The organism is Allobosea lupini (assembly GCF_900109525.1).
Classification (GTDB): Bacteria; Pseudomonadota; Alphaproteobacteria; order Rhizobiales; family Beijerinckiaceae; genus Allobosea; species Allobosea lupini.
On the sequence record NZ_FOAN01000001.1, the window covers coordinates 1 to 110,767 of the forward strand.

111 protein-coding genes and 1 pseudogene (1 of these 112 cut by a window edge) are annotated in these 110,767 nt (G+C 66.9%); 66 read left to right on the forward strand and 46 right to left on the reverse strand.

What is annotated here, in order from left to right:
- Positions 1-43: 43 nt before the first annotated feature.
- From BMZ21_RS00005 to rnr, 11 genes are all read right to left on the reverse strand, one after another.
- Positions 44-316: a P27 family phage terminase small subunit gene (locus tag BMZ21_RS00005; RefSeq protein WP_091828447.1), complete on the reverse strand. Its 273-nt coding sequence runs from the start codon at positions 314-316 to the stop codon at positions 44-46.
- Between the two features lie 300 nt (positions 317-616).
- Positions 617-1,030 (reverse strand): HNH endonuclease, encoded by a 414-nt coding sequence (locus BMZ21_RS00010; protein WP_208862200.1) that lies wholly within the window; start codon positions 1,028-1,030, stop codon positions 617-619.
- A gap of 4 nt (positions 1,031-1,034) precedes the next feature.
- A complete protein-coding gene (locus tag BMZ21_RS00015) occupies positions 1,035-1,655 on the reverse strand; it encodes a head-tail connector protein (protein ID WP_091828449.1) in 621 nt (206 codons plus the stop codon).
- 119 nt (positions 1,656-1,774) lie between these two features.
- On the reverse strand, positions 1,775-2,161 hold the full coding sequence (locus BMZ21_RS00020; protein WP_091828450.1) for a hypothetical protein: 387 nt from the start codon (positions 2,159-2,161) through the stop codon (positions 1,775-1,777).
- Between the two features lie 10 nt (positions 2,162-2,171).
- Positions 2,172-3,338, reverse strand: coding sequence for a phage major capsid protein (locus BMZ21_RS00025; RefSeq protein ID WP_091828452.1), 1,167 nt, complete (start codon positions 3,336-3,338; stop codon positions 2,172-2,174).
- Between the two features lie 13 nt (positions 3,339-3,351).
- Positions 3,352-3,852 (reverse strand): HK97 family phage prohead protease, encoded by a 501-nt coding sequence (locus tag BMZ21_RS00030; protein WP_091828454.1) that lies wholly within the window; start codon positions 3,850-3,852, stop codon positions 3,352-3,354.
- Positions 3,849-5,042 carry a phage portal protein gene (locus BMZ21_RS00035; RefSeq protein WP_091828456.1) on the reverse strand — a complete coding sequence of 398 codons (1,194 nt, stop codon included), beginning with the start codon at positions 5,040-5,042 and terminating at the stop codon, positions 3,849-3,851. The genes BMZ21_RS00030 and BMZ21_RS00035 overlap by 4 nt, the downstream gene beginning before the upstream one ends.
- A gap of 184 nt (positions 5,043-5,226) precedes the next feature.
- Complete coding sequence (gene rpmG / locus BMZ21_RS00040; RefSeq protein WP_091828458.1) at positions 5,227-5,394, reverse strand: 50S ribosomal protein L33; 168 nt, start codon at positions 5,392-5,394, stop codon at positions 5,227-5,229.
- Between the two features lie 156 nt (positions 5,395-5,550).
- Positions 5,551-6,285 (reverse strand): NUDIX hydrolase, encoded by a 735-nt coding sequence (locus BMZ21_RS00045; RefSeq protein ID WP_091828460.1) that lies wholly within the window; start codon positions 6,283-6,285, stop codon positions 5,551-5,553.
- The gene (locus BMZ21_RS00050; RefSeq protein WP_091828461.1) at positions 6,282-6,725 is read right to left on the reverse strand and encodes a DUF983 domain-containing protein; all 444 of its coding nucleotides are present in this window, start codon (positions 6,723-6,725) and stop codon (positions 6,282-6,284) included. The genes BMZ21_RS00045 and BMZ21_RS00050 overlap by 4 nt, the downstream gene beginning before the upstream one ends.
- A gap of 25 nt (positions 6,726-6,750) precedes the next feature.
- The gene (gene rnr / locus BMZ21_RS00055; protein ID WP_244543634.1) at positions 6,751-9,045 is read right to left on the reverse strand and encodes a ribonuclease R; all 2,295 of its coding nucleotides are present in this window, start codon (positions 9,043-9,045) and stop codon (positions 6,751-6,753) included.
- 671 nt (positions 9,046-9,716) lie between these two features.
- On the opposite strand from rnr, the gene urtA reads away from it, so the two are divergent.
- The 5 genes from urtA to urtE all read left to right on the forward strand — a co-directional run bounded on the left by urtA (position 9,717) and on the right by urtE (position 15,357).
- Positions 9,717-10,973: an urea ABC transporter substrate-binding protein gene (gene urtA / locus BMZ21_RS00060; RefSeq protein WP_091828464.1), complete on the forward strand. Its 1,257-nt coding sequence runs from the start codon at positions 9,717-9,719 to the stop codon at positions 10,971-10,973.
- A gap of 119 nt (positions 10,974-11,092) precedes the next feature.
- A complete protein-coding gene (urtB, locus tag BMZ21_RS00065; RefSeq protein ID WP_425285390.1) occupies positions 11,093-12,694 on the forward strand; it encodes an urea ABC transporter permease subunit UrtB in 1,602 nt (533 codons plus the stop codon).
- A complete protein-coding gene (urtC, locus tag BMZ21_RS00070) occupies positions 12,691-13,830 on the forward strand; it encodes an urea ABC transporter permease subunit UrtC (RefSeq protein WP_091828466.1) in 1,140 nt (379 codons plus the stop codon). The genes urtB and urtC overlap by 4 nt, the downstream gene beginning before the upstream one ends.
- A 5-nt stretch (positions 13,831-13,835) precedes the next feature.
- A complete protein-coding gene (gene urtD, locus BMZ21_RS00075; protein WP_091828468.1) occupies positions 13,836-14,600 on the forward strand; it encodes an urea ABC transporter ATP-binding protein UrtD in 765 nt (254 codons plus the stop codon).
- A 61-nt stretch (positions 14,601-14,661) separates the two neighbouring features.
- Entirely contained in the window at positions 14,662-15,357 is a 696-nt protein-coding gene (gene urtE, locus BMZ21_RS00080; protein WP_091828470.1) for an urea ABC transporter ATP-binding subunit UrtE, read from the forward strand.
- A 49-nt stretch (positions 15,358-15,406) separates the two neighbouring features.
- Here the strand turns inward: urtE and BMZ21_RS00085 are convergent, their stop codons facing one another.
- From BMZ21_RS00085 to BMZ21_RS00095, 3 genes are all read right to left on the reverse strand, one after another.
- A complete protein-coding gene (locus BMZ21_RS00085; protein ID WP_091828472.1) occupies positions 15,407-15,811 on the reverse strand; it encodes a carboxymuconolactone decarboxylase family protein in 405 nt (134 codons plus the stop codon).
- Complete coding sequence (locus BMZ21_RS00090; protein WP_091828474.1) at positions 15,747-16,175, reverse strand: MerR family transcriptional regulator; 429 nt, start codon at positions 16,173-16,175, stop codon at positions 15,747-15,749. Before BMZ21_RS00090 ends, BMZ21_RS00085 begins: the two co-directional genes overlap by 65 nt.
- A gap of 99 nt (positions 16,176-16,274) precedes the next feature.
- Complete coding sequence (locus BMZ21_RS00095; protein ID WP_091828476.1) at positions 16,275-16,739, reverse strand: Lrp/AsnC family transcriptional regulator; 465 nt, start codon at positions 16,737-16,739, stop codon at positions 16,275-16,277.
- 155 nt (positions 16,740-16,894) lie between these two features.
- On the opposite strand from BMZ21_RS00095, the gene BMZ21_RS00100 reads away from it, so the two are divergent.
- Positions 16,895-17,905 (forward strand): 1-aminocyclopropane-1-carboxylate deaminase, encoded by a 1,011-nt coding sequence (locus BMZ21_RS00100; protein WP_091828478.1) that lies wholly within the window; start codon positions 16,895-16,897, stop codon positions 17,903-17,905.
- 5 nt (positions 17,906-17,910) lie between these two features.
- A complete protein-coding gene (locus BMZ21_RS00105) occupies positions 17,911-18,201 on the forward strand; it encodes a hypothetical protein (RefSeq protein WP_091828479.1) in 291 nt (96 codons plus the stop codon).
- A 212-nt stretch (positions 18,202-18,413) separates the two neighbouring features.
- Here the strand turns inward: BMZ21_RS00105 and BMZ21_RS00110 are convergent, their stop codons facing one another.
- Positions 18,414-20,228, reverse strand: a complete 1,815-nt coding sequence (locus BMZ21_RS00110; RefSeq protein WP_091828481.1) for a monovalent cation:proton antiporter-2 (CPA2) family protein — start codon at positions 20,226-20,228, stop codon at positions 18,414-18,416.
- A 212-nt stretch (positions 20,229-20,440) separates the two neighbouring features.
- Between BMZ21_RS00110 and gnd the strand changes: the two genes are divergently transcribed.
- The 3 genes from gnd (at position 20,441) to BMZ21_RS00125 (ending at position 23,735) form a co-directional block, all read left to right on the forward strand.
- Positions 20,441-21,427, forward strand: coding sequence for a phosphogluconate dehydrogenase (NAD(+)-dependent, decarboxylating) (gene gnd / locus BMZ21_RS00115; RefSeq protein WP_091828483.1), 987 nt, complete (start codon positions 20,441-20,443; stop codon positions 21,425-21,427).
- A 6-nt stretch (positions 21,428-21,433) separates the two neighbouring features.
- Positions 21,434-21,961, forward strand: a complete 528-nt coding sequence (locus BMZ21_RS00120) for a gluconokinase (protein WP_244543635.1) — start codon at positions 21,434-21,436, stop codon at positions 21,959-21,961.
- A gap of 244 nt (positions 21,962-22,205) precedes the next feature.
- Positions 22,206-23,735: a UxaA family hydrolase gene (locus tag BMZ21_RS00125; RefSeq protein WP_091828485.1), complete on the forward strand. Its 1,530-nt coding sequence runs from the start codon at positions 22,206-22,208 to the stop codon at positions 23,733-23,735.
- Between the two features lie 37 nt (positions 23,736-23,772).
- On the opposite strand, the gene BMZ21_RS00130 is transcribed toward BMZ21_RS00125, so the two are convergent.
- Positions 23,773-24,375: a TetR/AcrR family transcriptional regulator gene (locus BMZ21_RS00130; protein ID WP_091828487.1), complete on the reverse strand. Its 603-nt coding sequence runs from the start codon at positions 24,373-24,375 to the stop codon at positions 23,773-23,775.
- Between the two features lie 153 nt (positions 24,376-24,528).
- On the opposite strand from BMZ21_RS00130, the gene BMZ21_RS00135 reads away from it, so the two are divergent.
- Positions 24,529-25,290: an SDR family NAD(P)-dependent oxidoreductase gene (locus BMZ21_RS00135; protein WP_091828489.1), complete on the forward strand. Its 762-nt coding sequence runs from the start codon at positions 24,529-24,531 to the stop codon at positions 25,288-25,290.
- A 266-nt stretch (positions 25,291-25,556) separates the two neighbouring features.
- On the opposite strand, the pseudogene BMZ21_RS31095 reads toward BMZ21_RS00135, so the two are convergent.
- Positions 25,557-25,664, reverse strand: a pseudogene (locus BMZ21_RS31095) (ClpX C4-type zinc finger protein); the annotation flags it as partial.
- 278 nt (positions 25,665-25,942) lie between these two features.
- On the opposite strand from BMZ21_RS31095, the gene BMZ21_RS00145 reads away from it, so the two are divergent.
- On the forward strand, positions 25,943-26,335 hold the full coding sequence (locus BMZ21_RS00145) for a hypothetical protein (RefSeq protein ID WP_091828492.1): 393 nt from the start codon (positions 25,943-25,945) through the stop codon (positions 26,333-26,335).
- A 10-nt stretch (positions 26,336-26,345) separates the two neighbouring features.
- On the opposite strand, the gene BMZ21_RS00150 is transcribed toward BMZ21_RS00145, so the two are convergent.
- Positions 26,346-26,855 (reverse strand): MarR family winged helix-turn-helix transcriptional regulator, encoded by a 510-nt coding sequence (locus BMZ21_RS00150; RefSeq protein ID WP_244543636.1) that lies wholly within the window; start codon positions 26,853-26,855, stop codon positions 26,346-26,348.
- Positions 26,856-26,942: 87 nt separating this feature from the next.
- Here BMZ21_RS00150 and BMZ21_RS00155 point away from each other — a divergent pair, with 87 nt between their 5' ends.
- Together BMZ21_RS00155 and BMZ21_RS00160 are read left to right on the forward strand one after the other, a co-directional pair.
- On the forward strand, positions 26,943-27,878 hold the full coding sequence (locus tag BMZ21_RS00155) for an alpha/beta fold hydrolase (RefSeq protein WP_091828495.1): 936 nt from the start codon (positions 26,943-26,945) through the stop codon (positions 27,876-27,878).
- Positions 27,879-27,930: 52 nt separating this feature from the next.
- A complete protein-coding gene (locus BMZ21_RS00160; protein ID WP_091830435.1) occupies positions 27,931-29,133 on the forward strand; it encodes an ABC transporter substrate-binding protein in 1,203 nt (400 codons plus the stop codon).
- Between the two features lie 173 nt (positions 29,134-29,306).
- Here the strand turns inward: BMZ21_RS00160 and BMZ21_RS00165 are convergent, their stop codons facing one another.
- Complete coding sequence (locus tag BMZ21_RS00165) at positions 29,307-30,491, reverse strand: aminotransferase (RefSeq protein WP_091828497.1); 1,185 nt, start codon at positions 30,489-30,491, stop codon at positions 29,307-29,309.
- A 110-nt stretch (positions 30,492-30,601) separates the two neighbouring features.
- Between BMZ21_RS00165 and BMZ21_RS00170 the strand changes: the two genes are divergently transcribed.
- Positions 30,602-31,357, forward strand: a complete 756-nt coding sequence (locus BMZ21_RS00170) for an SIR2 family NAD-dependent protein deacylase (protein WP_091828499.1) — start codon at positions 30,602-30,604, stop codon at positions 31,355-31,357.
- Between the two features lie 198 nt (positions 31,358-31,555).
- On the opposite strand, the gene BMZ21_RS00175 is transcribed toward BMZ21_RS00170, so the two are convergent.
- The gene (locus BMZ21_RS00175) at positions 31,556-32,188 is read right to left on the reverse strand and encodes a LysE family translocator (RefSeq protein ID WP_091828501.1); all 633 of its coding nucleotides are present in this window, start codon (positions 32,186-32,188) and stop codon (positions 31,556-31,558) included.
- Positions 32,189-32,199: 11 nt separating this feature from the next.
- A complete protein-coding gene (locus BMZ21_RS00180; protein WP_091828503.1) occupies positions 32,200-33,318 on the reverse strand; it encodes a mandelate racemase/muconate lactonizing enzyme family protein in 1,119 nt (372 codons plus the stop codon).
- Between the two features lie 217 nt (positions 33,319-33,535).
- Between BMZ21_RS00180 and BMZ21_RS00185 the strand changes: the two genes are divergently transcribed.
- Both BMZ21_RS00185 and BMZ21_RS00190 read left to right on the forward strand, forming a co-directional pair.
- Positions 33,536-34,147: a cold-shock protein gene (locus BMZ21_RS00185; protein ID WP_091828504.1), complete on the forward strand. Its 612-nt coding sequence runs from the start codon at positions 33,536-33,538 to the stop codon at positions 34,145-34,147.
- A 298-nt stretch (positions 34,148-34,445) separates the two neighbouring features.
- The gene (locus BMZ21_RS00190) at positions 34,446-35,492 is read left to right on the forward strand and encodes an HD-GYP domain-containing protein (protein ID WP_091828506.1); all 1,047 of its coding nucleotides are present in this window, start codon (positions 34,446-34,448) and stop codon (positions 35,490-35,492) included.
- 3 nt (positions 35,493-35,495) lie between these two features.
- Here the strand turns inward: BMZ21_RS00190 and BMZ21_RS00195 are convergent, their stop codons facing one another.
- A complete protein-coding gene (locus BMZ21_RS00195) occupies positions 35,496-35,846 on the reverse strand; it encodes a HesB/IscA family protein (protein ID WP_244543637.1) in 351 nt (116 codons plus the stop codon).
- Between the two features lie 86 nt (positions 35,847-35,932).
- On the opposite strand from BMZ21_RS00195, the gene BMZ21_RS00200 reads away from it, so the two are divergent.
- The 14 genes from BMZ21_RS00200 (at position 35,933) to BMZ21_RS00265 (ending at position 51,050) form a co-directional block, all read left to right on the forward strand.
- Complete coding sequence (locus BMZ21_RS00200) at positions 35,933-37,174, forward strand: deoxyguanosinetriphosphate triphosphohydrolase (RefSeq protein WP_091828508.1); 1,242 nt, start codon at positions 35,933-35,935, stop codon at positions 37,172-37,174.
- A gap of 33 nt (positions 37,175-37,207) precedes the next feature.
- A complete protein-coding gene (gene argS, locus BMZ21_RS00205) occupies positions 37,208-38,974 on the forward strand; it encodes an arginine--tRNA ligase (RefSeq protein ID WP_091828510.1) in 1,767 nt (588 codons plus the stop codon).
- A 186-nt stretch (positions 38,975-39,160) separates the two neighbouring features.
- Positions 39,161-40,783, forward strand: a complete 1,623-nt coding sequence (locus BMZ21_RS00210) for an SPOR domain-containing protein (RefSeq protein ID WP_167561478.1) — start codon at positions 39,161-39,163, stop codon at positions 40,781-40,783.
- A 138-nt stretch (positions 40,784-40,921) separates the two neighbouring features.
- Positions 40,922-41,860 (forward strand): arginase family protein, encoded by a 939-nt coding sequence (locus BMZ21_RS00215; RefSeq protein ID WP_091828513.1) that lies wholly within the window; start codon positions 40,922-40,924, stop codon positions 41,858-41,860.
- 172 nt (positions 41,861-42,032) lie between these two features.
- The gene (locus tag BMZ21_RS00220) at positions 42,033-43,124 is read left to right on the forward strand and encodes a TRAP transporter substrate-binding protein (RefSeq protein ID WP_091828515.1); all 1,092 of its coding nucleotides are present in this window, start codon (positions 42,033-42,035) and stop codon (positions 43,122-43,124) included.
- Between the two features lie 179 nt (positions 43,125-43,303).
- Complete coding sequence (nagZ, locus tag BMZ21_RS00225; protein WP_091828517.1) at positions 43,304-44,317, forward strand: beta-N-acetylhexosaminidase; 1,014 nt, start codon at positions 43,304-43,306, stop codon at positions 44,315-44,317.
- A gap of 68 nt (positions 44,318-44,385) precedes the next feature.
- Entirely contained in the window at positions 44,386-45,204 is an 819-nt protein-coding gene (locus BMZ21_RS00230; RefSeq protein ID WP_091828519.1) for a segregation and condensation protein A, read from the forward strand.
- Positions 45,205-45,211: 7 nt separating this feature from the next.
- On the forward strand, positions 45,212-45,898 hold the full coding sequence (gene scpB, locus BMZ21_RS00235; protein WP_091830439.1) for an SMC-Scp complex subunit ScpB: 687 nt from the start codon (positions 45,212-45,214) through the stop codon (positions 45,896-45,898).
- Positions 45,899-45,963: 65 nt separating this feature from the next.
- Positions 45,964-47,055 (forward strand): ABC transporter ATP-binding protein, encoded by a 1,092-nt coding sequence (locus BMZ21_RS00240; protein ID WP_091828521.1) that lies wholly within the window; start codon positions 45,964-45,966, stop codon positions 47,053-47,055.
- 69 nt (positions 47,056-47,124) lie between these two features.
- The gene (locus BMZ21_RS00245) at positions 47,125-47,367 is read left to right on the forward strand and encodes a twin-arginine translocase TatA/TatE family subunit (RefSeq protein WP_091828523.1); all 243 of its coding nucleotides are present in this window, start codon (positions 47,125-47,127) and stop codon (positions 47,365-47,367) included.
- Positions 47,368-47,465: 98 nt separating this feature from the next.
- Positions 47,466-48,017 (forward strand): Sec-independent protein translocase protein TatB, encoded by a 552-nt coding sequence (tatB, locus tag BMZ21_RS30545; RefSeq protein ID WP_091828525.1) that lies wholly within the window; start codon positions 47,466-47,468, stop codon positions 48,015-48,017.
- Positions 48,014-48,841 carry a twin-arginine translocase subunit TatC gene (gene tatC / locus BMZ21_RS00255; protein ID WP_091828527.1) on the forward strand — a complete coding sequence of 276 codons (828 nt, stop codon included), beginning with the start codon at positions 48,014-48,016 and terminating at the stop codon, positions 48,839-48,841. Before tatB ends, tatC begins: the two co-directional genes overlap by 4 nt.
- 257 nt (positions 48,842-49,098) lie before the next feature.
- Entirely contained in the window at positions 49,099-50,283 is a 1,185-nt protein-coding gene (locus tag BMZ21_RS00260) for an OpgC family protein (protein ID WP_091828529.1), read from the forward strand.
- Positions 50,220-51,050 (forward strand): SGNH/GDSL hydrolase family protein, encoded by an 831-nt coding sequence (locus tag BMZ21_RS00265; protein ID WP_091828530.1) that lies wholly within the window; start codon positions 50,220-50,222, stop codon positions 51,048-51,050. The genes BMZ21_RS00260 and BMZ21_RS00265 overlap by 64 nt, the downstream gene beginning before the upstream one ends.
- A 7-nt stretch (positions 51,051-51,057) precedes the next feature.
- Here BMZ21_RS00265 and BMZ21_RS00270 read toward each other — a convergent pair whose 3' ends face one another.
- The gene (locus tag BMZ21_RS00270) at positions 51,058-51,921 is read right to left on the reverse strand and encodes a hypothetical protein (RefSeq protein ID WP_143079617.1); all 864 of its coding nucleotides are present in this window, start codon (positions 51,919-51,921) and stop codon (positions 51,058-51,060) included.
- Between the two features lie 192 nt (positions 51,922-52,113).
- On the opposite strand from BMZ21_RS00270, the gene BMZ21_RS00275 reads away from it, so the two are divergent.
- Genes BMZ21_RS00275 through BMZ21_RS00285 form a run of 3 tightly spaced genes read left to right on the forward strand, consistent with a single transcriptional unit; the run spans position 52,114 to position 53,491 of the window.
- Entirely contained in the window at positions 52,114-52,683 is a 570-nt protein-coding gene (locus BMZ21_RS00275; protein WP_091828534.1) for a nitroreductase family protein, read from the forward strand.
- Between the two features lie 5 nt (positions 52,684-52,688).
- The gene (locus tag BMZ21_RS00280; protein ID WP_091828535.1) at positions 52,689-53,294 is read left to right on the forward strand and encodes a flavin reductase family protein; all 606 of its coding nucleotides are present in this window, start codon (positions 52,689-52,691) and stop codon (positions 53,292-53,294) included.
- A gap of 5 nt (positions 53,295-53,299) precedes the next feature.
- Entirely contained in the window at positions 53,300-53,491 is a 192-nt protein-coding gene (locus BMZ21_RS00285; RefSeq protein WP_091828537.1) for a hypothetical protein, read from the forward strand.
- 42 nt (positions 53,492-53,533) lie between these two features.
- Here the strand turns inward: BMZ21_RS00285 and BMZ21_RS00290 are convergent, their stop codons facing one another.
- Both BMZ21_RS00290 and BMZ21_RS00295 read right to left on the reverse strand, forming a co-directional pair.
- Positions 53,534-54,412: an HpcH/HpaI aldolase/citrate lyase family protein gene (locus BMZ21_RS00290; RefSeq protein ID WP_091828539.1), complete on the reverse strand. Its 879-nt coding sequence runs from the start codon at positions 54,410-54,412 to the stop codon at positions 53,534-53,536.
- Positions 54,412-54,903 carry a MaoC family dehydratase gene (locus tag BMZ21_RS00295; RefSeq protein WP_091828541.1) on the reverse strand — a complete coding sequence of 164 codons (492 nt, stop codon included), beginning with the start codon at positions 54,901-54,903 and terminating at the stop codon, positions 54,412-54,414. Before BMZ21_RS00295 ends, BMZ21_RS00290 begins: the two co-directional genes overlap by 1 nt.
- 136 nt (positions 54,904-55,039) lie before the next feature.
- Between BMZ21_RS00295 and BMZ21_RS00300 the strand changes: the two genes are divergently transcribed.
- From BMZ21_RS00300 to BMZ21_RS00310, 3 genes are all read left to right on the forward strand, one after another.
- Positions 55,040-56,176, forward strand: coding sequence for a transglycosylase SLT domain-containing protein (locus tag BMZ21_RS00300; RefSeq protein WP_091828543.1), 1,137 nt, complete (start codon positions 55,040-55,042; stop codon positions 56,174-56,176).
- Complete coding sequence (locus BMZ21_RS00305; protein ID WP_091828545.1) at positions 56,173-57,384, forward strand: DUF2336 domain-containing protein; 1,212 nt, start codon at positions 56,173-56,175, stop codon at positions 57,382-57,384. The genes BMZ21_RS00300 and BMZ21_RS00305 overlap by 4 nt, the downstream gene beginning before the upstream one ends.
- A 120-nt stretch (positions 57,385-57,504) precedes the next feature.
- Positions 57,505-59,091: an ABC transporter substrate-binding protein gene (locus BMZ21_RS00310; RefSeq protein WP_091828547.1), complete on the forward strand. Its 1,587-nt coding sequence runs from the start codon at positions 57,505-57,507 to the stop codon at positions 59,089-59,091.
- On the opposite strand, the gene BMZ21_RS00315 is transcribed toward BMZ21_RS00310, so the two are convergent.
- Positions 59,078-59,341 carry a hypothetical protein gene (locus tag BMZ21_RS00315; RefSeq protein WP_143079618.1) on the reverse strand — a complete coding sequence of 88 codons (264 nt, stop codon included), beginning with the start codon at positions 59,339-59,341 and terminating at the stop codon, positions 59,078-59,080. The genes BMZ21_RS00310 and BMZ21_RS00315 overlap by 14 nt on opposite strands.
- Before the next feature lie 182 nt (positions 59,342-59,523).
- On the opposite strand from BMZ21_RS00315, the gene BMZ21_RS00320 reads away from it, so the two are divergent.
- Positions 59,524-60,639, forward strand: a complete 1,116-nt coding sequence (locus BMZ21_RS00320) for a M20 family metallopeptidase (protein ID WP_091828551.1) — start codon at positions 59,524-59,526, stop codon at positions 60,637-60,639.
- Between the two features lie 82 nt (positions 60,640-60,721).
- Positions 60,722-61,900 (forward strand): E22 family MetX-like putative esterase, encoded by a 1,179-nt coding sequence (locus tag BMZ21_RS00325; protein ID WP_091828553.1) that lies wholly within the window; start codon positions 60,722-60,724, stop codon positions 61,898-61,900.
- 12 nt (positions 61,901-61,912) lie between these two features.
- On the opposite strand, the gene BMZ21_RS00330 is transcribed toward BMZ21_RS00325, so the two are convergent.
- On the reverse strand, positions 61,913-62,875 hold the full coding sequence (locus BMZ21_RS00330; RefSeq protein WP_091828554.1) for a GlxA family transcriptional regulator: 963 nt from the start codon (positions 62,873-62,875) through the stop codon (positions 61,913-61,915).
- Between the two features lie 74 nt (positions 62,876-62,949).
- On the opposite strand from BMZ21_RS00330, the gene BMZ21_RS00335 reads away from it, so the two are divergent.
- Both BMZ21_RS00335 and BMZ21_RS00340 read left to right on the forward strand, forming a co-directional pair.
- Positions 62,950-63,615, forward strand: coding sequence for a DJ-1/PfpI family protein (locus tag BMZ21_RS00335; protein WP_091828556.1), 666 nt, complete (start codon positions 62,950-62,952; stop codon positions 63,613-63,615).
- 23 nt (positions 63,616-63,638) lie between these two features.
- Positions 63,639-63,986, forward strand: coding sequence for a gamma-glutamylcyclotransferase family protein (locus BMZ21_RS00340; protein ID WP_091828558.1), 348 nt, complete (start codon positions 63,639-63,641; stop codon positions 63,984-63,986).
- Positions 63,987-64,010: 24 nt separating this feature from the next.
- Here the strand turns inward: BMZ21_RS00340 and BMZ21_RS00345 are convergent, their stop codons facing one another.
- Both BMZ21_RS00345 and BMZ21_RS00350 read right to left on the reverse strand, forming a co-directional pair.
- Entirely contained in the window at positions 64,011-64,583 is a 573-nt protein-coding gene (locus BMZ21_RS00345) for a hypothetical protein (protein WP_091828560.1), read from the reverse strand.
- A gap of 2 nt (positions 64,584-64,585) precedes the next feature.
- A complete protein-coding gene (locus BMZ21_RS00350; RefSeq protein WP_091828562.1) occupies positions 64,586-65,011 on the reverse strand; it encodes a hypothetical protein in 426 nt (141 codons plus the stop codon).
- Positions 65,012-65,197: 186 nt separating this feature from the next.
- On the opposite strand from BMZ21_RS00350, the gene BMZ21_RS00355 reads away from it, so the two are divergent.
- Together BMZ21_RS00355 and BMZ21_RS00360 are read left to right on the forward strand one after the other, a co-directional pair.
- The gene (locus BMZ21_RS00355; protein WP_091828563.1) at positions 65,198-65,587 is read left to right on the forward strand and encodes a hypothetical protein; all 390 of its coding nucleotides are present in this window, start codon (positions 65,198-65,200) and stop codon (positions 65,585-65,587) included.
- A gap of 102 nt (positions 65,588-65,689) precedes the next feature.
- Positions 65,690-67,075, forward strand: coding sequence for a PepSY-associated TM helix domain-containing protein (locus BMZ21_RS00360; protein ID WP_091828565.1), 1,386 nt, complete (start codon positions 65,690-65,692; stop codon positions 67,073-67,075).
- A 23-nt stretch (positions 67,076-67,098) separates the two neighbouring features.
- Here the strand turns inward: BMZ21_RS00360 and BMZ21_RS00365 are convergent, their stop codons facing one another.
- A complete protein-coding gene (locus BMZ21_RS00365; protein ID WP_091828567.1) occupies positions 67,099-67,731 on the reverse strand; it encodes a MarC family protein in 633 nt (210 codons plus the stop codon).
- A gap of 315 nt (positions 67,732-68,046) precedes the next feature.
- On the opposite strand from BMZ21_RS00365, the gene gyrA reads away from it, so the two are divergent.
- The gene (gene gyrA, locus BMZ21_RS00370; protein WP_280141459.1) at positions 68,047-70,833 is read left to right on the forward strand and encodes a DNA gyrase subunit A; all 2,787 of its coding nucleotides are present in this window, start codon (positions 68,047-68,049) and stop codon (positions 70,831-70,833) included.
- 181 nt (positions 70,834-71,014) lie between these two features.
- On the opposite strand, the gene BMZ21_RS00375 is transcribed toward gyrA, so the two are convergent.
- From BMZ21_RS00375 to BMZ21_RS00385, 3 genes are all read right to left on the reverse strand, one after another.
- Positions 71,015-72,766, reverse strand: a complete 1,752-nt coding sequence (locus BMZ21_RS00375; RefSeq protein ID WP_167561479.1) for an AsmA family protein — start codon at positions 72,764-72,766, stop codon at positions 71,015-71,017.
- A 173-nt stretch (positions 72,767-72,939) separates the two neighbouring features.
- The gene (locus BMZ21_RS00380) at positions 72,940-74,634 is read right to left on the reverse strand and encodes an ABC transporter permease (RefSeq protein WP_244543638.1); all 1,695 of its coding nucleotides are present in this window, start codon (positions 74,632-74,634) and stop codon (positions 72,940-72,942) included.
- Positions 74,631-75,644: an extracellular solute-binding protein gene (locus BMZ21_RS00385; protein ID WP_091828571.1), complete on the reverse strand. Its 1,014-nt coding sequence runs from the start codon at positions 75,642-75,644 to the stop codon at positions 74,631-74,633. The genes BMZ21_RS00380 and BMZ21_RS00385 overlap by 4 nt, the downstream gene beginning before the upstream one ends.
- 658 nt (positions 75,645-76,302) lie before the next feature.
- Between BMZ21_RS00385 and ilvD the strand changes: the two genes are divergently transcribed.
- The 3 genes from ilvD to BMZ21_RS00400 all read left to right on the forward strand — a co-directional run bounded on the left by ilvD (position 76,303) and on the right by BMZ21_RS00400 (position 79,400).
- On the forward strand, positions 76,303-78,033 hold the full coding sequence (ilvD, locus tag BMZ21_RS00390) for a dihydroxy-acid dehydratase (RefSeq protein WP_091828573.1): 1,731 nt from the start codon (positions 76,303-76,305) through the stop codon (positions 78,031-78,033).
- Positions 78,034-78,181: 148 nt separating this feature from the next.
- Positions 78,182-78,967: a tetratricopeptide repeat protein gene (locus BMZ21_RS00395; RefSeq protein WP_425285405.1), complete on the forward strand. Its 786-nt coding sequence runs from the start codon at positions 78,182-78,184 to the stop codon at positions 78,965-78,967.
- Positions 78,968-79,031: 64 nt separating this feature from the next.
- A complete protein-coding gene (locus BMZ21_RS00400; RefSeq protein WP_143079619.1) occupies positions 79,032-79,400 on the forward strand; it encodes a hypothetical protein in 369 nt (122 codons plus the stop codon).
- Positions 79,401-79,485: 85 nt separating this feature from the next.
- Here BMZ21_RS00400 and xth read toward each other — a convergent pair whose 3' ends face one another.
- On the reverse strand, positions 79,486-80,265 hold the full coding sequence (gene xth, locus BMZ21_RS00405; protein ID WP_091828578.1) for an exodeoxyribonuclease III: 780 nt from the start codon (positions 80,263-80,265) through the stop codon (positions 79,486-79,488).
- A 129-nt stretch (positions 80,266-80,394) separates the two neighbouring features.
- Positions 80,395-80,835 carry a BA14K family protein gene (locus tag BMZ21_RS00410; protein ID WP_091828580.1) on the reverse strand — a complete coding sequence of 147 codons (441 nt, stop codon included), beginning with the start codon at positions 80,833-80,835 and terminating at the stop codon, positions 80,395-80,397.
- A 211-nt stretch (positions 80,836-81,046) separates the two neighbouring features.
- On the opposite strand from BMZ21_RS00410, the gene BMZ21_RS00415 reads away from it, so the two are divergent.
- Complete coding sequence (locus BMZ21_RS00415; protein ID WP_091828581.1) at positions 81,047-81,616, forward strand: TIGR00645 family protein; 570 nt, start codon at positions 81,047-81,049, stop codon at positions 81,614-81,616.
- A gap of 207 nt (positions 81,617-81,823) precedes the next feature.
- On the opposite strand, the gene BMZ21_RS00420 is transcribed toward BMZ21_RS00415, so the two are convergent.
- From BMZ21_RS00420 to BMZ21_RS00435, 4 genes are all read right to left on the reverse strand, one after another.
- A complete protein-coding gene (locus BMZ21_RS00420) occupies positions 81,824-83,329 on the reverse strand; it encodes a helicase HerA domain-containing protein (protein WP_091828583.1) in 1,506 nt (501 codons plus the stop codon).
- Between the two features lie 128 nt (positions 83,330-83,457).
- A complete protein-coding gene (locus BMZ21_RS00425) occupies positions 83,458-83,820 on the reverse strand; it encodes an Atu4866 domain-containing protein (protein WP_091828585.1) in 363 nt (120 codons plus the stop codon).
- A gap of 11 nt (positions 83,821-83,831) precedes the next feature.
- Positions 83,832-84,293: a carboxymuconolactone decarboxylase family protein gene (locus BMZ21_RS00430; protein ID WP_208862201.1), complete on the reverse strand. Its 462-nt coding sequence runs from the start codon at positions 84,291-84,293 to the stop codon at positions 83,832-83,834.
- Positions 84,294-84,303: 10 nt separating this feature from the next.
- Positions 84,304-85,026 (reverse strand): SDR family oxidoreductase, encoded by a 723-nt coding sequence (locus tag BMZ21_RS00435; protein ID WP_091828588.1) that lies wholly within the window; start codon positions 85,024-85,026, stop codon positions 84,304-84,306.
- A gap of 119 nt (positions 85,027-85,145) precedes the next feature.
- On the opposite strand from BMZ21_RS00435, the gene BMZ21_RS00440 reads away from it, so the two are divergent.
- Positions 85,146-86,060: a LysR family transcriptional regulator gene (locus BMZ21_RS00440; protein WP_091828590.1), complete on the forward strand. Its 915-nt coding sequence runs from the start codon at positions 85,146-85,148 to the stop codon at positions 86,058-86,060.
- Between the two features lie 159 nt (positions 86,061-86,219).
- A complete protein-coding gene (locus BMZ21_RS00445) occupies positions 86,220-86,933 on the forward strand; it encodes a DNA helicase (RefSeq protein WP_091828592.1) in 714 nt (237 codons plus the stop codon).
- 64 nt (positions 86,934-86,997) lie between these two features.
- Here the strand turns inward: BMZ21_RS00445 and BMZ21_RS00450 are convergent, their stop codons facing one another.
- Complete coding sequence (locus BMZ21_RS00450; protein ID WP_091828594.1) at positions 86,998-87,279, reverse strand: YARHG domain-containing protein; 282 nt, start codon at positions 87,277-87,279, stop codon at positions 86,998-87,000.
- Between the two features lie 330 nt (positions 87,280-87,609).
- Between BMZ21_RS00450 and BMZ21_RS00455 the strand changes: the two genes are divergently transcribed.
- The 4 genes from BMZ21_RS00455 to aat all read left to right on the forward strand — a co-directional run bounded on the left by BMZ21_RS00455 (position 87,610) and on the right by aat (position 91,339).
- Complete coding sequence (locus tag BMZ21_RS00455) at positions 87,610-88,392, forward strand: DsbA family protein (RefSeq protein WP_091828596.1); 783 nt, start codon at positions 87,610-87,612, stop codon at positions 88,390-88,392.
- Between the two features lie 248 nt (positions 88,393-88,640).
- Positions 88,641-89,105, forward strand: a complete 465-nt coding sequence (gene accB / locus BMZ21_RS00460; protein ID WP_091828598.1) for an acetyl-CoA carboxylase biotin carboxyl carrier protein — start codon at positions 88,641-88,643, stop codon at positions 89,103-89,105.
- Positions 89,106-89,134: 29 nt separating this feature from the next.
- Positions 89,135-90,499, forward strand: a complete 1,365-nt coding sequence (accC, locus tag BMZ21_RS00465; protein WP_091828600.1) for an acetyl-CoA carboxylase biotin carboxylase subunit — start codon at positions 89,135-89,137, stop codon at positions 90,497-90,499.
- Between the two features lie 162 nt (positions 90,500-90,661).
- Complete coding sequence (aat, locus tag BMZ21_RS00470) at positions 90,662-91,339, forward strand: leucyl/phenylalanyl-tRNA--protein transferase (protein WP_091828601.1); 678 nt, start codon at positions 90,662-90,664, stop codon at positions 91,337-91,339.
- A gap of 7 nt (positions 91,340-91,346) precedes the next feature.
- On the opposite strand, the gene BMZ21_RS00475 is transcribed toward aat, so the two are convergent.
- Together BMZ21_RS00475 and BMZ21_RS00480 are read right to left on the reverse strand one after the other, a co-directional pair.
- Complete coding sequence (locus tag BMZ21_RS00475; protein ID WP_091828603.1) at positions 91,347-91,727, reverse strand: VOC family protein; 381 nt, start codon at positions 91,725-91,727, stop codon at positions 91,347-91,349.
- A 2-nt stretch (positions 91,728-91,729) separates the two neighbouring features.
- Entirely contained in the window at positions 91,730-92,335 is a 606-nt protein-coding gene (locus BMZ21_RS00480; RefSeq protein WP_091828605.1) for a DUF2155 domain-containing protein, read from the reverse strand.
- Between the two features lie 257 nt (positions 92,336-92,592).
- On the opposite strand from BMZ21_RS00480, the gene BMZ21_RS00485 reads away from it, so the two are divergent.
- Entirely contained in the window at positions 92,593-93,939 is a 1,347-nt protein-coding gene (locus BMZ21_RS00485) for an Nramp family divalent metal transporter (RefSeq protein ID WP_091828606.1), read from the forward strand.
- A 1-nt stretch (position 93,940) separates the two neighbouring features.
- On the opposite strand, the gene BMZ21_RS00490 is transcribed toward BMZ21_RS00485, so the two are convergent.
- Positions 93,941-94,525 carry a CGNR zinc finger domain-containing protein gene (locus BMZ21_RS00490; protein ID WP_091828607.1) on the reverse strand — a complete coding sequence of 195 codons (585 nt, stop codon included), beginning with the start codon at positions 94,523-94,525 and terminating at the stop codon, positions 93,941-93,943.
- Between the two features lie 165 nt (positions 94,526-94,690).
- Here BMZ21_RS00490 and BMZ21_RS00495 point away from each other — a divergent pair, with 165 nt between their 5' ends.
- Positions 94,691-95,584: an alpha/beta fold hydrolase gene (locus tag BMZ21_RS00495; protein WP_244543639.1), complete on the forward strand. Its 894-nt coding sequence runs from the start codon at positions 94,691-94,693 to the stop codon at positions 95,582-95,584.
- On the opposite strand, the gene BMZ21_RS00500 is transcribed toward BMZ21_RS00495, so the two are convergent.
- Positions 95,559-96,794 (reverse strand): MFS transporter, encoded by a 1,236-nt coding sequence (locus BMZ21_RS00500; RefSeq protein ID WP_091828609.1) that lies wholly within the window; start codon positions 96,792-96,794, stop codon positions 95,559-95,561. The two genes, BMZ21_RS00495 and BMZ21_RS00500, sit on opposite strands and share 26 nt — an antisense overlap.
- A 128-nt stretch (positions 96,795-96,922) precedes the next feature.
- Positions 96,923-97,333 carry an NADH:ubiquinone oxidoreductase subunit NDUFA12 gene (locus BMZ21_RS00505; protein WP_091828610.1) on the reverse strand — a complete coding sequence of 137 codons (411 nt, stop codon included), beginning with the start codon at positions 97,331-97,333 and terminating at the stop codon, positions 96,923-96,925.
- 896 nt (positions 97,334-98,229) lie between these two features.
- On the opposite strand from BMZ21_RS00505, the gene BMZ21_RS00515 reads away from it, so the two are divergent.
- The 4 genes from BMZ21_RS00515 (at position 98,230) to BMZ21_RS00530 (ending at position 105,654) form a co-directional block, all read left to right on the forward strand.
- On the forward strand, positions 98,230-101,955 hold the full coding sequence (locus BMZ21_RS00515; RefSeq protein ID WP_091828612.1) for a vitamin B12-dependent ribonucleotide reductase: 3,726 nt from the start codon (positions 98,230-98,232) through the stop codon (positions 101,953-101,955).
- Positions 101,956-102,043: 88 nt separating this feature from the next.
- Positions 102,044-102,892: a protein NO VEIN domain-containing protein gene (locus BMZ21_RS00520; RefSeq protein ID WP_091828613.1), complete on the forward strand. Its 849-nt coding sequence runs from the start codon at positions 102,044-102,046 to the stop codon at positions 102,890-102,892.
- A 298-nt stretch (positions 102,893-103,190) separates the two neighbouring features.
- On the forward strand, positions 103,191-104,723 hold the full coding sequence (locus tag BMZ21_RS00525; protein ID WP_280141464.1) for an amidohydrolase family protein: 1,533 nt from the start codon (positions 103,191-103,193) through the stop codon (positions 104,721-104,723).
- A 4-nt stretch (positions 104,724-104,727) separates the two neighbouring features.
- Positions 104,728-105,654: a CobW family GTP-binding protein gene (locus BMZ21_RS00530; protein ID WP_091828615.1), complete on the forward strand. Its 927-nt coding sequence runs from the start codon at positions 104,728-104,730 to the stop codon at positions 105,652-105,654.
- 33 nt (positions 105,655-105,687) lie between these two features.
- On the opposite strand, the gene tenA is transcribed toward BMZ21_RS00530, so the two are convergent.
- A complete protein-coding gene (gene tenA, locus BMZ21_RS00535; RefSeq protein WP_091828616.1) occupies positions 105,688-106,356 on the reverse strand; it encodes a thiaminase II in 669 nt (222 codons plus the stop codon).
- Between the two features lie 163 nt (positions 106,357-106,519).
- On the opposite strand from tenA, the gene BMZ21_RS00540 reads away from it, so the two are divergent.
- From BMZ21_RS00540 to BMZ21_RS00565, 6 genes are all read left to right on the forward strand, one after another.
- Positions 106,520-106,909: a DUF6152 family protein gene (locus BMZ21_RS00540; protein WP_091828617.1), complete on the forward strand. Its 390-nt coding sequence runs from the start codon at positions 106,520-106,522 to the stop codon at positions 106,907-106,909.
- A 6-nt stretch (positions 106,910-106,915) separates the two neighbouring features.
- Complete coding sequence (locus BMZ21_RS00545) at positions 106,916-107,383, forward strand: DUF2214 domain-containing protein (RefSeq protein WP_091828618.1); 468 nt, start codon at positions 106,916-106,918, stop codon at positions 107,381-107,383.
- Positions 107,384-107,666: 283 nt separating this feature from the next.
- Positions 107,667-108,821, forward strand: a complete 1,155-nt coding sequence (locus BMZ21_RS00550) for a GGDEF domain-containing protein (protein WP_091828619.1) — start codon at positions 107,667-107,669, stop codon at positions 108,819-108,821.
- Between the two features lie 58 nt (positions 108,822-108,879).
- Positions 108,880-109,842: a Gfo/Idh/MocA family protein gene (locus tag BMZ21_RS00555; RefSeq protein WP_091828620.1), complete on the forward strand. Its 963-nt coding sequence runs from the start codon at positions 108,880-108,882 to the stop codon at positions 109,840-109,842.
- Positions 109,843-109,903: 61 nt separating this feature from the next.
- Positions 109,904-110,470: an ImmA/IrrE family metallo-endopeptidase gene (locus BMZ21_RS00560; protein WP_091828621.1), complete on the forward strand. Its 567-nt coding sequence runs from the start codon at positions 109,904-109,906 to the stop codon at positions 110,468-110,470.
- A 64-nt stretch (positions 110,471-110,534) separates the two neighbouring features.
- Positions 110,535-110,767, forward strand: partial view of a pyridoxal phosphate-dependent aminotransferase gene (locus tag BMZ21_RS00565; protein WP_091828622.1) — the 5' end (the start) only. It continues 958 nt past the right edge of the window; only the first 233 of its 1,191 coding nucleotides appear in the window; the start codon lies at positions 110,535-110,537; the stop codon falls past the right edge of the window.

The following is a 110,767-nucleotide window of genomic DNA, read 5'->3' on the forward strand; positions in this document are numbered from 1 at the left end:
AACCGGAAGGATCAGCCAGAGCCGATAACAGGGGGGCTAACCTTCAACGCGATAAACGCCCCTCACGGGGGGCAACATTGCAGGCGATCTCACACTTCTGAACCGCCTTCACGCATTCGCCGACGGTCCACCGGGCGATGACATAGGCGGCGACCGAGCCGAGCATGGCAGGCGTCAGGAGCTTGCGCGCCGCGAGATCGGAGACGACGCGGTCCCATTCGGCCCGGCAGCTCTTCGGCACGTCAGGCGGCAGCGGCGCGGTTCCGGAGAGCCCGCCCTCGATCGCCTTCAGGGTTGCAGGACGGCGGCCTCTCATCGCCCGAATTCTCCGCGAACCGAATTCGGTGGAACCCTGCGCGAGGCACCCCGTGCGGTCTGGCCCCCCAGTTGAAAAGTTCTGACCTTCCCCCCCATAGTCGAGATGCTGACACTCGGCGGGAGCCAATCCTGCTTTGTTATGGAAACGAGGAGCCGCAATGGCTCTCCGTTGGTGACGCCTTTGCTCAAGTCAGTGAGTGAAGCTGGATGTGGCTCCCTCCCAATAAGAAAGGGGGGAACCATGGCAGAAGTGCTGTTGGTCCTTACCGTGGTGAAGTTAGTGCTAGAAATCACTGCTTCACTCCTGGTAATCCGCAAAAACTGGTCGAGATGAGGCCGTGCCGGGGGAGCTTGCTCCCCCGGATTTCAAGTGCCCAAAGCCGCCCTCGGAGGCGATCGCCTTCCTCGAGTTGCAAATGCGGGCGAAGGGCTGCCAGTTCGGCCGGGACCAGAACAGCGCCATATCGCCCTTCGGGGCGCGGATATGGTCGACCATGTCGGCGGCCCTGCCGCAGCCGCAAGCGCAACGTTCATGGCCGGGCTCGGCGAGGAAGGCCTTGCTCTCACGCCGCCAGCGCGCGCCATAGCCACGCTGGGCCGCGGTGCCACGAGCGACATCGTGTGCCTTCGCTACAGCACGACGGCAGGCACAGCGCTGGCCTGATGCCACCACCTTGCCGCAGGAGCAGATGCGGGGAGCGCGAAAGGGCATGGCGCTATCCGACAGTGAGGTGGTGGTAAGGCGTGAGCAGGCCTTGCACTTCGAGCGGCATGGCATCGCCGGCAGTGCCGAGTGTCGAGAACCAGGTCGTCGTGCCGACGCCCTCAACGCTATCCGAACGGACATGCGGATCTCGTTCGGCCGCAAGGAACGCAGCCTTCACGAGCATGATCGCAGCGCGCTCGACATCGTACGGGAGGGTGCGCTCGGCGGAGCCGGGCAGGATATAGCCTGCGGCGTACGTGGCGACAGTCTCGCCGCGCGGCCACCAGAAGCCGCTCGGGCCGGGCTGGCGCTGATGGACGAGGCCGGCGTTGCGATCGACGGTGTACGCCTCTGGAGCGATCGCAACGCCGTCGAGCGTGATGCTGGCGATCGAGACGACCGGCCAGCACGAGAGCATGAGACCGTTAGTTGCGGCGGGACTAAAAATCGTCTCGCGGAGCATTTCGAGGGCGAATGGCCGACCGCACCAGCCGACGATGGCAGCGCTGTATTGCTCGATCAGCGCATCGAGGCGCGCATCCTCCTCGGCGCCTGTGAGGCCAAGATCAGCCTTCACAGCCGCCAGCGTCGTCAGCTTCCGGTTTTCAGCGGCCGTGATGACTTCGAGCATGATCGTTCCCTGGAAAATGGCCGGGCACGCGAAGGGAGCCACACGCGCCCGGCCAGCCGCCGGCGATAACCGGCGGCGGTGCCCGCTCGGCGACGGAAGCCGGCGGGCGACTTGGCGGATCAGGCGACGGGCGCGTGATCCGGATGGCCGAGCACGGCAATTGCGCCGAGCGCGATGCTGGTGCCGCCGGTCTTCGCGAGTGCGAGGCGGACGAACCGCTTGTTCCCGCGATAGCCGAGCTTGTAGGAACTCGTCGCGGTGAGCGTGGCCGGCGCGGTCGTATCGACCTGATCGGCAGCGACGTCGGTGAATCCGGAGCCGGAAGAATCAGATTCCTGAAGCTTCACACCGAAGTCGCCAGAGCCGACGATGGCACCGGTGTTGACCAGGAAGGCGAGCGACGAAAAGCCCTTGGTGTCGATCGCTGCGCCATCAGCGGCAGCGGACTGCACGGCCGGCGCAATGGCCGGCACGTCAGCGATATTCGAAGCGAGATCGCGACGCATGATGCTCTCCTCAGGAGGTGGCCGTCCGGAGCTTCCGGAACTTGGCGGGCTGGATGACGCGACCGCCAACACGGCGCGTGGCGTTCAGGCGCGTCACGCCGCGGCGTGCCTGCGTGTAGGGATCAGACAGGACCGAGAGGGCGAGCCGATCGACGATGCGATAGCCGCTGAAATCGCCATAGAGGATCGGCGTTGCGCCGTTGGCGATATCGGGCATGTCCGGCATCTCGAGCACCGGCTTGCCGAGCAGCGTCTCCGGCTGGCCGGCAGTGAAGGCGGGCTGCCAAAGGAAGTTGTTCTGGCCGTCCTTCAGCTTGCGGATTGCCGCGAGCGTCGTGCCGTTCATCGCCCAGCGTGCTCCCGGCGCGTTGCGATAGGCCGCCGGCAGCGAATAGAGCAGCTCGATCAGCTTGTCGGGGCTGAGGTTCGCGGCGTGACCATTGACGATCGAGGGCACCTCGCCGTTGACGAGCAGGCCTTCCGGCATCTTCACACCCGAGCCGCTCAGGAAGGCGATGGCCTCCTTGCGGCCGAAGTCCTCGGCGAAGGCGAGGCGGACCTCGGCTTCGGCCTGGCCACCGGAGTCGGCGAGGAGCTCGTTGCTGATGTCGGTGAAGGTCGTCAGCTTGTCGACCGGCACCTCGAGCATGCCGAAGCTCGGTTCGGATTCCTCGCTCTCTTCGACCTCGCCTTCCCACTGCGCGTTGGTGACGCCGGTTCGGCGCGGATACTTCACTGCCGGCGAGGAGGTGGAGCGGACCGATGCGACTGAGCGAACCGGCGAGAACTCGACCAGGTCGCGGATGAACTCGGTGCTCATCTCGGCCGGAGCGAGGTAGCCGGCCTGCGGATCGTTCGAGACGGTCAGCGCCTTCAGATCCTCGACCGGCGTCTGGTTGCCGAGACGAAGGTAGCTCAGGAACGACTTGCGCTCCTCGGCGCCGCCTTCGTCTTCATCCGCGCCGCCCGCGCCCGAGCGGTTCAGCTTCGCCTCGAGCTGGTCGAGACGGCCGGCGAGCGCGGAGGTGTCCGCCTTCTGCTCGACGGCCTTCAGACGGTCGTCGACAGCGCGCGACAACGTGTCGAGCGCCCTGGTGACGCCGGCGACCGGATCGTCGTCGTCGCCCTTCAGTTCGATCAAGCCGGCCACAAGGGCGCGGCGAGAGACGTGCATCATGTTGTGCGGCCTTTCATGCTCGCAGGCGCTCGGCAGCGCGGTTGATGGCCTCTGCAAGCGTGATTGCCTGCTCGGCCGACTTGGCGCTGCTCACGCGAGCGCCGGGGTGGGCGGGGACGGAAACGAGCGAGATCTCGACCAGCTCGACGGCGCGGATCGTGCGGCCGCCGCCACGTCGAGCACTGGCGCTCTTGGTCATGAAGCCGATCGAGAGGCCGGTAACGGCGCCGGACTTCACCAGCGCGCGGACCTCGCGGGCGCGGGGAAGGTCGTCGACCAGCAGCCGGCCGGAGACGGCAAGGCCCTTCGGCGTCTCGGTGATCGCTTCCCAGACGCCGACAGGATCGTCCGGCCGGTGAAAGGCGAGCAGCGGCAGGGGAGCCTTCGCCCCCTTGAACGCGCCGGGCAGGATCTCGTCGCCCATTCGGTCGGGTGAGCCAAACGGCCACGCCATGCCAGTGATGGCGCCGGTGTCGTCGACCGAGACGGAAGCCTTGAGCTCAAGCGCGATCATGCGGCGACCTCCTGCTGAGCAGCCGGCGCGCCGCTCGTCGTGTTCGGGTTCTCGAAGCGCTCGCCGCCGGCATAGGGCGGCCGGTTCTCCATCGCGCGGATCTCGTTCGGGTTGAGGATCCGGCTCGACACGGCCGAGCTGTAGGCTGCGAATCGCGCCGCGATATCTGCCTGGACCAGCCCGTCGACAACGAACTCCGGCACCAGCGTCTTCTGCTCTTCGGCAGAGAGCAGCCGCGAGATCGCGCCGCACCAGAGTTTGAGCCGGGGCAGAAGTGTGAAGGTCAGGAACGCCTGCGCCATCTGCTCGGCGTTGCCCCAGGTCGCACGGCCGAAGTCGAAGAGCAGCGTCGGCGGCACGCCCAGCGCACGGGCGATCTCGACCACCTGAAAGCCGCGCAGTTCATGGAACTGCAGATCGACCGATGTGCTGGCGAGCGCCTGAAAGTCGATGCCATCCTCGAGGATTGCGGTCCCGCCGGATGCGTCGCCGGCGTGAGCTCGATTCCACGACTCCTTCAGCCGCTTGATCGTCGCTTCCTTCAGCGAGCCCTTGGCCTTCAGGACGCCGCTCGGCCGGCCGCCATTGCTGAAGATGCGGCCGGCATGGCCTTCCATCGCCCGATAGAGCCCGATCGCCTCGCGCGCCGCCTTGACCGGGCAGAGGTTGCCGACATTCGGAATATGCAGGACATCGGTCCAGCCATAGGCGCGCTGGCCTCCGCCCTTCCGGCTGACCAGATAACGAGGCTCTCCGCCCGGGTCGGTCTCAACAGTCACGGTGCCGGGCGTGAGCCGCACAAGTTCATGGATGCGGCCGCCGCCGACTCGATTGGCTAAGGCGAAGGCGCCAGCATCGTTCAGGAGGCTGTCGCGCTCCATCTCCATCAGGAAGAGCGGGGCAGAGGTCCAGCCGTTCGGCCGCTGTGCCAGCAGATCCGCCAGCGGATGATCGGCGCGTTCCTTCCCGCCGTGGTCGAGCCGCCGATGGAGATGCAGAGGCAGCGCGCCGAGCACCTCCGATCGGACCGCCACGGCCCGGAACACCGGCGGGCATTGCAGCGCTACCGCCGGGCTCGCAGCGATCTTGCTCGCCGTCCCGTTGGCTGCAGCAAAAAACTCGGCGAGAGCCTCAAGGCTCTTCGCGTCTTCCGCCCAGTGCTCCTTGCGCGTGAATGGCCACATGGCCATTGCGAATCACGGATCTCAAAATCTTGCAATAGCGCAAGTGAAAATGAAACATCCTGCAAAAAGGAAAAATATTCAGGGCAGCTAGGCGCGTTCTTCTGTTGCCCCGGTGATGCCCAAATGAAAAAACCGCCCGGTTAAGGGCGGTCATTTTCAGAGCAAAATCAAGTAGTTACGTCGTTGAGCGCTACTTGATCTTGGTTTCCTTGAACTCGACGTGCTTGCGCGCGACAGGGTCGTACTTCTTCTTCGACATCTTCTCGGTCATGGTCCGCGAGTTCTTCTTGGTCACGTAGAAGTACCCGGTGTCCGCGGTCGAGATGAGCTTGATCTTGATGGTCACGGCCTTGGCCATGGCGGAGCCCTCGAATAGGTGGGGCCGCCGTCGGCCCGCGCAGAAAACAAAATGGCCGGGCGAGCCCGGCAATCCGATGGGCGGGGAATGCCGTATCGGCGTGGGTAAGTCAAGGAATATCGGGCGGGCATACGGATTTTCCGCTGCCCCAAGGCGTCAGAGCAGCTCGCGCACGAAGTTGCCGCGCTTCTCCCAGTAGAACGGAACCGGCAGATATGGGGCAAATCCGGCCTTCAGCCGCTCCTCGACCTCGGCGATGATCACCTTGGTGATGGTCGGCAAGTCGAGCTCGCGTGCTTCGTCGAAGGTGACGGAGACAAGATCGACCAGCTCCGAATCGGGGCCGATCACGCCCTCGACCTTGCCGGCGACGGTACGGGCGTCGACGGCGAAGAAGCGGGTGTCGAAGCGCTTGGGCCGGCGCGGCGGGGTGATGGCGCGGGCGACGAAGGTGACGGCGCCGAGATCGGGGAAGACGCCCTTGGCCGCGAATTCGGCCCAAGCGCCCGCGGGTGGGCGTTCGGGCGCGCCATACTCGGCGCTGCCGAAGAGCAGGCCGGTCTCCTCGAAGGTCTCGCGGATGGCGGCGAGTGCCAGCGCACGCCCGCGCTCCTCGCTCGGCCGCGCGCAACGGGCGAGCAGGCGCTGCTCGCAGGGACCGGCGAGGGCGCCGGTCGCGGCCATGCGCCGATCGCCGGCTTCGATGCGACCGCCCGGGAAGACGTATTTGCCCGGCATGAACTTGTGGCCGGCATGGCGCTTGCCCATCAGCACCCTGGGCTTCTTCCCGGAATGATCGAGGATCAGCATGGTCGCCGCGTCACGCGGGCGCAGGTTGACGCTGGTACGGGCCCGCTCGGCCTGGGTCAGGGTGACGGTGTGGTCACTCATCGACCGCCCAGGGCCTTCATGGCCGGCTGGCGCTCAGGTCTCGGCATGGCGCCGCCGAAGCCGTGCATGCGCAGCGCCCATTGCAGGCCGATGACCGCGCCCTTGGCCGGCTGCATCAGCGCTAGGCTGAGGAAGACGGTCAGCGGCAGCCAGACCCAGAGGTGCAGCGCGATCGACCAGTTGCTGTACTTTTCCGCCAGCAGGATGCCGCCGACGACGATGTGGCCGACGATCGTGATGACGATATAGGGCGGCAGGTCGTCGGCACGCTGATGGTGCAGGGTCTCGCCGCAGGCCTCGCAGGAATCGACCGGCTTGAGGAAGGTGCGAAACAGCTTGCCTTCGCCGCAATGCGGGCAGCGACCGAAGAGGCCGCGACGCATAGCTTGACGCCAGTCGCGAGCCTGGACCGGCTTGGGTTGGTGACAATGTATGGACATGGGATGTCTTCGTTAATGCGGGGCGTCAGCGCTTGCGGCCCGATCGTTTGGGCGGGGGGCGGCCCTGCTTTCGCCCCATAGGTAAAACAGGCCGTGACCTTTTGCCAGAGCGGTCGGATGTCGCGGGCCTACCCTCTGTGAGCAACTCGAAGCGAAGCGCCCCCGCGACCGGCGCCGCCTCGACCAGTTTGACATGGACACGATCGCCCAGGCGCCAGCTTTCGCCGGTGCGATCACCGACCAATGCATGGGCGCGCTCGTCATGGCGATAATAGTCGGCGCCCAGGGTTGAGGCCGGGATGAAGCCGTCGGCGCCGGTGCCGTCGAGCTTGACGAAGAGGCCGGCGCGGTTGAGGCCGGCGATGCGCCCGTCGAAGCTCGAACCGATCTGGTCGGCAAGGAAATGGGCGATCAGCCGGTCGGTGGTCTCGCGCTCGGCCGCCATGGCGCGCCGCTCGGCCGCCGAAATCCGGGTCGCGACCTCGCGCAATTCGGCGAGGGTTGTAGATCTCGGCAGGCCGTCATCGCCGAGTTTGAGAGCTGAGATCAAGGCGCGGTGCACGATCAGGTCGGCATAGCGCCGGATCGGCGAGGTGAAATGGGCGTAGCGGCGCAGGTTGAGGCCGAAATGCCCGTAGTTCTCGGCGACGTATTCGGCCTGCGCCTGGGTGCGCAGCACGACCTCGTTCATCAAGAGCTCGTTCTCCGAGCCCTTGATCATGGCGAGGATGCGGTTGAACAGCACTGGTCGCAGCGCCGCGTCCTTGGGCAGCTTGATGCCGATCGAGGCCAGGACCTCGCCGAGCGCCCGCATCTTCTCGAGCGAGGGCTCGTCATGGCAGCGATAGATCAGCGGGCTCTTCGCCTTTTCCAGCGTTTCGGCCGCGGCGACGTTGGCCAGGATCATGAATTCCTCGATCAGCCGGTGCGCGGCGAGCCGCTCGGGCACGATCACGCGCGTGACCTTGCCATTGGTGTCGAGGACGAGCTTGCGCTCGGGCAGATCGAGATCGAGCGGCTGGCGGGCGTCGCGGGCGCGCGCGGCCGAGCCATAGGCGGCCCAGAGCGGCATCAGGATGCTGTCGCGAATCGGGCCGGTGAGATCGTCCGGCTTGCCGTCGATCGCCGCCTGGGCCTGTTGATAGGAGAGCTTCGCCGCCGAGCGCATCATGATGCGATGGAAGCTGTGGCTCTTCTTCGAACCGTCGGCCTTGAGGATCAGGCGGACGGCGAGCGCCGGCCGATCCTCGCCGCCGCGCAGCGAGCAGAGATCGTTCGAGATCCGCTCCGGCAGCATCGGCACGACGCGGTCGGGGAAATAGACCGAGTTGCCGCGCTCCAGCGCCTCGCGATCGAGCGCCGAGCCAGGGCGGACATAGGAGGCGACGTCGGCGATGGCGACGGTGACGATATGGCCGCCGGGGTTGTCGGGATCGTCGTCGGGCGCCGCATGAACGGCGTCGTCATGATCCTTGGCGTCGGCCGGGTCGATGGTGATCAGCGGCAGTGCACGCCAATCCTCGCGACCAGCGAGCGTGGCAGGTTTCGCCGCTTGCGCCTCGGCGATCGTCGCCGGCTGGAATTCGTTCGGAATGCCATGGGCGTGGATCGCGATCAGCGAGACCGCGCGCTCCGACTTCAGCGAGCCGAGGCGCTCGCGCACCCTGGCCTGGGGCGGGCCGAACCGGCTTTCGCGGGCAAGAGAGACCGAGACGAGATCGCCATCCTCGGCGTTGCCGGTCTGCCCCTTCGGGATCAGAGCCTCGCGCCCCTGGGCCTTCTTGTCGACTGGAACGAGCCGGCCGGAGCCGTCGGGGAGGGCACGGAAGATGCCGAGAACCTGCGCCTTGGCCTTGCCCATGACCTTGAGGGTGCGGCCGGACCATTGATAGCCCTCGACGCCGCGCAGCTTCGTCAGCTTGAGCAGAACGTGGTCGCCGACGCCGGGGGCGGCCGCTGCCGGGGTCTTCGGCTGGCGGCGGAATTCGCGCTGGCGCTCGAGCAGAATCTTCGGCGCCTCGCCCTGGTCGGCCTCGTTCCATTCGAGCGGAGCGGCGATCAGGTCGCCTTCGCGGTCGCGCGTCTTGATCTCGCAGAGCAGGACCGCGGGCAAGGCGGCATGCGGCTTGACCGGGCCGGAGCTGCCATTCTCCTCCAGCTCGAGCTCACGCAGCAGGCGCTTCAGCCAGATCTTGCCGCCGCCATCGAGCTGGAAGGCCTTGGCGATGTCGCGGCGGCCGGGCTCGCGGCCGGCGGCGCGCTCCTCCGCGATGAAGGCGAGGATGGCGTCGCGGGAGAGATCGGTGTCGGGACGGGGCAAGGGCGGGGGCCTCGTCAGCTGCGGCTGGGCGCGATTATCATGGCTGGTTTCTGCCACGCCGTAACCGGGCGCGCCAGAACGGCCTGTGCAGAACTGCTGCCCGAAAAGGAGAAGGGCTGCCCTTGCGGGCAGCCCTTCCATTGCCGAACCGCAGCCCCGGTAACAGGGCTAAGCGTCACGGAAACTCACGCGCAACCGAACCCCTCATGGGACGAGTCCAGGCCATGCGCCCCCCGCGACAGCGGTTGATGACAATGAGACACTGGATCACCTCCTTTCAGTTGTTACCGACAAGGAGAGGCTAGGGTGATTCCAAGCGCGCCGTAAACGGTAAAGATTCAGCGGCTCACAGAGCCCGCGACTGCAATAAAATCGGTCATTGCGCCGACTTCGGATATTTCTGCTTATTTTGTGGGCAGGTCGTTTGCCTGTTTGATGATCAGGTTCCGGCCGCGCGCATGATCTTTGCGTTGCGAAGCGTATCGCCCGCAGGAAATCGCTTGGGAAAGCGCTCGCAACACGTTTGTTGCGACGCCCACCGAACCGGAACTCGGGTTGGCACGTGGCTTGCGATCATTCCCGCCAGCCGACAAGGCAACTGCGCCCGGGAGGGGCGCGGTCAACAGGGACCCTCGGGGGACATCGCAGTGAAACTCACTCGTCGCGTGGTCATGGGCGCCGCCTTCGCAGGCGCCACGGTTCTCTCCTCTCTGCTTCCGGCGCAGGCGCAAGAGACCATCAAGGTCGGCATCCTGCACTCGCTCTCCGGCACGATGGCGATCTCGGAGACGACGCTGAAGGATGTGATGCTCATGCTCATCGATGAGCAGAACAAGAAGGGCGGCGTGCTCGGCAAGAAGCTCGAGGCGGTGGTGGTCGATCCGGCCTCGAACTGGCCGCTCTTCGCCGAGAAGGCGCGCGAGCTGATCGTCAAGGACAAGGTCGCGGCCGTGTTCGGCTGCTGGACGTCCGTGTCGCGCAAATCGGTGCTCCCGGTATTCAAGGAGCTGAATTCGATCCTGTTCTACCCCGTCCAGTACGAGGGCGAGGAGAGCGAGCGCAACGTCTTCTACACTGGCGCCGCGCCGAACCAGCAGGCGATCCCCGCCGTCGACTACCTCGCCAAGGAAGAGAAGGTCGAGCGCTGGGTGCTCGCCGGCACCGACTACGTCTACCCCCGCACGACCAATAAGATCCTTGAGGCCTACCTCAAGTCGAAGGGCGTCAAGTCCGAGGACATCCTGATCAACTATACGCCGTTCGGTCATTCCGACTGGCAGACCATCGTCTCCGACATCAAGAAGTTCGGCACGGCCGGCAAGAAGACCGCCGTGGTCTCGACCATCAACGGCGATGCCAACGTGCCGTTCTACAAGGAACTCGGCAACCAGGGCATCAAGGCGACCGACATCCCGGTCGTCGCCTTCTCGGTCGGCGAGGAAGAGCTCGCCGGCATCGACACCAAGCCACTGGTCGGCCATCTCGCCGCCTGGAACTACTTCCAGTCGGTCAAGACGCCGGAGAACGAGGCCTTCATCAAGCAGTGGAAGGCCTTCAAGAAGAACGACAAGGCCGTGACCAACGACCCGATGGAAGCCCATGTCATCGGCTTCAACATGTGGGTGAAGGCGGTCGAGAAGGCCAAGTCCACCGATCCCGACAAGGTCATCGACGCGCTGCCGGGCATCGAGGCGCCGAACCTGACCGGCGGTGTCTCGAAGATGCTGCCGAACCACCATATCACCAAGCCGGTGCTGATCGGCGAGATCAAGGCCGACGGCCAGTTCGACGTGGTCTCGAAGACCGGTCTCGTCGCGGGCGATGCCTGGTCGAAGGAGCTCGACGGCTCCAAGGACCTGGTCGGCGACTGGGTCGAGAAGAAGTGCGGCAACTTCAACGTCAAGACCGGCAAGTGCGGCGGCGCCTGAGTTAAGAGGGGGAAGGGCGGCACGGACGATCAACGGCCGGCCGCCCTTCGAATTGCCTGAGCACGCCGCCGGATAGGCCGGCGGCGTGCATACAGCCGACCAGCCAATCGAAGCGAGACATGCGGATCCTTCCCAGCCTCCTGCGCCTGCTTGCGCTCGCGATGACACTCGCCTTCGCGCCGGCCATAGTGCTCGCGCAGAGCGCCGACGACGCCTTCGCGCGGCTCAACGCCGACAGCTTCTCGGACACGGCGCGCGCCATCGACATTCTCGTTCAGGGCGCCCATCCGAATGCGGCTGTGATCATCGAGGCGCTGGCCGATGGACGGCTGCTCGCCGGCGGCGGCGTGGTCGCGGTGAAGACCAGGGAAGGCGGCTTCCTCGATGCGAAGACGGGACAGGCGCTCCCTGCCGAGCCGGCCGGCGTCAAGGCGGTCAGGCTCAACAACAATGTCCGCCGGGTGATCCAGGGCGCGCTCGGCGGGCTCGGGCTGATCAATCCCGATCCGGCCAAGCGCGTCGCGGCGGCCGAGGCGGTGTTCCGGGCGCGTGACGTCTCGGTGCTGCCAGTCCTCGAAGCTGCCATCGCCAAGGAGACCAACGATCGGGCGCGCCGGGCGCTGCGCGAGGCGCAGGCCGCGATCCTGATCGTCAAGACAGACGCGCCGCCCTTCGACCGCATTGCCGCCGTCGATGTGCTGCGCGAGCGCGGCGACCAGGATGCGCTGGCGACGCTGCGCGCCCTGCCGGGCGACGCCTCGCCGGGTTTGAGAGAGGCTCAGGCGCGCGCCATTACCGAGATCGAGGGCAGGCTCGCTCTATGGCGGGCCGGCCAGAACCTTTGGTACGGGCTCTCGCTCGGTTCGGTGCTGCTGCTCGCCGCGATCGGGCTCGCCATCACCTTCGGCGTGATGGGCGTCATCAACATGGCGCATGGCGAAATGGTCATGCTCGGCGCCTACACCACCTTCATCGTGCAGGAGGTGATCCGGGCGCGCTTTCCGGGGCTGTTCGACTGGTCGCTGGCGATCGCGATCCCCGCCGCCTTCATCGTCGCCGGCGCCGTCGGCATCGCGATCGAGCGCGGCGTCATCCGCTTCCTCTACGGACGGCCGCTGGAGACCTTGCTCGCGACCTGGGGCATCAGCCTGATCCTGCAGCAGGCGGTGCGCACCGCCTTCGGGCCGACCAACCGCGAGGTCGGGGCGCCAGCCTTCATGTCCGGCGCCTTCGAGCTCGGCGGTCTCGCCATCACCTGGAACCGGCTCTGGATCATCGTCTTCGCCGCTCTCGTCTTTGCGGCCCTATTGGCGATCCTGAAGCTGACGCCGATGGGCCTGCAGATGCGCGCCGTCACCCAGAACCGGCGTATGGCCTCGGCGATGGGCATCCGCACCGGCCGGATCGACGCGCTGACCTTCGGGCTCGGCTCGGGCGTTGCGGGATTGGCCGGTGTCGCACTCTCGCAGATCGACAATGTCAGCCCCAATCTCGGCCAGAGCTACATCATCGACAGCTTCATGGTCGTGGTCTTCGGCGGTGTCGGCAATCTCTGGGGCACGCTGATCAGCGCCATGAGCCTCGGCGTCGCCAACAAGCTCCTGGAGCCCTACGCCGGCGCCGTGCTCGGCAAGATCGCGCTGCTCGTCTTCATCATCCTGTTCATCCAGAAGCGCCCGCGCGGCCTGTTCGCGCTCAAGGGCAGGGCGGTGGAAGCATGATCACCCGCTTCCTTCTCTCGAATATGGACAAGCGTGGCTATGCCTTCCTCGCCATCGTCGCTGCGATCGGCCTTCTGGTGCCGCTGGCGAACCTGCTGATCCCGGCCGGCTCGCCCTTCCATGTCTCGACCGCAACCATGTCGCTCTGGGGCAAGTACCTCTGCTACGCCCTTCTGGCGATCTCGCTCGACCTGGTCTGGGGCTATTGCGGCATCCTCTCGCTCGGCCACGGCGCCTTCTTCGCGCTCGGCGGCTACGCGATGGGCATGTACCTGATGCGCCAGATCGGCTCGCGCGGGGTCTACGGCAACCCTGTCCTGCCCGACTTCATGGTCTTCCTGAACTGGCAGGAATTGCCCTGGTACTGGTACGGCTTCTCCTCCTTCCCGTTCGCGATGCTGATGGTGCTGCTGGTCCCCGGCCTGCTCGCCTTCGTTTTCGGCTGGTTCGCCTTCCGCAGCCGCGTCACCGGCGTCTATCTCTCGATCATCACCCAGGCGCTGACCTATGCGCTGCTGCTCGCCTTCTTCCGCAACGACATGGGCTTCGGTGGCAATAACGGCCTGACCGATTTCAAGGACATTGTCGGCTTCAACGTGCAGGCGCAGGGCACGCGCGCGGCGCTGTTCGCGATGACCTGCACGATGCTGATCGCCGGATTCCTGCTCGCGCGGGGCATCGTCACCTCCAAGCTCGGCAAGGTGGTGATCGCGATCCGCGACGCCGAATCGCGCACGCGCTTCCTCGGCTACCGGGTCGATCGCTTCAAGCTCTTCGTCTTCACCGTCTCCGCCTGCATGGCCGGCGTCGCCGGCGCGCTCTACGTGCCGCAGGTCGGCATCATCAACCCCAGTGAATTCGCCCCGGCCAACTCGATCGAGACCGTGATCTGGGTGGCGGTCGGCGGGCGCGGCTCGCTGGTCGGCGCCGCGCTCGGCGCCGTCGTCGTCAACTGGGCCAAGACGATGTTCACCTCGGGCTTCATGGCGCCGTACTGGCTGTTCGCACTCGGTGCGCTCTTCGTCTTCGTCACGCTGTTCATGCCGAAGGGCATTCTGGGGACCGCGCAGGGCTGGTGGGAGAGCCGCAAGCGGCCCGCGCCCGTGCCAGCGGCCGAACCGGCGCCGGCGGAGTAACCGATATGAACGCTCCCACGCCCGGCGCCCTGACCTCCTCGCTGCTCTATCTCGACGGCGTCAGTGTCGCCTTCGACGGCTTCAAGGCGATCCGCGGCCTGTCGCTGACGATCGAACCCGGCGAGATGCGCGCCATCATCGGCCCGAACGGTGCCGGCAAGACCACCATGATGGACATCATCACCGGCAAGACCCGGCCCGACGAGGGCACGGTGATGTTCGGCGGCTCGGTCGACCTGACCCGGCTCGACGAGGCGGCGATCGCCAATCTCGGCATCGGCCGCAAATTCCAGAAGCCGACCGTGTTCGACTTCCACACGATCGAGGACAACATCCTGCTGGCGCTGAAGTCGAAGCGCACGGTGTTGAAGACGCTGTTCTGGCAGACGGAGGCGCCGCAGCAGAAGCGCATCGACGAGATCCTCGGCATCATCAAGCTCGCCGACAAACGGGACAAGCTCGCCGGCTCGCTCTCGCACGGCCAGAAGCAGTGGCTCGAGATCGGCATGCTGCTGGCGCAGGACCCCAAGCTCCTGCTCGTCGACGAGCCGGCCGCCGGCATGACCGATGGCGAGACGGCGCAGACCGCAGTGCTGCTCAAGGAGATCGCGAAAGACCATTCAGTGATCGTGGTCGAGCACGACATGGGCTTCATCCGCGAGCTCGGCGTGAAGGTCACGGTACTCCATGAGGGCTCTGTATTGGCGGAGGGACCCCTCGATCAGGTTAGTGCCAATGAACGAGTCGTCGAAGTCTATCTGGGGCGCTAAGCATGCTGCGGAAACGTAGAAGCCGGTTTTCCGATCAGGTCATGCGGCGGGACAACTGCTCATGCTGACTGTGGATGCCATCGACCTCCATTACGGCGCCGCCCAGGCCTTGCGACGCGTCTCGGTCACCGCCGAGATCGGCAAGGTCACCTGCGTCATGGGCCGCAACGGTGTCGGCAAGACCTCGCTGATGCGCGCCATCGTCGGCCAGCAGCCTATCAGCGGCGGCAGGATCAGTTTCGGCGGTGAGGATATCTCGACCTTGCGCACCGAGGACCGGGCGCGCGCCGGCATCGGCTTCGTGCCGCAGGGCCGCGAGGTCTTCCCGCTGCTGACGGTGAAGGAAAACCTGGAAACCGGCTTTGCGCCCTTGCCGCGCAAGGAGCGCTTCATCCCGAACGAACTGTTCGACCTATTCCCCGTGCTGAAGTCCATGCTGGGCCGGCGCGGCGGAGACCTCTCGGGTGGCCAGCAGCAGCAGCTCGCGATCGCGCGGGCGCTGGTCACCCGACCCAAATTGCTGGTTCTCGACGAGCCGACCGAGGGCATCCAGCCCTCGATCATCAAGGATATCGGCCGCGCCATCGACTACCTCCGCCAGAAGGGCGGCATGGCGATCGTGCTGGTCGAGCAGTATTTCGACTTCGCCCGCGACCTCGCCGACACGATGTTCGTGATGGACCGCGGCGAGGTCGTGCTGGCCGGGCCGATGGCGGAACTGGACGGCAACCAGGTGCAGCGGTTGATTCAGGTGTGACGCTCGGACCCCGCTGATCAGATGTCAGCGGGGCCGGTGCAGCCTCAGCTCAAGCGGAGAGGTCGCGCGCGGCGAAGACCTCCTTCGCCGCGAACAGCCCGTTCAGCGCCGCCGGGAAGCCGGCATAGACTGCCATCTGGATCATGACCTCGGTGATCTCCTGGCGCGACAGTCCGACGTTCAGCCCGGCCTCGATATGGACCTTGAGCTGCGGCTGGGCGTTGCCCATCGCGGTCAGCGCCGCGATCGTCGCGATCTCGCGGGAACGCAGGTCGAGCCCCGGCCGCGAATAGATGTCTCCGAACGAGAACTCGAACACGTAGTTTGCGAAATCTGGGGCGATGTCGGCGAGCGCCGCGATCACCCTGTGGCCAGCCTCGCCATCGATCTCAGCGAGAGCCCGCCTGCCGCGCTCCAGCCTGCTGGTTTCGGCGTGTGCGTTGATGTGCGTCATGGTCTTCGATCCTCTTCTCGATGTCGGCATAGCCGGCGATCTTGGTGTCGAGGACGAGAAGGCAGGCTTCGAGTTCGGCGACGCGAGCGCGAACCTGCTCGCGGTGCCGTTCCAGCAGACTACGACGATCGGCTTCCGTACCGGAACCAGCTTCGCGTAGCGCCGCATAGCGCAACATCTCGCGGATCGGCATGCCGGTGGTCTTGAGCCGGCCGAGGAAATCGATCCAGGTCAGGATCGAGGCGTCGTAGTCGCGCTGGCGTGACCGGTCCCTGTCGGCATAGGGCAACAGCCCGATCCGCTCGTAATAGCGGATCGTATGGGCCGACAGTCCCGAGCGCCTGGCGAGTTCACCGATCTTCATGGCCGCCTTCTCATCACGACGCCGGGGAAGCTACGAGTTCGAGCGCACTCCAAGTCAATGCGCTCGGCGAAAGTATTTTCGGGGCGCCGTGCGCCCGTCTCAGAACTCCAGCGGCGCGTTGTCGATGACCTCCTTCATCACGAAGAAGGTGCGGGTCTGGCGCACGCCGGGCAGCGCCAGCAGCGTCTTCGCGTGCAGCTTGTTGAAGTCGGCGAGGTCCCGCACGCGGATCTTGAGGAAATAGTCGAAATCGCCGGCGACGATGTGGCAGTCGAGCACGGCCGGCAGTGCCTTTACCGCCTGCTCGAACAGGCCGAAGCTTTCCGGGGTCGAGCGGTCGAGCACCACGCCGACGATGGCGAGCGTGCCCTTCTCGACCTTGTGCGGATCGATCTGTGCGCGCACGCCGGTGACGTAGCCCTCGGCGAACAGGCGCTGGATGCGGCGATGGCAGGTGGCGGCGCTGGTGTTCACCCGCTTGGCGATCTCGGCATTGCCCATGCGCCCGTCGGCCTGCAGCAGACGCAGGATTCTGAGGTCGATTTTATCGAGTTCAGCCTCCATGAACGATTCTTCCGCCTTAGCCGCTCGTCTTGTCGCCAGAAGTATCAGATTGAGAATTTTGCGAAAGCAGAGAGAAAATCAAAAGCCAAGTTCGGGAGCACCTTTCAGGAGCGTTTTGCTAGCGTTTGCGGGTCATTCCACGAGGGGAACCCGCCATGCTCGCCAAGTTCGAACGCTACCCGCTGACCTTCGGGCCGTCGCCGATCGAGAAGCTGCCGCGCCTCTCGGCCCATCTCGGCGGCGGGGTCGCGCTCTACGCCAAGCGCGAGGACTGCAATTCCGGCCTCGCCTTCGGCGGCAACAAACTGCGCAAGCTCGAATACATCGTCCCGGACGCGATCGCGTCGGGTGCTGACACGCTGGTCTCGATCGGTGGCGTGCAGTCGAACCACACCCGCATGGTCGCCGCGACCGCCGCCAAGATCGGCATGAAGTGCCGCCTGGTGCAGGAGAGCTGGGTGCCGCATGAGGACGCGGTCTACGACCGGGTCGGCAACATCCTGCTGTCGCGGGTGATGGGCGCCCATGTCGAGCTGGTCGACGAGGGCTTCGACATCGGCATCCGGGCCAGCTGGGAAAAGGCGCTGGAGGATGTAAAGGCTAAGGGCGGCAAGCCCTATGCGATCCCGGCCGGCGCGTCCGTGCACAAGTTCGGCGGGCTCGGCTATGTCGGCTTCGCCGAGGAGGTGAGGGCGCAGGAGGAGGAACTCGGCTTCAAGTTCGACTATATCGTCGTCTGCACGGTCACCGGCTCGACCCATGCCGGCATGGTCGTCGGCTTCGCCAAGGACGGACGCCAGCGCAACGTCATCGGCATCGACGCCTCGTTCACGCCGGCGCAGACCAGGGCGCAGGTGCTCGACATCGCGCAGAAGACCTCCGAGCTCGTCGGCGGCAAGCAGATCACGGCGGACGATATCGTGCTGAACGAGGACTACGCCTATCCGGTCTATGGCGTGCCCTCGAAGGAGACGATCGAGGCGATCCGCCTGTCGGCCCGGCTCGAAGCCATGATGACCGACCCCGTCTATGAGGGGAAATCGATGCAGGGCATGATCGACCTGGTGAAGAAGGGCTTCTTCCCGGCGGGATCGAAGGTGCTCTACGCCCATCTCGGCGGCGTGCCGGCGATCAACGGCTACAGCTACACCTTCCGCAACGGTTGAGCGTCATGGAGGCGCTCGTCCTCTGTGAGATCGCGGCTGGGCGCGACGATCTGCGCGATGCCCTGCTCGCGCGGGTCGGCCGACTCGGCCTCAACGGGCGGGCGAAGCTCAGCTTCGTCGCCCGCGACCGGAACGCGCCTGGCAACACGCTGGTCGCGGTCGGCTTCCCAGACGCGGCCAGCGCCGAACGCTTCGCTGCCGAGGCAGTCGGCGACGGGCTTGCTCGGGCCGAGGTGAGGCTGCTCACAGTCGAGCCCACCTGGCAGGCCGAGCCGCTGCCGCTGATGTTCCCCTGATATGGCTGCGTCGCCAGCGCCGGTCGGCTGAACTCTTCCCTTCCCCCTTGTGGGGAAGGGATAGGGATGGAGGTGGTGCCGCTTGGCGAGCGTCGGCAGGACTGGCAGCAGCGGGAGTGCTGTCTGGTTCGGCCGATCACTCCGGCTTTGCGACCCCCACCCCTTCCCCTCCCCACAAGGGGGAGGGGTTCTCCGGTGTGTGTTTCGTGCCGCTACGGTCTGGCGCCGGCTGCGTCCGGCAGATCGCCGATGACCGTGCCCGCCGCCTTCGGCTTGGTCAGCGGCGCGGGTGTCGGCTGGTTGCCGTAATGGATCAGGTCTTGGCCGGCATGGATGTCGCTGGCGACCTGGAGGTCGAGGCGCTCGGCGTCGCGGCGGCGGACATCCTCGACGATCTCCGCGGCTTCCTCCTCCGGCACGCCGAGTGCCCGCAGGACCTCGCCGCCGAAGACCATCGCGGATTCGAAGGTCTCGCGGATCTGGTAGTCGACGCCGGCGCGGATCAGGTCCATCGCATGGCCGCGGTCGAAGGCGCGCACGAACAGCTTCGCATGCGGGAACTCGGCCTGCGCCACCCGTACGATCGCATTGGCCGTCTCGCGCTTCTCGACGCAGACCAGGATCGCCTCGGCCTGATGGGCGCCCGAGGCGTGGAGGATGTCGGCGCGGGTGCCGTCGCCATAGTAGACCTTGAAGCCGAAGGTCGCGGCGGCCTGGATCATCTCCACGTCGGTCTCGATCAGCGAGATGCTGCAGCCGCGGGCGAGCAGGGTCTGGCTCGCGACCTGACCGAAACGGCCGAAGCCGACGACGAGAATGCGGCCTTTCAGAGCCTCGGCGTGCTCGACGCCATCCAGCGATTCCGGCTCGGGCGGCATGAAGCGGTCGATGGCGAGCACGACCAGCGGTGTCAGCGCCATCGACAGGATCACGATCGCGCTGGCGATGGCGTTGATGCGTGCGTCGAAAATGCCCGCAGCCGCGGCGGCGCTATAGAGCACGAAGGCGAATTCGCCGCCCTGCGAGAACAGCGCGACCCGGGTGATCGCATTGCGCGTGCGGGTGCGGAACAGCTTGGCGACGATGAAGATGCCGGCCGCCTTGACCAGCATGAAGGCGGCGACGCCCAGCGCCACGACCTGCCATTCCCGGGCGATCAGCTTGAGGTCGAGCGACATGCCGACTGCGAGGAAGAACATGCCGAGCAGCAGGCCGCGGAACGGCTCGATATCGGCCTCGAGCTGGTGGCGGAAGGTCGATTCCGAGAGGAGCACGCCGGCCAGGAAGGCGCCCATCGCCATCGACAGGCCGCCGAGCTGCATCGCCAGCGCCGAGCCGAGCACGACGAGCAGCGCCGCGCCGGTCATGACCTCGCGGGCCTGGGCATTGGCGAGCAGCCGGAACATCGGATTGAGCAGCCATTTGCCGGCGATGACGAGGCCGACGAGCGAACCGGCGCCGATCACCAGCGGCATGATCCCGCTGCTTTCGGCGGCCTTCGCGGGCGCAAGCACCGCGACGACGGCGAGCAGCGGCACGATGGCGAGGTCTTCGAGCAGCAGGATCGAGACCGCCTGCTGGCCCTGCGGTGTCGAGGCTTCGCCGCGCTCGTTCAGCATCTGCATCACGACCGCCGTCGAAGAGAGCACGAAGCCCATGCCGGCGATGAAGGCCGCGGCGGGAGGCAGGCCGGCGAGGATGCCGACGCCGGTCAGCAGCGCGCCGCACAGCCCGACCTGGGCGACGCCGAGGCCGAAGATCTCGCCGCGCAGGTTCCAGAGCCGCGAGGGCTGCATCTCCAGCCCGATGATGAACAGGAACATGACGACGCCGAACTCGGCGACGTGGAGCACGCTCTCAGGGTTGGAGAACAGGCCGATGCCGGAGGGGCCGATGACGAGGCCTCCGGCGAAATAGCCGAGCACCGAGCCGAGCTTGAGCTTGCGGAAGATCGGCACCGCGATGACGCCTGCTCCCAGAAGCCCGACAGCCTGAACCAGATCCTGAGAGAAGCCTTCAGCCGCCATAACGCTCCCTTTGCCTGCCTTCGCTGTGGATATCCGCGCCTTCGAAGCAGAAGGCGCCCAGGCGGTTTAGGCAAGCTTTCGTCCGGCCGCCAGAGCGCCCCGACAACACGATGCAGCTAGCGTGCCGGCCGGCCAACGCTTGCCGGCCGGCTTCCATCGGGGCATTTAGCATCGCCAAAGCCGGCTCTCTGCCGGCAGCAGGAGCGTTCGCTATGCAGCTTGGAGTGGTCGGCCTCGGCCGCATGGGGGCCAATATCGTCCGGCGGCTGCACCGCGCCGGGCACAATTGCGTGGTCTATGACCGCGATCCGAAGCCGGGCGAGGCGCTGGCGAGAGACGGTGCCGTCAATGTCGGCGATCTCAAGGAGATGGTGGCGAAGCTCGAGGCGCCGCGAGCGATCTGGATCATGCTGCCGGCCGGCGAGATCACCGAGACGACGCTCGCCGATCTCGCGGCGATGATGAGCCCCGGCGACACGCTGATCGATGGCGGCAACGCCTTCTGGAAGGACGATGTCCGGCGCGGACGCGAGCTCGAGGCCAAGGGGCTGCACTATCTCGACATCGGCACCTCCGGCGGCGTGCACGGGCTCGATCGCGGCTATTGCCTGATGATCGGTGGCGACAAGGCGACCTTCGACCGGCTCGAGCCGATCTTCCAGGCGCTGGCGCCGGGCAAGGGCGGGATCGAGCCGACAAAGCATCGCGAGGGGCGCAATCCGACGGCCGAGCAGGGCTATCTGCATTGCGGCCCGGCCGGTGCCGGCCATTTCGTCAAGATGATCCATAACGGCATCGAATACGGGATGATGCAGGCATTCGCGGAGGGCTTCGACCTCCTGCGCAACGCCTCGGCCAAGGACGGCCTGCCGGAGGAATACGGCTTCGACTTCGACGTCGCCGAGATCGCCGAGGTCTGGCGGCGCGGCTCGGTCGTGACCTCCTGGCTGCTCGACCTGACCGCCGAGGCGCTCGCGGCCGACGAGGAGCTTGGCGCCTATTCCGGCCATGTCTCGGATTCGGGCGAGGGGCGCTGGACGGTGCAGGCGGCGATCGAGACGGCGACGCCGGCCGAGGTACTGACCTCCTCGCTCTACACCCGCTTCCGCTCGCGCAAGGACCATACCTTCGCCGAAAAGATCCTCTCCGCCATGCGCGCCGGCTTCGGTGGCCATGTCGAGCCGAAGAAGCAGGGCTGAGCGAGCATGACCTTTGCCAATGGCGCCGGGACACCGGCGGTTATCGTCGTGATGGGCGTGGCGAGCTCGGGCAAGACCTCGCTCGGCGAGCGGCTGGCCGAGAGGCTCGGCTGGCCGTTCCGCGACGCGGACTCGTTTCATCCCCCGGCCAACGTCGCGAAGATGTCTTCAGGCATCCCGCTGACCGACGAGGACCGCAAGCCCTGGCTGGCGGCGATCGCGGCCTGGATCGATGAATTGCGGACGACCGGCGGCAAGGGCATCGTCACCTGCTCGGCGCTGAAGAAGGCCTATCGTGACGTGATCGTGGGAAACCGGCCCGACGTCGCGCTGGTCTATCTCAAGGGCTCGCGCGAATTGATCGGTCAGCGCATGGCCGCCCGCCAGCACCATTTCATGCCGCCCGCGCTGCTCGACAGCCAGTTCGCGACGCTGGAGGAACCGGGTGCCGACGAGAAGCCGCTCGTCGTCGAGGTCGAGGCGAGCAGGGAGGCGATCGTCGAGCAGGTGGTTCGGGAGTTGCGGCTGGGGTGAAGCGCACGATCGTCATGCTCGCCCTTGTGGCGAGCATCCGCGTCTTGAACACCGCGTTGTGGGAAGGAAGGCGTGGATTGTCGGGACAAGCCCGACCATGACGGTATGGCGTCGTTGTCCACCCGTTGGAACTCCGACGGGCGCGGACTGCAATTCGGCTCCTAGTTTCAACCGATTGAAAAAAGGCCGCAATCAGAGCAATGGTTAGGGGAGGCGGGGGAGCCGCCGGTTCCAAGGTATCATCATGCTCGACAAAGCCGTTCCGCCGCGCACGCTGAAGCTCAATGCCGCCGACAATGTCGCGGTCGCCGTCGATCCGATCGATGTCGGCGTCAGTGCTGCCGGGGTCACCGCGCTGCAACGCGTCCCGCGCGGCCACAAGATCGCGCTGACCCGGATCGCCAAGGACGAGCCGATCCGCAAGTTTGGCCAGATCATCGGCTTCGCCACGCTGGACATCCCGCCCGGCGAATGGGTGCACGAGCACAATACCGGCTTCCACGCCTTCGAGCGCGACTATGCCTATGCCGCCGAGGCGAAGACGGAGTTCGTGCTGCCGGTCGAGCAGCAGGCGACCTTCGAGGGCTTTCGCCGCAAGGCCGGCAATGCCGGCACGCGCAACTATGTCGGCATCCTGACCTCGGTGAACTGCTCGGCCTCGGCTGCGCGCTTCATGGCCGAGGAGGTCAAGCGCTCGGGCCTGCTCGCCGACTATCCCAATGTCGACGGCGTCATCGCGCTGACGCACGGCACCGGCTGCGGCATCGACTACAATGGCGAGAGCTTCGAGGTGCTGAAGCGCACGACCTGGGGCTATGCCTGCAACCCGAACATGGCGGCGGTGCTGGTGGTCGGCCTCGGCTGCGAAGGCTTCCAGATCAAGCGGATGAAGGAAGCCTACGGCGTCGAGGAGAGCGATGTCTTCCGGACGCTGACGATCCAGGAGACCGGCGGCACCAGGAAGGCCGTCGCGGCCGGTATCGAGGCGCTGAAGGTGATGCTACCGATCGCCAACCAGGCCAGGCGCGAGACCGTGCCGGCCTCCGAGCTTATGCTCGCTCTGCAGTGCGGCGGCTCGGACGGCTATTCCGGCATCACCGCCAACCCGGCGCTGGGCAAGGCGGTCGACCTCCTGGTCGAGCATGGCGGCACCGCGATCCTCTCCGAGACGCCGGAGATCTATGGCGCCGAGCACCTGCTCACCCGCCGTGCCGCGACGCGCGAAGTCGGCGAGAAGCTCGTCGGCATCATCAAGTGGTGGGAGGACTATACGGCCCGCGCCCGGATGGACATGAACAACAACCCGTCGCCCGGCAACAAGGCGGGGGGCTTGACCACCATCCTGGAGAAGTCGCTGGGCGCCGCCGCCAAGGGCGGCACCAAGACGCTGGCCGCCGTCTACCACTATGCCGAGCCGGTCCGAAGCAAGGGCTTCGTCTACATGGACACGCCCGGCTACGATCCGGTCTCGGCGACGGGGCAGGTCGCCGGCGGCGCCAACATCCTCGCCTTCACCACCGGCCGCGGCTCGGCCTATGGCTGCAAGCCGACGCCCTCGGTCAAGCTCGCGACCAACACGCCGATGTATCTGAAGCAGACCGACGACATGGACCTCAATTGCGGCGATGTCCTCGACGGCGTGACGCTGGAGGAGAAGGGGAAGGAGATCTTCGACTACCTGTTGAAGATCGCCTCGGGCGAGAAATCGAAGTCCGAGGAGATGGGCTATGGCGACGCCGAGTTCGTGCCCTGGCAGATCGGCGCGACGATGTGAGGTGAGGGCGCGAGCGAGTTGCTATTACAGCCTCGCTCTAGCCTGACGTTCCGGGCCGGCCGGTTGGCCAGGTCGACAGCGCCTGCGCGGCGATGGCCCGTAGCATGTCGCGACTGAAGCCGGCCTTCGCCTGAACCGCCATGCCGTGAATCACCGTTAACACGAACGCTGCGAGCACATCGGGCTTGGCCGTCTCTGGCAGGTCGCCCTCGGCCTTGGCCCGCTCGAAGCGCTCGCGAAGCAGCGCCTCGCCGGCAGCGCGCGCCTCGATCAGCATCTGCCGCACCGGCTCCGCCTCGTCCGATCCCGCCACGATGCCGTTGATGCCGAGGCATCCGGGATGGTCGGGATAACGCGTGTTGACGTCGATCGCGCCATAGATGACTCCTGCCGCGACCTCGCGTGCCGTCGGCAGTAGAAGTGCCTTCGGAAAGTGATCGAGATAGCGCTCGTAATAGCGGTTCAAGGCCAGGCCGAAGAGCGATTCCTTGTTGCCGAAAGCCGAATAGAGGCCCGGCCGCTCGACGCCCGTCGCCTGCGTCAGGTCGGCATAGGACGCGCCCTCATAGCCCTTGCGCCAGAAGACGCAGAGCGCCGCGTCGAGTGCTTTCTCGACGTCGAACTCGCGATGGCGTCCCATCAGTGCGGTCCAGCTCTTTTCATAACGGCCATTATTAAACCACTTGACATGCATTGTCCATATTTCATACCAATCATTACAGTAACAGTCGTTACGATAAGCAGGCAGCGCCCGCCGCTGGCCCATGCGGCATATTCATCCGGAGAGTTTCCCATGTCGAAGATACTGGAGGGCAAGGTCGCCCTCGTGACCGGCGGCTCGCGCGGGCTTGGCGCCGCCGTGGCCGAAGCGCTGGCCGACCAGGGCGCGGACATCGCGATCAGCTATGTCGCTTCGGCCCAGAAGGCGCAGGCCGTGGTCGAGAAGCTGACGGCGAATCGCGTCCGCGCTCTCGCGATCCAGAGCGACCAGGCCGACATGGCCGCGGCCAAGCCGCTGGTCGACACGGTGAAGGCGCATTTCGGCAGACTGGACATCCTGGTCAACAACGCAGCCATCGCGGTACAGGGCAAGACGGTCGATAGCCCCGATCTCGATACGTTCAATCTCGATCGGCAATGGCAGATCAACGTCATGGGACCCGTGGCCCTGACGCGCGCGGCGGCTCCCGTGCTGTCGGATGGCGGCCGGATCGTCTTCATCGGCTCGCGTCTCGGCACGTACGCCCTGATGCCCGGGGTGGCCGATTATGCCGGAAGCAAGGCCGCGCTGATCGGATATGCGCGAGGGGTCGCCCGCGATCTCGGCGCACGCGGCATCACCGCCAACGTGGTGCAGCCCGGCGCGATGCCGACGGACATGATGGTCGATGCTCTCGGCAGCACGGACGCTCCCGAGGCATTCCTAGACCTGCACCCGATCCGCCGCCTCGCCACGCTCGAGGAGGTGGCCGGTACGGTCGGCTTCCTGGCAGGTCCGAATGCGGGCTATATCACCGGCGAGGTGATCAGCGTGTCGGGTGGCGTAGGGATCTGAAGCGGTCTGGCGGCGCGTCAGGAAAAACGGTCCCAGGCGGCCTGTCGGGAAATCCCGAGCGCCTCGCCGATCGCGGCCCATGAGACCTTGCGCTTGCGCAGGACATCGACGGTCCGGCCGAGCCCGGTGGCGGCGTGCTCGTAAAGTGCAGCCTCGACCTTGAGCCAATGCAGCAGCCGCTCGCTCGGGAGCGTCTCGAGTTGCTGGATACTCCGGACCTCCGTATCCGGCTGCGGCGCATCCACCGGCAGCGCCATGAACGCGTTGCACTTGGCAACGCACTCATTGCAGATGAAGACGGCCGGCCCGGCGACGAGCTTCTCGACGTCGTGCTGGCTCTTTCCGCAGAAGGAACAGTGCAGGAGCGGCTTCAACGCCTTGCCCGGTTGCTTCCGGCGTCCGCTGGAACCGGTTTCGGCCGGAGCCTGATCCGAGACCGCCATGTCCGTCTCCTGTCAAGGTAAGCTTGACGAAAGGCCTACTCCGGCCTGCCCAGTCTTGTCAAGGTTGACTTGACGTTTGGCGAGAGGCCGGTTGCTGCCGGCCGTGCCTATGCACATGACGGCAGGCTGCTCTGCAAAAGCGCCTCTGCTCGGGCCAAGCAGGCGCGGCTATCCGCCAAATCCTCTCCAGTCTCATCGAGCTCTGTTCCATGCGCAATTTTCTGATGGTCACCTTGCCCCGTATCGTCCTCGGCCTGCTCTTCATCGTCAGCGCGGTCGACGGCTTCTGGTGGCTCGCCACCGGCACTCACCTGATCCACCCGCCGACGTCCGAACGCGGACTGATCTTCGAAGCCGCGCTGCAGAACTCCGGCTTCTTCTGGCCCTTCCTCAAGGCGGTGAACCTCGCCGGCGGCCTGAGCCTGCTGTTCAATGTCGTGCCGGCCTTCGGGCTCGCCTTGATCGCACCGGTGATGGCGGTGATCGTGCTGTTCCACTTCGCCATCAACCCGGCCGGCATTCCGGTCGCGATCATCCTGATCGTGGCGGGCGGGCTCCTGGTCTACGCCTATCGCGAGCGCTATGCCGCGCTGTTGCGCTGAGCCTCGCGTTTCAGAGCTCCGAAGCGAAGCCCCAGTGCGGGACATGGGCGGCGAGCTTGTCGAGCAGCCGCCCGAACTGGCCTCGCTCATCGCCGGAAAGGCAATCGAGCATCGCTGCCTCCCTTGCCTTGAGCGCCGGAATGTAGCGCTCGTAGAGGGCGCGGCCGTCCGCCGTCAGGAAGAGGAGCTGGCGGCGGCTGTCGGCCTTGTCGGGCTCGCGCCGGATCAGCTTCTTCTTCTCGAGCAGGATCACGGCGCGGCTGACGCTCGCCTTGAGGTGGCCGGAGAACTCGCAGAACTCGCTGGCAGTGGCGCCGTCGCGCACGGTCAGAAAGATCAGGATGACGATCTCCGGCCGGGTCAGCCCGAACTCCATCTCGATCGCCCGGAAAGAGGGCTCGCGATAGAAGTTGAGGATATAGCCGATCTTGTAGGCGGTCGGGATCGCGGTGCCGTCGAGGATGGCGCGCCGCTGCCCGGCGTCGAGCTCGCGGGCCTCGTCCTGCGGAATTAGTCTCACATTAGACTTTTTTGTTGCGCGCGCCATGAGCCGGTCCTAGCATTCTCGCTAAGCAATGGCACGGTTTTGCCGTGCCGGGAGGAGGCGATGGACCAGGCTGGTGCCACAAGGCGACAGGCGCTTTCGCACGCGCCGGAGCGGCAGTGCTTCTATTCGGGGACGGACGCCCATCCGATCTATGTCGACCGGCTCGGGGGCGCTCAAGCGGGGCGCTTGCCGATCGTCCTCGTCCATGGCGGCGGCCATACCGGCGCCTGCTATCTGACGACACCGGACGGTCGGCCCGGCTGGGCGTCCGTCTTCGCCTGCGGTCGCGAGGTCTTCGTGCCGGACTGGCCGGGCCATGGCCGCTCGGCGATGCGGCCGGATTTCGCAACCCTGTCGAGCGTCGAGATCGCGCAGAGCCTGCAGCGGCTGCTGGAGGAAATCGGACCGGCGGCGTTGCTGGTGCATTCCGCGAGTGGACCGATGGCCTGGTGGATCGCCGAGCGGAGCCCCAAGGCGGTCGCGGCGATCGTCGGAATCGCGCCGGGCGGGCCGGCCAATCTTCTGCCCGTTCTGCCCGACGATGCCGAGGCGGTGGCGAAGCTGAAGGACGACGAGAGCCTGGGCTGCCCTGTCCGGGTCGAGGAAGACAAGCCGCTCTTCATCCCGACCGAGTTCATGCGGGCCTATTGGGCCAATTCCGCGCGCTTTCCGCAGCAGGCTTTCGAGGCCTATCGCCGCTCGATCGTGCCCGAGAGCGCGCGCCTGATGAACGAGCGCTTCAATATCGGCGGCAAGGGCTTGCGCATCGCCGATCCGGCCAATCTGGCCAAGATGCCGATCCTGATCGTCACCGGCGACAGCGATCCGCGCCATCCGCGCGCGGTGGACGAGGCGACGGCACGCTTTCTTGGTGCCGAGTTCGTGTACCTGCCGGAGCGCGGCATCGCCGGCAACGGTCATATGCCGATGTGCGAAGACAACAGCGACGAGATCGCGGCCCTGATCGTCGCCTGGCTGGAGGCAAGGGGTCTTTGACGCTCGAACCGGCGGCGTTCAGCCCGCCGGACGATAGCTCGGGAGGATAATGATGCGGTCGCTTCTCGCAGGCGGCGCCCTCATGGCGCTAGCCACCATGCCGGCGCTGGCCCAGGTCAGCGATGACGTCGTCAAGATCGGCGTGCTGACCGACATGGGCGGTGTCACCGCCGATATCGGCGGCAAGGGCTCGGTGATCGCAGCCGAGCTGGCGGTGAAGGAGTTTGGCGCCACGGTGCTCGGCAAGCCGATCCAGATCGTTGCCGCCGACCATCAACACAAGGCCGATCTCGGCACCTCGATCGCCCGGCAATGGTTCGACATCGACAAGGTCGACGCTGTCGTCGACGTGCCGAATTCCGCGGTGGCGCTGGCGCTGCAGTCGCTGGCCCGCGAGAAGAAGCGGATCGTGATGTATTCCGGCGCCGGCACCACGGCGCTGACCAATGAGCAGTGCTCGCCCTATGGCTTCCACTGGACCTACGACACCTATGGCGTCGCGCGCGGCACCGCCTCGGCCGTGGTCAAGGCCGGCGGCACCTCGTGGTTCATGCTGGCCTCGGACTACGCCTTCGGCCACCAGCTCCAGAAGGACGCGACTGACGTGGTCGAGGCCAATGGCGGCAAGGTCGTCGGCGCGGTGCGCCACCCCCTCAACAATGCTGATTTCTCATCCTTCCTGCTCAGGGCGCAATCCTCGGGCGCCAAGGTGATCGGTATCGCCAATGCCGGCGGCGACACCATCAACGCGATCAAGCAGGCCGGCGAGTTCGGGCTGGTCGAGCAGGGTCAGAACCTCGCGGCGCTGATCTTCTTCCTGCAGGACGTGCACAGCCTCGGCCTGAAGGCGACGCAGGGCACCTACCTGACCACTGCCTCCTATTGGGATCTCGACGAGCCTTCGCGCGCCTGGTCGAAGCAGTTCCTGGAGAAGGCTGGGATGATGCCGTCCATGCTGCATGCCGGCGTCTACGGCTCGGTGCTGCACTATCTCAAGGCGATCAAGGAAGCCGGCACCGACGATCCCGACAAGGTCGCTGCCGCGATGCGCGCCATGCCGATCAACGACGCCTTCACCAAGGACGCCAGGATCCGTGCCGACGGCCGGGTGCTGCGCGAGATGTATCTCGCCCGCGTCAAGAAGCCGGCGGATTCGAAAGGGCCGTGGGACTATTTCGAGATCGTGCGGAAGGTCGCGCCGGAGGAGACGGTCTGGCCGCTGTCGGAGAGCAAGTGTCCGGGGGCGAAGGGGTAAGCTTCCCTCGCAACAACATATGTGTGTCGTCCCGGGCGCAGCGAAGCGAAGACCCGGGACCCATTCCGCAACCTTACTCGGATAGGCTCCGGAATGGATCCCGGATCGGCGCCGCTACGCGGCTTGTCCGGGATGACAGCGTGGGGATGCCGAGGACTAGCGGCCTGCCACGATCAGAGCGCGAAGCCTTGCAGCCGCTCGCCGAGTGCGGCGATGCGCTCGGCCGCGACGTTGGCGATCGCGATGCGCAAATGCTGCTCCTGCCCGGGGCCGAAATAGGGGCCGGGCAGGGCCAGCACGCCGCGCTCCTGCACCAGCCGGCGGACGACCTCCGCAGCCGGCACGCCCTCGAAGGGGTGGGCGACATAGGCGAAATAGGCGCCGGCGGCGAGCACGGTCCAGCCGTTCAGCGGCGCGATCGCCTGGCGGAACAGTGCGGCGCGCGAGTTCATCTCGGCACGATTGGCCTCGCGCCAGGCGCGGATGCCGTCGATGCCCCAGGCGACCGCGCTCTGGCCGGCGCGGACCGGGCTGATCTGGATGCAGTCGAGCACCTTGCCGATCTGGGCGAGCGCCGCCTCGCCGGCGGTGATCGCTCCGAGCCGCCAGCCGGGCACCGCATAGGCCTTGGAGAAGCTGTAGAGGCCGATCAGCGAATCCTGCCAGTCGCTTGCAGCGAAGAGCTCATGTGGGCGGTCGGCGCCTTCCGGCAGGAAGTCGCGATAGGTCTCGTCGAGCACCAGCCAGATCTTCCGCCTGCGGCAGAGCGCGGCGAAGGCGGCGATGGCGGCAGGCGGATAGACGGCCCCGGTCGGATTGTTCGGCGTCACCAGGACGATGGCGCGGGTGCGCTCGTCGATCAGCGCCTCGGCGGTTTCGGCATCCGGCACGAAGCCGGCTTGCGGGTCGCAGGGCAGCGGGCGCGGCTCGACGCCGAGCATGTTCAGCGTCATCTCGTGGTTGAAGTACCAGGGCGTCGGCAAGAGCACATTGTCGCCGGCCCGTGCCAGCGCCATCATCACGGTGACATAGGCCTGGTTGCAGCCGGCGGTGATCGCGATCTCCTGCTGCCGGATCGCCCCGCCATAGAAGGCGCTGCTCTCGGCGGCATAGGCCTCGCGGAGGACATCGTCGCCGACGATCGGTCCGTAGCGCGTGCTCTCGGCGGTCGCGGCGGCTTCGGCGAGGCGCTCGAGCAGGGCGGCCGGCGGCGGCGAGCCGGGTACCGCCTGCGACAGGTCGATCAGCGGGCCGTTGCCGCCGGCATAGCCACGAGCCCAGGCCTTGGCCTCGGGGATCGGCGGCGTCGCGGTGTCGATGAGATCGGGATTGAGCGGGGCGGGAGAGGACGCAGGCATGGTTGAGCTTTGCGGCGCGTTTCTCGCTGCGTCAACGCCTGTGCCGGCAGGGCTGGAGCGCGGCGCCGGCAGCCCCCATATTCGAACCTGAGCAATGCGAGGCTGACGGCATGGACGAGACGACACAGGACGCGATCGAGGAACTGCATGCCCTGCTCGACCGCGCCCGGGTGATTGTGCCGTTCACCGGGGCGGGGATCTCGACTGAATCGGGCGTGCCGGATTTCCGTACGCCGGGCTCACCCTGGATGAGCAACAAGCCGATTCCGTTCGATATTTTCCTCGCCAGCCGTGAGGCGCGGATCGAGGCCTGGCGGCGCAAATTCGCGATGGACGACCATTATCGCGATGCCAAGCCTAACCGCGGCCACCGGGCGCTGGCGACATTGGTGGCGGAAGGGCGCTCGCCCGGCGTGATCACCCAGAACATCGACGGCCTGCACCAGGCTTCGGGCATCGCCGAGGACGGCGTGATCGAGCTGCACGGCAACGGCACCTATGCCACCTGCCTGACCTGCGGCTGGCGGCACGAGCTTTCGGCGATCCGCGAGGCCTTCGAGGCGAGCGGCGAGCCGGCTTCCTGCATGATGTGCGCCGGGATCGTGAAGACCGCGACGATCTCCTTCGGCCAGCAGATGCCGCAGCAGCCGATGCTGCGGGCGCATGAGCTGACGATGTCGGCCGATCTCTACCTGGTTGCAGGTTCCTCGCTCGTCGTCTTTCCGGCTGCGACCTTTCCGGTGATCGCCAAGCGCAACGGCGCCAAGCTCGTCATTCTCAATCGCGAGCCGACCGATCTCGACCCGATCGCCGATCTCGTCGTGCGCAGCGAGATCGGGCCGGCCTTGGCGCGACTGGCGAATTGATCAGGCTCGGCGGTCTTCCCGGGGCGCTGCGGAGCAGCGAGCGCGGAACCCATGAACACGACACCATTCCAGCTCGTCATGCTCGCCCTTGTGGCGAGCATCCACGTCTTGAACACCGCTCGCTAGCGGCGAAGACATGGATGGTCGGGACAAGCCCGACCATGACGGGAAGGGTTTTGTCCAAAGGCGGGTGATCAACTAGTCGCGCGAAGCGAACGCCAAGCGCACTGCCAGCCCGCCAAAGACGGCGCCGAGGATGCGCTGTGGCCAGAGCGCCAGATGCGGCCGGCTCGCAATGGCGCGGCCGAGCCGGCTCGCCGTCAGGATGACGATGCCGTTGGCGATGAGGCCCATCAGGTTGAGGATCGTGGCGAGCACCACGACCTGCAGCAGCAACGAGCCGGCCTCGGGCTTCAGGAATTGCGGCAGCAGGGCCAGCATGAACAGTGCCATCTTCGGGTTGAGCAGATTGGTCAGCAGGCCCTGCAGGAAGATCTGGCGCAGCGGGAAACGCGCGGCATCGGCCGTCGGCGCGAACAAGGTCGCGGGAGAGCGCAACGTCTTCCAGGCGAGCCAGGCGAGATAGGCCGCGCCGGCCCAGCGCAGGGCGTCATAGGCGGCCGGCACGAGCAGGAAGAGCTGCGACAAGCCGTAGGCGGCAGCAAGCGCCTGGAGATAGCTGCCGGCGGCGATGCCGACATAGGTCATGAAGCCGGCGGCGCGGCCCTGGCTCATGCTGCGTGAGGCGATCAGCAGCATGTCGGGGCCGGGAGTCGCCGTCAGCACGGCGCAGGCGGCAGTAAACAGAGCGAGCGTGGCGACATCGAGCATGGCGGGGTCCTTCAGGCCAGCGGCTTGGCGAAGCGTTGGAAGGCATCCTTCGTCGGCGTGGTGCCGGCACCGGGCTGCTGCGGGCGCAGGAAGCAGCCATCGGCGACAGTGGCGGGGTCGGCGAAGGCGTCCTTGATCCAGGGAATGTATTCGAGCACCGGCGTCGCCGGATGCCAGTAGGCGAGATGGACGTGGACCTGGCTCATCTCGCCGGCGTGGGGCGCGACCGGCAGGCGATGGGCCAGCGTCAGCTCGGCGACCTGGATGTATTCGGTGACGCCGCTGAGGCGCGTGACGTCGGGCTGGACATAGTGGATCGCGCCGGCCTGGACGAAGGCGCGGAAGGCATCGAGCGTATAGAGCTGCTCGCCGAGCGCGACGGGAATTGAAGTCGAGCGGGCGAGCTCGGCATGCGAGCCGATGTCGTCGTACCAGAGCGGCTCCTCGAACCAGAGCAGGTCGAGCGCCTCGGCGCGGGCGCAGAAGCGCTTGCAGGTCGGCAGGTCCCATTTGCCGTTGCCGTCGATCGCCATGGTGACATGGTCGCCGATGGCGCGGCGCACCGCTTCCAGCCGCCCGATATCGGTCATCGGATCGGCATGGCCGACCTTGATCTTGATGCGGTGGAAGCCGTCGCGCTCGACCGCCATGCGCGCGCCCTCGACCAGCTCGTCCTTGGGGATCGAGAGCCAGCCGATATCGGTGTTGTAGGCCTCGAGCTTCGATTTGCTGGCGCCGCCGAGCAGGTGCCAGAGCGGCACGCCCGCCTTCTTCGCCTTGAGATCCCAGAGCGCGATGTCGACGGCGGCCAGAGCCAGCTGAGTGATGCCGGCGCGGCCGACCCATTGCAGCGCCGGATGGCGGGCGAGCTTCAGCCAGAGCCGCGAATGCTCGGAGGCGTCCTCGCCCACCAGCAGCGGCGCGTAGCAATCGCGGATGCACGACGTGATCAGCCGGTCGGAGGCGAGATCGGCATGGGTGCCGGTGAAGCCGTAGCCGGTGAGCCCGTCCTCGCTGACGATCTTCGTGCCGACCACGCCCCAATGGCTGATCCGGTGGGTCGAGTCGGCGATCGAGCCGCCGGTGACCGGGATATGGAGGATGAAGGGCTCGATACGGGCGATGCGCATGACGGTGCTCCGGCTCTTGCCTCGCGACTCTTGCCTCGCGACTCTTTGGCCGATCATCGACCTGATGCGCGGAAGCGACAAGGCGCGGCTTTCGGCGACCCTACGCGCGCTTTGCGCATGCTGATGATGTGGATGAGCGGTAAGCGGCTGTTTCCCGGCTTCGTCCGGGTGCTATCGTCACGTCACGAATCACGTTCGCGGCGGAGATGAGCGGAACATGTCCGACGAATACGGCGACGGAGGCAGGCCACCGGTCGGCCCGCTGCAATCGCTCAACCGGATCGTGCGTCTGGACGGGCCTGAGACGATCGCCGAGCAGGTGGTCGAGATCATCGGCCACGTCAAATGGTTCGATGTGAGCAAAGGCTACGGCTTCGTGGTGCCACAGGATGGCGGGAGCGATGTCCTGGTCCATGTCACCACCCTGAAGCGCGACGGCTTCCATGCCATCGCCGAGGGTGCGCGCATCGTGCTCGAGGCGGTCGCCAAGGCGCGTGGTCGCCAGGCCACGCGCGTGCTCTCGATCGACACCTCCGCGGCGCGCCATCCGGCCGAGATGCCGATGCCGCGCACCAATGCGACGGTGACGCCGACGAGCGGGCTGGAGCGCATGGTGGTGAAGTGGTTCAACCGCCTGCGGGGGTTCGGCTTCGTCTCGGCGGGCGAGGGCGCGCCCGACATCTTCGTCCATATGGAAACGCTGCGCCGCTACGGCATCGTCGAGCTGATTCCGGGGCAGACCGTGCTGGTGCGCTACGGGCCTGGACCGAAGGGGCTGATGGCGGCCGAGATCCGGTTCGAGCAGGGCGGGCCGCCCAGTTCGCACTGAGAAGGATCCTTTCGGAGAAGGCGCCCTGAGGCGCCTTTTTTGTTGCGGTTCGGATGGCGATTCACGACTAGCATGCAGCGCCGGATATCGACGAGGTGCTGGCGCAGATGGGCGAATCCTTCGACCTCCCCCGCGCAAATCTGGACCGGTCGCTGCAATATGCCGAGGCGAGCGCGAGGCGGCGGCAGGCCCGGAGTTAGCGACCTCAGCCGGTTCTGAACAGAAACGGCGAATTTGAGTGAATCGGCTTCACCTGACCTCAAGGAACCTGCAGCTAGAGTGTCTTCGTTATGGGGACATGTCGATTGCCGTGCTGCTGATCACCGACCGTCCGGAAGAGAGCCAGAAACTCGAGCGACTCCTGTCGCTGTGGGGGCCGTGCGATGTCGTCGACCTGTATCGTCCGGCACGAGGCGGGCCGGTGCCGACGCGGCTGCTCGTCAGCGACGTCGATCTGTCGAACCGCGTCGCGGTCGAGGCCATCCGGGATCGGGTCGCGGCGCACCGGCGCAAGGGCATGCCCTTTCTCTGCCTGCTGCGGGACCAATCTCCGCGCCTGACGATCCAGGCCAATGCGATCGGCGCGAGCGCCGTCCTGCCGGCAGGCCTCCCGGCAAGGACCCTGCTCGACGAGATCGGCCGCATTCTCAATCCTGAAGGATGCGGCGCGATCCAGCAGAACTTCATCGCGGCATCCGCCGGCATGGCCGACCTGCTTTCGGCTGCCGCGGAAGGTCGGGCGCTGCCGGTGGCTGCTATCGAAGGCAGCGTCGAGGCGATCAACCGCGCTGCCGACGACCGCGATCTCGGCGCCTGGCTCGAGCTGGTCTGGAACCATGACGATGCGACCTATCAGCACTGTCTGCTGGTGGCAGGTCTCGTCGCAGCTTTTGCGCGGGCGCTCGGTTTTCCCGAAGAAGCGCGCAAGCAGGTCACCAGTGCCGCGGTCCTGCACGACATCGGCAAGGCCCGCATTCCGCTCGCGATCCTGCACAAGGCCGGCAAGCTGACGACGGAGGAGCTCGCGATCATGCGCGAGCACCCGCAGATCGGCTATGAGATGCTGCAGAGGCAGGGAGCCTTTGCCGGCGAGGTCGCCGAGGCCGCGCGCAGCCATCATGAATATCTCGATGGCACCGGCTATCCGCAGGGGCTGAAGGCGCACGAGATTTCGGACGTCGTCCGGATGGTCACGATCTGTGATATCTACGCGGCACTGATCGAACGACGTCCCTACAAGGCGCCAATGGCCCCGCAGGAGGCCTATGCCATGCTGGTCGGAATGGGCGCCAAGCTCGATGGCGACCTGCTGCGGGCATTCCGGGCCGTGGTGCTGCCCGGCTGAGGCTCAGAGCGCGAAGGACGTGCCGCAGCCGCAGGAGCTGGTCGCGTTCGGGTTGATGATCCTGAACGACTGGCCGACGAGATCGTCGACGAAATCGATGGTCGAGCCGTCGAGCAGCTCGAGCGACGTTTCGTCGATCAGCACGGTAGCGCCGTCGCGCTCCAGCACCAGGTCTCCCTCGGCCTTCTCGCGGTCGATGTCGAAGACGTACTGGAATCCCGAGCAGCCGCCGCCGGCGACGCTCACGCGCAGCATCGAGCCCGGTGCCTCGCTCGCCATCACCGCGAGGATACGGCTCGCGGCCTTGTCGGTCAGCGAGATCGCGTGCGGTTTGGCTTCGATCGCCATGGTCATGCGCAGAACATCCTTGCTCCTGCCTCGTCAGCAAAGGTAATGGCGCTGGCGCATCGCTTCAAGCCGCGCCTGCCCAAGGGGCTGCCATGCCGCAAGCACACGAGACCGCCACAGCCCCGACGCGCGAGCCGGGCGACCGCTGGCGCGCGCCTTACGCCTGCCGGACCGCAACGAGTCGCGGCCGGCTGGTCGATGAACCCGGCTCGGCGACACGCAATCCGTTCCAGCGCGACCGCGATCGCATCATCCATTCCACCGCCTTCCGCCGGCTGAAGCACAAGACCCAAGTCTTCGTCTCGCATGAGGGCGACCATTTCCGCACCCGCCTGACCCATACGATCGAGGTGGCGCAGATCGCCCGCGCTCTGGCCCGCGCGCTCGGGCTCGACGAGGATCTGGCCGAGGCGCTGGCGCTGGCGCACGATCTCGGCCACACGCCCTTCGGTCATACCGGCGAGGATGCGCTCGGCGAATGCATGGCCGGCTTTGGTGGGTTCGACCACAACGCCCAGACACTCCGGATCGTCACCCGGCTGGAGCGGCGCTATGCCGGCTTCGACGGGCTCAACCTGACCTGGGAAACGCTGGAGGGGCTGGTCAAGCACAACGGCCCCTTGCTCGATGCCGACGGCAAGCCGACCGAGCGCTATGCCAGGACCGGCATTCCGGTCGCGATTCTCGAATACCAGGAGAAGCAGGATCTCTGGCTGGATAGTCATGCCTCGGCCGAGGCGCAGGTCGCGGCGCTCGCCGATGACATCGCCTACAACGCCCATGACATCGACGACGGCCTGCGCGCCGGGCTGTTCGATCTCTCCGAATTGCGCGCGGTGCCTTTCCTCGCTGGTTTGCTCGACGAGATCGATGCCCTGCATCCCGGGCTGGAGCGCCCGCGCGCGATCAACGAAATGGTTCGCCGCGTGATCACCCGCTTCGTCGAGGACGTGATCGCAGAATCCGAGGCGCGGATCGTGGCGCTGGCGCCCGCCGATGCCGACGCGATCAGGCGGGCCGGTGCGCCGGTCGTCGCCTTCTCGCCGGCGCTGGCCGCCGCCGACAAGGCGATCAAGGGTTTCCTCTATCCCAACATGTACCGGCATCCGCGCATCGGCGTGATCCGCAAGGAGGCGGCCGACATCGTCCGCGACCTGTTCGTGCGCTTCCAGGCGCGGCCACAGGCCATGCCGGCCGAATGGGCGGCCGGATGCGACGGACTCGACGAGGCGCGGCTGGCACGCCGGATTTCGGACTATATCGCGGGGATGACCGATTCCTACGCGCTCGACGAACACCGGCGCCTGTTTGACGCCACCCCGTCGCTGCGATAGGGCCGGGCGCTTCCTTACGCATTCCTGGTCGCCATGAACATTTTCGAGACTTTCTCCGCGCGCCTCGCCACCGTCCTGGCCGGACTGGCTGAAACCGGCCGCATCCCGGCCGGTCTGTCGCTGGCGCGCGTCGTGGTCGAGCCGACCAAGGATCCGGCCCATGGCGATCTCGCGATCAACGCCGCCATGGTGCTGGCCAAGGAGGCCGGGATGGCGCCGCGCGCGCTGGCCGAGTTGATCGTCGCCGAGCTCGCCAAGGACGGCGATGTGCTCAAGGCCGAGATCGCCGGGCCCGGATTCATCAATCTCACGCTGCAACCTGCTGTTTTCACTGAGGTTCTCAAGGCTGCTGTGTTGGCCGGCGCCGAGCATGGCCGCGGCGCCGCCAAGGGCGAGCCCAGGATTAATGTCGAGTACGTCTCGGCCAATCCGACCGGGCCGATGCATGTCGGCCATGGCCGCGGCGCGGTGTTCGGCGATGCGCTGGCGAGCCTGCTCGCCTTCGCCGGGCGCGACGTCACCCGCGAATACTACATCAACGATGCCGGCGCGCAGGTCGATGTGCTCGCCCGCTCCGCCTTCCTGCGCTATCGCGAAGCGCTGGGCGAGGATATCGGCGCGATCCCGGAAGGGCTCTATCCCGGCGACTACCTGGTCTCGGTTGGGCAGACGCTGGCGAAGGACTACGGCCCGTCGCTGCGCGACAAGCCCGAACGGGACTGGCTGCCGCTGGTGCGCCAGGCGGCGATCGACGGGATGATGGCGATGATCCGCGACGATCTCGCCGCGCTCGGCGTCGTCCACGACCTGTTTTTCTCGGAGCGCTCGCTGCAGGGCCGGGACGGCAATTCAAACGCCGTGCACCAGACGATCGAGGATCTGCGCGCCCGCGACCTGATCTATGAGGGCCGGCTGCCGCCGCCCAAGGGGCAGAAGGACGAGGACTGGGAGGACCGCGAGCAGACCCTGTTCCGCGCCACAAAATTCGGCGACGACGTCGACCGGCCGCTGCTGAAGTCGGATGGCAGCTACACCTATTTCGCCAACGACATCGCCTATCACCGTTCGAAGTTCACCCGCGGCTTTGCCGAGATGATCGACGTCTGGGGCGCCGACCATGGCGGCTACGTCAAGCGCATGCAGGCCGCGGTGAAGGCGGTGACGAACGGCGAGGGCGCGCTCGACGTCAAGCTCTGCCAGCTCGTGCGCCTGCTGCGCAATGGCGAGCAGGTCAGGATGTCGAAGCGCTCGGGCGACTTCGTCACGCTGCGCGAGGTCATCGACGAGGTCGGTCGCGATGCGGTGCGCTTCATGATGATCTTCCGCAAGAACGACGCGACGCTCGACTTCGACCTCGCCAAGGTGGTCGAGCAGTCGAAGGACAATCCGGTCTTCTACGTCCAGTACGCGCATGCGCGCTGCGCCTCGATCTTCCGGCAGGCAGCCGAGGCTTTCCCGGATCTCGACCTTTCGCCGCAGGCGTTGGCGCAGTCGGATCTTGGTTTGCTGACCGACGAGTCGGAGATCGGTATCGTCAAGATGATCGCGGCGTATCCGAGGATGATCGAAGCCGCGGCTTCGTCACACGAGCCCCATCGTGTCGCCTTCTTCGTGCACGATCTGGCCAGCGCCTTCCACTCGCTGTGGAACAAGGGCAAAGACTCGCCGCAATTACGGTTCGTTAATCAAACTGATCGAAAGTCGACATCGGCAAGATTGGCGTTCGTGCATGCGGTACGCAGCGTCCTTGCTTCCGGTCTGGCGGTCGTTGGGGTGACGGCGCCGGAGGAGATGCGCTGACGGGTCCATCCCGGCGCATCGGGTGCTTTGCGGATCAGGATGATCCGGCCAGCGCCCGCCGGGTCCGATACGAAGGCGGTGTTGGCCGATATGCCGAAAGGCGGGTCGGCCGGGCTTTCGTCAGATTGACCGCGCTGTGGCGGCGTCCTTTGATGGATGGCGGCATGCGCTGGAATGGATCAAGTCATGAGCGAGCCAGCTAGAAACCGATTCGCCCTCGATCTCGACGATCTCGAGCGCCAGCTGCGCGGGGCGGCCCAGCCGCAGAAGCCGGGCGCGGCTTCGGATCCGCTGATGGAGCTGACCCGTCTCGTCGGTCAGGATGATCCGTTGAAGGAGCTCTTCGCCGGTCGCCCCGCCGAGCAGACGCGCCCCGCGGCTTCGGCTGCACCGCAGCCCGCCTCCTGGGCTCGGACCGAGCCCAGCTTCCAGCCGACGCTGGTCACCGCCCCGCCGGTGCAGCCGGTCTCACCGCCGGCCGATGTCCGCGGTGCGCTCGACGAGTTCGAGGCGCTGCTGCGCCGGACCGAGCCGGTGCGGACCACGCCGCAGCCTGTTGCGCAGGCAGCCGCAGCGCCGGCGCATCATTATGACGAGCCGGAGCCGCTCCCGGTGCGCGCGCAGCCCTATGCGATGCAGGACGGGCCGCACGCCTATGTTCCCGAGCAGCCCCGCGATCTCGACGAGGCTGCCGGGCACGGCCATGTGCAGGCGCAGGCCTATGCTCCCGAGCCCGCACCCGACTATCATCAGGCAGCGCCGGACTATGACGCGCAGCATCAGGATGCCGAGGACGAGCATCGCGACTTCCGGCGCTCGCGGTCGCGCAAGGGCATGCTGACGGCGGCGGCCCTGGTCATCGTCGCGGTCGGCGGCGTCGGTGCCGCCATGGTCTTCCGCAATGGCAAGCCGGCCGGCGTCAACGGCCAGCCGCCGGTGATCGCGGCCGATACCGGCCCGTCCAAGGTCGCCCCCGTCAATCCGGGCGGCGCCGAAATCCCGAACCAGAACAAGCAGATCTATGAGCGCAGCGGCGACGCCAGCGCCGACAAGACCAAGGTGGTCAGCCGCGAGGAGCAGCCGGTCGACCTGCAGCAGGCGGCGCGCGCCATGGCGCCGCGCCCGACGCAGGGCTCGAACGGCGCAATCACGCCGACCGACACCGCCGCCGCCGGCCTCGCTCCGACTGAGCCCGGTCTGGTGCCGATCCCGGCCGTGCCGGGGCTCGGCGAACCACGCAAGGTTCGCACGGTGGCGATCCGTCCCGACGGCACGCCGGCGCCGAGCAATGCTCCTGCGTCGAGTGCCCCGGGACAGGGCATCGTGACCGGCTCGGCTCCGTCGAATCGTCCGGCCTCGGCGACCCCGGCCCAGACCGCCCAGGCCGCTCAGCGTCCGCAACAGCCGAGCGCGACACCCGCCGCTGCCCCGAAGACGCAGGAGCGGGCTGCCGCTCCGGCGACGCCGCCGGCTGCCCAGACGCCCCCGGCCAACACCCGTACCGCCGCGCTTGCACCGCAGCAGGCCGAGCCGGCAGCCACCGCGCCGCGGGCCGATCCCAATGGCGGCTTCGCCGTCCAACTCGGCGCGCCGGGCAGCGAGGCCGAAGCGCGCGCCACCTTCGCGGCGCTGCAGCGCAAATATCCCGGCCAGCTCAACGGCCAGAGCCCGATCGTGCGCAAGACCGAGCTCGCCGGTGGCAAGACCGTCTACCGCCTGCGCGTCGGCCCGTACTCCCGCGAGGATGCGAGCTCGATGTGCTCGGCGCTTCAGGCTGCCGGCGGGCAGTGCTTCATCGCCAAGAACTGAGCGGACGCAGGCAGAGCCGAGGGTTCCGCCGCCGATAGAATCAAAGCCGGCCGCGATCGTCGCGGCCGGCTTTCGCTTGCGTGGGGCTTCGCGGGCGGGGCAGGCTTGTCGCGATCTCCCGCGATGCAGGCTTAGGCGATGTCTCCCGATCCAATTCCCGGCCGCGCCGCCGACCCGCGGTTCCTCGATTGCGAGAGTTCCGCGCCGGAGGCCGTGCCGCATCGCGCCGTCGCGGTCATCGGCATTCCGGCCGCGACGCCCTATCGGTCGGGCCGTGCCCACAGCGCCTCGGCGCCGGCCGCGATCCGCCGCGCCAGTGCGGCCCAGGTCGCCAAGCTCGCGCATTACGATTTCGATCTCGGCGGGCCGCTGCTGCCCGCTGGTGGGCGCCTGGTCGATTGCGGCGATCTCGCCTTCGATCCGGACGACCTGCCCCGCAACCGTGCGCGAATCGCGGCGACCTATGCGACGCTGCTGGCGCGCGGTGCGGCGCCGCTCCTCCTCGGCGGCGACGACAGCGTCCAGATCCCGGCGCTCGGCGCCTTCGCGGCACGCGGCGAGATCACGATCCTCCAGGTCGATGCCCATATCGACTGGCGCGACGAGGTCGAGGGCGAGCGCTTCGGTCTGTCGAGCACGATGCGGCGTGCCTGCGAGCTCGACGGCGTCCGGACGATCGTGCAGGTCGGCGCCCGTGGCACCGGCAGCGCCCGGCCCTCGGATGTGGCGGAGGCGAGGGCTGCCGGGGCGCAATTGATCGACATGGGTATCCTGCGGGCGAAGGGGATGGCGCCCGCGATCGCGGCCGTTCCGCCGGGCCGGCCGGTGGTGGTCTGCTTCGATGTCGACGGTTTCGATCCCAGCGTCGTGCCAGGCGTGCTCGGCCGCACGCCCGGAGGGCTTGCCTATGGCGATGTCGTCACGCTGCTGAACGGCGTGGCGGAGCGGGCGCCGATCATCGGCTTCAACATCGTCGAATTCGTGCCGGAGGCCGATATCGACGGCCTCGGCACCCGCACGGTCTGCCGGCTGGCCATGCTGGGAGCCGGCCTGCTGGCCCGCAGCGCCGCGCGCTGAACCGCATGCCCATGCCGATGTGCGGGAATCCCGGATTGCTCCCGCGATCCGGACATGCACCCGTTGCAGCGTCGTGGCTGGAGCACGGTCAGCGCGTGCTCTAGCTTCGCCCCGAATCCGTGGCCTAATCCGCTCTGAAAATGCGGAAGGCCTGCACGTGAGAGGAAGCACCATGGACCGCCGCAAGCTGATCAAGACGACCGCCGCCGGAGCCGCCGCCGCGACGATCGCCGCGCCGGCGATCGCGCAGACCAATCCGAAGATCAACTGGCGCCTGACCTCGAGCTATCCGAAGAGCCTCGACACGCTGTTCGGCATCTCGACCCAGGTCGCCAAGCGCGTCGCCGAGGCGACCGACGGCAATTTCCAGATCCAGACCTTCGCCGCCGGCGAGATCGTACCGGCGCTGCAGGCGCTCGATGCGGTCCAGAACGGCACCGTCGAATGCAGCCACACGCTGGCGAGTTTCTATATCGGCAAGGACACCGCCTTCGCCTTCGAGACCTCCTTGCCCTTCGGCCTCAACACGCGCCAGCAGAACGCCTGGCTCTACCAGGGCGGCGGGATCGAGCTCTGCCGCGACCTGATGAAGAAGTTCGGCGTCCACACCATCCCCTCGGGCAACACCGGCGCGCAGATGGGCGGGTGGTTCCGCAAGGAGATCAAGAGCCTCGCCGATCTCCAGGGCCTCAAGTTCCGCATCGCCGGCCTGGGCGGCCAGATCATGGCCAAGCTCGGCGTCGTCCCGCAGACGCTCGGCGGCGGCGACATCTATCCGGCGCTGGAGCGCGGCACGATCGACGCGGCCGAGTTCTCAGGCCCCTATGACGACGAGAAGCTCGGCTTCGTGAAGGTGGCGAAGTACTACTACTATCCCGGCTTCTGGGAAGGCTGCGCCAATGTCAGCTTCATCGCCAACCAGGAGAAGTGGAACGGGCTGCCGGCGCATTACCGCGCCATCGTCGAGGCGGCCTGCGCCGAGGCGAACGCGCTCTGCATGGCGAAATACGACCACGGCAACCCGGACGCGCTGCTGCGCCTGATCGCCGCCGGCGCCGAACTGCGACCCTTCCCGCAGGACGTGATGCAGGCAGCCTTCAAGGAGGCCTTCGCGCTCTATGCGGACCAGGCGGCGAAGAACCCGAACTTCAAGACGCTGTGGGATTCCTTCCTGCCTTACTGGAAGAAGGAGCAGCTCTGGTTCCGCGTTGCCGAGTTGCCGTTCGACGCCTTCAACGCGCAGGCGTCGCAGTCGCTGCGCTGAGGGTAGCGCACTCGGTTTATCCAGCTCGTCATGCTCGCCCTTGTGGCGAGCATCCACGTCTTGAACGTCGCTTTGCCCGAAGGAAGACGTGGATGGTCGGGACAAGCCCGACCATGACGGGAAGCGTGAGCCCGCAATGACGCAATGCTCATCGCCCCCGAATCGGCGATAACGGCGCCATGACCTCGCGCGCCTTCATTGCCGGCTGCCTCGGCACGAGCCTCACCGCCGACGAGCGGGCCTTCTTCCGCGACGCCCGGCCGTGGGGCTTCATCCTGTTCAAGCGCAATACGCAGGATCCGGCGCAGGTGGCTGCGCTGACGGCGCAGATGCGCGATTGCGTAGGCTGGCACGCGCCGATCCTGATCGACCAGGAGGGTGGGCGAGTGCAGCGCATGGGGCCGCCGCACTGGCCGCCCTATCCGCCGGCGCTGGCCTTTCTCGCCATCAACGATCCCGTGCAGCAGCGCGAGATCGTCCGGCTCTCGGCGCGATTGATGGCGCATGATCTCAAAAGCGTCGGCATCGATGTCGACTGCCTGCCGGTGCTCGACGTTCCCGTCGCCGGCAGCCATGACGTGATCGGCAACCGCGCCTATGCCCGCGACCCCACCATGGTGGCGACGCTCGGCCGCGCCGCGGCTGAAGGGCTGATAGCCGGTGGCGTGCTGCCCGTGATCAAGCATATGCCCGGCCATGGCCGGGCCAAGGCCGACAGCCATCACGACCTGCCGGTGGTCGAGGCGAGCCTGGACGAGCTGCGCGCCCATGATTTCCGCCCGTTCCGGCATCTCGCCGACATGCCGCTGGCGATGACGGCGCATGTCGTCTTCACCGCGCTCGACAAGCGCCGGCCGGCGACGATCTCGCGCAAGATCATCAGAGAGATCATGCGTGGCGAACTCGGCTATGACGGTTTGATCATGACCGACGACATCTCGATGAAGGCGCTGTCGGGCTCGTTCGAAGACAAGGCGAAAGCGGCGATCAGGGCCGGGGTCGACGTGGTGCTGCACTGCCATGGAATCATGGATGAGATGGTCGCGGTCGCCGGCGCCGTTCCGGAGATGACCGGACCGCGAGCGCGCCGCGCTGCGATGGCGCTGGCACGGATCAGGCACGAGCCCGAGCCGCTCGATGTGGACAGCACCCGCGCCCAGCTTGCCAGCGCCCTTGCTTTGGGCGGCGGTTAGGCTGATTCTCTCCCCGGGGCTGTGGCTCCGCCGACTGGGCGGAGCAGGTCATGGGGATTTGGCCATCGATGGCCGCTGAGCTGCCATTCCAGGAGGACGGCACGCCGGAACGCGCGTCCGGCGAGCCCTCGTTCGTGATCGACGTCGACGGCTATGAAGGGCCGCTCGACCTGCTGCTCGATCTCGCCCGCCGCCAGAAGGTCGATCTCGCCCGCATCTCGATCCTGGCGCTGGCCGAGCAATACCTGTCCTTCATCGAAACGGCGCGGGCGCTGCGGCTCGAACTCGCCGCCGATTATCTGGTGATGGCGGCGTGGCTCGCTTACCTCAAGTCGCGCATGCTGCTGCCGGAGCCGCCCAAGGGCGAGGAGCCGAGCGCGGCCGATCTCGCCACCGCACTGGCGCTGCGCCTGAAGCGGCTGGAGACGATCCGCGCGGCGGCGCAACGGCTCGCCACCCGTGAACGGCTCGGCCGCGACGTTTTCGCCCGCGGCGCGCCGGAGGTGATCGCTGTCGAGGATCGGCCAGTCTGGCAGGCGGAGCTCTACGACCTGCTGGCGGCCTATGCGCAGCAGCGCCAAAAGCGCATCCGCCAGCCGATGAGCGTCGGCCAGCGGCAGGTGCTGTCGTTGGTCGAGGCGCGCGAGGCGCTGGCGCGGCTGGTCGGCGAGGCCGGCGAGTGGACCGCGATCGACGGCTATCTCACTCGCTACATGAGCAGCCATGGCCTGCCCGCCGAGACGATGACCGCGACGGTCCGGGCCTCCTCGCTCTCGGCCATGCTGGAGATGGTGCGCGAGGGCCTGCTCGACCTGCGCCAGGACGGTGCCTTCTCGCCGCTCTATGTCCGCCGCCGCTCGGCGCGGCCGCCGACGCTCGGCCTGTGAGGCGCTGATGGCCGTCGCTGAAGCCGAACGCGAGGACGAGGAGGACTGGGACGCCGACGAGGCGCTGGCGCGCGCCTGCCGCATCGTCGAGGCCTTGCTGTTCGCCTCGGTGCAGCCGCTTTCGGCAGAGGACCTCGCGAAATCGGTGCCCGCGAATGTGCCGATCGAGCGGGTGATCGCCGAATTGCAGCAGACCTACGCCCTGCGCGGGGTGACGCTGCATCGCGTCGCCGGCGGATATGCCTTCCGCACCGCGCCAGATCTCGCCTATCTGCTCGCGCCGGAAGCCGAGGCGCCGCGCAAGCTCTCGCGCGCCGCCCTGGAGACGCTCGCCATCATCGCCTACCACCAGCCGGTGACGCGGGCCGAGATCGAGGAGATCCGCGGCGTCGCCACCGCCAAGGGCACGCTCGACATCCTGCTCGAAGCGGGCTGGGTGCGCCTGCGCGGCCGGCGCCGTTCGCCGGGGCGGCCGGTGACCTTCGGCACAACGCCCGCCTTCCTCGACCATTTCGGGCTCGACCGCATCGACGATCTGCCGGGGCTGGAGGAATTGAAGGGGGCCGGCTTCATCGAGGGGCGCCTCGCCAAGGACCTCACCGTGCCGGTGCCGGACGACGATCCGGGCTTGCGCGACGACGAGGATCCGCTCGGCGATCTGTTCACGCCGCTTGACGACGGCGACGCCAGCTAGCACAGCGCAGGCGATCGAGCCCGGCGGGCCGGCAGGAGAACGAGTTGGCTCGAAGCGAAAGCAGGATGCGCTGGCTGGGGTGGGGACGGCGCGGCACCGCTGGCGCCGCCATTCCGATGGCGCTCGGTTTCGATGGCGTCACCCAGCGATTCGGCGCTGTGACGGCACTGGACCAGGTCTCGCTCAGCGTCGCACCGGGTGAGATCGTCGCTTTGCTCGGCCATTCGGGCTGCGGCAAGACGACGCTGCTGCGGCTCGCCGCTGGCGTCGAGCGGCCGAGTTCGGGGCGTGTTCTGCTCGAAGGGCGCGACGTCTCCTCGCCGGCTCACTTCGTCGAGCCGGAGGCGAGGGGGGTCGGCCTCGTCTTCCAGGATTACGCGCTCTTCCCGCATCTTTCGGTGCGCGAGAACGTCCGTTTCGGCCTGCGCGGCTATGGCAATGCCGAAGCCGATGCGACGGCGCTGCGCGCGATCGCCCGCGTCGGCCTCGCTGATCTCGCCGAGGCCTATCCGCATATGCTTTCGGGCGGCGAGCAGCAGCGTGTGGCCCTTGCGCGCGCGGTTGCACCGCGTCCAGGCGTGCTCCTGATGGACGAGCCCTTCTCCAATCTCGACCGCCGCCTGCGCGACGTGGTGCGCGACGAGACGATGGCGCTGCTGCAGGAGATCGGCGCAACCTCGATCATCGTCACCCACGACCCGGAGGATGCGATGCGCGTCGCCGACCGGATCGTGCTGATGCAGCACGGACGGATCGTCCAGAGCGGCACCGCCGAAGAGCTCTATCGACGGCCTACCAGCCTCTTTGCCGCCCGATTTTTCTGCGATCTTACCGAAATCGACACTGTTGCGCGGGACGGCGCGGTGGATACCCCGCTCGGTCGGTTCCCGGCGGCAGGTCTGCCCGAGAACGCGCCGGCGGTTCTCGGCATCCGGCCGCAAGCGATCCGGCTGGTGCCGAAGGGCTTCTGTCTGCAGGCGCGGGTGATGACCCGGCGCTTCCTCGGCGAGGTCGACCATGTCGAGCTTGCGGTCGATGGTCTCGACAAGCCTCTGGTGGCGCGGCTGCCGCTGCGCGGTTCGGTCGCCGAGGGCGAGGATGTCGGCATCGACATTGCGATGGACGAAGTCCTTGTGTTCCCTGTAGGGGACACCTAGGTTCCGGCACAAGCATCTGGCCCCTCGGCACAACCGGGGCCGCGCGTTCAAATTCGGAGGAGTACCGCCATGGGTGGCGTCAGCATCTGGCACTGGATCGTCGTCGGCGTCATCGTCATGCTGCTCTTCGGCCGCGGCAAGGTGTCCGAACTGATGGGCGATGTCGCAAAGGGCATCAAGTCGTTCAAGAAGGGCATGGCCGAGGACGACACGCCGCCGCCGGCCGCGCAGCAGCCTGTCGATCCCAAGGTGATCGACCAGACCGCCCAGACCGCGAGCCCGCAGCCGGCCAAGGCCGAGACCAAGGCCTGATCTCGTAGGAGCGGACCTGCCGATCAGGTGAATCCTGATCGGTTTCGATTCCGGCGCCTTCCCGGCGCCCTACAAGATTTCCAAAGGACCGGCCGTCGATGTTCGACATCGCCTGGAGCGAAATGCTGCTGATCGGGGGCGTCGCGCTCGTCGTGATCGGCCCCAAGGAGTTGCCGGGCGCACTGCGCACGGCCGGGCAGGCGATCGGCAAGATCCGGCGCATGGCTGCCGAATTCCAGGGCCAGTTCAACGACGCGATGCGCGAAGCCGAGCTGACCGACCTGAAGAAGCAAGTCGACGACATCGGCAATTCGATCCAGGCCTCGACCAATTTCGATCCGATCGAGCCGATGAAGGATTTCGGCGCCACCGACGCCTCGAAGCCGGCTGCGGCCGACGACAAGGCGATGAAGGATGCCGAGGCGACGCTTGCGGCGCTGCCGGCTCCCGAGTTGCCGGCACCCGTCAGCATCGAGCCAGCACCCGTCGCCGAGCCCGCGCCGGAAGAGAAACCCAAGCGCCGCCGCAAGACGGTCGCGACCGAGGAGCCGGCCGTGCCGACCGAGATCGCGGCTGAAGAGCCGGCGGCCAAGCCGGCCCGCAAGCGCAAAGCCAAGGCCGCCGAGGCCGAGGGCGGAGAGACGGCATGAGCGTCGTCGAGACGAACGCCCAGGCGAGGCGCGAAGGCGAGGATGAGATCGAAGCGTCGCGCGCGCCGCTGATCGACCATCTGATCGAATTGCGCTCGCGGCTGATCAAGTCGCTCATCGCCTTCCTGGTCATGTTCTTCATCTGCTTCGCCTTCTCGACGCAGATCTACAACATGCTCGTACTGCCCTATGTCTGGGCGGCGGGGTCGAGCGCCAATGCGCAGCTGATTTATACCGGCCCGCTCGAGCTGCTCTTCACCCATATCAAGGTCGCGGCCTTCGGCGCCGGCTTCTTCGCGTTCCCGGTGATCGCGACGCAGATCTACAAGTTCGTCGCACCCGGCCTCTACAAGAACGAGCGGCAGGCCTTCGCGCCCTACCTGGCGGCGACACCGATCTTCTTCGTGCTCGGCGCGGCGCTGGTGTTCTTCTTCGCCATGCCGGTGCTGATGAAGTTCTCGATCGGCATGCAGCAGTCGGCGAGCGAAGGGCAGGCCGGCATCGCGCTCCTGCCCAAGGTCAGCGAGTATCTCTCGCTGATCATGACGCTGATCTTCGCCTTCGGCATCTCTTTCCAGCTGCCGGTGATCCTGACGCTGCTCGGACAGGCGGGCATCATCGATTCGCAGTTCCTGAAGGACAAGCGCCGCTACGCCATCGTCTTCGTCTTCGTGATCGCGGCCGTGCTGACGCCGCCCGACGTGATCTCGCAGCTGATGCTCGCCGTGCCGATGCTGCTGCTCTACGAGCTCTCGGTGTTCTCGGTGCGCCGGGTCGAGAGGAAGCGCGATGCGACGAAGGTGGCCGAGGACGCAGACGCCTAGCGCAGCTCGGTTACTCACCAAATTCATGTGATCACTCGTTCAAAAGTGATGATATCCGCCGCAGATACTTGGCGCTGCTGGCGGATCCTGGTGCTGTGCGCTCAGGCCGCCGCCGAACAGAAGCCTCCCATTCACGTTGATGCACAGGGTTGTGATCGTCGGCTGCGGAGCCTTGCTCGCAACACAATGTTAATATGAACAGCGGATGAACAGATGCGCGGCCACCTCACAGCCGCGCAGGTGGATGCGGTGGTGACGTGAGCGGATTCTGGCGCCTGGTGCTGTTCGGAAAAGGGCCCCGCGATGCGGCCTCGCCGGGCCGTGACCTGCGCATCGATGTGATCCGCGGCCTGATCTTGCTGGTGATCTTCGTCAATCACATGCCGGGCAATATCGTCTCCTCCTTGATGCCGCATAATTACGGCTTCTCGGATGCTGCCGACATCTTCGTGCTGCTCGCCGGCGTCTCGGCTACGTTCGCCTATGGCCGGCTGATCGACCAGCGCGGGCTCCTCGTCGGCTCGCTCAAGGTCGGCGCCCGGATCTGGACGCTTTACATCGCGCACCTGGCACTGTTCGTGCTGGTCTGCGGCATCGTGGCGACGGCGGTCGTGCGGACCCAGAATGCACTCTATGTCGAGGCGATCAACATCCAGCCCTTCTTCAGCGATACAGCGGCGGCGATCGTGAACGCGTTGGGCCTGGTCTACCAGCCCTATTATCTCGACATCCTGCCGCTCTACATCGTGCTGCTGGCGGCGTTCCCGCTGATCTACCTCACCGCGCGGACCAGCCCTCTGACGGCGCTCGCGGTTTCCGTCGCGATCTGGCAGGGCGCGACGCTTGCCGGACTCAACCTGCCGAACCATCCGGGCGATGGCGGCTGGTTCTTCAATCCCTTCGCCTGGCAGATGCTGTTCACGTTCGGCGTCGTGATCGGCCGGCTCGGCCTTGTCGGCGCCGGCGTGCCGAAACTGCGCCTCGTCGACGCCGCGGCCGTCGTGATCGTCCTGTTCGCCGCGATGGTGAAGCTGTCCTCGGGTAATCCGTTCGGCGTCGCGCTGTTGAACGAGTGGATCGACAGCCTGCAGATCGGCATCGACAAGACCAATCTCGCCTGGCCGCGTGTCGTGCACCTGGCGGCGCTGGCTTGGCTCGTATTGCGTTTTCTCCGCCCTGACGCAGGCATTCTTACCGGCGTGGCGGGCCGGCGGCTGGCCTCGCTCGGGCGGCATTCGCTCGAAGTGTTCTGCGCCGGCATAGTCCTTGCGATCATCGGGCAGATCATCCTTGCGGAGACATCCTTCGCTCTTTCGATCCAATTGATCGTGAACCTCAGCGGGATTACCATCCTGCTCGGGCTAGGAACCTTTCTGTCGTGGTACAAGACGCTCACGGCACGCGCCGCAAGCGCCCCTCGCGAGCAGGCCGCTACGGCCTGAGTGCGCTCCTTCTGCTCCTGGCGTCGGCTCTGCCGGCCATTGCCGGGCCCAAGCCGCTCGCGCAGATGGTGGACGGACGCTGCCGCGCCGGGGCGGCCCAGCACCCGTTCAAGCCGACGCTGACGGCCGCCAAGCGCATCCTTACCGAGACGAACCGGCTCACCATCGTCGCTCTCGGTTCGTCGACGACCGCCGGGACCGGCGCCAGCGATGCCGACCGCAGCTATCCTGCCGTACTCGAAGCCGAATTGCGCCGGCGCCTGCCGGGACGCGAGGTCAAGGTGCTCAATCTCGGCGTCGGTGGCCAGTCGGCCTATGAGATGTATCTGCGGCTGGAGGCCGAGGTGATTCCGGAGAAGCCGGCGCTGGTGATCTGGCAGACGGCGGTGAACGATGCCATCCGCGACATCGGCGAGGAGAAGCTCGCCAAGATCCTGCGCAAGGGTGCTCACAAGCTGCAGGAGGCCGGGATCGATCTCGTGCTGATGGATATGCCCTGGCTGCCGCGCGAGGGTCGCTATCCGAAATACGACGACTACCGCGCCGTGCTGGCGAAGACGGCGAGTGAGAGCGGCGTGCCGGTCTTCCCGCGCTACGCGATGATGAAGGCCTGGTCGGGCACGAAGCTGTTCAGCGAGGAGGAGATCGTCGGCATGGACGGGCTGCAGGTGGTCGAGGCCGGCTATCGCTGCCTCGCCATCCGCCTCGCCGACGGCATTGTCGCCGACCTCGGCGAGGGGCGTGAGCCGGGCAAGCCGACGAATTGAGGCAGCCTCAGCGAGCGATCACCTCGATATCGCGGTCGCGGCCGGCCTCGACCTTGAAGTCGCGCGAGAAGACCTGGCCTTCCTGCCGGGCGATCAGCACGTAGTCGCCCTCGGCCAGGATCACCTGCGGGAAGGCGCCGATCGCCTCGCGGATGACGTCGCCGCCCGGGGTGAGCACGCTGAAGGCGGTGCCGGCGAAGGCCTCGCCGCCGGGGCCGGCGACGAGCTTCAAGGTCACCTGCGCAGCGCGGTGATGCAGGGTCGCCTGGGTGACCTGGCCGGATTCGACCCGGACGTCGGAGCGCTGGATCGCGTTCGAATCGCCATAGGTCGAGACGATGTGATAGGTGCCCTCGGGCAGGCGGATCAGCTCGCCTGACTTGACGCTGGACGCGACCAGGCGGCCTTCCGAATTGCCCTGCAGCGGCACGAACACCGAGAAGTTCAGCAGATTGGGCGCGATCGGCGTCTCGCCGATCGAGCCGGCGAGCGAAAGGCCGCCGGCACTGATGCTGAGCCGGTCGGTCAGTCCCTGCGGGCCGAGCGTGACGCGCTTGGTCGCGCTGGCGAAGCCATAAGCGGCGTGAAGCAGATAGATGCCCGGATCGAGCGGGAAGCTGGGCTCGGCATTGTTCGAGCGCGCGATGATCTTGGGCGGCGAGCCGTCGGCGGATTCGCTCAGCACGCGCCAGACCAGCCCGGAGCGGACCGGCTTGCGATTGCCGGAGAACTGGGCGCTGACGGTGAGTATCGCCTGGCCAGGGCGGGCGGCGGGGGCGATATCCGGCGGCGGCGAGCCGGGCGTCGTGGCCGAGGGCGTCGCGCCGGGCGTCTGGGCGAGCGTCGAAGAGACGGTGAGCGCAGATATCATCAGCGCAGCCATCGCCGCACGCGTCGCTTTCGCGGGGAGCGCTGCCACCGTCTTCAATTCTTTGCGTTGAAACATGCGCTGCGCCGTCATCATCCTTGCACCGGGGAAGGAGCAGGTTCGCTTGTCCTCATCATGGCGAAACCTTAACTGGGAACCGTCATCCCCGTCGCTGCGCCATCTTCCGGATCGTTCATGACCGACACGCTCTCACTGCTCAAGCTCCGTCGCTCGGTGCCACCGCAATTTCTCACCGCTCCGGGGCCGGACGATGCGCAACTGCGCGAGATCCTGACCGTGGCGGCGCGCGTGCCCGACCATGGCAAGCTCGCGCCCTGGCGCTTCATCGTCTTCTCCGGGGCTGCCAAGGAGAAGGCAGCCGAGATCGTCGGAGCCGTCTTCAAGGAACGCAATCCGCAGGCCGACGAGGACAAGGTCGCCTTCGAGCGCAAGCGCCTGCTCCATGCCCCCGTCGTGATCGCCGTGGTCTCGCGGGCCCGCAAGCACGAGAAGATCCCGGAATGGGAGCAGGAGCTCTCGGCCGGCGCCGTCTGCATGAACATGCTGATCGCGGCCGAGGCGCTCGGCTTCAACGGCTCCTGGCTGACCAACTGGTTCGCCTTCGACCGCAAGGTGCTCGATGCCTTCGGGCTCGCGCCGGACGAGCGCGTCGCCGGCTTCGTCCATCTCGGCAAGGCGGATGGCCGCCCGGCCGACCGCGAGCGGCCGGACCTTGCCGCGATCGTCAGCCGGTTCGGAGCATGAGCGCGATGTACTACACGGATCAAGGGCGCGATCTCGATTTCCGGCACGATCCGTTCAAGGCGATCGTGACGCCGCGGCCGATCGGCTGGATCAGCGCGGTAAACGCCAAGGGCGAGGTCAATCTCTCGCCCTACAGCTTCTTCAACGCCATCTCGTCACGCCCGAACATCGTGATGTTCTCCTCCGAGAACAAGAAGGATGCGGTGGCCTTCATCGAGGAGACCGGCGAGTTCACCTGCAGCCTGGTGAGCAAGGCGCTCGACCAGCAGATGAACCTGACCTCGGCGCCGCTGCCGCGCGGCGAGAATGAATATGTCCATGCCGGGCTGGAGATGGCGCCGTCGCGCATCGTCAAGCCACCGCGGGTCGCCGCCAGCCCCGCTGCGCTCGAATGCAAGCTGCTCTCGATCCAGCAGCTCAAGGACATCGACGGCAACGACGTGCCGCGCTGGATGGTCCTCGGCCAGGTCGTCGCGACCTATGTCGGCGAGGCCTTCGTCCATGACGGCCGCTTCGACACGGCCAAAGCCAATCCGATCGCGCGCTGCGGCTACAGCGACTATGCCGAGGTCAGCGAATTGTTCTCGATCGTTCGGCCGGCCGGAGGCTGAGCGCCATGTTCCGGCGCCAGGACGAGGAGCCGGACGAGCAATGGCGCATGACCGTGAACCTGCTCGCGATCATTGCCGTGCTGGTGATGATCGGGGCGGGGTTCTGGCTGCTGCGCGAACTGAACGCCGCCAAGAAGGCGCAGGAATGCCTGGCAAGCGCGGCGCGGCATCAATGCCGGCAGATCGGGACCCGGTGACCGCGTCCCGAAACTCGAATCAGCGGAATCGCTTGCGCCGGATCATTGACGCAATCTGTCAGCCCGCGCCTTCAAGCGGCGGGCGCGCATCAGGTGCGGCCGGTCGAGCATCTCGCCGTCGAGCCCGACCACGCCGAGGCCGGGGTTCTCGTCGAAGAGCTTGATGATCGCCTCGGCCCGGGCGAGCGCGTCGGGCGAGGGCGAGAAGACCTCGTTGATGACAGGCACCTGCGCCGGATGGATGGCCATCTTGCCGGTGAAGCCGTCGCGGCGTGCGGCGATGCATTCGGTGCGCAAGGCCGCCTCGTCCCGGAAGGCGGTGAAGACGGTGTCGATCGCGTCGACCTGCGCCGCCGAAGCCGCAAAGAGCAGGAGCGAGCGTGCCAGCCGGTAGGGATCGGCATAGGTGCCGCTTTCCAGCCGGTTGGTCTCGGCACCGAGATCGGCCGAAAGATCCTCGGCGCCCCAGGTCAGGCCGGAGAGGCGGTGGCTGGCGCCGGCATAGCTGCCGAGACCGAAGATGCCCTTGCCGGTCTCGGTGGCGATCGCGATGATCTTGGTCCCGCCGTCGGGCAGGTCATACTCCGCCTCGCGTACCGCGACATGGGCTGCGAGATGGCTGAGATCGGGCCCACCCTCCGCCTTCGGCAGCATGATCGCGTCCGGGCTGCCCTGCATGACGACATCGAGATCGGCCTCGGTCATGCCCGTCGTGAGTGCGTTGACGCGCACGATCAGGCGGGGGCGCTTGGCCCGGCCATTCACCTCCTTGAGGAAATCGCGGGCGAGTTCGCGCGCAGCCGGCTTGGCATCGAGCGCGACGGAATCCTCGAGGTCGAGGATCAGCGCGTCGGCGCCGCTGTCCAGGCCCTTCTGCAGCTTCTTCTGGTTGTCGGCGGGGACGAAGAGGAGCGAGCGCATCAGGCCTGTCCTTCCACGGGACGCTTCTTCATGAAAGCCTGCCGGCGGCACTGCGCCACCAATGTGCCGTCCTGCTTGTAGGCGCGGTGGTGGAAGTCGACGATCCCGGCGTCCGGCCGCGACTTCGATTCGCGCTTGGCGACGATCTGCGTGACGCAGTTCACCGTGTCGCCCTCGAAGAGCGGGGCCGGGAAGGTGACGTCGGTCATGCCGAGATTGCCGATGGTGGTGCCGACCGTCGTGTCGTTGACCGAGATGCCGATCATCAGGCCGAGCGTGAACAGCGAGTTTATCAGCGGCTTGCCCCATTCGGTTTCGGTCGCGCAGAAATGCGCGTCGATGTGCAGGGGCTGCGGATTCAGCGTCATATTGGAGAACAGCATGTTGTCCATCTGCGTGACCGTGCGGGTCAGCCGATGCTCGATCGAGACGCCGATCTCGAAATCCTCGAAATAGAGCCCGCCGCGCCTATGCCGCATCGCTTCCGCCATCGTCTTGCTCCTGTGGCACTTTTTCGGTCCGGGCCGGGGTCGGCAAACGGCCGTTTTAACGGTTCGCTTACCATAATCGGTCCAGTCTCTGCGTGTGCTCCGGTCCGCCTGGAACGGCAGCGGCCCGAGTGACCCAATGTTCCTTTTCAGCACGCCGAGCACCCGCGAGACAACGCCCGCCAATCCTGTGGTCAGCGCGATCAAGCAGGGCGCAGACAAGACCGGCGTCGGCTTCGACTATCTCCTCAAGACCGCGCAACGCGAATCCTCGCTGGAGCCGGATGCGAAAGCGCGCACCTCGAGCGCGACCGGCCTGTTCCAGTTCATCGAGCAGACCTGGCTGTCGATCATGCGTCAGGAAGGGCCGAAGCAGGGCATGGCGAATTATGCCGGCGCGATCAGCGAGGACGGCAGCGGCCGCTTGACCGTGTCGGATCCGGCGCTGCGCGAGAAGATCCTGCAGTTGCGAACCGATCCGCAGGTCGCAACCGTGATGGCCGGCGCGCTGACGCAGAAGAATGCCGAGCAGCTCGGCCAGGCGCTCGGGCGCCAACCGCAGGCCGGCGAGCTCTACATGGCGCATGTTCTGGGTGCGCGTGGCGCCACCGACCTGATCCGTACGGCCGGGAATGACCCGACGCGTGCCGCCGCTCGCGATTTCCCGGAGGCGGCCGCGGCGAATCGTTCGATCTTCTACGACAAGGCCGGCCGGGCCCGCAGCGCCCAGGAGGTCTACGGATTGCTCGCCGCCAGCCATGCCAACACCCAGGTCGCAGCGACGACCGGCGCCATGCTGGCGCAGGCCAAGCCTACGGGTACTGCTACGACAGCGACCGCTTACGCGTCCGAGCCCCCGGTCGCACCGATCGCCGCGGCGCTTGCGCCAGATCGGGCAAGGGGGCTGATCGGCCTGTTCTCGACCGAAGGATCGCGTGCGCCGGTTTCGAAGGCCGTCGCCAATCTCTGGACCACGCCGCGCAGCAACAGCACGTCCCGTACGACCGGCGACGATCCGGCGACCCGCTATTTCCCGCGTGTGAGCGCCACGACGAGCGAAGGCGAAGCCTCATCCGCCGGCAAGACCGCCAAGACGGACAGCGCGAGCGCAACGACCGCTTCGGCCACCGTCAGCGCGCCGTTGCCGCCGTCGCGGCCGCGTGATCTCGCCGTGGCGGATACACAGACGGCGTCCAGCGAGACAGTCGCCACCCGGCGCCAGCGGCGCGGGCCGCTCGATCTCAGCCAGTTCATGCTCCATGGGAGGCGCGGATGATCGTCCGTCGCTTCCTGCTCTGGGCCCGCACTGCGCCGGCTGAGGCACGTGCGAAAGGGGCTGCCGCATTGGCGGGCGCCTATCTGCGCTCGGCGATGTCGCCCGAGGATAAGCGCGAGGCGCAGACGGCCCTCATATCACTGGTCGACGACCCCTCGCCATTGGTCCGCCGTGCGCTTGCCGAGGAACTCGCTGCCGCGCCGCAGGCGCCGCGCAATCTGGTGCTGGGGCTGATCGCCGAGCAGAGCGACATCGCTGCCCTGTTGCTGGCGCAGTCGCCGGTGCTTACCGAGGCCGATCTCGTCGATGCCGCAGCCGTTGGAGACGGCCTCGCGCAGCGGGCGATCGCGCAGCGGTCCTGGCTGTCGCCCGGCATCTGCGCTGCCTTGGCCGAGGTCGGCTGCGAGGAGGCGCTGGTTGTCCTGCTCGCCAATCCGACCGCCGAGATTCCCGATTTCTCGCTGGAGCGCATCTTCGAGCGCGAGGGCGAGGCAGGAGCGGTGCGTGAGGCCATGCTGGCGCGCGACGACCTGCCGCCGGGCTTGCGCCAGGCGATCGCCGCCAAGGTTTCCGATGCGCTCGCCGCCTTCGTCTCGGGTTGCGGCTGGCTGACCGAGGAGCGCAGCGCCCGGCTCGCCCGCGAATCGACCGAGCGGGTCGCGGTCGCGCTCGCGGCCGGCGGCGAGGCGAGCGATGCACCGGCGATCGTCGATTGCCTGCGCGAGAATGGCCGCCTGACGCCGGGCGTGATCCTGCGCTCGCTGCTGAGCGGCGAGCCGGCCCTCGCCGAATCCGCCTTCGCGGCGCTCTCCGACCTGCCGCTGAAGCGCGTGCAGGCACTGCTCTGGGATCGGCGCGGGGCCGGCCTCAGGGCGCTCTATCGCAAGGCAGCAATGCCGGAGGCCCTGCTGCCGGCCTTCGCCGCCGCCGTGGAAGCGCTGAAGCAAGTGGGCCCCGGATCCCACGGCAGGGGCGGCATTGACCGTAACCTTCTGGCGGAGGTCCTGATCGCCTGCGAGAGCCTGGAAGGTCCTGGGGCCAATGCGCTGATGGCGCTGTTGCGCAGGCTCGATGCGGAGGCGGCCCGCGACGAGGCACGGGCACTAGCGGATTCGCTCGCCGACGATGCGGCCCTGGCATTGCTGGTCGAAGCCGATCCGAACTTCCTCATCGAGCTCGATCTCGGCGACCTGCGCGACGCGGCCTGAACGATCCGGGTGATTCCGCCGCCGGCTTGACCGGCTGCTGGCATGCTGGTTGCCTGACGGCCGCCGTATCGCCAGGGCTCCACCATCCCGGATCGACGCCCTGTTGCCAGGGAGCTTGAAATGCCGACACGTCGCGCTTTCATCGCAGGCACGGCTGCCGCAATCGCGGTCAGCAAACCCAATATCGGCCGCGGGGCCGATAAGAACGTCATCAAGTTCGTGCCGCAGGGCGACCTTGCCGTCGTCGATCCGATCTGGACGACGGCGACCGTCACGCGCAATCACGCCTTCCTCGCCTATGATACGCTGTTCGGACAGGACGAGAGCTACAAGGCGCAGCCGCAAATGGCCGAAGGCGCGCTCGCCGAGGCCGATGGCAAGAGCTGGACGATCAAGCTGCGCGAGGGCCTCAAGTTCCACGACGATACGCCGGTGCTGGCCAGGGATTGCGTCGCCAGCCTGAATCGCTGGGCCAAGCGCGATTCCTTCGGCCAGACGCTGATGGCGCAGACCGACGAACTGGTCGCTGTCGACGACAAGACCTTGCGTTTCAGATTGAAGAAGCCGTTCCCGCTGCTGCCCGACGCGCTCGCCAAGATGACGGCCTCGGTGCCGGTGATCATGCCGGAGCGCCTGGCGAAGACCGAGGCGACGACGCAGATCACCGAGGTGATCGGCAGCGGACCGTTCCGTTTCATCGCGAGCGAGCGCCAGCCCGGCAATCGGTCGGTCTACGAGAAGTTCACCGGTTACGTGCCGCGCGGCGACGGCAAGCCCGGCCGCACCGCTGGACCGAAGATCGTCCATGTCGAGCGGATCGAATGGCACACCCTGCCGGACCCGGCGACCGCGGCGGCGGCGCTGCAGAGCGGCGAGATCGACTGGGTCGAGCAGCCCCTGCCGGACATCCTGCCGCTGCTGGCCAAGGATCCGAAGCTCGAGGTCGCGATCAAGGAGACGACCGGCTCGATCGCGATCATGCGGATGAACCATCTGCATCCGCCCTTCGACAATCCGGCGATCCGCCGCGCCGTGCTGATGGCGATCGACCAGGCCGAGTTCATGGAGGCGGTCGGTGGCCCCGACAAGACGCTGTGGCGCACCGGCGTCGGGCTGTTCCCGCCAGGCACTCCGATGGCGAACGAGGCCGGCGTGGAGGTGCTGAATGGCCCGCGCGATATCGCCAAGGTCAAGCAGGCCCTGGCGGCTGCCGGCTACAAGGGCGAGAAGGTGGTGCTGCTCGGCGTTACCGATCTCGCCAATCTCAAGGCCGAATGCGAGGTCGGCGCCGAGATGCTGAAGCGCATCGGCATGAACGTCGACTACCAGGTGATGGACTGGGGCGCGGTGGTGACGCGCCGGGCCAACAAGGAGCCGCCGGGCAATGGCGGCTGGAACTGCTTCTTCACCGGCTGGAACGGCATCGATATTCTCGACCCGGTCGGCCACATCTCGTTGCGCGGCAATGGCATGGCCGCCTGGCCGGGCTGGCCAGTGGCGCCGAAGATCGAGGCGCTGCGCGAGGCCTGGATGGAGGCCTCCGACCTCGCTGGGAAGCAGAAGATCGCGGCCGAACTTCAGAAGCAGGCCTTCGAGGACGTGCCTTACGCGCCGCTGGGCCAGTATTTCCAGCCGACGGCCTTCAGCCGCAAGCTCACTGGTGTGCTGCCGAGCTTCCCGACCTTCTGGAACGTCAAGCGCGCCTAGCGAGCGCGGCCCTGGCGAGAAGGCCGCCGAGCAGCAGGCAGCCTGCCCGCAGCCAGGCTGCAAGTGCCTGGCGGCCGAGTTCCGGTGTGAGCTGGGCCGCCGGCGGCGGCAGACCGAGCGAGCGCAGGAGCTGATCGGCGAGGAGCGCGAGCACGAGGACCGCGACGAAGCCGGCCAGCGCTGCCATGACGCTGCGCAGCCAATACAAGGCCGGCACTATGGCAATGGTGGGAGCGGCAGGCGGGCGCATCGTCTGGTCCTCGGCGGGTCTGCGTCGAGGACGGACGAGGATCGGCGCTGCCGACACCACGTCGAAAAAATTCTGAAACGCCGCCCCCGCAAGGCTGCCAGGCGCGTTTCGACATGGACAACGCCGGCAATTCGGCCAATGTCCCGTTATCGCCACGCTTTCCTGCGAAAACCCTCCTCATAATGACCATTCACCATCCCGCCGTCCCCGCGCTGACCGTCTGGGTAGCGCTGGAGAGCCCCACCCATCACGTGCCCGGCGTCAACGGCATGATGGACCTCGTCGCCAGGGAGGTCGAAGGCCTGCCGATCGCGGTCGAGCGCGTTCCCGGCCGTGACGGGCTTGGCGACACCCTGATCCTGCGTGCCGGTGTCCGGAACGGCGAGAAGGCGATCGCATTGATGTCGCATCTCGACACGGTCCATCCGGTCGGGACCAGCGCCAAGGACCTGGCCGTCCGCGTCGAGGGCGACCGCCTTTACGGCCCCGGCGTGTATGACATGAAGGGCGGCGCCTGGCTCGCCCTGCAAGCCTTCAAGGACGCCGCCAAGGCCGGCACGGCGCAGCGGCCGCTGGTCTTCCTGTTCACGCCGGACGAGGAGATCGGCTCCCCGACCTCGCGTGAGCTGATCGAGGATATCGGCCGCGAGGCGATGGCGGTGCTCGTGACCGAGCCGGCGCGCGAGGGCGGCAAGATCGTTACGGCGCGCAAGGGCGTCGGCCGGTTCGAGGTCAAGCTCGAAGGCCGGCCGGCGCATTCCGGCTCGCGCCATGCCGATGGCCGCAACGCCATCCGCGAGGCGGCGCACCAGATCCTCGCGATCGAGGGCATGACCGACTATTCGCGCGGCATCACCACGACGGTCGCGCTGGTCGGCGGCGGCACCGCGGCCAACGTCATCCCGCAGCATGCCTGGTTCAGCGTCGATTGCCGCGTCACCACCGTTGCTGATGGTGTCGCGATGGAGCAACGCATCCTCGGCCTGAAGGCTCATGATCCGGATGTGAAGCTCTCGATCACCGGCGGCATGAACCGGCCGCCCTATGAGAAATCTCCGGAAGTCGCAGCGCTTTTCGAGCAGGCGCGGGCGGTGGCCGCCGAGGTCGGCTTCGACCTGCAGGACTGCCCGATGACCGGCGGCGGCTCGGACGGCAACTTCACCGCGGCGCTGGGCATCCCGACGCTGGACGGGCTCGGCATCGACGGCGATGGTGCCCACACCTTGCAGGAATACGCGCTGATCTCCTCGATCGCGCCGCGCCGGGCGCTGATCAAAGGGCTGCTGGAGACGCTGTGAGAGCGCCCCCCTTCCGTTAGCCGGACAAATCCGCTCTGATCCGTTCAAGGCCAAGAACCCGGCCGGAGCGGAGGAGTGCGGCATGAAGGGCTGGATCGCAGGTGTGCTCGGCGTGGTAGGCGTGATGGTGGCGGGAATGGCTGAGGCGCAGGATCTGATCGTCGAGAAGAAGGTCTTCGAGCTGCCGAGCTACACCACGCAGGGCGGCAGGACACTAAAGAACGTCAAGGTCGGCTGGGAGAGTTACGGCACGCTCAACGCCGACAAGTCCAATGCGATCCTGATCTGCCATTTCTTCTCGGCCAATTCGCACGCCGCCGGCAAATATGCGGTCGCCGACGCGGCGCCCGGCTACTGGGACGCGATCATCGGGCCGGGCAAGGCGATCGACACCAACAAGTATTTCGTCTTGTCCTCCGATACGCTGGTGAACCTCAACACCGGCGACCCGAAGGTGACGACCACCGGCCCGGCCTCGATCGACCCGGATACGAACAAACCCTATGCGCTCGATTTCCCGGTCGTGACCATCGGCGATTTCGTCAACGTCCAGAAGGCCCTGGTCGAGAGTCTTGGCATCAAGAAGCTGGTCATGGTCGCCGGTCCGTCGATGGGGGCGCTGCAGACCTATGAATGGGCGGCAAGCTATCCCGACATGGTCGGCAAGGCGATGGCGGTGATCGGGGCGGCCGAGGCCGACGCCCAGCTGATCGCCTGGCTCGACGTCTGGGCGGCGCCGATCCTGGTCGATCCGAACTGGAACAAGGGCGACTATTACGGCAAGACGCCGCCCAATGCGGGCCTCGCCAAGGCGCTGACGGTGGTGACGCTGCAGGCCAATCATGGCGACTGGACCAACGGCACCTTTGGCCGCCGCCCAGCCAAGGAGGGCGAGAACCCGGGGAAAGCGCTCGGCAACAAGTTTCAGGTCCAGAGCATCCTCGACAATGCCGGCGAAGCGCGCGCCAAGGTCTCCGACGCCAACCATTTCCTCTATCTGGTCAAGGCAAACCAGCTCTACGCCGCCGGCGGCAAGTCGCTCGCCGACGCGATGAGCCGGATCAAGGCGCCGCTTCTGATCGTCAATCAGCCCAAAGACCTGGTCTTCCCCGACGAGATGATCCAGCGCACCGTCGCCGAAGCGAAGAAGGCCGGGCGTGACGTGACCCATGTGACCATCCAGGGCACGCGCGGCCATCTCGACGGCGTGATCTCGATGAAGCAGGCGGAAGGGGCAGTGAAGGCGTTCCTGGAGAAGTAGCCGTAGGCTGCGCTATCCGGCAAAGCGCTCGCGATAGGCCTGCGGGCTCGCGCCGAGCCGGCGCAGGAAGGCGCGGCGCAAGGTCTCTTCGGAACCGAAGCCGCAGCGGCGGCCGGCCTGGGCGACGGACAGGCCCTGTTCGAGCAGGCGGCGCGCCGTTTCGATCCTGATTTCCTCGACGGCGCGGGCCGGCGTGCGGCCGGTCGCCTCGCGGTAGTGCCTCGCGAAGCTGCGCAGGCTCATATTGGCCTGTCCGGCCAGCCGCTCCAGCGAGAGATCGCCGCGCAGGTTCTCGACGATCCAGCCATGCAGCCGGTCGAAGCGCTCGTCCTTCTCCTGCAACGTCAGCGCTGCGCTGAACTGGGCCTGGCCGCCGGGGCGCTTGAGGAAGACGACGAGCTGGCGGGCGATGGCGAGCGCCGGCTCGCGGCCGAGATCGGCTTCGACCAGAGCGAGCGCGAGGTCGATGCCGGCGGTGACGCCGGCCGAGGTCCAGACCTCGCCGTCGCGAATATAGATCGGATCGGGCTCCAGCTTCACCGCCGGGAACATCGCCCGGAACTCGGCGCAGCGGCCCCAATGCGTCACGGCGCGCCTGCCGTCGAGCAGGCCTGCCGACGCCAGCAGGAAGGCGCCGCTGCAGACCGAGGCGACACGCTGCGCCGCCGCGGCGCGCTGCCGGACCCAGTCGACGAGTGCCGCATCCCGGCAGGCTGCGTTGACGCCGTAGCCGCCGGCGACGACCAGCGTGTGCAGCGGCGCGGCCGGCTCGGGAAGTGGGGCCGCGCCAAGCTCGAGCCGCGCGCTCGTGATCACGCGACCTTCGCCAGCGACGACCGCCGTCTCATAGGGCAGGGGTCGAGCGGCGAGATGAGCGAGGTCGTTGGCGGTGGCGAAGACCTGCAAGGGCCCGGCGACGTCGAGCAGTTGCCCGCCGGGAAAGGTCAGGATCTCGATGCGGCGCGGGTTTGGCATGAAGCGAGGGGTGCTTGGCAGTTCGGCCAGAGCTTTGCCTGCTAGGCTGCTCCCGTCAATCAGGAGTTCCGCCCATGTCCCTCAGCTTCGGCATTCTCGTCTTTCCGCAGGTCCAGCAGCTCGATCTGACCGGCCCCTATGAGGTCTTCGCGTCGGCAAGGGATGCGCAGGTGCATCTGATCTGGAAGGATAAGGCGCCGCTCAAGGCCGCGACCGGGCTGACACTGACGCCGACCACGACCTTCGCCGAGTGCCCGCCGCTCGATGTGCTCTGCGTGCCGGGCGGGGCCGGGGTCAATCCGCTGCTGACTGACGAGACCGTCCTCGCCTTCCTGCGCGAGCGGGCCGGGCAGGTGCGCTATCTCACCTCGGTCTGCACGGGATCGCTGGTACTGGGGATGGCCGGGCTGCTGAAAGGGAAGCGCGCGACCAGCCACTGGAACGCCCATGACCTGCTGGCGCGCTTCAGCGCGATCCCGACCGAGGGGCGCGTGGTGCGCGACGGCAATCTGATCACGGCGGGCGGTGTCACCTCCGGCATCGATTTCGGGCTCACCGTGATCGCCGAACTGCTCGGCGAGGAGGAGGCGCAACTGATCCAGCTCTCGCTCGAATATGCGCCTGAGCCGCCGTTCCGGGCCGGCACGCCGCAGGAGGCGCCGGAGGCGATCCTGGCTGCGGCAAGGCAGCGCCTTGCCGGCTCGCGCGCGGCGCGCGAAAAGCTGCTGGCGGCGCTGTAGGCTGCGGTTGAAGCGGGGCGAGCATGGCCGAGGACCGTAGCATTCTCCTGTTCTCCTACGGCACGCTGCAGCAGGACAATGTCCAGCTCGCCTCGTTCGGGCGCCTGCTCGACGGCCATGACGACGCCATGCCGGGCTTCGCCCAGACCATGCTGGAGATCACCGATCCCGAGGTGATCCGCACCAGCGGCAAGCGCTTCCATCCGGTGGTGGCGCCGAGCGACGATCCCGCCGACAGCGTGCCCGGCAAGGTCTTCAGCATCACGGCCGAAGAGCTCGCTGCCGCCGACCGCTACGAGGTCGCTGACTACAAGCGGATCAGCGTCCGGCTGGCCTCGGGCAAGGAGGCGTGGGTCTACGTCAAGGCGTGAACGCCACGCATTCGTCCGCGGGCCTTAGAGCGGGCGCTCCCGCAGTGCCTTGAGCGCAGCGTCCTTGGCGCCCTGCGCGAGCGCTTCCGTCGGGTAGTCCTGGCTGCGGAAGCGCCATTTGTCGCGCAGCAACCCGGCTTTGGCGACCGGTTCGGCGGTGAGCCGGGCCAGCTCGCCTTGCCGCTGCTCTCGCTTTGCTTCCAGCGCGGCCGCAGTTTCCACCGCCTGGCGCTGCGCCCTCTCCCGGTCACGCTCGGCCTGCTGCGCCTCGGTGATCTCGACCCAGCGCTGGGCCATCACCACGAGGCCTTCGGTATAGGGCGCGCCGTAGCCGACGCCGTAGCCGCCCCAGTTGGTGCGATCGAGCGAAACAGAGTACTGGCTGGCTGCATAGTAATAGCTGGCGGTGAGCGGCGTTACGGACTTGATCTCCCAGCCGCCCTCGGTCAGCTCGGCGATCAGCCCCGACAACTGCTCGTCCAGCGTCGACCGGTCGGGGGCGATGTGGCCCCAAACGGCATCGCCCTTGCTGCCCGTGTCTTCGTTCCGGTAGCCGCAGTGGAGCCGGCGGGTACAGCTCTCGATCAACCTCGGCATGGTCAGATGTCGCCAGCCTCTTCGAAGACCAGCCGCGAATGGGCGCCGGTGCTGCCGATGATTGCGCAGGAGGCCTTGTCGCGCTTCGGCGCCGGCCCGGTCAGGACGATCCGCGAGCCGAAGCCGTTTGGATTGTCCTCCATCATCCCCGCGACCGGGTAGGCGGCCGGCTCGCAGCCCTTCTTGAAGACATAGGCGGTACCACTGATCCGCTTGCCGTTGAAGCGTCCCTCGAACAGCAAGGTTCCGGAGCGGACCGTGCCGGCAATCGCGGCCTTGGGCTCGTCATAGACGATCCTGCCACGAGCCTCGTCGACGAGGACGGTCGAACCATTATGGTTCCAGAGCGAGCCGTCGAGCCCCGCGGCCGAGGCTTGTGCGATTGTTGTTGCGAAGGCGATGGCGGCCAGGCTGGTGATGCGCTGCATGATGCTCCTCTCTGCTTGCAAGCTGCATAGCAGCGACGTGTAAGCAATCGGTCCGCTTGCGGCGCGCAAGTCGAGCGAGCGAATTCATCGATGATTAGGATGGCACGGCACGTGCCCGGCTGCGGCGGTTCGGCTGATGGACAGCGGCCAGGCAGGTCGCTATCGACGGTGCCGGGGAGCCGGTCCTTGAGCGCAGCCAAGTCCATCAGAGCAAGATCCTGGGTCGCGATCGTCGCGGCCTATGTGCTCGTGCTGCAGGGGCTTTTCGGCGCGCTCGTCTCCGGGCAGAGTCTCGCGCCGGCGCTGCTCGATCGCGCCGCGCATCTGACGCTGTGCGCTCCCGGTTCCGAGAGCGTGCCGGTGCCGGGGCAGGAGCCCGCGCCACATCTGCCGGCCTGCTGCCTGCTCGGCTGCGCCTGGGTCGGCGCGGCGTATGCGCCGCCCGACCGGCCGGCGCTCCTCGAGGAGGTCGAGGCCGGCGTCACGATCGTCGGCTTTGACGATCTGACCGAACGGCCGCTGCCGGGGCAGGAGCGGCTCGCCGCACGCCCGAGAGGACCGCCCATTCGGACCTGACGCCGCGGCGGCCTTGAGGCCGCTTCCGCCGCAATGACCAAATGCTCCGCCAGGCCAGCGCGCCGGCGGCATTTCGGCAGGTCCATTTCGGGAAACCCAGCCATGACCGCTCACGCGGATATCCGCACGCGCGCCGATGCCGGCCGCGCCTTCGCATTATCGTCCGAATTCAAAGCCTTCATCGCGAGGCTGCACTTCTATGCCGGGCTGTTCGTCGGCCCGTTCATCCTGGTCGCGGCGCTGACCGGCACGCTCTATGTGCTGACGCCGCAGATCGAGAACCTGATCTATCGCGAGCAATTGACCGCGACCCAGGCGGGCGACCCCGCTTCGCTCGCCGCCCAGACCGAGGCCGCGCGAAAGCACATCGGCGAGGGGCCGCGCTTCTTCGCCATCCGCCCCGCCCCAGCCGCTGGCCAGACGACGCGCGTCATGTTCGCTCAAGCCGGTCTCGGCGATTCCGAAAGCCGGGCGATCTTCGTCGACCCGGTCTCGCTGGCGATCAAAGGCGACCTCATCGTCTACGGCACCAGCGGCATCCTGCCGTTCCGGACGCAGCTCGACTATCTGCATCGCAACCTGCTGCTCGGCGAATTCGGCCGCAACTACAGCGAGCTTGCCGCATCCTGGCTCTGGGCGGTGGTTCTGGGCGGCGTCCTGATGTGGTTCTGGCGGCGCCATCCACGAGCCGCCGAGCGGGCGCGGACGAACCCTGCGCTGCGCGACCGGCGCTGGCACGGGCTGATCGGGCTGACGCTGTCGCTCGGCCTCGTCTTCCTGTCGATCACCGGGCTGACCTGGTCGAAATACGCAGGCGACCGGATCGATGCGCTCCGGGCCAATCTAGGCTGGGTGACCCCTTCGGTCTCGCTGAAGCTCGGCGCGGCGCCCGCTACCGACGCGCATGCCCATCACGGCGATCATGACTCGGCCGTGGGTTCGGCCGCGCCTGGGAGCTTTCAACAGCTCGATGCGGTCTTTTCCGCCGCAAGGGCGGCCGGCATCGATTCTCCGCATGTCGAGATGCGCCCGCCCCGGGCCGAGGGCCAGGCTTGGCTCGTGCGCGAATACGATCGGAGCTGGCCGACGCAGGTCGACACGGTCGCGCTTGATCCGCGCGATCTCTCCATCGTCAGCCGGGCCGACTTCGAGACCTTTCCGCTGATCGCCAAGCTGATCCGCTGGGGCATCGACGCCCATATGGGCATCCTGTTCGGCTGGCCGAACCAATTGCTGATGACGGGCCTCGGCCTCGCGCTCGTCGTGACGACATTGCTCGGCTACCGGATCTGGTGGCGCCAGCGGCCGGCGCCGGGCTCGCTGCCGCGCACGCTGGTCCAGGCCTGGCTGCGGCTCGGCTGGGCGGGCAGGGCGATTGCGGCCGTCGTTGCCGCGGGATTGGGCTGGGCGCTGCCGCTGGTGGGCTTGAGCCTCGCAGCCTTCCTGCTCGTCGACATCGCCCGCTGGCGGCGGGCGCGAACGGCCTGAGCCCAAGCTCGATCCGGGGCGGCTCAGCCGCTCCGGATCACCGCCCTGATGCCGTCGATGACGAACTGCACCGCCAGCGCGGCGAGAATGACGCCGAGCAGGCGGGTCAGCACGACATTGCCGGTGACGCCGAGCAGGCGCGCGATCGGCACCGCCATCAGGAAGACGACGAGGCAGGAGAGGATCACCAGCCCGCAGATCGCGGCGAGCGAGGACAGCATTACGATGTCGCCGTTGGCGCGGCCGGCGAGCAGCATCATCGCGGTCAGGGCGCCGGGGCCGGCCATCAGCGGGATCGCCAGCGGGAAGGCGGCGACATTGCGGATATGGTCTTGGGTGATCGCGGTGTCGGCCGTCTGCTGCTTGCGCTCGTTGCGGCGCTCGAACACCATCTCGAACGAGATCCAGAACAGCAGGAAGCCGCCGGCGATGCGGAAGGCCGGCAGCGAGACGCCGAGCGCCTTCAGCACGACATCGCCGGCGAGGCCGAAGAAGGCCATGATGCAGAAGGCGATGATGCAGGCGCGCACCGCGACCTGCCGCCGCTCATTCGCCGACATGCCGCGCGTCAGCGACAGGAAGATCGGCGCCAGCCCCGGCGGGTCGAGCGTCACCAGCAAGGTGACGAGCGCGGAAGAGAGATATTCGGCGAACATGTCTCACCCCGAGCTTATTGCACTGCTCTTGTTGTCCTCTCGCCATTCCGGTGCTGCGCCGCGAGGCGGATTGTCCGGAACGACGGCGCGATTCCGCGCTTGCCGGGGCACTCTAGGCTCGGCCCGCAGCACCCGTCACGCAGGAAACATGGCGAGATTGGGGAGCCGACGCGAAAGCGAATCAAAAACGCCTCGTAAGTCGCTGCGATAAAACGGTTTTATTTTCTCTGAATAGATTCGCGTTTTGCTGGCTTCATGCGCCGGAATCGGGTAGCCAGAGCGTTGAAAAACCAGCGGTAAACGGGACTTTTTCCCTTGAGCGAAGACAACGACGACAAGCGCGACGACGGCCCGCAGCCGGGTGGCGACATCAAGCCGATCGCGATCACCGACGAGATGAAGAAGAGCTATCTCGATTACGCCATGAGCGTGATCGTGAGCCGCGCTCTCCCGGACGTCCGCGACGGCCTCAAGCCCGTGCACCGGCGCATCCTGTTCTCGATGCACGAGAACAAGAACCTGCCCGACCGACCCTATACGAAGTGCGCGCGCATCGTCGGCGACACGATGGGTAAATACCATCCGCACGGCAATCTCGCGGTCTATGACGCGCTGGTGCGCATGGCGCAGGACTTCTCGCTGCGCCTGCCGCTGATCGACGGCCAGGGCAATTTCGGCTCGATGGACGGCGACAGCCCGGCGGCCGATCGCTACACCGAGGCACGCCTCGACAAGGCGGCGATGCCGCTGTTGGAAGATCTCGACCTCGACACCGTCAACTTCCAGCCGAACTATGACGGCAAGGAGCACGAGCCGACGGTCCTGCCGGCGCGCTATCCGAACCTCCTGGTCAACGGCGCCGGCGGCATCGCCGTCGGCATGGCGACCAACATTCCGCCGCACAATCTCGGCGAGGTCATCGACGCCTGCATCGCGCTGATCGACGAGCCCGAGCTTTCGATCGACGACCTGATCGCGATCGTGCCAGGCCCGGATTTCCCGACCGGCGCCCAGATCATGGGCCGCAGCGGCATCCATTCGGCCTATCACACCGGGCGTGGCTCGATCGTGATGCGGGCCAAGACGCATATCGAGGAGCTGCGCAAGGAGCGCGAGGCGATCATCGTCACCGAGGTTCCCTATCAGGTGAACAAGGCGACGATGGTCGAGAAGATCGCCGATCTCGTCCGCGAGAAGCGGATCGAGGGCATCTCCGACCTTCGCGACGAATCGAACCGCGAAGGCGTACGCGTCGTCATCGAGATCAAGCGCGACGCCGTCGCCGATGTGGTGCTGAACCAGCTCTACCGCTTCACGCCGCTGCAGACCTCGTTCGGCGCCAATATGGTGGCGCTGACCGGCGGGCGGCCGGAAGTCCTGAACCTCAAGGACTTCATCTCGGCCTTCGTCGAGTTCCGCGAGGAAGTGGTCTCGCGGCGTACCCGCTACCTGCTCAACAAGGCGCGCGAGCGCGCCCATGTCCTGTGCGGCCTCGCCACTGCCGTCGCCAATATCGACGAGGTCATCCGGCTGATCCGCACGGCACCGACGCCGTCCGCCGCACATGAGGCCCTGATGGCGCGCGACTGGCCGGCCGACGACATCGCGCCGCTGATCGCGCTGGTCGACGATCCGCGTCACCCGATGAATGCGGATGGTACCTACCGCCTCTCGGACGCGCAGGCCAAGGCGATCCTCGAGCTGCGCCTTGCCCGCCTGACCGCTCTCGGCCGCGACGAGATCGGCGACGAGCTGGAGAAGCTCGCCAAGGAGATCGCCAACTATCTCGACATCCTGCGCTCGCGGGTGCGCATCCAGGAGATCATCAAGACCGAGCTCCTGGAGGTGAAGACCGCCTTCGCGACGCCGCGCCGCACCGAGATCCACGATTGGGGCTCGGATCTCGACGACGAGGACCTGATCGCCCGCGAGGACATGGTCGTCACCGTCTCCCATGCCGGCTACATCAAGCGCGTGCCGCTCTCGACCTATCGGGCGCAGAAGCGCGGCGGCAAGGGCCGCTCCGGCATGTCGACCCGCGACGAGGATTTCGTCACCCGCCTCTTCGTTGCCGACACGCATACGCCGATCATCTTCTTCTCCTCGCTGGGCCAGGCCTACAAGGAGAAGGTCTGGCGGCTGCCGCTTTCGGCGCCCAATGCGCGCGGAAAATTCCTCAACAACATGCTGCCGCTGGACAAGGACGAACGCATCACCACCGTGATGCCGCTGCCGGAGGACGAGGAGAGCTGGGGCCGGCTCGACGTGATGTTCGCCACCAAGACCGGCAATGTCCGGCGCAACAAGCTCTCCGACTTCGTCCAGGTCAACCGCAACGGCAAGATCGCGATGAAGCTCGACGAGGGCGATTCCATCGTCGACGTGCAGATCTGCTCCGAGCATGACGACGTCCTGCTGACCACGGCCGAGGGCCAGAGCATCCGCTTCGCGGTGCCGGAGGTGCGCGTCTTCAAGGGCCGCGACTCGACCGGCGTACGCGGCATCAACCTCGCCAAGGGCGACGAGGTGATTTCGCTTGCGATCCTGCACCATCTCGATGCGACGCCGGACGAGCGGGCTGCTTACCTGAAGCTCGCTTCGGCGGCCCGCCGCGCCGTGACCGGCGACGGTGACGAGGCGGCCGCGCCGGTCGCCGATGCGGAAGAGGCTGCCGGCGACATCGAACTCGGCCAGGACAAGTACGCCGAGATGGGCGCGTCCGAACAGTTCATCCTGACGGTGTCGGAAAAGGGCTACGGCAAGCGCACCTCGTCGTTCGAGTACCGGGTCACCGGGCGCGGCGGCAAGGGCATCACCGCAATGGTCGTCAATGAGCGCAACGGCAAGCTGATCGCCTCGTTCCCGGTGACCGACACCGACCAGATCATGCTGGTCACCGATGGTGGCCAGGTCATCCGGATCCCGGTCGAAGGGCCCAAGCCGATCCGCATCGCGGGGCGCTCGACCCAGGGCGTCACCATTTTCGACACGGCCGAAGGCGAGAAGGTCGTCTCGGTCGAGCGTATCGGCGAGGAGTCCGAGGAAGAGGGCGAGGCCGGCGAGACCGAGAATGGCGGTGAGGAGCCGGCCGGGGAGGCGTGAGCCTCCCTATCGGCTTCTCCTAACATTCTCCCGTTCTTGAAAGTGCGGGTCGTCCCGGGCGAAGCGGAGCGAAGAGCCGGGACCATTCCGGAACCTCTTCGGACGGGCTCCGGAATGGAGCCCGGATCGGCGCGGCTTGCCGCTTGTCCGGGATGACGCGGATGTGGAGAGTGATAGGCGCTCAGCGCAGCAGCGGGATCGCCTGGCCAATCGGCCGCAAGGCCGCATCGATCTCGGGCGTGAAGGCGGCGCCGAAGAACGGGCCGCGCAGGTCGAAGGGCACGCGCGTCGAGGTCGTCGTCGAATTCAACGCGCCGTTGAGGTCGAGCCAGCGCCGGGTGAGATCGGCAGTGCCGTTGAGGACCACAGTGTAGCCGGAGCCGGCGATCTGCGTGTCGGTGATGTAGAGCACGCCGAGATTGGCGAGCGCCGAGAGCTGCAGGGTCTCGAAGGTGCTCTTTCCCTGGCGCCAGTCGCGCGCGGAGGTCGGCGGCTTTTCCGCCTTGCGCAGCAGGTCTGGGAAGGCGATGCCGCGGAACTCGCCCTGCCGGATCGTCAGTCCGGCGCGGCCCGTCAGCGAACTCACCACCTGTTCCAGGCTGTTGCCGACGCCATCGAAGGCGAGTTGCCCGGTCGCGGTGCCGCTGAGGCGGGCGAGCGTCGGCAGGTCATCGGCGACCAGAGCGAGATTCACCTTCTCGAGGCCGAGCTGCAGCTTGACGTCGGCGCCGGCGGCGACCGGTGTGGCGAGGACGCGGGCGCGAGCCGAGCCGCCATAGGCCGAGGCGCGCAGCAGCGACGCCTCGAAGCGGCCCTTGCGGATCAGAAGCTGGGCCGCGAGATCCCCGAACCGGGCCGTGCCGATCCGGGCGGAGTCGAGGGACAGGCGCAAGTCGACATCATTGGTCGTCCAGCCGTCGAACTCGAGCGGTGTGCCGGCGTTGTCACCGTTGCCGGTCGGTGCCTGCGGTTCGGCCTGGCGCAGCAGGCGCCCGAGATCGAACTCGGCGCCGGCGAGCGTGCCGGAGAGCGCCCAGTTCGGCATGGCGCCGTCGAGCTTGAGAGCGCCCTCGAGCTGGTCGCCGTCGACCATGGCGACGACCGAGTCCAGCGCGACGCTGCTCTGGTTGATCTGGGCCTGCGCGGTCAGCTCGACCTGCCGGACGAGCGAAGCGATGCGCGGACGCGGGCCGATCCAGGCCAGGGCATCGGACAGCGATTTCGTGCTGAACTCGATCTGGCCACTGGTCGCATTCTGGGCGGCCGAGCGCGTGCCGTTGAGACGCAGATTCAGCAGGCGCGAGCCAAGCGAAAAGGCGGTGCGGGCCCGCTCGCCGGCTACCGGCCAGAGGATGTCGACCTTGGTGGCTTCGCCGCGCCAGGTGAAGGAGCCGGCGAGCGCGACCGGAGCCTGCGCTGTCCGTTCCTCGATCACCAGGTTGACGTCGCGCAGCGTCGTCAGGACCGTGCGGTCGGCGCGCATCATGACGCTGCCGGAGGTCAGGATGAGCCTGGTCTGGCCATCGAGCCGCGCGAGATAGCCGAGGACGCGATCGAGCCAGCCGGCATATCCGCCGCCGGATTCGTCGGATGCGACGTCGATCTCGGGGGCGACAAGATCGATGCGGTCAAAGTCGAGCTGGCCTGTGAGCAATGGGAGAAGGCGGGCGCGGGCGCGCAGGCGCGCCGCCTTGCCGGCGAGCACGCCCTGCGGATCGGCGAAGGTCACGTCGGACAGGCTGATCCGAGGCAGCGGGAGGATCGCGATCTCGGCCCGGCGCAGCCCCGTCACCTTGAGGCCGGTACGGGTCTCGATGCCGGCGACGACGGAGCGCTCGACCTGCGACACCGCGAGATTCCACGACCGCAGCCCGAGGGTGAGCAGCAGCGCAGCGGCCGCGGCGAGGCCGATCAGGAGTGCGCGTCGTGACATGGCCTGGTGTGTGGCCTTCATCTGCATAACGGCGGGGCCCCGTCGTCAGGCAATCCGATAACGCGAGCGATTCGACCGGCGGCCGGCATATCGTCGCGGCAAGGGTTTAGTCCTCCGGCCGGGGAATGTCGAGTTCGCGGCCCCTCCGGACGTCGAAAAGGCGGGGAAACATCTCAGTTTTCGCGTGAAACCGACGTTTGCTCGCCTGCGCGGGCGAGTCTCAGCGCCGGATAGATGCCGATCGCCACGATCAGCAGTGCCGCCAGCGCGCCGTCCTCGAAGACGCCGCGGGCGGCGTGGCCGTAGACCACCGTGGCGAGTGTGTCGAAGTTGAGTGGGCGCAGCAGCAGCGTCGCGGGCAGTTCCTTCATGCAGTCGACGAAGACGAGCAGGGCCGCAGCTGCGATGGCCGGGCGCATCAGCGGCCAATGCAGCCGGCGCAGCAATTCGCGCCTGTCGGCGCCGAGCGAGCGCGCGGCGTCGTCGATGCGCGGCGAGATGCGGGCATAGCCGCTCTCGACCCCGTTCACGGCAATCGTCAGGAAGCGCACGAGATAGGCGATGACCAACGCAGCGCCCGAGCCGAGCAGCAGCAGGCCAGGGCTCGCGCCGAAGAGCGCGCGGCTCGCATCGGCGACGACATTGTCGAAGGCGGCTAGCGGCACCAGCAGCCCGAGCGCCAGAACCGTGCCAGGTAGCGCATAGCCGAGCGAGGCGATGCGGGCGAGCAGCGGCAGGGCGCGCTCGCGCCCGAGCCGCAGCGCGGCGGCGATGCCGATGCCGATCACGACGATCAGCGCCGCGGCGAGCGCCGAGATCGCGACGGTGTTGGCGAGTGCGCGCCAGAGCGTCGGATCGGCCTGGGCGACGAGGTCGCGGCGCCACAACTCGCCGAGCAGGTAATAGAGCGGCAGCACCGCCCCGAATAGCGCTGGCAGGAAGCAGGCGAGCGACGCGATCCAGCCGCGAGCGCCGGAGAGCCGGATACGGCCGACCGGCCGCGGCCGCTTCACGGGGAGTGCGAAGCGTCGTGCTCCGCGCGTGCGCGCCTCGGCGGCCATCAGTCCGACCACGACAAGCAGCATGACACAGGCGATCTGGGTGGCGCCGGCCAGCGAGCCGCGATTGATCCAGGTGGTATAGACCGAGATCGTCAGGGAGCGGACGCCGAGATATTCGCTGGCGCCGATGTCGTTCAGCGTCTCGAGCAGAGCGAGCGTCAGCCCGGCGGCAAGGGCGGGGCGAGCCATCGGCAGGCCGATGCGCCAAAACAGCGGCCAGCGCCTTGTGCCGAGCGTGCGGGCGGATTCGATCAGCGCGGCGCTCTGCATCGAAAAAAGCGCGCGCACGCTGAGATAGACATAAGGGTAGAGCACGATCCCGAGGATGAAGACCGCACCCGGCAGGTTGCGCGGATCGGGAAACCAGTAGTCGCGCAGAGAGCGCCAGCCGGTCAGCGCCCTGAGCGCGCTCTGGAACGGTCCCTGGAAGCCGAGGATTTCGACGTAGACGTAAGCGGTGATGTAGGTCGGCAGCGCCAGCGGCATCACGAGCAGCCATTCGAGGCTGCGGCGGCCGGGAAACTCATATTGCGTCACCAGCCAAGCCGCGCCGGTGCCGACCGCCCCGCAGAAGAGTGCGACGCCGGCGAGGAGCAGCGCAGTGTTCCAGAGCGCGACGGGCAGGACGTTGGCGGCCAGGTGCGGCCAGACCGTCAGCGCCTCGCGCGACAATGCGGTGAAGGCGAGCGCCAGCACCGGCAGCGCGACCAGGCAGGCGGCGGCGGCCGTCAGATAGGCCAGACGCGTCGACGGCCGCCAGCGAGCTGGCGGCCGTGCTTGATGTGCTGCGGACGCGCTCAGGCTCAATTGTCGAAGCCGGCCTTGTCGACCAGCTCGGAGGCGGCCTTACGGTTCTTGGCGATGTCGGCGAGCGGCAGCTTGTCCGGGGTGACGGCGCCGAGCAGCTTCACGGCCGCGGCTTCCTTGACGTCGGCATTGACCGGGAACTCGAAATTGCCGTCGGCATAGATGTGCTGCGCCTTCTCGCCGAGCATGTACTCGATCAGCTTGACGGCGTTCTCCTTGTTCGGCGCGTGCTTGGCGATCGCGGCGGCCGAGACGTTCACATGGGTGCCGCCATTGGCGAAGGTGGTCTTGAGCGGCTTGATCGCCTCGTACCAGCCCTTCTGCTCGTTCGTCGCCTTGCTCATCAGCCCGATATAGTAGGTGTTGATGATGGCGATGTCGCACTGGCCCGAGAGGATGTCGCGGGCGACGTCGCGGTCGCCGCCGCCGGGCTTGCGGGCGGTGTTGGCCTTGAGCGCCTTGAGATAGGCTTCCGTCTTCTCCGCGCCGTGATGGCCGAGATAGGCCGAGAACAGCGCCGTGTTGTAGGGGTGCTGGCCCGAGCGGATGCAGAACTTGCCCTTCCACTTGGGATCGGCGAGGTCCTCATAGGTGATCGCGTCCTGCTTGACCCGGTCCTTGGAGACGATGACGATGCGGGCGCGCTTGGTCAGCGTGATCCAGTTGTCGCCGGCGCCGCGCAGCTGGGCCGGCACGATCTTGTCGACCAGCGCCGACTTGACCGGCTGGGTGACGCCGGCATCGGCCGCCGCCTGGATCTCGCCGACATCGACGACGAGCATCACGTCGGCCGGGCTGTTGGCGCCCTCGGCCTGGATGCGCTGCTGCAGGCCGTCCTTGAGAAAGACCGCGTTGACCTTGATGCCGGTGTCCTTGGTGAAGGCCTCGATCACCGGGTTGAGCAGAGCCGGCTCACGCGTCGTGTAGAGGTTGACGCTCTGCGCAAGGGCAGGGGCGGCCAGCAGGCAAGACGCCAGGGCTGTCGCGGCGAGCGCTGTGCGGATGGTCATGGTTCGCTCCTTCGGGCGGGGGCTGTGCAAATCGGCCATTCGGGAGGGAGCGGTAGTGCGGCAAATCCAGGCGGTCAAGGGAATATCCCTGTCATTTCAATGTGTTATATAGATTCTAAACTGGCTTCTTATTTGATGAATTCTAATCTATGGAGCCTCAAAGGCACGGCAGCGCTGCACTTGGTATCGGCCCAACGGTTCAAAAGTCACAGCACTTCAATGATTTGGCGGGAAGGGGCGCTGTTCCTGAGGCAGTTCGGGTCGGCGCCTGCCGAGCTGGCGATATTCGCTTGGTCCGTGCAACATCCGGCGTAGTGGCGGGATCGTGAGCACCGAGCGACGGGCGGCTGCACGCTGGGGTTGCAGGTGACGGCGCTATCGATGCCGTGGCGAGCCCTGGGGACGTGACTTTTCTACAACATCGGCAGCTATTGCAGCGTTGCGGCGGCGGGCTGCCACGATTGCCGCGAAGCCGCCACAAAGCGGCCCCAGCTGCAAACTTCAGTAACTATCTGAGATACGGAAGAATTAAGCCCCCTCAGGCAGGATGTAGAGCAGAAAAATGCTCGCGGCCGGCTCGGGGGCGGATGATTGCACCAGCGGGCGGCGGCGTGGCACATCTGGCGCCCGCCAGGTGGGGTGGCGGGACAGAGTTTGAATGGACGCGCGCGTATTCGATAAGTCGAAGCTGCCCAGCCGGCACGTCAGTGTCGGGCCGGCCCGTGCGCCGCATCGCTCCTATTATTATGCGATGGGCATGACCGCGAAGCAGATCGCGCAGCCCTTCGTCGGCGTCGCCTCCTGCTGGAACGAGGCTGCTCCCTGCAACATCGCCCTGATGCGTCAGGCCCAGGCCGTGAAGAAGGGCGTTGCCGCGGCCGCCGGCACGCCGCGCGAGTTCTGCACGATCACCGTGACCGACGGCATCGCCATGGGCCACCAGGGCATGAAGTCGTCGCTGGCCTCGCGCGAGGTCATCGCCGACTCGGTCGAGCTCACCATGCGTGGCCATTGCTACGACGCGCTGGTCGGCCTCGCCGGCTGCGACAAGTCGCTGCCCGGCATGATGATGGCGATGGTGCGCCTCAACGTGCCCTCGATCTTCATCTATGGCGGCTCGATCCTGCCGGGCAATTTCAAAGGCCAGCCGGTCACCATCCAGGACGTGTTCGAGGCCGTCGGCAAGCACTCGGTCGGTGCGATGTCTGACGAGGATCTGAAGGAGCTCGAGGAGGTCGCCTGCCCGTCCTCCGGCTCCTGCGGCGCCCAGTTCACCGCCAACACCATGGCGACCGTGGCCGAGGCGATCGGCCTGGCGCTGCCCTATAGCTGCGGCGCGCCGGCGCCCTACGATGTCCGCGACACCTTCTGCTACACCGCCGGCGAGATGGTGATGGACCTGATCGCCCGGAACATCCGTCCGCGCGACATCGTCACCCGCAAGGCGCTGGAGAATGCCGCGATGGTCGTCGCTGCCTCGGGCGGCTCGACCAATGCGGCGCTGCATCTGCCGGCGATCGCGCATGAATGCGGCATCGATTTCGACCTGTTCGCCGTCGCCGAGATCTTCAAGAAGACGCCCTACGTCGCCGATCTGAAGCCGGGCGGCAAATACGTCGCCAAGGACATGTTCGAGGTCGGCGGCATTCCGCTCCTGATGAAGACGCTGCTCGACAACGGCTATCTGCACGGCGACTGCATGACCGTGACCGGCCGCACCATCGCCGAGAACCTCGCTTCGGTGAAGTGGAACGACAAGCAGGACGTCGTCCATCCCGCGAACAAGCCGATCACGCAGACCGGCGGCGTCGTCGGCCTCAAGGGCAATCTCGCCCCGGAGGGCGCGATCGTGAAGATCGCCGGCATGCCGACCGAGAGCCTCGTCTTCGCCGGCCGGGCGCGCTGCTTCGACTGCGAGGAGGATGCCTTCAAGGCCGTCACCAACCGCGACTACCAGGTCGGCGACGTGCTGGTGATCCGCTATGAGGGCCCCAAGGGCGGCCCGGGCATGCGCGAGATGCTGTCGACCACCGCGGCGCTCTACGGCCAGGGCATGGGCGACAAGGTCGCGCTGATCACAGACGGGCGCTTCTCGGGTGCGACCCGCGGTTTCTGCGTCGGTCATGTCGGTCCGGAAGCCGCCGTCGGCGGGCCGATCGGCCTGATCCGCGACGGCGACATCATCGAACTCGACGCCATCACAGGAAAGCTCGCAGTCCGCCTTTCTGATGCCGAACTTGAAGCGCGTCGTAAGGACTGGACGCCGCGCCAGACGGATTATCGGTCGGGTGCGCTTTGGAAATACGCGCAGACGGTCGGATCCGCCAAGGGCGGCGCCGTCACCCATCCGGGAGGCGCAGCCGAGATACAGTGCTATGCGGATATCTGAGGCCATCATTGCAGGAGCATTGCTTGCTCTGGGCTGCCAGTCGGCAGCCTGGGCACAGAATGCGTCCGTAGAGCGCGTGCCGCTGCCGCCGCTACCGATTCCAGGCGCCGCCCTGCCGGAGCCGGAGGTGGAGAGCCGCGCTGCGCCCGTGCCGCTCAGCCGCGGCGTGATCGCGCCGGCGCCGAGCGGGCCGGCCGCCCACACCGCCTTGCCGATCGCCCCGTTCAGCAGCGCCCGCGACGCGCTGAAGGCCTGGATGCGCGATTCGACCGCCGGCGATCAGGCCGGTGCCGTCAAGGCGCTCGAATATGCGGCTGCTCAGGGCCATCTCGCCGCGCAGTTCAAGCTCGGCCGGGTCTATGCCAGCGGCGATGGCGTTCCGACCAATGATCTCAAGGCGTTCGAGTATTTCTCGAAGATCGCGGACGAGAACGCCGACGAAATTCCCGGCACCTCGGACGGGCGCATCGTCGCGGCCGCCTTCGTCGCGCTCGGCGGCTATTTCCTCGACGGGGTCAAGGGCACCTATGTGAAGCCCAATCCTGACCGCGCCTTCGACATGTTCCACTACGCCGCCTCCTATTTCGGCGACCCGGACGGCCAGTACAATCTTGCCCGGCTCTATCTCAACGGCACCGGCGTGGCGCGCGATCCGCGCCAGGCGGCGCGCTGGATGAAGCTCGCGGCCGAGAAGGGCCATGCCCCGGCGCGCGCCGTCTTCGGCGACATGCTGCTGCGCGGTGGCGACGGCGTGCCGCGCCATCCGATCATGGGCCTGATGTGGCTCGCGCTGGCCCGGGAGGGCGCCGACACTGCCCGCGAGGGCTGGATCGTCGAGCGCTACGATGCGGCCTTCGCCAATGCGAGCGCAGGCGACCGGACGGCTGCGCTTGCCCTGGCCGAGCGCCAGCACGGTCGCGCCGAGCGGCGCTGACGATCTCTGCATCCATTCCGTGCCGGGCGACGTAGCCGAGATATCGCATCTCGGAGTCTTCGCCATGCGCGACGCGGCATTCTTCAGCTTCCTCGGGGTCTGCGCCGCACTCGCCTTTCACGGGGCCGGCGCGCAGGAGCGCTTCGAAGACTGGCCGGTGCTGACGAATCCGTTCCCTAGCACGGGCGGCGGCGGCATCATGATCCATGACTATGATCCGGTCGTCGCCAGCGGCCGGTGCACGACGAAGTTCCGCGCCGTCGAGCCGAACGGGACGACCTATCACAACCTGATCGAGTTTGAGGCGGCCGAGACGCAGGGTGGCGTGCTCTGCAGCAACGGCCAATGGCGCTCCGCTGACGGCACTGCCAGCGGCACGACGCCTTTTCGGGTGTTCATCAAGGACGGTGTCAAGCGCGGCTCGCCGCAATAGCGCCGGCATTCATTCCGGGCGAGCTGCGAAGCCGCGGAGACCTTGGATGACAGCCTGATAGATGGGTGAGTCCGCCGAGCGCGACTCAGTTCAGCTCGACCAGCACCGGGACATGATCCGAGGCCTTCTCCCAGCCGCGGACATGCTTGGCGATCGAGACCGCGCCGAGCCTGTCGGCGGCCTGCGGCGAGAGCAGGAGATGGTCGATGCGGATGCCGTTGTTCCGCTGCCAGGCGCCAGCCTGATAATCCCAGAAGGTGTAGAGGCCGGGTGCGTCAGTGGTGGCCCGCAACGCCTCGGTGAAGCCGAGGCTCTGCAGCTTGCGGAAGGCGGTGCGGGTCGGCGGCAGGAAGAGCGCATCGCCGGTCCAGGCGGCAGGGTCGCGAGCGTCGCGCGGCTCGGGGATGACGTTGTAGTCGCCGGCCAGCACCAATGGCTCCTCATGGGCCAGCAAGCCCTTGGCATGCACCGCAAGCCGCTCCATCCAGGCGAGCTTGTAGGGGTATTTCTCGGTGTTCGGCGGGTTGCCGTTGGGCAGGTAGATCGAGGCGAGGCGGACGACGCCGTCGCCCAGCGGCAGCACGCCTTCGAGATAGCGCGCCTGCTCGTCGCTTTCATCGCCCGGCAGACCGCGCCTGACATCCTCGAGCGCATGGCGCGAGATGATGGCGACGCCGTTGAAGCCTTTCTGGCCGTGAGTGGTGACCTGCCAGCCGGCGTCCTCGATCTCGGCGCGCGGAAAGTCGGCGTCGACGCATTTCAGCTCCTGCAGGCAGAGCGCATCGGGCTCGGCCTCCTTCAGGAAAGCGAGGACATGGGTCAGCCGCTGACGGATCGAGTTGACGTTCCAGGTGGCGATGCGCACGGGCCGGCTCCGATTCAGACGAGCGGAGACTAAGAGCCGGCCAAGCCGTCAATGCAAGTCAGCAGCGGTCATAAAAAACCTCCCGACCTGGGCCGGGAGGTTCTGATCATTCGGCGTATCGGCCGTGCCTTACGGGCAGGCGCGAACCACGCCGCCGGAGGCGATATAGGTACCGGTCTGCGGGTCGTAGCTGCGGAAGCGGCGCGAGCAATAGGCGATCGCGTCGGCATCCGGCTCCACGTAGACAGGTCGGGGCGCAGCATAGACCGGCGGCGGGACCGGCTCGGCATAGACCGGCCCGGGCGCGAGCAGGGCGCCTGCGGCAAGAGCGCCGAGCGCGCCCGCTGCAATGCCGGCGCCGACGGCTGCGCCGCGGTTATAGCGATAGCCGCGCCCGTAATAGCCATAGCGCGGGCCATAGTAGCGGCGGTACTGTACCTGCTCGACGAGATTGGTCGAGCCGGCGGTCGCTATGGCGGCGGAGGCCGGCGCGAGCGGCGCGGCCGTCGCCGGTGTCGCGAGGGCGAAACCGCCAGCGAGGGCGGCGGCGATCATCGTCGTCCTGATCATCTCGAACTCCTTGTCCCTCCGAACGGGAGGATTCACGGGCGAACCTACCGGCATTGCCCGAACTCTGTCACCTTACCTTAGGAAGTAGACGCAAAACGCGGCCAAATTTCAACGACTTCCGGCTTTCATCTGTATTTTTCGGCTTGCGTACGGCCGCGTGAGGCCCCATCTGGCGGACGTTTCCGCAGCGCACAATCCATCTGGGAGCCCCATGTCGCAGCCAGCCGATCCCGCAGACCAGCCTGCCCAAGGCCTGAAGCCGCTGCCGATGGTGATCTTCGCCTCGCGCTGGCTGCAGGTGCCGCTCTATCTCGGCCTGATCGTGGCGCAGTGCGTCTACGTCTTCCTGTTCCTCAAGGAGCTCTGGCACCTCGTCAGCCACGCCTTCGATTTCAGCGAGCAGCAGATCATGCTGGTCGTGCTCGGCCTGATCGACGTGGTGATGATCTCGAACCTGCTGATCATGGTGATCGTCGGCGGCTACGAGACCTTCGTCTCGCGTCTGCGCCTGCAGGGGCATCCCGACCAGCCGGAATGGCTGAGCCATGTCAACGCCTCGATCCTGAAGATCAAGCTCGCCATGGCGATCATCGGCATCTCCTCGATCCACCTGCTGCGGACCTTCATCGAGGCCGGCAACATTGGCGGGCCGACGGCAACAAACTACACCGCGACCGGCGTGCTGCTGCAGACGCTGATACACACCATCTTCATCTTCTCGGCGATCGGCATCGCCTGGGTCGATCGGATGACGCTCGGCGGCACCGGCAAGGGGCATTGAAGGTAGCCGTGGGCGCCACGTAAGCGGCGAGCCTGGCTAGAGTCGCGACGGTTCGTCATGCTCGCCCTTGTGGCGAGCATCCACGTCTTGAACACCGCGCTCGATCAGCAAGGCGAAGGCGTGGATGGTCGGGACAAGCCCGCCCATGACGGGGAAGGGCGTCGATCCTGGATTCCGGGCTCAGGCCTGTCCCTGAACGACGAGAGGTTACCCCCGTGCCCGCCTCGGCGGCAGGCCCTTGACCAACGGCGAAGCCAGGCCCGGCGCGGTCTCGACGCCGAGCGCGGGCAGGGCGAGCGTACGCTGGCCGCGGAAGTCGACATGGCAGACGAGCAGGCCGCGCTCCTCGATATAGCCGATGAGGCGGCGCGCCCGGCTCGGCGAATGGCTGCCATAGGCTTCGGCCAGCTCGGCGTCGGACGGGCAGGGCGCACCCTCGATCGCGCTGCGGGCGATGAACAGGAAGAGCCCGTGCAGGTCTTCCGGCAGGGTCTCCGCGGCGGTCAGCGCCTTTTCCCAGGCCTCCGACGACAAGACTGCTTCGCTCGCCCCGGCACGGGCGACGGCGAGGCGCTTGCGGAAGGCATCCAGGCTGGTCTCCGGCCCGCTGACGCGGCGCATCCGGCAGCGCACGGTGAAATCCTGGTAGAGCACCGCGACCGGGCGGTCGCGCGCCTCGGGATCGTCGAGCAATTCGTTGAGGATCTCGACCAGCGCCGCGGCGCGCTCGGCCGGATCCATCTCGATCTCGGGCTCTGGCGGCGGCACCGGCTGGTGCGTCTCGATCCGGCGGATGATCTCGGGCGCCACCATCGGCCGCGGGCGCGGCTGCTTCGGCCAGGGCGCCGGCGCGACCTCGTCCTCTCCCGCGGTGAAGATCAGCTTGCTGGCGTCTTCCGGTGCCTGGTCGGGCAAAGGCAGCAGGCCAGGCGCGCCGCCGCGATCGATCGAAGCGACCGGACCGATCCGCACCGGCAGCGGCTTCTTCGAGAGGGCCGGCCCGAGCGCGACGAACTGGCCGCGTTCGAGATCGCGGAACATCTCGGCCTGGCGCCGGTCCATGCCGAGCAGGTCGGCGGCGCGCTGCATGTCGATGTCGAGAAAGGTGCGGCCCATCAGGAAATTGGACGCCTCGGCCGCGACGTTCTTGGCGAGCTTGGCAAGGCGCTGCGTCGCGATCACGCCGGCAAGGCCGCGCTTGCGGCCGCGGCACATCAGGTTGGTCATTGCGCCGAGGGACAGGCGTCGCGCTTCGTCGGAGGCCTCGCCCGCCATCACCGGGGCAAAAAGCTGGGCCTCGTCGACCACGACCAGCATTGGGTACCAATGAGCGCGGTCGATGTCGAAGAGCCCGCCGAGGAAGGCGGCGGTGGCGCGCAATTGCTCGTCGGCGTCGAGTTCCTCAAGGTTGAGCACCACCGAGACCCGGTGCTGGCGCACGCGCAGCGCGATCTTCTGCAATTCGACCGGGCTCGCCGTGCCGTCGACCACGACATGGCCGAACTGGTCGGCCAGCGAGACGAAGTCGCCCTCGGGATCGACGATGGCCTGCTGCACGAGGGGCGCGCTCTGTTCGAGCAGGCGGCGCAGCAGATGCGACTTGCCCGAGCCGGAATTGCCCTGGACCAGCAGGCGCGTTGCCAGCAATTCGGCAAGGTCGAGCTCGGCGGGCTCGCCGCCGCGCGTCGACCCCATGTCGATGCCAGTCTTCATGCCGGAATCCAGGCCGCTCCTTGCCATGGCGGGAAACGCAAGGCGGCGCTTCTAGCACGCCCGCCGGCAAGTGAGGCAAGGCCCGGCCCGCATTCCACAGCTTTGCGCGATGGAGGTGACGGCCCCTGTCAGGGGCGGCGGCGCAGGATCATGCCGCCATGGTGGAGTGTGTCCGCGTCGACGAAGGTGCCGTCGGCGGTGAAGCCGGTATCGTCCCAGTACTCGATATAACTGCCGGTGACCTTGTAGCGGCCGCGATAGGCGCTTTCGCGACTGCCGCGCGCCTCGTCATAGCGGCCATTCGGCAGCAGCTCGTGACGGACATGGTTGTCGGCGGTGACCCACATGCCGACATAGGGGTGGCTCTCGGCAGCGGCTGCCTTGGTGATGGTCATGCGGGAGGATCCTTCCGGTCCCTTTTCAATGGTCGTGGTGGCGAGGCCGATGCCGGCGGCCAGCAAAAGCGAGGCGTTTACGAGCAAGCTGTTCATGATCGTTGCCCTCACTGCCTGCGGCGTTCGGCGAAGACCTCCGACAATGCCTGCGACGCCGCGATCGCCCGCGAGATCCCGGCAGGGACGGTGATCAGGTAGACGATCTCCTTCAGCTCTTCCTCGGGCACGCCGATGTTCAGCGCGTAGCCGGCATGAACCTTCATGAAGGCGGTCTGGCCGGTCGCGGCGAAGGCCGCCACCGCTGCGAGCTGGCGCGTCCGATTGTCGAGGCCGGTCCGCGACCAGACATCGCCGAGCGCATAGGCCTCGGTCGCCTCGGCGAGGAAGGGAAACTCCTGCCGCATGCGCTCCAGCGCCGGCTGGGCTTCGCCCCTGTTCAGGCTGCGGATGACAGCTTCACCGCGCTTGCGCCGTTCGTCGCTCGACTCGGCGATGACGGGTGCGGGCATCGCCACGATGGCGAAGGCGGCTGCGGCGGCGCGCAGCGGAGATGAGATGGTCTTGCTCATGGCTTCATCCTCAGCGGGTTGCGGTGGGGCGGACGACGATCTCGTTGACGTCGACATCGTCAGGCTGCTCGATCGCGAAGCGTACGGCGCGGCCGATCGCGTCGGGCTGGAGCGCGATGGCGCGATAGCTCTTCATCAGCTCGGCAGCGGCCGGGTCGGTGATCGTGCTGGCGAGCTCGCTCTCGACCACGCCGGGATGGATGCAGGTGACGCGCAGGTTGGCGTGCTCCTGGCGCAGACCGTCCGAGATCGCGCGCACGGCGTATTTCGTCGCGCAGTAGACGGCTGCCGTCGGCGAGACCGCGAGCGCGCCGATCGAGGCGATGTTGACGATCTGGCCGGAGCCACGCGCCAGCATTCCGGGCAAGACCGCGGCAATGCCGTAGAGCACGCCCTTGATGTTGACGTCGACCATCCGGTCCCACTCGTCGACCTTGAGCGAGGCCATCTGCGAGAGGGGCATGACACCGGCATTGTTGACGATGACGTCGACGCGGCCGAAGGCCTCGCGCGCCGCTTCGGCACAGGCGGCGACGTCGGCGCGATCGGTGACGTCGAGCCGGCGGGTGCGGACATCGCCACCTTTCGCGTTGAGCTCGTCGGCGAGCGAATCGAGGCGGTCGGTGCGACGCGCGCCGAGCATGAGCTTTGCTCCGGCCGCCGAGAGTTCGCGGGCGATGCCGGCTCCGATCCCGCTGGAGGCACCGGTGATGAGGACGACCTTGTTGGCCATGTCTGCTCCGTCTGGTTGTTTCGGGTCACCGCGCTGCTGCGGTTGCCCGAAAGCTAGGAGCAGGTCATTGTCGCGATAAGTCGTTCATTCCTTCCCAGACTGGAGAGCTAGTCTAACCAATGGAGATGGACCTCAATGCGCTCGCCGTGTTCGCGCTCGTCGCCGAGGAAAGGAGCTTTCGCGGCGCAGCCGACCGCATCGGCGTGACGCGTTCGGCGGTGAGTCAATCGATCCGGAAGCTGGAGGAGCGGCTCGGCTTTGCGCTGGTGCAGCGGACTACGCGCAGCGTCAGCCTGACCGAGGCGGGTGAGCGCCTCCTCGCCGATCTCGATCCAGCCCTGGCTGATCTGCGGGCCGCCGTCGAGGCGACGCGGGATCTGCGCGCCGGAGCGCGCGGGCGCCTGCGCCTCGCCGTGTCGTCGATCGCCGAGCGCTTCCTATCGGGGCCATTCCTGTCGAGTTTCGTCGCGGGCCATCCCGAGGTCGAGCTCGACATCACCGTGACAGACGAGGAGTTCGACATCGTCGCCGCCGGTTACGATGCCGGCGTCAGGCTCGGCGAGGTCATCGAGCAGGACATGATCGCGGTCGCGATCGGCGGCGAGGAGCGCCAGCTCGCCGTCTGTGCGCCGGCCTATCGCCAGCGCTTCGGCATCCCTTCGCATCCGCGCGAGCTGGCGACGCATCGCTGCATCGGCTGGCGGCCGGGCCCGAAGCTGCCGCCCTATCGCTGGGAGTTCGCCGAGGATGGCAGGGAATTCAGCGTCGCTGTCGCGCCCGAGATCACGACCAGCGACATGGCCTTGATGATCAAGCTCGCGGTAGCGGGGGCCGGCATCACCTTCGGCATGGAAGAGAGCTTCCGCCCGGCGATCGCGCGTGGCGAGCTGGTGCCGTTGCTGGAGGAATACAGCCCGTATTTCGCGGGCTTCTATCTCTATTATCCCAGCCGCCGCGCCATGGCGCCGAAGCTGCGTGCCCTGGTCGACCATCTGCGCGGCTTCGATTGGGACAGGCACAGGGCGACGGCCTGAACGGGATCGGCTATGCTCTGATTCCAGGCGCGGCCCGCGCCTCCGCCCTCCATCAGGGAAGCACGTTGCCGTGCAGGGTATTTCCGTCATCGAACCGACTGTTCGAGCGCTGCGCATAAGGAGGGGTTGCGGATCTGGCTCGCATCAGGAGGTCCATCGATGAAGCTTTCCGCCCCCATCTATCGCCTGAAGCGCAAGGCCAAGGAGCTGGCGCGCAAGGACGACATCCCGCTCCATCTCGCGCTCGACCGCGTCGCCATTGGCGAAGGCTTCGGCGCCTGGAGCCTGCTCGCGGCCAGATCCGCCGAGAGCCTGTCTGCCGAGGGGCCGCTGGCCTGGCTGGAGCCAGGCGACCTGCTGCTGATCGGCGCGCGGCCCGGGCATGGCAAGACGCTGCTCAGCCTCCAGCTCGCGGTCGAGGCGATGAAGGCCGGCCGCCGCGCGGTGTTCTTCACGCTGGAATACACGGCCCGGGATGTGGTTGGCCGCTTTCGCGCACTCGGTGTCGATCCCGCCCAATTCGAGGCGCTGTTTTCCTTCGACGATTCGGAGGCGATCAGTGCCGACCACATCATGCGGGCGCTGGCGGAGGCGCCGCGCGGCACGCTGGCGATCGTCGACTATCTGCAACTGCTCGACCAGAAGCGCGGCAATGCGGAGCTGGCGGACCAGATCCGCGATCTCAAGGCGTTCGCGCTGGCGAGGGGCGTAATCCTCGCCTTCATCTCGCAGATCAACCGGTCCTACGATCCGGCGGCGAAACCCTGTCCCGATCTTGGGGATGTTCGCCTGCCGAACCCGCTCGACCTCTCGCTGTTCAGCAAGACCTGCTTCCTGAACGAGGGCGAAGTCCGGTTTCAGGCGGCGGGGTAGCGGCTTTGAAATGGTCCGTCATCCCGGCGCTGCGGCCGGAATGACGGCAAATGACAATCGTCGTTCAGCGAGGGCAGCGGCTCGTGCGTTCGGCGCGCTGGATGTCGGCGATGATGCGGCGCTGCGTCGCCGAGAGCGGCACGTCCTCGACATTGTCGTACTGGCAGCCGGCATTGCCGAAAGCGCTGATGCCGCGCTGGGTGCGGAAGCAATAGCCCTGCGCCTTGTAGATCTCGTTGCGCTGGTACCACAGGTCCTCGCAGCTCTGGGCGGCCGCGGGCGTCACAGTCCCGAAGAGCGGCAGGGCGACGCCGAGAGCGAGGACAGGGGTGAGCAGCTTCGACATGACGACCTCTTGCGGTGCGAACGTTATGTTGTCGCCCTTTGCGGACGCGACAAGTCTTTTCGCTCGCTGCCATGGCAGGATCACGATCTTGTTGCACGAGGGCGCGATCGCCCCGCTGGCAAAGCTGTGAATTGACGCAGCCTTGCCTGCGGAGGACAAGAATTGAGGGATTTTTCAGCCTTTCGCCTCCCAGATCGAGGCGAGCCGGGTTCCGGCCAAATTGCCGCAGGGATCGCCGGCGGCACTGCGCGCAGGTGCCGTCATCAGGTATGTTCCTCCCGACAAACAATGATAGTGAGCGCGAATCGCGCCCTGGAAAGGACCGTCGTCATGATCTTCTCTTCGCTGCGCCGTCTGGCGCTCGCCGGCTTCGCCGCCTGTGCGCTTGGCGTCGCCGTCGCGCCGGCCCAGGCCCAGTCGCTCTCGGCCGAGCAACGCAGCGCCGTGGTCGAGCTGATCAAGGAGACGCTGCTTAAGAATCCGGAGCTGATCCAGGAGGCGCTGGTCGAACTCGAGAAGCGCAACCAGGTCGCGCAGGTCGAGGCGCAGCGCAATGCGCTCTCGGCCGAGAAGGCGAGCCTGACCGATCCCGCGACCTCGGTGATCGCCGGCAACCCGCAGGGTGACGTCACCCTCGTCGAGTTCATGGATTACAATTGCGGCTTCTGCAAAAGGGCGATGGAAGACGTTCGCGCCCTCGCCAAGGACGATGCCAAGCTCAAGGTCGTGATCAAGGACTTCCCGATCCTCGGCCCCGACTCGGTCGAGGCCAGCCGCGTCGCCATCGCCGTGAAGAACCAGCTGCAGGGCCAGAAATACTGGGACTTCCATCTCAAGCTGATGGCGACCAAGGGCCGGATCAATGGCGCCAAGGCGCTGGAGATCGCCAAGGAAGCCGGCGCCGACATCGAACGCGTCAAGAAGGAGATCGATGCTCCGGCGACGCGCGCCGTGATCGAGCAGACGGTCGCGCTGGGCGACCGGCTCGGCCTCACCGGCACGCCGGCCTTCATCATCGGCGACGAGGTGGTGTTCGGCGCGGTCGGCCAGGCGGCGCTGAAGCAGAAGATCGAAGCCGTCCGCAAATGCGGCAAGGCGACCTGCAGCGGTTGAACCGATACGACCTTCAAGCTGGCTCGCGGCGTCGTTTGCTGTGGACCAACGCGCGGGATGGCGGCGATTTGCATAGGCAAGGTGCCCACAGGGCGCCTTCGCCCTTTTCCTGACCCGCCGTTCCGGGTAAAGACGCGCGACATCGCGAGGCTGCCGGCTTGATCCGGCGCCATTCATTCGCATATGCGCATCCTCTTCGGGACCTGCCGTCCCGCCCAACCGAGCTCACGAAGACGGTGAAATCCGCCATGGCGACCAAGAGCCCTATCGATCCCGAACTCGTGCGCGAGATGGCGCAACTGATCAACGAGACCGATCTGACCGAGATCGAGGTGCAGAAGGGCGACCTGCGCATCCGCGTCGCCCGTACCATCACCGCGACGGTGATGGCTCCGGTTGCGCCTGCGCCGGCCTTCGCGCCTGCACCTGTGGCGGCCGCCGCTGCCGCTCCGGCCGAAGCCAAGGCCGCCGCTGCCCATCCCGGCACGGTCAACTCACCGATGGTCGGCACCGCCTATCGCCGGCCCTCGCCGGACGCCAAGCCGTTCATCGAGATCGGCCAGGAGGTGAAGGCCGGCGAGCGCGTGCTGCTCGTCGAAGCCATGAAGACCTTCAACGACATCGTCGCCCCGCGTGCCGGCAAGGTCGTCGCGATTCTCGTCGAGGACGGCCAGCCGGTCGAATACGGCGAGCCCCTGCTGGTGATCGAGTGAGGATTCATCCGGGCGGGAGCGGGCTCAAGATGTTCGACAAGATCCTGATCGCCAATCGCGGCGAGATCGCGCTGCGGGTGCTGCGAGCTGCCAAGGAACTCGGCATCGCGACGGTTGCGGTGCATTCGACCGCAGACGCCAACGCCATGCATGTGCGCCTCGCCGACGAGAGCGTCTGCATCGGCCCGCCGCCGGCGCGCGAGAGCTATCTCAACATCCCGGCCCTGATCGCCGCCTGCGAGATCACCGGTGCCGACGCGGTCCACCCCGGCTACGGCTTCCTCTCGGAGAACGCCCGCTTCGCCGAGATCCTCGAACGGCACAACATCGCCTTCATCGGCCCCAAGGCCGAGCATATCCGCAGCATGGGCGACAAGATCGAGGCCAAGCGCACGGCCAAGCGCCTCGGCATCCCCTGCGTGCCGGGCTCCGAGGGCGGGGTCGCCGATGACGATGAGGCGCTGCGCATCATCAGAGAGATCGGGCTGCCCGTCATCATCAAGGCGGCGTCCGGCGGCGGCGGCAAGGGCATGAAGGTCGTGCGCAGCGAGGACGAGGTGTCCGTCGCGCTTGCCACGGCCCGCAGCGAGGCCAAGGCCAATTTCGGCGACGACGCCGTCTATATCGAGAAATACCTCGAGAAGCCGCGCCATATCGAGATCCAGGTGCTCGGCGACGGCAAGGGCCGGGCGATCCATCTCGGCGAGCGCGACTGCTCGCTGCAGCGCCGCCACCAGAAGGTCTGGGAGGAGGGGCCGTCGCCGGCCCTCAATGCCGGCGAACGCGACCGGATCGGCAACATCTGCGCCAAGGCGATGGCCGATATGGGCTATCTCGGCGCCGGCACGATCGAGTTCCTCTACGAGGACGGCGAGTTCTACTTCATCGAGATGAACACCCGCATCCAGGTCGAGCATCCGGTCACTGAGATGATCACCGGGATCGACCTCGTCAACGAGCAGATCCGGATCGCTGCCGGGGCGCCGCTCTCGATCAGCCAGAAGGACGTCGTCATCGAGGGCCATGCCATCGAATGCCGCGTCAATGCCGAGCATCCCGCGACCTTCCGACCCTCGCCGGGCAAGATCGCCTCGTTCCATACGCCTGGCGGGCTCGGCGTGCGCGTCGATTCGGCGGCCTATCAGGGCTATGTCATCCCGCCGCATTACGACTCGCTGGTCGGCAAGCTGATCGTGCACGGCCGCAACCGGGCTGAATGCCTGATGCGCCTGCGCCGTTCGCTCGACGAGTTCGTCGTCGACGGCGTCGATACCACGCTGCCGCTGTTCCGCACGCTGGTGCGCAATCCGGACATCCTGAACGGCGACTACAACATCCACTGGCTGGAGAAATTCCTCGCCAATGGCGGCATGGACCAGCCGGGCGAGGTGTGAGGTCCGGGGCATGCCGTCAAGCTCGGGCCTGACCCGAGCCTCTCAGGCGAGAAGGGCTCGGTAACGCCTTCTCGCCACGAGATTCCCGGGTCTGCGCTTCGCTCCACCCGAGAACGACGCTTCGGGTTTGACTCAACCGCCGACCCGCGCTCCCATCGCCGCATGAAGGCCCGTTCCACACCCGCGCGCACGCCAGCGATCACGCCGGAGATCCTGCTGCGCGCCTATGCGGCCGGCGTCTTCCCGATGGCGGAGAGCGCCGACGATCCCGGCCTGTTCTGGGTCGAGCCGGAAATTCGCGGCATCATCCCGCTCGACGCCTTCCATCTGCCGGGCCGGTTGGCGCGCACTGTCCGGTCCGATCGTTTCGAGATCCGGATCGATCACGACTTCGCCCGCGTGATCGCGGCCTGCGCCGAAAGCCGGCCAGACCGGACCGAGACCTGGATCAACGGCCGCATCCGGGCGCTCTATGGCGAGCTCTTCCATCTCGGCTATGTTCACACCGTCGAATGCTGGCGCGAGGACAGGCTGGTCGGCGGGCTCTATGGCCTGTCGCTGGGCGGCGCCTTCTTCGGCGAGAGCATGTTCCACCGTGAGACCGACGCCTCGAAGGTGGCGCTTGTCCATCTCATCGCCCGGCTCCGGCGCGGCGGCTACCGCTTGCTCGATACCCAGTTCCAGACCGCGCATCTCTCACAGTTCGGCACGCGCGAGGTCCCGCGCGAGGCCTATCGCGAACTGCTCGACGCGGCGGTCGCGGCCGATGGCGACTGGTGGGCCTGGCCTGCCGGGCAGGCGGTCACCGGGGGCGAGGCGCTTGCCGAGCTGTCCGGCTGAGAGCCGGTCAGGTCGCCTGTCCGCCGCTCGCCATCGGCGAGGGCTCCCAGAGCTCGATCGGATTGCCCTCGGGATCGTGGATGCGGCAGATGCGGCCGACTTCCGAATCCCATTCCGGTCGGGTCTCGACCGCGATGCCCGCGGCACGGAGCGAAGCCATCATCGCATCGAGATCGTCGACGCGGAAATTGACCATCCATTGCTGGTCCGGCCTGCCGAAATAGGCCGTCGTTGCAGCGAAGGGGCCGAAGATGGTCGGCCCGGCATCCTGGCTCCAGACCGCCTTGTTCATGTCGGCGATGCCGAGGTGAAGCTCGTACCAGGCCGATAGAGCCTGTGGATCGCGGCCGCGGAAGAACAGGCCACCAATGCCGGTGACCCGCGCCATGGTCAGTTGTTGCCGGCCGGGTCGCGGCCCTGCACTGGATTGGTCGGGAAGAAGCGCTGCGAGGGCGTCTGGCGCGGCTGCACCGGCACGCCCTGCGGCGGGGCGACATCGATGCGCTGGTTCGGCGGCGGCGTCTGCTGGGCGGGACGGGCCGGGCGACGCTGCTCGGGAGTGAGAGGCGGAGGCGCGGTCTCCGGCTCCTTCGGATCGACCACGAGTTCGGTGCCGCCTTTGCAGTCGGTCAGCCAGACATCATAGATCGCGTGTTCGACGCCATGCAGGCCCGGGCTGGACGCATACATCCAGCCGGTGAAGATGCGCCGGTACTCATTGTTGAACGTGACCTCGTCGACCTCGGTGAAGGAGGTCGTCTGCGGCGCCTCGGTCGGTGGACGGGTCCAGCAGATGCGCGGCGTGATCTGCAGCGCGCCGAACTGCACGGTCTCGTCGATCGCCACCTCGAAGGAGATGATCCGGCCGGTGATCTTGTCGAGCCCGGCGAAGACCGCCGTCGGATTGCGGATACGGTCGGCCTTGGCGGGGACGGCCAGTGCGAGCGCTGCGCCGGAGACGGCGGCGAGGGCGAGGATCCTGCGGAGCGAAGGCATGCCGGTATGCGATTCTCTTCAAGCGGGCCCGAGCCGCGATGGGGCGCAGTAGCACGGCAATCGCAGCGGAAAAAGGGCGAGAGGCCGGTGAATGCCCGGGCTCGCACCGCAAGCGCGACGACGCTCCGTCGCCGGTCATGCGTTTCCTCGGATAGAGCCGGCATCGAGACGCATGCCGACCAGCGCTTTCGCTCTTGCGAACCGTTTGCATGTCTTTATCTTGCGAATGCACTGCAAGAGCAGAATTGGGATCAGGCATGGACGCTCGGGTCGAGAAGGTGCCCGCAGGCTGGCGCAGCGAGCGGGGCGAGGCTTCGCTGGCCGATGTCCATCGCTCGATCGCGGTGCGCAACTCGGGACCGGGCTGGCGCCGTGCCGCGGCCTTCGCCGGGCCGGGCTATCTCGTCGCCGTCGGCTATATGGATCCCGGCAACTGGGCGACCTCGATCGCAGGTGGCTCCAAGTTCGGCTACACGCTGCTGGTTGTCGCGCTGGTCTCCAACATCATGGCGATCGTGCTGCAGTCGCTCTGCGCGCGGCTCGCCATCGCGTCGGGGCGCGACCTCGCCCAGGCCTGCCGCGACGCCTTCCCCCGGCCCGTCGCCTATGTGCTGTGGTTCCTCGCCGAAACCGCGATCATCGCGACCGACATCGCGGAAGTGATCGGGACCGCGATCGGCCTCAACCTGATCTTCGGCATTCCGCTCGAGCTCGGCGTCATCATCACCGCGCTCGACGTCTTCCTGATCCTCTATCTGCAGCGGCTCGGGTTCCGCTGGGTCGAGGCGTTGATCATCACGCTGCTCGGCGTGATCGCGGTCTGCTTCGCCATCCAGATCGCGCTCGCCGATCCGAACTGGGGGCAGGTGATCCGCGGCTTTGCGCCGACCACCGAGATCGTCACCAATCCGGAGATGCTGTACCTCGCGCTCGGCATCCTCGGTGCGACGGTGATGCCGCACAACCTCTATCTGCATTCGGGCATCGTGCAGACGCGCGCCTATGGCGAAACCTTGCCGGAGAAGCGTCAGGCGCTGAAATTCGCCACGATCGATTCGACGGTCGCGCTGATGTTCGCGCTGCTGATCAACGCCTCGATCCTGATCCTGGCGGCGGCGACCTTCTACAAGACAGGCCAGACCGAGGTCGCCGAGCTCGGCGACGCGCACAAGCTGCTTGGCCCGCTGCTGGGCGTGGCGATCGCGCCTACCCTGTTCGGCATCGCGCTGCTCTGCTGCGGCATCAACTCGACGGTGACGGCGACGCTCGCCGGCCAGATCGTGATGGAGGGGTTTCTCAAGATCAGGCTGGCGCCCTGGCTGCGCCGGCTGATCACCCGAGGCATCGCCATCATACCGGCGGCAGCGGTGACGATCTGGTACGGCGATTCCGGCACGGCACGCCTCCTGATCCTGACCCAGGTCGTCCTCTCGCTGCAGCTCTCCTTCGCGGTCTTCCCTCTGGTGATGTTCACTGCCGACAAGGCCAAGATGGGCGAGCTCGTCGCGCCGCGCTGGCTCATCGCCTTCGCCTATCTGATCGCGGTGGTGATCGCGGCGCTCAACGTCAAGCTGCTGGTCGACTTTATCGGCGTGGCAGGTTGAGTCAGCGCGCAGCGCGCCTGCCGCGGAAGCGGGCGACCTTGTCGCGGTTGCCACAGAGGCTCATCGTGCACCAGCGCCGGGTGTTGTTGCGGCCGCGATCGTAGAAGACGAGTGTGCAATCATCGGCGGCGCAGCGCTTTAGCCGCGCCGGCTCGGCCTCGCAGACGAAACGGGCGAGATCGAGCGAGATCTGGGCGGCGGGCCCGGCGGGATCGAACGCGAATCCGAGCGCGGGTCCATTGTCCCCGCGCTGCAGGACATGGTGGCCGTTGAGGCCGGCCAACCGCCGATTGACCGACGCCAGCACTGCATCGGGCAGCGGCTGGCCTGCCTCAAGCGTCTCAAAGACCGGCCGCAGCTCCGCGCGCAGAGTGCGCAGATCGGTCATTGCCTCGCTTCCATCTCCGGCAGCATCGCCGAGCCCGGCTGCTCTCAGCCAGGCCAATGCCCGCTCGGGACCATCGATCAACTCCTGGGGGCCGGTTTCGCCGGCGGGCGTGGTGTTGAGCAGATCCAGCCAGGTCGAGCCGCCGACGAATGGGAAGCCGTCGCGGAATTCGCTGGAAGCCTCTGTCGCAGACGTCATCTCGATCTCGGAGGGATATGTCGATCTGTAACCGCTTATTTATCGATTGACAGGTGTCAAATCAAGTGACACCGTTGAAGAAGATAAACAGAGGTTACACCACTCGCGATGCCCCGTTCCCTCAGCCGCTTTGCCGCCATCACCCTCGCCGCAGGAGTTCTTGCCATGACGTCCATTGCCGTCGCCGAGCCCGGCCCAACTCAGTTCCGCACCACCGAGATCGCCGGTACCGAGATCTTCTATCGCGAGGCCGGGCCGCAGGACGCGCCGGCGCTCCTGCTGCTGCACGGTTTTCCGTCCTCGTCGCACATGTTTCGCGGCCTGATTCCGCGCCTTTCGGGGCAGTACCGGGTGATCGCGCCCGACTATCCCGGCTTCGGCCATAGCGGCGCGCCGTCGCCGGCCGCGTTCGATTATCGCTTCGACCGCCTCGCCGAGGTGGTGGAAGCGCTGGTCGATCGGCTCGGGCTGAAGAGCTATGTGCTCTATCTGCAAGACTATGGCGGCCCGGTGGGCTTCCGCCTGGCGCTACGCCGGCCGGAGCGGGTGCGCGGGCTGATCGTTCAGAACGCGGTCGCCAATGCCGAGGGCTGGAACCCCGACATCACGGCGTCGATGGGGCCGTTCTGGCGCGAGCGCAATGCCGAGACCGAGAAGCCGTTTGCCGATCTGCTGAAGCCGGAAACGACGCGCTTCCAGTACACCCACGGTGCCGCGCGGGCCGAAAGGCTTTCGCCCGATGCGTGGACGATGGACCAGGCCGGGCTGGACCGACCGGGCAATCGCGAGATCCAGCTGCGGCTGCTGCACGATTATCAGAGCAATTTCGCAGCCTATCCGGCCTGGCAGCGCTACCTCACCGAACGCCAGCCGCCGATGCTGATCGTCTGGGGGAAGAACGACCCGTTCTTCACGCTCCAGGGGGTCGACTATCTGAAGCAGCAGGTGCCGGGCGCCGAGGTGCATCTGTTCGACGCCGGCCATTTCGCGCTGGAGACGCATGCCGGCGAGATCGCCGAACGCATCCGGGCGTTCATGGCGCGGTTGCCTGCGCGGTAGTCCGTGTGCTGGGCTCCGGCATGAGCAGAAGCAGCAGCGCCAGCGCGATGCCAGCGGCGATTCCGAGCGTGATGAAGGCCGCGCCGTAGCCGTATCCGACGACGATCGCCCCGGCGACAGAGGTGCTCAGGGCGCCGCCGATGCCTTGCGCAGTCGCGATGGCGCCCTGGGCGACGTTGAAATGGCCGGTGCCGGCCGTGAGATCGGCGACGATGAGCGGAAAGAGTGCGCCGAAGATGCCGGCGCCGACGCCGTCCAGCAGCTGGACGCCGATCAGCCACGGCGTCGCATCCGAGAGCGGGTAGAGCAGGCCGCGCAGGCACAGGACCGCCAGCGCCACCGCAAAGATCCGCTTCCGGCCCCAGCGATCGGCCTTGGCGCCCACGACGAGGGCGACTGGGACCATCACCAACTGGGCTGCGACGATGCAGGCCGACATCAACGTGGTGGCAAGCTCCGGATTGGCCAACGCGAGCTTCTGGCCGACGAGCGGCAGCATCGCCGCATTGGCGAAATGAAAGAGCGTGGTCGACGCGGCGAAGACCAGCAGAGGCGGGCTGGCGAGAAGCACGCTGAAACCCGACGGTCGCGCCTCGCCTGAGCCGGTTGACGCACTGTCGAGGCCGCGGGCGACGTCGTGATCGATTGCAGCCGCGGGCACGCTCAGCGTGGCGGCGATGCTGGCCACCGCCATCGCCGCCATCAGCCAGAAGACCGCGACGGGGCCAAGCCAATAGGCAAGCGCCCCGGCGAGCAAAGCGGCGACGGCGTTGCCGGCATGGTTGAAGGCCTCATTGCGGCCGATCCGGGCCGCAAACGCCTTCGGTCCGACGATGCCGAGCGTGATCGCGGCGATCGCCGGAGGGAACACGGCGCCGGCGACCCCCGAGATCGCCTGCAGGATCGTGACCGGCACCAGGCCGGGAAAGAGCGGAATGGCGAGCGAAGCGGCCGTGATCGCGAGCGCAGCGGCGACGAGAATGGCGCGTTTTGCCCGTACGACATCGATCAGCGCACCCGCCGGCGTCTGCGCGACGATTCCGGCGATCCCCGCCGCCGAGAGCGTGAAGCCGATCGAGGCCTCGTCCCAGTGCTGAACCGTCAGCAGGTAGATCGCGAGATAGGGGCCGAGGCCGTCGCGGACATCGGCGAGGAAGAAGTTCAGCGCGTCGAGCGGCCCGCGAGCCGATGAGGTGCGATCAGGGGCCATATCGATCTCGCGGCTAGAACGGCGCGCCGATCAACGGGCGAGGACGAGCCTGGTTCCCTTGCGTCCAGGCACAAAAAAACCGGCGATGCGTGGCACCGCCGGTGTGATCTCGCATCTTCGTCCGCCTGTCAGCGGCCGGGCGTCCAGGCCTGATAGTCGCCGGTCGCGGCCGGGGTCTTGTTCTCGCCGAGGGTCGAGCCAGGCGGGTGATAGGCCATGGCGGTGCCGGTATAATTCGGCTGGTGCGGCTTCTGCCATTCGCGCGGGGTATACTTTTCCTCGGAGGGAGCGACATCGACGGTGTGATGGAGCCAGCCGTTCCAGCCGGGCGGGATGATCGAGGCTTCGATCGGGCCGTTGTAGACCACCCAACGGCGCTGGATGCCGAGCGCCTTGTCCTTCACGCCGCCTTTGGTGCGGTAGTAGACGTTGCCGAACTCGTCCTCGCCGACCTTCTCGCCGAAGCGCCAGGTGTGGAACCGCGTGCCGATCGTCTGGCCGTTCCACCAGGTGAAGAGCTGGAGCAGGGTCTTGGTCATCGCTTTGCGTCCGCGCAGGCCTTGGAGCCGTCGCGCGACTTATGAAGAGCGAGGCGAGGGATGTCCAGTGCGGCCCGGCGCAGCAGCGTCGTCGGGTTCGAGATGATGAATGGCCACGAGGTAAGGATGGCCATTCTCGATATCGCCTGTGCCTGGCGGCAGCCGCTCGCGGCCCCTTGTACCGAAGCCAGCCAGGAGCTGTCGCTATACGGCATGGCGGAACGCCGGTGCGACCGATCTCGCCTGCCACGTCGCGGCGTCCCTCGCCACGATTCGGTCATGATTCGGAGCGCCTTCGATGAGCCTCGCTGACGGGCTAGCCGCCCAAGCTTCGCGCGGATTCAAGCACTTGTGGCTGCCGCTGCAGAGAGGACTTCCGCTAGTAGGGTTCGCCAAGTCCTGTTGATGCCCTGTTAACCATGGTCCGGCGGATTTTAGTGATTTCACACCGGCAAGGATCGTTGCAAGCTCGCAACGGCGCCGCGATTCCACATGTGATTCCTTGAGCTTAGCAGGTGCCTTGAAACTTATCCCCATGATCCACATCTCCCTACAAGATGTCGTATCCACACCTATCGCCTCGCACTAATCCTTGACGGCGCGACCCAATCGGGACTAAATTTTGACGGTCGCGTGACGGTTGGCGGAGACGCCTTTTTCGACCCGCGAAACGAGTTCCCAGACGGGTCAAGGCGATCACCGCGGCGCGCCAGAGATGGCGACGGCGAACGGCGACGTGCGTGCTCCGGCTGGCCGCATCAGGAAACCGATGACGGGGCACACCGTCGCGGGATCCGGGAGCATCAAACCGAGTTGGTCTGACATCAGGAGCCGGTGAGCAACCGGCCGCGCGGGGCGCCATGATGCGTCCGCGGCAAGCATTGGGGACGAAGCTTATGCGCATCGAGCGCCGCCATACCACCGCCGGCCAGTCGCCCTATGCGGCGATCCCGTTCCGCTCGGCGGTAAGCGAGATCCGCAATCCCGATGGTTCGATCGTCTTCCGGCTCGAAGGCATCGAGGTGCCGGAGGCCTGGTCGCAGGTGGCGAGCGACGTGCTCGCGCAGAAGTACTTCCGCAAGGCCGGCGTTCCGGCCGCGTCCAAGAAGGTCGAGGAGAACGACGTCCCGTCCTTCCTCTGGCGTTCGGTTCCGGACGAGGCTGCGCTCGCCAAGCTGCCGGAAGACAAGCGTTTCGGCTCCGAGATCTCGTCCAAGCAGGTCTTCGACCGGCTCGCCGGCTGCTGGACCTATTGGGGCTGGAAGGGTGGCTATTTCTCCTCGGAGGAGGATGCCCACGCTTTCCATGACGAGCTGCGCTTCATGCTGGCCTCGCAGATGGTCGCGCCGAACTCGCCGCAATGGTTCAACACCGGCCTGCACTGGGCCTATGGCATCGACGGGCCGAGCCAGGGCCATTTCTACGTCGACTTCAAGACCGGCAAGCTGGTGAAGTCGAAGTCGAGCTACGAGCACCCGCAGCCGCATGCCTGCTTCATCCAGGGCGTGCAGGACGACCTCGTCAACGAGGGCGGCATCATGGACCTGTGGGTCCGCGAGGCGCGCCTGTTCAAGTACGGCTCCGGCACCGGCTCGAACTTCTCGATGCTGCGCGGCGAGGGCGAGAAGCTCGCCGGCGGCGGCCGCTCCTCCGGCCTGATGTCCTTCCTCAAGATTGGTGACCGTGCCGCCGGCGCGATCAAGTCCGGCGGCACCACCCGCCGCGCCGCCAAGATGGTCGTCGTCGACGTCGATCACCCGGACATCGAGACCTATATCGACTGGAAGGTGAAGGAGGAGCAGAAGGTCGCGGCGCTCGTCGCCGGCTCCAAGATCGTCCAGAAGGCGATGAAGGCGGTGATGAAGGCCTGCGTCAACTGCGAGGCCGCCGACGATGCCTGCTTCGATCCCGAGAAGAACCCGGCGCTGAAGCGCGAGATCAAGCTCGCCCGCAAGGCGATGGTGCCTGACAACTACATCAAGCGCGTCATCCAGTTCGCCAGGCAGGGCTACACCGAGATCCAGTTCGACACCTACGACACCGACTGGGATTCGGAGGCCTATCTCACCGTTTCCGGCCAGAACTCGAACAATTCCGTCTCGCTGACCGACGACTTCCTGCGCGCGGTCGAGAATGACGGCGACTGGAACCTGATCGGCCGCACCACGGGCAAGGTCACCAAGACCCTGAAGGCGCGCGACCTCTGGGAGAAGATCGGCTACGCCGCCTGGGCCTCGGCCGATCCCGGCCTGCACTTCAACACCACGATGAACGACTGGCACACCAGCCCGGCCTCGGGACGCATCCGCGCCTCGAATCCGTGCTCGGAGTACATGTTCCTCGACGACACCGCCTGCAACCTGGCCTCGGCCAACCTGCTGCAGTTCTACGACCGGCAGACCAAGGCCTTCGACGTCGCCGGTTACGAGCATCTCTGCCGCCTCTGGACCATCGTGCTCGAGATCTCGGTGACGATGGCGCAGTTCCCGAGCCGCGAGATCGCCGAGCTCTCCTATGAGTACCGCACGCTCGGCCTCGGCTACGCCAATATCGGCGGCCTGCTGATGACCATGGGCCTCGGCTACGACAGCGACGAGGGCAGGGCGCTCGCCGGCGGCCTGACCGCGATCATGACCGGCGTCGCCTATGCGACCTCGGCCGAGATGGCGGGCGAGCTCGGCCCGTTCCCGGGCTACAAGAAGAACGCCCAGCACATGCTGCGCGTCATCCGCAACCACCGCGTCGCGGCCCATGGCCAGGCCTCCGGCTATGAGGGCCTGCAGGTCACGCCGGTGCCGCTCGACCATGCCACGCTGGAGCGCCTCGGCGGCTCCTCGGCGACGGTGTCGGAGCGGGCCAAGGCGAGCTGGGACGAGGCGCTGGCGCTCGGCGAGAAGCACGGCTACCGCAACGCCCAGTCGACCGTGATCGCGCCGACGGGCACGATCGGCCTGGTCATGGATTGCGACACCACCGGCATCGAGCCCGACTTCGCGCTGGTGAAGTTCAAGAAGCTCGCCGGCGGCGGCTACTTCAAGATCATCAACGGTGCGGTTCCCGATGCGCTGCGTGCGCTGGGCTATCGCGAGGCGGATATCGCCGAGATCGAGGCCTATGCCGTCGGCCATGGCTCGATGAAGCAGGCGCCAGGCATCAACCCCGGCTCGCTCCGGGCCAAGGGTTTCAGCGACGAGAAGATCGAGGCGGTCGAGAAGGGGCTGAAGAGCGCTTTCGACATCAAGTTCGTCTTCAACAAGTGGACGCTGGGCGAGGACTTCCTCACCGGCACGCTCAAGGTTCCGGCCGAGAAGCTGAACGACATGTCGTTCGAGCTCCTGCCCTTCCTCGGCTTCAGCAAGGCCGAGATCGAGGCCGCCAACGTCCATGTCTGCGGGGCGATGACGCTGGAAGGCGCGCCGCACCTGAAGAAGGAGCACTACAACGTCTTCGACTGCGCCAACCCCTGCGGGCGCATCGGCAAGCGCTATCTCTCGGTCGAGAGCCATATCCGCATGATGGCGGCGGCGCAGCCCTTCATCTCGGGCGCGATCTCCAAGACCATCAACATGCCGAACGACGCCACCGTCGAGGATTGCAAGAGCGCCTATCTGCTTTCCTGGAAGCTGGCGCTGAAGGCGAACGCCCTCTACCGCGACGGCTCGAAGCTGTCGCAGCCGCTGAACTCGGCCCTGATCGCCGACGAGGACGACGACGCGGATGAGGCGACCGAGGCGCTCTACCAGCAGCCGCTGGCAGCGCGCGCCACCCAGATCGCGGAAAAGATCGTCGAGCGCGTCGTCGAACGCGTGGAACGTGTTCGCGAGCGCGAAAAAATGCCGGCGCGGCGCACCGGCTACATCCAGAAGGCGGTGGTCGGCGGCCACAAGGTCTATGTCCACACCGGCGAATATGCCGATGGCCGCCTCGGCGAGATCTTCATCGACATGCACAAGGAAGGCGCGGCCTTCCGGGCGATGATGAACAACTTCGCCATCGCGGTCTCGCTCGGCCTGCAATACGGCGTGCCGCTGGAGGAGTATGTCGAGGCCTTCACCTTCACCCGCTTCGAGCCCTCGGGCTTCGTGCAGGGCAACCAGTCGATCAAGAACGCGACCTCGATCCTCGACTACGTCTTCCGCGAGCTGGCGATCTCCTATCTCGGCCGGCACGACCTCGCCCATGTCGATCCCAGCGAGATCGGCCATGACGTGATGGGCAGCGGCGTCGAGCAGGGCAAGGCGCCGGATGCGGCCGGGCCGATCACCTCGACCCCGCTGGCCTCCTCGGGCTTCCGCCGCGGCAAGCCGATCAACCTGCTCGCCATCCAGGGCGGGGCGGCGGCCAACGATGCGGTCGCCCGCGGCGGCGCCAGCGTGACCGGCATCTCGACGCTCGGCGCCACCGCGCTGAAGGAAGAGCCGGAGGCTTATGGCGAAGAGCAGATGAGCAAGCTCGGCTTCGCCGCTCCCGCCGCCCAGCCGACCGCCTCCGAGCGCCGGGCCGAGGCGATCATGAAGGGCTATGTCGGCGACAGCTGCGGCGAGTGCGGCAACTTCACGCTGGTGCGCAACGGCACCTGCCTGAAGTGCAATACCTGCGGCTCGACGACCGGGTGTTCGTGAGGGATCTCTCTTTTCTCGAAACCCAGTCGACACTAACAATGAGGCCGGCCCTATTAGGGCCGGCCTTTGCATGTGAGCTGACGATTTGATGCCGGGCGAGAGCTGGTCTGATTACGAAAACGATCTAACGGTCGTCACATACTTCGAGATGCTCTCGGCCGAGCTGAGACGAGAGCCATACGTGAAATCCCAAGCACGTGATGCGTTGGTGCCATTGCTAAAGGGTCGTTCAGCAAAAGCGGTAGAGTATAAATTTCAGAATATCAGCGCGGTGCTCCTACTGTTGGGAGAGCCGTGGATTGATGGCTACAAGCCGGCAACTCGCTTCCAGAACAGCTTGGTCGATGCCGTCCTTAGATGGTTTGACGCGCACCCTCTGTGGACGACGCAACAACTGGAGAGGACCGCCAGAACGCTCGCGCGAAATGAGTTTCGTGATGAAGCAAGCCTCTGGATTGGCCCGCCGCCGACATTCTCGAATAGTCTTTCGCTAATCGAGCCGGCTTTGGTCGAACTGGTTGCTAGAAAATTTGATGTTGCGGCCCGTGATGCGCGCAATCGTGCTCTCGGAGAGGCGGGAGAGGGACTCGTCCTCGCCCATGAGAGGAATACCTTACGCGCTGCTGGCCAAGAGACCTTAGCGGCTCGGGTTCGCTGGGTTTCACGTGAAGATGGAGATGGGGCCGGATTTGATATTGCAAGCTTTGAGGCAGACGGGCGTTCGCGACTGATCGAAGTGAAGACGACGAATGGTTGGGAACGAACGCCTTTTCACATTACTCGCACTGAGATAGCCGCTGCCGACAGTCATCGCGATAACTGGCATCTTGTAAGGCTCTGGAATTTCGCGCGCTCCCCACGTGCATTCTCCATTCGACCGCCGCTCGATGTTCACGTGCAGCTAACGCCCACGACCTTTCTCGCGTCACTTCATTGAAAGTAGACACCCTCGGCGCAAAGAACCCGTCTCCGTGTGGGAGAAGGGCAGGGGTGAGGGACCGCCGCTGATGATTTGAATGCAACGGCGCCGCTGCGGCCTTCTGCGGATAGCGCAGGCCCTCATCCGGCGCTCCGCGCCACCTTCTCCCATCCGGGAGAAGGTTGGGACGAGGTTCCGGCGCGTCGATTCACAGGCTCAGCCCCGATCCGACATGCGTCATCCGCCAAGGCGCTTCACCGGCAACGCGCTTGTCTCGGCAATTCCCGATCGGCCAACATCGGCTGCTTCGCGGTCACTGGTCGCGGGCCAACCGAGGCATGAGGGGCAAAGGCAGATGAGCGGACTGTTGATTTCGGGTGGCCGTGTCGTCGATCCGGAAAGCGGCCATGATGGCATCGCCGATGTCGCGATCGCAGACGGAAAGATCGTCGCGATCGGCTCCAGCCTCGGCAGCGCCGAGCGCGTGATCGACGCGCGCGGGCTGGTCGTCGCGCCCGGCTTCATCGACCTTCATGCCCATGGCCAGTCGATCCCCGCCGACCGCATGCAGGCCTTCGACGGGGTCACCACGACGCTGGACCTCGAGGCCGGCGTGCTGCCGGTCGCCTCCTGGTATCGCCGCCAGGCGGAGCAGGGCCGCATCCTCAACTACGGCGCCGCCACGAACTGGGCCTTCGCCCGGATCGGCGCGATGATCGGGATCAACGAGGAATCGTCGCTGGAAGCGTTCGGACGCGCGATGCGCGATCCGCGCTGGATGGATGAGATCTCCTCGCCCTCCGAACAGCAGAACATCCTCGAGCGCATCGCGGCGGGGCTCGACGAGGGTGGCATCGGCATCGGCATCCTGAACGCCTATGCGCCCGGCGCCGGCGTGCAGGAGCTGACCGCGCTCTGCCAGCTCGCCGCCGAGCGCGGCGTGCCGACCTTCACCCATATCGCCTATATGGCGAACACCGACCCGAAGAGCGCGGCCGAGGCCTATATCCGCCTGATCGGCTATGCCGGCGCCACCGGCGCGCATATGCACATCTGCCACTTCAACAGCTCCAGCAAGACCGATGTCGAGCGCTGCGCGCGGCTGATCAAGCAGGCGCAGGCGCAGGGCCTGCCGATCACGGTGGAGGCCTATCCCTATGGCACCGGCTCCACGGTGATCGCGGCGGCGTTCTTCAGCGATCCCGAATTCGAGCGCCGCAATGACACCCGCTACGAGCAGATCCAGTTCGTCACCAGCGGCCGCCGGATCCAGGACCGCGAGGACCTGCTGTCCGCGCAGTCGGAGGACCCGTCGCAGCTCGTTCTCTGGCATGTGCTCGACACCGAGAACAACGCCCGCCATCGCGACATGCTCGACCTCTCGGTCCTGTATCCCGGTGGCGCGATCGCCTCGGACGCCATGCCGTGGTCGATGCCGGACGGATCGACCTATACCGGCGATGCCTGGCCGCTCCCGGATGAAGCGACTTCGCATCCGCGCTCGTCCGGCACCTTCACGCGCTTCCTGCGGCACTGGGTGCGCGAGCGGCAGGCGGTCAGCCTGCAGGAGGGGATCGCGAAATGCACCCTGATCCCGGCCGAGATCCTGGCCGCGAGCACGCCCGCCATGCGTGACAAGGGCCGGCTGAAGGCCGGAGCCGATGCCGATGTCGTGGTGTTCGACCTCGACACGCTGACCGATCGGGCGGAGTTTTCGGCGATGAACCGGCCGGCCGAAGGCGTCCGGCATCTCATCGTCAGCGGGGAGCCGGTCATCGCCGACGGAGTCATGGACGTCGCGGCACGGCCGGGCCGGCCTGTGCGCCGACCGCTCAGTGCGGCGGCCTGACGCCATGCCGGTTCCGATCCTGCTGGTGACGGGCTTTCTCGGAGCCGGCAAGACGACGCTGGTCAACCGCATCCTGCAACGGGCCGACGGGCGACGCATCGCCGCCGTCGTCAATGATTTCGGCGCGATCAACATCGATGCGGAGCTGATCGCCGGTGCGGAGGACGGGGTCGTCAGCCTCGCCAATGGCTGCATCTGCTGCACGCTGGAAGGCGATCTGCTGCGGACGCTGTCCAATCTGCTGCGGCGAACCCCGCGCCCCGAAGCCATCGTGATCGAGACCAGCGGCGTCGCCGATCCCGAAGACATCATCCGTAACCTGATGGACCCGGTGATCTGGCGCGCAGCGCCCCTGGAGACGGTGCTGTGCGTCGTCGATGCGGCGGCACCGGAGGCGCTGCTCGACGACCCGCTGTTCCTGAGCCAGCTGCGAGCCGCCGATCTTCTCGCCGTCAGCAAGGGCGATCTCGTCGACAAGGCCTCGCTCGACGAGCGTTGCCGCTCCCTGTCGCAGATCAACCGCCGGGCCACCCTCGTAGAGGCGACCGGCGGCGATATTCCGCTCGATCTTGTCTTTCCTGAAGTCGGGACGGCTCGCGAGCGGACGACGCGCCCGAAAAGGCCGAGCATCGATCGGTTCGAGACCTTCAACTGGACATCCGGCACGCCGATCTCGCTCGCCGGCTTTCAGCAGGTCGTCGGTCGGCTTGCGCCGCGGCTCGTCCGTGCGAAGGGATTTCTCGACACGATCGAGAAGCCCGATGGCCGATATCTCTTTCAGCTCGCGGGTGGGAGAGCCACGCTGGCGCCTCTCGATCGGGACGAGCCGGCGCGAGGCACCAGAATCGTCTTCATCGCGGAGATCGGCAGGATCACTCAGGTGGACATCGATGACGCGATGATCCGGGCGAGTGGGCATCAGGGCCAGTAGCCCGGCACTCACAGACATTCCTGACCTGACGGTTCAGGCACGCGGCATGTCGAGCCCCATCTGCCAGAAATCGGCCTCCAGCTTCGAAGCCTGGCCGAACAGGGCGGCGAGCTCGGAAAAGCGCGCTTCGGTCATCGCCCGCGCCGCGAGCGCGTCGAGATGGCGGCGGGCGTCGCGGGCGACCTGCTGATAGGCCTGCCCGGCATATTCGCCGATCCAGTCGCGATAGGGATGGTCGTCGAGCGCAGGTCCGAGCTCTCCGGCGAGCCTAGCGCCGATCTCGGCATAGCCGACGATGCAGGGGCTGAGCGCGACATGCAGGTCGAGCAGGTCGCCCGAGACGCCGCAATCGAGCACGAAGCGGGTATAGGCGACCGTCGCCTGATGCTCGGGCGCGGCTTCAAGCTGCTCGGGCGAGAGGCCCCAGCGGCCGCAGAGCCGGACATGCAGGTCCATTTCGAGGTCGAGGATCGCCGACAGGCCGGCCTTGGCGGCGCGCATGTCGGCGAGGGTTCGGCTCTTATACGCCGCCAGCGCATAGGCGCGGGCGAACTGGATCAGGAAGAGATAGTCCTGCACGAGATAGGCCCGGAAGGCGGCCTGCGGCAGCGAGCCGTCGCCCATTTGCCGGACGAAATCATGTTCGACATAGGACGCCCAATCGGCGGCTGCGGTGGCCTTCAACCTGTCGAAAATGTCCACGGCTGGGGCTTCCTTCCGGATCGGATTCGCGCGGCAGTCATAGCGCAAACCGCCGCTGCGCGGCGTGCCGCGGATGACGCAGGTTTGATCCGCGCCGGCGGCGACAGGGTGCAGATGCCGCGTTAGCCTTCCACCGTGTCTGGACAATCAGGAGGGTGCGACCATGACCAGTTTCGCGATCGGCCGGCGGGCGCTTCTCTGCGGAGCGGCCGTTTCCATTCTTGCCTTGCCGGCCCTGGCGCATCATGGCTGGGGCTGGGCGGTCGACGAACAGAGCGAGCTCAAGGGCACGATCCGCGCGATCTCGATGGCGCCGCCGCATCCGACGCTGCAGGTCGCGGCGACCGATGGCGTCCTCTGGCAGATCGATCTCGGCAATCCCAGCCAGACCGCACGGGCGAATTTTACCGGCGACACAGCGAAGGTCGGCGACGCCATCACCGTGCTCGGCAACCGGCATCAGGACGCCAGCAAAAGGCAGATGAAGGCGGTACGCATCACCATCGCTGGCAAGAACTACGACATGTATCCGGAGCGGATCAAAACGAACTGAGCGCCTGTGGCGACAGTGATCGACTGGCTCGGTAACTGGCCGGGAGCGTTGCTGCTGCAACGCTCCGGCACCGCATATCTCTTGGTCAACGCCGCGCACATCCTCGGCATCGGCCTGCTGCTCGGGGCGATCCTGCCGCTCGATCTCCGGCTGGCCGGCGTCTTGCGCGCCTCGGCGCTGCCGCTGATCGGCCCGATCCTGATCCGCACGGCCGCATTCGGGCTGGTGCTGGCGCTTACGACCGGGCTCTGGCTGTTCACAGTAAAGCCGGGCGAATATCTCGGGAACACCGCCTTCCTGAGCAAGCTCGGCCTGCTGGTCCTGGCGCTCGGCAACATCGCGCTACAGCATCATGGCTTCAAGCCGGCACTGGCGGGCGGTGTGATCGGCCTGCGCGTTCGGGTGCTGGCCATGGTTTCCGCCTCGCTCTGGCTCTGCGTGTTGGTCGCCGGGCGCTGGATCGGCTTCGTCTGACCAGGCCGAGACCTCGCCGATGGTGTCGCGCTGGTCGGTCATGGACATGGCAACCTGGTAGCGCCTCCGCCTGATGGAAGGTCAAGCGCCACCGAAATCGATCGAATGCAAGCCATCGCGGCAAGGCGGGCGAAACCCTGCCGGGCGAAAGCTGTGTGCCCAGCACCCGCCGTCAAAGCGGCGTTAGCCAGTTGCCGCCATTGTCCTGCGCGTGCACGCCCCACGCCACGATCCGATCTCCAGGCCTGCCGAGCCGGCGGGCGAACCGCCGAGCGCTGGGGCGGTGGGGCGTCGCCTCGACGGTCTCGGCTTCGAGCCGGTGCTGGAACGCGAGTATCGGCAGCACATGCGCGCCGACCAGCGCCGCAGCACGCTGGTCTGCCTGATCACGGCGCTCGGCATCTGGCTGACCTTCATCGGGCTCGACCTGACGCGCCTCGACAATCTCATCGCGATCGGGAGCCAGGACAGCTTCGTCGAACTCGCGATCGTGCTGAGGCTGGGGACGCTCGCCGTGATCCTGCGCCTGCTCTGGATCGTGCGCCGCAACCGCCAGGCCCATGCCTATCACCACCTCACCATGCTTGCGCTGGCGCTGATCGGGGTGACCTGCGCCTTCATCGCCAACATGTACAAGCTGCGCGGCCTGCCGCAGGCCGACATCGCTCAGCTCGTGATCATTGCTGCTGTCTTCCTGCCGGTCGGGCTGACCTTCCTGCAGAGCCTGGGCATCGCTTTGCTGATCGCGGTGTTCACCACTGTGCTTGGCGTGCTGATGCTCGAACCGGCGCAACTGGCCGAGCATGGGCGGCTGTCGATCCTGCTGTTCTTCGCAGTCTTCGTCAGTGCCGTCGGTGCCTGGCTGCGCGAGAGAGCCGAGCGCGACCAGTTCCTGCTACGCCGCATGCTGCACAGCCGGGCAATGTCGGATGCGCTCACTGGCATCGCCAACCGGCGCGGCTTCGAGGAACATGTTGCGATGGCATTGCTGCAGGCGCGGCGGGAGCGGGTGCCGGTCGTCTTCGCGGTGCTCGATGTCGACCATTTCAAGCGCTACAACGACCGCTATGGCCACCAGGCCGGTGACATCGCGCTGGCCCTGATCGCCCGCGCGATCGACAGCAAGCTGCGTCCGCCGATGGACATGGTCGGGCGACTCGGCGGCGAGGAATTCGGCCTGCTGCTCTACGACACCACGCCGCAGAGGGCTCAGGAGCGGCTGGAACGGGTCGCGCAGGCGATCGCCGAGCTCAGGATCGAGCACGCAGCGTCGCCGACGGCGTCATACATCACCGTCAGCATGGGGGCGGTCGGCTTCGACGGGCAGGAGACGGCGGTCGATCTCTACCGGCGCGCCGACGCGGCGCTCTATGCCGGCAAGGCTTCGGGCCGGAACCGGGTCGAGCTGATCAAGGGCGGCGAACGCCGGGCGGGGTAGCCTGCTGCATTGCCGAGCTGCTATGCGGCCTGCGTCCTGACGCGATGAGAGATTTGCCATGTCCGCACCCGTTTCCATCGGCCTGATCGGCGCCGGCATCATGGGCGAGCGCATGCTGCGCGCGATCCTGGCGCAATCGCCGGAGCTGGTGCGCGCTGCCGGCATCTGGGACCCGTCCGGCGAGGCTCTGGCGCGGATCGCCAGCGAGCTGCCGGATGTCGCGCAGAAGCCCGACGCGGCCGCCGTGATCGCGGCGAGCGACTGCGTCTACATCGCCTCGCCGCCGGCCTCGCATCTCGGCCATGCCCGCGCCGCGCTCGCGGCCGGCAGAACCGTCTTCTGCGAGAAGCCGCTCGCGATCGACGTCGCCGATTCCCGTGCCTTCGTCGCCGAGGCGGGTGTGCGCGGAGCAGTCAATTTCCCGTTCGCCTCCTCGCCGGCGGTCGCGCAATTGCAGGATTGGGCCGGCGGCGTCGGTGGCAACCGGCGAATCTCAATCGAGGTCGCCTTCGCAACCTGGCCGCGCTCCTGGCAGGCCGATGCGGCAGGCTGGCTCGACCGGCGCGAACAGGGCGGCTTCACCCGCGAGGTCGTCTCGCATTTCCTCTTCCTGAGCCGGCGGCTCGGCGGGGTGCTTCGCGGCCTGCAGGCCAGTGTCTCCTTCCCGGAGGAGGGCAAGTCTGAACGCCGGATCGAGGCACGCCTGATGGCGGGCGACATCCCGGTGACGCTGATCGGCAGCGTCGGCACGACGCCAAAGGACGATCACAACATCTGGATGCTGGAAGGTGAGGGCGGCGCGATCCGGCTCTGCGACTGGTCGCTGGCCGAGCAGCGCAAGCCGGACGGCTCCTGGCAGCGGGCTCCGGATGCGCTGACGCAGCTCGAAGCGCGGCCGGTCGCGCTGAAGCGGCAGCTCGAAGGCGTCGCCAGGCTGGCGCGCGGCGAGGCGCACCAGCTGGCGACGCTGGAAGAAGCGCTGAATGTCCAGGAGATCGTCGAGGCGATCCTGGCGAGCTGACCGCCTTCGTTGAGATGACATGGCAAGGGCACTATGATCGGCGGGCTCAGGAGGCCTGCCGATGCGCCATGCCTTCCTCACCGATGCGCAGATCGACGCTCGCGCCCTGGCGCATCGGCGCGGGCTCGGCTTTCGCGACGACGAGGCCGTAGAGGTCGCTGTGCTGCTGGCGAGGCTCAAGGCGCGCTACCCCGAATTCTCCTATGAGCGGGTGCTGGACGGCGCGCTCGGCGAGGCCGAGGCACAGTGGGATTCGCAAGCCAGGCGGCTGCTGCTTCCGGAGGCGGTGTTCCAGGCAGCCGAACGCGGCGAGGGCAGGGCGCTGATGACGGTTGCGCACGAGATCGGCCATGCGCTGCTCGGCCATGAGGGCAGTCTGAACCGGGGGCCGGCCGGCGGACGGGCCGAGCGGGTTTCGGCGAAGCTCCGGTCGATGGAATATCAGGCGCGGCGCTATGCGGCCGCCTTCCTGATTCCGGACACCCCGGCGGTGCGCCGGCTCGACGCGACCGCGCTCAGCGAGCGCTACCGGGTCAGCATGAGCGCCGCGATCGTGCGCCATAGCGAACTGAAATCCGGCGAGAGCGCACGAGCCCTGTCTTCGCGGCAAGGCTCGCTCGACCTCTGAGCCGCTTGCGGTCGGCGCGCCCGCAGGGCATGGCTCGGGCAACGTGACTGCTATCGAGGACGCCATGACCATCGCCGCTACCGGCCTGCCGCCGGCGCCGAAGCCCGCGCAACGCGCGCAGGGCGTTTCGCCCTTCATCGTCATGGACGTGATGAACGCGGCCGAGGCGATCGAGCGGCGCGGCGGCTCGGTCGTGCACATGGAGGTTGGTCAGCCTTCAGCGGCGACGCCGGCCAGCATCCGGGCCGCCGCGGCGCGGGCGCTGGAGCATGGCCGCATCGGCTATACCCAGGCGCT

Bases quoted from the DNA above. Each gene is read 5' to 3' on its own strand.
- BMZ21_RS00185 (WP_091828504.1), top strand. From the start codon at position 33,536: ATGTCCGACGAATACGGCGACGGAGGCAGGCCACCGGTCGGCCCGCTG.
- BMZ21_RS00350 (WP_091828562.1), bottom strand. From the start codon at position 65,011: ATGCAGCGCATCACCAGCCTGGCCGCCATCGCCTTCGCAACAACAATC.
- BMZ21_RS00230 (WP_091828519.1), top strand. From the start codon at position 44,386: ATGGCCGCTGAGCTGCCATTCCAGGAGGACGGCACGCCGGAACGCGCG.
- BMZ21_RS00045 (WP_091828460.1), bottom strand. From the start codon at position 6,285: ATGAGTGACCACACCGTCACCCTGACCCAGGCCGAGCGGGCCCGTACC.
- BMZ21_RS00485 (WP_091828606.1), top strand. From the start codon at position 92,593: ATGGACGCTCGGGTCGAGAAGGTGCCCGCAGGCTGGCGCAGCGAGCGG.
- BMZ21_RS00305 (WP_091828545.1), top strand. From the start codon at position 56,173: ATGATCGTCCGTCGCTTCCTGCTCTGGGCCCGCACTGCGCCGGCTGAG.
- BMZ21_RS00515 (WP_091828612.1), top strand. From the start codon at position 98,230: ATGCGCATCGAGCGCCGCCATACCACCGCCGGCCAGTCGCCCTATGCG.
- BMZ21_RS00130 (WP_091828487.1), bottom strand. From the start codon at position 24,375: ATGGGACGCCATCGCGAGTTCGACGTCGAGAAAGCACTCGACGCGGCG.
- accC (WP_091828600.1), top strand. From the start codon at position 89,135: ATGTTCGACAAGATCCTGATCGCCAATCGCGGCGAGATCGCGCTGCGG.
- BMZ21_RS00335 (WP_091828556.1), top strand. From the start codon at position 62,950: ATGTCCCTCAGCTTCGGCATTCTCGTCTTTCCGCAGGTCCAGCAGCTC.
- BMZ21_RS00435 (WP_091828588.1), bottom strand. From the start codon at position 85,026: ATGGCCAACAAGGTCGTCCTCATCACCGGTGCCTCCAGCGGGATCGGA.
- gnd (WP_091828483.1), top strand. From the start codon at position 20,441: ATGCAGCTTGGAGTGGTCGGCCTCGGCCGCATGGGGGCCAATATCGTC.
- BMZ21_RS00505 (WP_091828610.1), bottom strand. From the start codon at position 97,333: ATGACCAAGACCCTGCTCCAGCTCTTCACCTGGTGGAACGGCCAGACG.
- BMZ21_RS00165 (WP_091828497.1), bottom strand. From the start codon at position 30,491: ATGCCTGCGTCCTCTCCCGCCCCGCTCAATCCCGATCTCATCGACACC.
- BMZ21_RS00025 (WP_091828452.1), bottom strand. From the start codon at position 3,338: ATGATGCACGTCTCTCGCCGCGCCCTTGTGGCCGGCTTGATCGAACTG.
- tatC (WP_091828527.1), top strand. From the start codon at position 48,014: ATGAGCGTCGTCGAGACGAACGCCCAGGCGAGGCGCGAAGGCGAGGAT.
- BMZ21_RS00475 (WP_091828603.1), bottom strand. From the start codon at position 91,727: ATGGCGCGGGTCACCGGCATTGGTGGCCTGTTCTTCCGCGGCCGCGAT.
- BMZ21_RS00500 (WP_091828609.1), bottom strand. From the start codon at position 96,794: ATGGCCCCTGATCGCACCTCATCGGCTCGCGGGCCGCTCGACGCGCTG.
- BMZ21_RS00450 (WP_091828594.1), bottom strand. From the start codon at position 87,279: ATGTCGAAGCTGCTCACCCCTGTCCTCGCTCTCGGCGTCGCCCTGCCG.
- BMZ21_RS00300 (WP_091828543.1), top strand. From the start codon at position 55,040: ATGTTCCTTTTCAGCACGCCGAGCACCCGCGAGACAACGCCCGCCAAT.
- scpB (WP_091830439.1), top strand. From the start codon at position 45,212: ATGGCCGTCGCTGAAGCCGAACGCGAGGACGAGGAGGACTGGGACGCC.
- BMZ21_RS00005 (WP_091828447.1), bottom strand. From the start codon at position 316: ATGAGAGGCCGCCGTCCTGCAACCCTGAAGGCGATCGAGGGCGGGCTC.
- BMZ21_RS00555 (WP_091828620.1), top strand. From the start codon at position 108,880: ATGTCCGCACCCGTTTCCATCGGCCTGATCGGCGCCGGCATCATGGGC.
- BMZ21_RS00125 (WP_091828485.1), top strand. From the start codon at position 22,206: ATGCTCGACAAAGCCGTTCCGCCGCGCACGCTGAAGCTCAATGCCGCC.
- urtC (WP_091828466.1), top strand. From the start codon at position 12,691: ATGATCACCCGCTTCCTTCTCTCGAATATGGACAAGCGTGGCTATGCC.
- BMZ21_RS00135 (WP_091828489.1), top strand. From the start codon at position 24,529: ATGTCGAAGATACTGGAGGGCAAGGTCGCCCTCGTGACCGGCGGCTCG.
- rpmG (WP_091828458.1), bottom strand. From the start codon at position 5,394: ATGGCCAAGGCCGTGACCATCAAGATCAAGCTCATCTCGACCGCGGAC.
- BMZ21_RS00145 (WP_091828492.1), top strand. From the start codon at position 25,943: ATGCGCAATTTTCTGATGGTCACCTTGCCCCGTATCGTCCTCGGCCTG.
- BMZ21_RS00190 (WP_091828506.1), top strand. From the start codon at position 34,446: ATGTCGATTGCCGTGCTGCTGATCACCGACCGTCCGGAAGAGAGCCAG.
- BMZ21_RS00210 (WP_167561478.1), top strand. From the start codon at position 39,161: ATGAGCGAGCCAGCTAGAAACCGATTCGCCCTCGATCTCGACGATCTC.
- BMZ21_RS00430 (WP_208862201.1), bottom strand. From the start codon at position 84,293: ATGAGCAAGACCATCTCATCTCCGCTGCGCGCCGCCGCAGCCGCCTTC.
- BMZ21_RS00440 (WP_091828590.1), top strand. From the start codon at position 85,146: ATGGAGATGGACCTCAATGCGCTCGCCGTGTTCGCGCTCGTCGCCGAG.
- BMZ21_RS00030 (WP_091828454.1), bottom strand. From the start codon at position 3,852: ATGATCGCGCTTGAGCTCAAGGCTTCCGTCTCGGTCGACGACACCGGC.
- BMZ21_RS00345 (WP_091828560.1), bottom strand. From the start codon at position 64,583: ATGCCGAGGTTGATCGAGAGCTGTACCCGCCGGCTCCACTGCGGCTAC.
- BMZ21_RS00200 (WP_091828508.1), top strand. From the start codon at position 35,933: ATGCCGCAAGCACACGAGACCGCCACAGCCCCGACGCGCGAGCCGGGC.
- BMZ21_RS00095 (WP_091828476.1), bottom strand. From the start codon at position 16,739: ATGGAGGCTGAACTCGATAAAATCGACCTCAGAATCCTGCGTCTGCTG.
- BMZ21_RS00245 (WP_091828523.1), top strand. From the start codon at position 47,125: ATGGGTGGCGTCAGCATCTGGCACTGGATCGTCGTCGGCGTCATCGTC.
- BMZ21_RS00340 (WP_091828558.1), top strand. From the start codon at position 63,639: ATGGCCGAGGACCGTAGCATTCTCCTGTTCTCCTACGGCACGCTGCAG.
- nagZ (WP_091828517.1), top strand. From the start codon at position 43,304: ATGACCTCGCGCGCCTTCATTGCCGGCTGCCTCGGCACGAGCCTCACC.
- BMZ21_RS00560 (WP_091828621.1), top strand. From the start codon at position 109,904: ATGCGCCATGCCTTCCTCACCGATGCGCAGATCGACGCTCGCGCCCTG.
- BMZ21_RS00215 (WP_091828513.1), top strand. From the start codon at position 40,922: ATGTCTCCCGATCCAATTCCCGGCCGCGCCGCCGACCCGCGGTTCCTC.
- BMZ21_RS00160 (WP_091830435.1), top strand. From the start codon at position 27,931: ATGCGGTCGCTTCTCGCAGGCGGCGCCCTCATGGCGCTAGCCACCATG.
- aat (WP_091828601.1), top strand. From the start codon at position 90,662: ATGAAGGCCCGTTCCACACCCGCGCGCACGCCAGCGATCACGCCGGAG.
- argS (WP_091828510.1), top strand. From the start codon at position 37,208: ATGAACATTTTCGAGACTTTCTCCGCGCGCCTCGCCACCGTCCTGGCC.
- BMZ21_RS00310 (WP_091828547.1), top strand. From the start codon at position 57,505: ATGCCGACACGTCGCGCTTTCATCGCAGGCACGGCTGCCGCAATCGCG.
- BMZ21_RS00220 (WP_091828515.1), top strand. From the start codon at position 42,033: ATGGACCGCCGCAAGCTGATCAAGACGACCGCCGCCGGAGCCGCCGCC.
- BMZ21_RS00365 (WP_091828567.1), bottom strand. From the start codon at position 67,731: ATGTTCGCCGAATATCTCTCTTCCGCGCTCGTCACCTTGCTGGTGACG.
- BMZ21_RS00050 (WP_091828461.1), bottom strand. From the start codon at position 6,725: ATGTCCATACATTGTCACCAACCCAAGCCGGTCCAGGCTCGCGACTGG.
- BMZ21_RS00410 (WP_091828580.1), bottom strand. From the start codon at position 80,835: ATGATCAGGACGACGATGATCGCCGCCGCCCTCGCTGGCGGTTTCGCC.
- BMZ21_RS00110 (WP_091828481.1), bottom strand. From the start codon at position 20,228: ATGGCGGCTGAAGGCTTCTCTCAGGATCTGGTTCAGGCTGTCGGGCTT.
- BMZ21_RS00240 (WP_091828521.1), top strand. From the start codon at position 45,964: ATGCGCTGGCTGGGGTGGGGACGGCGCGGCACCGCTGGCGCCGCCATT.
- BMZ21_RS00455 (WP_091828596.1), top strand. From the start codon at position 87,610: ATGATCTTCTCTTCGCTGCGCCGTCTGGCGCTCGCCGGCTTCGCCGCC.
- BMZ21_RS00540 (WP_091828617.1), top strand. From the start codon at position 106,520: ATGACCAGTTTCGCGATCGGCCGGCGGGCGCTTCTCTGCGGAGCGGCC.
- urtE (WP_091828470.1), top strand. From the start codon at position 14,662: ATGCTGACTGTGGATGCCATCGACCTCCATTACGGCGCCGCCCAGGCC.
- BMZ21_RS00280 (WP_091828535.1), top strand. From the start codon at position 52,689: ATGTACTACACGGATCAAGGGCGCGATCTCGATTTCCGGCACGATCCG.
- BMZ21_RS00425 (WP_091828585.1), bottom strand. From the start codon at position 83,820: ATGAACAGCTTGCTCGTAAACGCCTCGCTTTTGCTGGCCGCCGGCATC.
- BMZ21_RS00270 (WP_143079617.1), bottom strand. From the start codon at position 51,921: ATGATATCTGCGCTCACCGTCTCTTCGACGCTCGCCCAGACGCCCGGC.
- BMZ21_RS00290 (WP_091828539.1), bottom strand. From the start codon at position 54,412: ATGCGCTCGCTCCTCTTCGTCCCCGCCGACAACCAGAAGAAGCTGCAG.
- BMZ21_RS00490 (WP_091828607.1), bottom strand. From the start codon at position 94,525: ATGACGTCTGCGACAGAGGCTTCCAGCGAATTCCGCGACGGCTTCCCA.
- urtB (WP_425285390.1), top strand. From the start codon at position 11,093: ATGCGGATCCTTCCCAGCCTCCTGCGCCTGCTTGCGCTCGCGATGACA.
- BMZ21_RS00320 (WP_091828551.1), top strand. From the start codon at position 59,524: ATGACCATTCACCATCCCGCCGTCCCCGCGCTGACCGTCTGGGTAGCG.
- tatB (WP_091828525.1), top strand. From the start codon at position 47,466: ATGTTCGACATCGCCTGGAGCGAAATGCTGCTGATCGGGGGCGTCGCG.
- accB (WP_091828598.1), top strand. From the start codon at position 88,641: ATGGCGACCAAGAGCCCTATCGATCCCGAACTCGTGCGCGAGATGGCG.
- urtA (WP_091828464.1), top strand. From the start codon at position 9,717: ATGGGCGCCGCCTTCGCAGGCGCCACGGTTCTCTCCTCTCTGCTTCCG.
- BMZ21_RS00170 (WP_091828499.1), top strand. From the start codon at position 30,602: ATGGACGAGACGACACAGGACGCGATCGAGGAACTGCATGCCCTGCTC.
- BMZ21_RS00085 (WP_091828472.1), bottom strand. From the start codon at position 15,811: ATGACGCACATCAACGCACACGCCGAAACCAGCAGGCTGGAGCGCGGC.
- BMZ21_RS00175 (WP_091828501.1), bottom strand. From the start codon at position 32,188: ATGCTCGATGTCGCCACGCTCGCTCTGTTTACTGCCGCCTGCGCCGTG.
- BMZ21_RS00275 (WP_091828534.1), top strand. From the start codon at position 52,114: ATGACCGACACGCTCTCACTGCTCAAGCTCCGTCGCTCGGTGCCACCG.
- BMZ21_RS00020 (WP_091828450.1), bottom strand. From the start codon at position 2,161: ATGCGTCGCGATCTCGCTTCGAATATCGCTGACGTGCCGGCCATTGCG.
- BMZ21_RS00100 (WP_091828478.1), top strand. From the start codon at position 16,895: ATGCTCGCCAAGTTCGAACGCTACCCGCTGACCTTCGGGCCGTCGCCG.
- BMZ21_RS00530 (WP_091828615.1), top strand. From the start codon at position 104,728: ATGCCGGTTCCGATCCTGCTGGTGACGGGCTTTCTCGGAGCCGGCAAG.
- BMZ21_RS00120 (WP_244543635.1), top strand. From the start codon at position 21,434: ATGACCTTTGCCAATGGCGCCGGGACACCGGCGGTTATCGTCGTGATG.
- BMZ21_RS00415 (WP_091828581.1), top strand. From the start codon at position 81,047: ATGTCGCAGCCAGCCGATCCCGCAGACCAGCCTGCCCAAGGCCTGAAG.
- BMZ21_RS00495 (WP_244543639.1), top strand. From the start codon at position 94,691: ATGACGTCCATTGCCGTCGCCGAGCCCGGCCCAACTCAGTTCCGCACC.
- BMZ21_RS00105 (WP_091828479.1), top strand. From the start codon at position 17,911: ATGGAGGCGCTCGTCCTCTGTGAGATCGCGGCTGGGCGCGACGATCTG.
- BMZ21_RS00285 (WP_091828537.1), top strand. From the start codon at position 53,300: ATGTTCCGGCGCCAGGACGAGGAGCCGGACGAGCAATGGCGCATGACC.
- BMZ21_RS00480 (WP_091828605.1), bottom strand. From the start codon at position 92,335: ATGCCTTCGCTCCGCAGGATCCTCGCCCTCGCCGCCGTCTCCGGCGCA.
- BMZ21_RS00155 (WP_091828495.1), top strand. From the start codon at position 26,943: ATGGACCAGGCTGGTGCCACAAGGCGACAGGCGCTTTCGCACGCGCCG.
- BMZ21_RS00445 (WP_091828592.1), top strand. From the start codon at position 86,220: ATGAAGCTTTCCGCCCCCATCTATCGCCTGAAGCGCAAGGCCAAGGAG.
- BMZ21_RS00375 (WP_167561479.1), bottom strand. From the start codon at position 72,766: ATGTCACGACGCGCACTCCTGATCGGCCTCGCCGCGGCCGCTGCGCTG.
- BMZ21_RS00180 (WP_091828503.1), bottom strand. From the start codon at position 33,318: ATGCGCATCGCCCGTATCGAGCCCTTCATCCTCCATATCCCGGTCACC.
- BMZ21_RS00015 (WP_091828449.1), bottom strand. From the start codon at position 1,655: ATGCTCGAAGTCATCACGGCCGCTGAAAACCGGAAGCTGACGACGCTG.
- BMZ21_RS00090 (WP_091828474.1), bottom strand. From the start codon at position 16,175: ATGAAGATCGGTGAACTCGCCAGGCGCTCGGGACTGTCGGCCCATACG.
- BMZ21_RS00315 (WP_143079618.1), bottom strand. From the start codon at position 59,341: ATGCGCCCGCCTGCCGCTCCCACCATTGCCATAGTGCCGGCCTTGTAT.
- BMZ21_RS00420 (WP_091828583.1), bottom strand. From the start codon at position 83,329: ATGAAGACTGGCATCGACATGGGGTCGACGCGCGGCGGCGAGCCCGCC.
- ilvD (WP_091828573.1), top strand. From the start codon at position 76,303: ATGGACGCGCGCGTATTCGATAAGTCGAAGCTGCCCAGCCGGCACGTC.
- BMZ21_RS00400 (WP_143079619.1), top strand. From the start codon at position 79,032: ATGCGCGACGCGGCATTCTTCAGCTTCCTCGGGGTCTGCGCCGCACTC.
- BMZ21_RS00385 (WP_091828571.1), bottom strand. From the start codon at position 75,644: ATGACCATCCGCACAGCGCTCGCCGCGACAGCCCTGGCGTCTTGCCTG.
- BMZ21_RS00010 (WP_208862200.1), bottom strand. From the start codon at position 1,030: ATGCCCTTTCGCGCTCCCCGCATCTGCTCCTGCGGCAAGGTGGTGGCA.
- BMZ21_RS00295 (WP_091828541.1), bottom strand. From the start codon at position 54,903: ATGGCGGAAGCGATGCGGCATAGGCGCGGCGGGCTCTATTTCGAGGAT.
- urtD (WP_091828468.1), top strand. From the start codon at position 13,836: ATGAACGCTCCCACGCCCGGCGCCCTGACCTCCTCGCTGCTCTATCTC.
- BMZ21_RS00360 (WP_091828565.1), top strand. From the start codon at position 65,690: ATGACCGCTCACGCGGATATCCGCACGCGCGCCGATGCCGGCCGCGCC.
- BMZ21_RS00325 (WP_091828553.1), top strand. From the start codon at position 60,722: ATGAAGGGCTGGATCGCAGGTGTGCTCGGCGTGGTAGGCGTGATGGTG.
- BMZ21_RS00195 (WP_244543637.1), bottom strand. From the start codon at position 35,846: ATGACCATGGCGATCGAAGCCAAACCGCACGCGATCTCGCTGACCGAC.
- BMZ21_RS00035 (WP_091828456.1), bottom strand. From the start codon at position 5,042: ATGGCCATGTGGCCATTCACGCGCAAGGAGCACTGGGCGGAAGACGCG.
- BMZ21_RS00520 (WP_091828613.1), top strand. From the start codon at position 102,044: ATGCCGGGCGAGAGCTGGTCTGATTACGAAAACGATCTAACGGTCGTC.
- BMZ21_RS00330 (WP_091828554.1), bottom strand. From the start codon at position 62,875: ATGCCAAACCCGCGCCGCATCGAGATCCTGACCTTTCCCGGCGGGCAA.